The sequence below is a fragment of the Streptomyces sp. NPDC048191 genome (assembly GCF_040652655.1).
In the GTDB taxonomy this organism is placed as follows: Bacteria; Actinomycetota; Actinomycetes; order Streptomycetales; family Streptomycetaceae; genus Streptomyces.
In genome coordinates this window covers 1-111,730 of the sequence record NZ_JBEZMO010000004.1, presented here as the reverse complement: position 1 = coordinate 111,730, position 111,730 = coordinate 1, and the positions used below count along the sequence as shown (strand labels likewise).

The 111,730-nt window shown below is 72.4% G+C and carries 108 protein-coding genes, 1 tRNA gene and 3 pseudogenes (1 of these 112 cut by a window edge); 62 read left to right on the top strand and 50 right to left on the bottom strand.

Annotation, left to right across the window (positions count from 1 at the left end; all coding sequences use genetic code 11):
* On the top strand, positions 1–235 hold the end of the coding sequence (locus AB0D93_RS09090) for a LysE family transporter (RefSeq protein ID WP_362115445.1). Its footprint begins 401 nt before the window's first position; the window shows 235 of its 636 coding nt (coding positions 402–636); the start codon falls outside the window, past its left edge; it ends in the stop codon at positions 233–235.
* Positions 236–346: 111 nt separating this feature from the next.
* On the opposite strand, the gene AB0D93_RS09085 is transcribed toward AB0D93_RS09090, so the two are convergent.
* From AB0D93_RS09085 to AB0D93_RS09065, 5 genes and pseudogenes are all read right to left on the bottom strand, one after another.
* On the bottom strand, positions 347–1,132 hold the full coding sequence (locus tag AB0D93_RS09085; protein WP_362116248.1) for a lysozyme: 786 nt from the start codon (positions 1,130–1,132) through the stop codon (positions 347–349).
* Positions 1,133–1,339: 207 nt separating this feature from the next.
* On the bottom strand, positions 1,340–3,196 hold the full coding sequence (locus AB0D93_RS09080; RefSeq protein ID WP_362115443.1) for a M1 family aminopeptidase: 1,857 nt from the start codon (positions 3,194–3,196) through the stop codon (positions 1,340–1,342).
* Between the two features lie 214 nt (positions 3,197–3,410).
* Entirely contained in the window at positions 3,411–4,067 is a 657-nt protein-coding gene (locus AB0D93_RS09075; protein WP_362115440.1) for a 1,4-alpha-glucan branching protein, read from the bottom strand.
* A gap of 64 nt (positions 4,068–4,131) precedes the next feature.
* Positions 4,132–4,323 (bottom strand): annotated as a pseudogene (locus tag AB0D93_RS09070) (hypothetical protein); the annotation flags it as partial.
* Positions 4,308–4,436: pseudogene (locus AB0D93_RS09065) on the bottom strand (NAD-dependent dehydratase); the annotation flags it as partial. The pseudogenes AB0D93_RS09070 and AB0D93_RS09065, both read right to left, overlap by 16 nt.
* Positions 4,437–4,534: 98 nt before the next feature.
* On the opposite strand from AB0D93_RS09065, the gene AB0D93_RS09060 reads away from it, so the two are divergent.
* Positions 4,535–4,792 carry a DUF5133 domain-containing protein gene (locus AB0D93_RS09060; RefSeq protein ID WP_362115438.1) on the top strand — a complete coding sequence of 86 codons (258 nt, stop codon included), beginning with the start codon at positions 4,535–4,537 and terminating at the stop codon, positions 4,790–4,792.
* A gap of 195 nt (positions 4,793–4,987) precedes the next feature.
* Positions 4,988–5,905: an SGNH/GDSL hydrolase family protein gene (locus tag AB0D93_RS09055; RefSeq protein ID WP_362115435.1), complete on the top strand. Its 918-nt coding sequence runs from the start codon at positions 4,988–4,990 to the stop codon at positions 5,903–5,905.
* Between the two features lie 53 nt (positions 5,906–5,958).
* Here the strand turns inward: AB0D93_RS09055 and pgm are convergent, their stop codons facing one another.
* The gene (pgm, locus tag AB0D93_RS09050; protein ID WP_362115432.1) at positions 5,959–7,599 is read right to left on the bottom strand and encodes a phosphoglucomutase (alpha-D-glucose-1,6-bisphosphate-dependent); all 1,641 of its coding nucleotides are present in this window, start codon (positions 7,597–7,599) and stop codon (positions 5,959–5,961) included.
* Positions 7,600–7,758: 159 nt separating this feature from the next.
* On the opposite strand from pgm, the gene AB0D93_RS09045 reads away from it, so the two are divergent.
* Entirely contained in the window at positions 7,759–8,379 is a 621-nt protein-coding gene (locus AB0D93_RS09045) for a DUF4328 domain-containing protein (protein WP_362115429.1), read from the top strand.
* Between the two features lie 10 nt (positions 8,380–8,389).
* On the opposite strand, the gene AB0D93_RS09040 is transcribed toward AB0D93_RS09045, so the two are convergent.
* On the bottom strand, positions 8,390–9,223 hold the full coding sequence (locus AB0D93_RS09040) for a chitosanase (RefSeq protein WP_362115426.1): 834 nt from the start codon (positions 9,221–9,223) through the stop codon (positions 8,390–8,392).
* A gap of 149 nt (positions 9,224–9,372) precedes the next feature.
* Positions 9,373–10,845: an MFS transporter gene (locus AB0D93_RS09035; protein ID WP_362116245.1), complete on the bottom strand. Its 1,473-nt coding sequence runs from the start codon at positions 10,843–10,845 to the stop codon at positions 9,373–9,375.
* A 252-nt stretch (positions 10,846–11,097) separates the two neighbouring features.
* Between AB0D93_RS09035 and mgrA the strand changes: the two genes are divergently transcribed.
* The 3 genes from mgrA to AB0D93_RS09020 all read left to right on the top strand — a co-directional run bounded on the left by mgrA (position 11,098) and on the right by AB0D93_RS09020 (position 13,102).
* Positions 11,098–12,141 (top strand): L-glyceraldehyde 3-phosphate reductase, encoded by a 1,044-nt coding sequence (gene mgrA / locus AB0D93_RS09030; RefSeq protein ID WP_362115423.1) that lies wholly within the window; start codon positions 11,098–11,100, stop codon positions 12,139–12,141.
* A 125-nt stretch (positions 12,142–12,266) separates the two neighbouring features.
* On the top strand, positions 12,267–12,455 hold the full coding sequence (locus AB0D93_RS09025) for a hypothetical protein (RefSeq protein WP_362115420.1): 189 nt from the start codon (positions 12,267–12,269) through the stop codon (positions 12,453–12,455).
* Positions 12,456–12,478: 23 nt separating this feature from the next.
* Positions 12,479–13,102: a DedA family protein gene (locus AB0D93_RS09020; RefSeq protein ID WP_362115417.1), complete on the top strand. Its 624-nt coding sequence runs from the start codon at positions 12,479–12,481 to the stop codon at positions 13,100–13,102.
* 11 nt (positions 13,103–13,113) lie between these two features.
* Here AB0D93_RS09020 and AB0D93_RS09015 read toward each other — a convergent pair whose 3' ends face one another.
* The 3 genes from AB0D93_RS09015 to AB0D93_RS09005 form a co-directional block, all read right to left on the bottom strand.
* Entirely contained in the window at positions 13,114–14,301 is a 1,188-nt protein-coding gene (locus AB0D93_RS09015) for an ANTAR domain-containing protein (RefSeq protein ID WP_362115414.1), read from the bottom strand.
* A gap of 168 nt (positions 14,302–14,469) precedes the next feature.
* The gene (locus AB0D93_RS09010; protein WP_362116242.1) at positions 14,470–16,125 is read right to left on the bottom strand and encodes an MFS transporter; all 1,656 of its coding nucleotides are present in this window, start codon (positions 16,123–16,125) and stop codon (positions 14,470–14,472) included.
* Positions 16,126–16,259: 134 nt separating this feature from the next.
* Positions 16,260–16,682, bottom strand: coding sequence for a MarR family transcriptional regulator (locus tag AB0D93_RS09005; RefSeq protein ID WP_362115411.1), 423 nt, complete (start codon positions 16,680–16,682; stop codon positions 16,260–16,262).
* Between the two features lie 157 nt (positions 16,683–16,839).
* Here AB0D93_RS09005 and AB0D93_RS09000 point away from each other — a divergent pair, with 157 nt between their 5' ends.
* Both AB0D93_RS09000 and AB0D93_RS08995 read left to right on the top strand, forming a co-directional pair.
* Entirely contained in the window at positions 16,840–17,013 is a 174-nt protein-coding gene (locus AB0D93_RS09000) for a CsbD family protein (protein WP_362115408.1), read from the top strand.
* 256 nt (positions 17,014–17,269) lie between these two features.
* Positions 17,270–17,716 carry an ATP-binding protein gene (locus AB0D93_RS08995; protein WP_362115405.1) on the top strand — a complete coding sequence of 149 codons (447 nt, stop codon included), beginning with the start codon at positions 17,270–17,272 and terminating at the stop codon, positions 17,714–17,716.
* On the opposite strand, the gene AB0D93_RS08990 is transcribed toward AB0D93_RS08995, so the two are convergent.
* Complete coding sequence (locus AB0D93_RS08990) at positions 17,697–17,870, bottom strand: hypothetical protein (protein ID WP_362115402.1); 174 nt, start codon at positions 17,868–17,870, stop codon at positions 17,697–17,699. The two genes, AB0D93_RS08995 and AB0D93_RS08990, sit on opposite strands and share 20 nt — an antisense overlap.
* A 187-nt stretch (positions 17,871–18,057) precedes the next feature.
* Between AB0D93_RS08990 and AB0D93_RS08985 the strand changes: the two genes are divergently transcribed.
* The 3 genes from AB0D93_RS08985 to nrfD are packed head-to-tail and all read left to right on the top strand — an operon-like array spanning position 18,058 to position 20,316.
* On the top strand, positions 18,058–18,279 hold the full coding sequence (locus tag AB0D93_RS08985; RefSeq protein ID WP_362115399.1) for a hypothetical protein: 222 nt from the start codon (positions 18,058–18,060) through the stop codon (positions 18,277–18,279).
* A 16-nt stretch (positions 18,280–18,295) separates the two neighbouring features.
* Positions 18,296–19,312 carry a 4Fe-4S dicluster domain-containing protein gene (locus AB0D93_RS08980; protein ID WP_362115396.1) on the top strand — a complete coding sequence of 339 codons (1,017 nt, stop codon included), beginning with the start codon at positions 18,296–18,298 and terminating at the stop codon, positions 19,310–19,312.
* Complete coding sequence (gene nrfD / locus AB0D93_RS08975) at positions 19,309–20,316, top strand: NrfD/PsrC family molybdoenzyme membrane anchor subunit (RefSeq protein ID WP_362115393.1); 1,008 nt, start codon at positions 19,309–19,311, stop codon at positions 20,314–20,316. The genes AB0D93_RS08980 and nrfD overlap by 4 nt, the downstream gene beginning before the upstream one ends.
* Here the strand turns inward: nrfD and AB0D93_RS08970 are convergent.
* Positions 20,306–20,848 (bottom strand): DUF4232 domain-containing protein, encoded by a 543-nt coding sequence (locus AB0D93_RS08970; RefSeq protein ID WP_362115390.1) that lies wholly within the window; start codon positions 20,846–20,848, stop codon positions 20,306–20,308. The two genes, nrfD and AB0D93_RS08970, sit on opposite strands and share 11 nt — an antisense overlap.
* 107 nt (positions 20,849–20,955) lie before the next feature.
* Entirely contained in the window at positions 20,956–21,324 is a 369-nt protein-coding gene (locus tag AB0D93_RS08965) for an HAD family hydrolase (RefSeq protein WP_362115387.1), read from the bottom strand.
* A gap of 487 nt (positions 21,325–21,811) precedes the next feature.
* Between AB0D93_RS08965 and fdh the strand changes: the two genes are divergently transcribed.
* Complete coding sequence (fdh, locus tag AB0D93_RS08960) at positions 21,812–25,072, top strand: formate dehydrogenase (protein ID WP_362115384.1); 3,261 nt, start codon at positions 21,812–21,814, stop codon at positions 25,070–25,072.
* Between the two features lie 5 nt (positions 25,073–25,077).
* Here fdh and selD read toward each other — a convergent pair whose 3' ends face one another.
* Positions 25,078–26,097: a selenide, water dikinase SelD gene (gene selD, locus AB0D93_RS08955; RefSeq protein ID WP_362115381.1), complete on the bottom strand. Its 1,020-nt coding sequence runs from the start codon at positions 26,095–26,097 to the stop codon at positions 25,078–25,080.
* A gap of 37 nt (positions 26,098–26,134) precedes the next feature.
* On the opposite strand from selD, the gene AB0D93_RS08950 reads away from it, so the two are divergent.
* Positions 26,135–26,227: transfer RNA gene (locus tag AB0D93_RS08950), tRNA-Sec, on the top strand.
* Between the two features lie 35 nt (positions 26,228–26,262).
* Here the strand turns inward: AB0D93_RS08950 and AB0D93_RS08945 are convergent.
* Positions 26,263–28,005: pseudogene (locus AB0D93_RS08945) on the bottom strand (SelB C-terminal domain-containing protein); the annotation flags it as partial.
* Complete coding sequence (gene selA / locus AB0D93_RS08940) at positions 28,005–29,420, bottom strand: L-seryl-tRNA(Sec) selenium transferase (RefSeq protein WP_362115378.1); 1,416 nt, start codon at positions 29,418–29,420, stop codon at positions 28,005–28,007. The gene selA and the pseudogene AB0D93_RS08945, both read right to left, overlap by 1 nt.
* 138 nt (positions 29,421–29,558) lie before the next feature.
* Here selA and AB0D93_RS08935 point away from each other — a divergent pair, with 138 nt between their 5' ends.
* A complete protein-coding gene (locus AB0D93_RS08935) occupies positions 29,559–29,906 on the top strand; it encodes a hypothetical protein (protein WP_362115375.1) in 348 nt (115 codons plus the stop codon).
* Positions 29,907–29,948: 42 nt separating this feature from the next.
* Here the strand turns inward: AB0D93_RS08935 and AB0D93_RS08930 are convergent, their stop codons facing one another.
* The 3 genes from AB0D93_RS08930 to AB0D93_RS08920 all read right to left on the bottom strand — a co-directional run bounded on the left by AB0D93_RS08930 (position 29,949) and on the right by AB0D93_RS08920 (position 32,803).
* Positions 29,949–30,974, bottom strand: a complete 1,026-nt coding sequence (locus AB0D93_RS08930; protein WP_362115372.1) for an MASE1 domain-containing protein — start codon at positions 30,972–30,974, stop codon at positions 29,949–29,951.
* 557 nt (positions 30,975–31,531) lie between these two features.
* Positions 31,532–32,362, bottom strand: a complete 831-nt coding sequence (locus AB0D93_RS08925) for a PP2C family protein-serine/threonine phosphatase (protein ID WP_362115369.1) — start codon at positions 32,360–32,362, stop codon at positions 31,532–31,534.
* A 120-nt stretch (positions 32,363–32,482) separates the two neighbouring features.
* Positions 32,483–32,803 carry a hypothetical protein gene (locus tag AB0D93_RS08920; protein WP_362115366.1) on the bottom strand — a complete coding sequence of 107 codons (321 nt, stop codon included), beginning with the start codon at positions 32,801–32,803 and terminating at the stop codon, positions 32,483–32,485.
* Between the two features lie 200 nt (positions 32,804–33,003).
* Here AB0D93_RS08920 and AB0D93_RS08915 point away from each other — a divergent pair, with 200 nt between their 5' ends.
* Both AB0D93_RS08915 and AB0D93_RS08910 read left to right on the top strand, forming a co-directional pair.
* Positions 33,004–33,318 (top strand): hypothetical protein, encoded by a 315-nt coding sequence (locus AB0D93_RS08915; RefSeq protein WP_362115363.1) that lies wholly within the window; start codon positions 33,004–33,006, stop codon positions 33,316–33,318.
* A gap of 252 nt (positions 33,319–33,570) precedes the next feature.
* Positions 33,571–33,975, top strand: a complete 405-nt coding sequence (locus AB0D93_RS08910) for a Cmx (protein WP_362115360.1) — start codon at positions 33,571–33,573, stop codon at positions 33,973–33,975.
* Between the two features lie 15 nt (positions 33,976–33,990).
* Here AB0D93_RS08910 and AB0D93_RS08905 read toward each other — a convergent pair whose 3' ends face one another.
* Positions 33,991–35,205, bottom strand: a complete 1,215-nt coding sequence (locus tag AB0D93_RS08905; protein WP_362115357.1) for a hypothetical protein — start codon at positions 35,203–35,205, stop codon at positions 33,991–33,993.
* A 184-nt stretch (positions 35,206–35,389) separates the two neighbouring features.
* Between AB0D93_RS08905 and AB0D93_RS08900 the strand changes: the two genes are divergently transcribed.
* Complete coding sequence (locus AB0D93_RS08900; protein WP_362115354.1) at positions 35,390–36,835, top strand: glyceraldehyde-3-phosphate dehydrogenase; 1,446 nt, start codon at positions 35,390–35,392, stop codon at positions 36,833–36,835.
* A 72-nt stretch (positions 36,836–36,907) separates the two neighbouring features.
* Here the strand turns inward: AB0D93_RS08900 and AB0D93_RS08895 are convergent, their stop codons facing one another.
* The 3 genes from AB0D93_RS08895 to proS all read right to left on the bottom strand — a co-directional run bounded on the left by AB0D93_RS08895 (position 36,908) and on the right by proS (position 42,058).
* Positions 36,908–38,869, bottom strand: coding sequence for a collagenase (locus tag AB0D93_RS08895; RefSeq protein WP_362115351.1), 1,962 nt, complete (start codon positions 38,867–38,869; stop codon positions 36,908–36,910).
* A 170-nt stretch (positions 38,870–39,039) separates the two neighbouring features.
* Positions 39,040–39,993, bottom strand: a complete 954-nt coding sequence (locus tag AB0D93_RS08890) for a LysR family transcriptional regulator (protein WP_362115348.1) — start codon at positions 39,991–39,993, stop codon at positions 39,040–39,042.
* Positions 39,994–40,645: 652 nt separating this feature from the next.
* On the bottom strand, positions 40,646–42,058 hold the full coding sequence (proS, locus tag AB0D93_RS08885) for a proline--tRNA ligase (RefSeq protein WP_362115345.1): 1,413 nt from the start codon (positions 42,056–42,058) through the stop codon (positions 40,646–40,648).
* Between the two features lie 143 nt (positions 42,059–42,201).
* On the opposite strand from proS, the gene AB0D93_RS08880 reads away from it, so the two are divergent.
* A complete protein-coding gene (locus AB0D93_RS08880; protein ID WP_362116239.1) occupies positions 42,202–42,771 on the top strand; it encodes a WHG domain-containing protein in 570 nt (189 codons plus the stop codon).
* A 34-nt stretch (positions 42,772–42,805) separates the two neighbouring features.
* Positions 42,806–43,972, top strand: a complete 1,167-nt coding sequence (locus AB0D93_RS08875) for a GDSL-type esterase/lipase family protein (protein ID WP_362115342.1) — start codon at positions 42,806–42,808, stop codon at positions 43,970–43,972.
* Positions 43,973–43,987: 15 nt separating this feature from the next.
* Here AB0D93_RS08875 and AB0D93_RS08870 read toward each other — a convergent pair whose 3' ends face one another.
* Entirely contained in the window at positions 43,988–44,746 is a 759-nt protein-coding gene (locus AB0D93_RS08870; protein ID WP_362115339.1) for a class F sortase, read from the bottom strand.
* Between the two features lie 190 nt (positions 44,747–44,936).
* The gene (locus tag AB0D93_RS08865) at positions 44,937–45,275 is read right to left on the bottom strand and encodes a hypothetical protein (RefSeq protein ID WP_362115336.1); all 339 of its coding nucleotides are present in this window, start codon (positions 45,273–45,275) and stop codon (positions 44,937–44,939) included.
* Between AB0D93_RS08865 and AB0D93_RS08860 the strand changes: the two genes are divergently transcribed.
* Together AB0D93_RS08860 and AB0D93_RS08855 are read left to right on the top strand one after the other, a co-directional pair.
* Positions 45,270–45,923: a hypothetical protein gene (locus tag AB0D93_RS08860; protein ID WP_362115333.1), complete on the top strand. Its 654-nt coding sequence runs from the start codon at positions 45,270–45,272 to the stop codon at positions 45,921–45,923. The two genes, AB0D93_RS08865 and AB0D93_RS08860, sit on opposite strands and share 6 nt — an antisense overlap.
* A gap of 325 nt (positions 45,924–46,248) precedes the next feature.
* Positions 46,249–47,127 (top strand): hypothetical protein, encoded by an 879-nt coding sequence (locus AB0D93_RS08855; protein WP_362115330.1) that lies wholly within the window; start codon positions 46,249–46,251, stop codon positions 47,125–47,127.
* Between the two features lie 284 nt (positions 47,128–47,411).
* On the opposite strand, the gene AB0D93_RS08850 is transcribed toward AB0D93_RS08855, so the two are convergent.
* Positions 47,412–48,623 (bottom strand): cytochrome P450, encoded by a 1,212-nt coding sequence (locus AB0D93_RS08850; protein ID WP_362115327.1) that lies wholly within the window; start codon positions 48,621–48,623, stop codon positions 47,412–47,414.
* The gene (locus AB0D93_RS08845; protein ID WP_362115324.1) at positions 48,620–49,330 is read right to left on the bottom strand and encodes a tRNA-dependent cyclodipeptide synthase; all 711 of its coding nucleotides are present in this window, start codon (positions 49,328–49,330) and stop codon (positions 48,620–48,622) included. The genes AB0D93_RS08850 and AB0D93_RS08845 overlap by 4 nt, the downstream gene beginning before the upstream one ends.
* Before the next feature lie 188 nt (positions 49,331–49,518).
* Here AB0D93_RS08845 and AB0D93_RS08840 point away from each other — a divergent pair, with 188 nt between their 5' ends.
* From AB0D93_RS08840 to AB0D93_RS08820, 5 genes are all read left to right on the top strand, one after another.
* Positions 49,519–50,400, top strand: a complete 882-nt coding sequence (locus AB0D93_RS08840) for a fructosamine kinase family protein (protein WP_362115321.1) — start codon at positions 49,519–49,521, stop codon at positions 50,398–50,400.
* A 181-nt stretch (positions 50,401–50,581) separates the two neighbouring features.
* The gene (gene tgmA, locus AB0D93_RS08835; RefSeq protein WP_067309123.1) at positions 50,582–50,773 is read left to right on the top strand and encodes a putative ATP-grasp-modified RiPP; all 192 of its coding nucleotides are present in this window, start codon (positions 50,582–50,584) and stop codon (positions 50,771–50,773) included.
* 17 nt (positions 50,774–50,790) lie between these two features.
* On the top strand, positions 50,791–51,774 hold the full coding sequence (tgmB, locus tag AB0D93_RS08830) for an ATP-grasp ribosomal peptide maturase (RefSeq protein ID WP_362115316.1): 984 nt from the start codon (positions 50,791–50,793) through the stop codon (positions 51,772–51,774).
* A gap of 35 nt (positions 51,775–51,809) precedes the next feature.
* Positions 51,810–52,697 (top strand): Gfo/Idh/MocA family oxidoreductase, encoded by an 888-nt coding sequence (locus tag AB0D93_RS08825; protein WP_362115313.1) that lies wholly within the window; start codon positions 51,810–51,812, stop codon positions 52,695–52,697.
* Between the two features lie 381 nt (positions 52,698–53,078).
* Complete coding sequence (locus tag AB0D93_RS08820; RefSeq protein WP_362115310.1) at positions 53,079–54,098, top strand: PP2C family protein-serine/threonine phosphatase; 1,020 nt, start codon at positions 53,079–53,081, stop codon at positions 54,096–54,098.
* 12 nt (positions 54,099–54,110) lie between these two features.
* On the opposite strand, the gene AB0D93_RS08815 is transcribed toward AB0D93_RS08820, so the two are convergent.
* A complete protein-coding gene (locus AB0D93_RS08815) occupies positions 54,111–54,551 on the bottom strand; it encodes an Lrp/AsnC family transcriptional regulator (RefSeq protein ID WP_362115307.1) in 441 nt (146 codons plus the stop codon).
* Positions 54,552–54,584: 33 nt separating this feature from the next.
* Positions 54,585–55,934, bottom strand: a complete 1,350-nt coding sequence (locus AB0D93_RS08810) for a transaminase (RefSeq protein ID WP_362115304.1) — start codon at positions 55,932–55,934, stop codon at positions 54,585–54,587.
* Positions 55,935–56,272: 338 nt separating this feature from the next.
* Here AB0D93_RS08810 and AB0D93_RS08805 point away from each other — a divergent pair, with 338 nt between their 5' ends.
* Positions 56,273–56,740: a hypothetical protein gene (locus AB0D93_RS08805; RefSeq protein ID WP_362115301.1), complete on the top strand. Its 468-nt coding sequence runs from the start codon at positions 56,273–56,275 to the stop codon at positions 56,738–56,740.
* Positions 56,741–56,744: 4 nt separating this feature from the next.
* On the opposite strand, the gene AB0D93_RS08800 is transcribed toward AB0D93_RS08805, so the two are convergent.
* Positions 56,745–56,966: a hypothetical protein gene (locus AB0D93_RS08800; protein WP_362115298.1), complete on the bottom strand. Its 222-nt coding sequence runs from the start codon at positions 56,964–56,966 to the stop codon at positions 56,745–56,747.
* A 254-nt stretch (positions 56,967–57,220) separates the two neighbouring features.
* Here AB0D93_RS08800 and AB0D93_RS08795 point away from each other — a divergent pair, with 254 nt between their 5' ends.
* Complete coding sequence (locus tag AB0D93_RS08795) at positions 57,221–58,471, top strand: serine hydrolase domain-containing protein (protein ID WP_362115295.1); 1,251 nt, start codon at positions 57,221–57,223, stop codon at positions 58,469–58,471.
* Between the two features lie 120 nt (positions 58,472–58,591).
* A complete protein-coding gene (locus AB0D93_RS08790) occupies positions 58,592–59,824 on the top strand; it encodes a cytochrome P450 (RefSeq protein ID WP_362115292.1) in 1,233 nt (410 codons plus the stop codon).
* A 119-nt stretch (positions 59,825–59,943) separates the two neighbouring features.
* Here AB0D93_RS08790 and AB0D93_RS08785 read toward each other — a convergent pair whose 3' ends face one another.
* Entirely contained in the window at positions 59,944–61,500 is a 1,557-nt protein-coding gene (locus tag AB0D93_RS08785) for a helix-turn-helix domain-containing protein (RefSeq protein WP_362115289.1), read from the bottom strand.
* 274 nt (positions 61,501–61,774) lie between these two features.
* Between AB0D93_RS08785 and AB0D93_RS08780 the strand changes: the two genes are divergently transcribed.
* The 3 genes from AB0D93_RS08780 to AB0D93_RS08770 all read left to right on the top strand — a co-directional run bounded on the left by AB0D93_RS08780 (position 61,775) and on the right by AB0D93_RS08770 (position 64,626).
* Positions 61,775–62,395, top strand: coding sequence for an L-threonylcarbamoyladenylate synthase (locus AB0D93_RS08780; protein ID WP_362115286.1), 621 nt, complete (start codon positions 61,775–61,777; stop codon positions 62,393–62,395).
* Positions 62,396–62,519: 124 nt separating this feature from the next.
* Positions 62,520–63,275, top strand: coding sequence for a dienelactone hydrolase family protein (locus AB0D93_RS08775; protein ID WP_362115283.1), 756 nt, complete (start codon positions 62,520–62,522; stop codon positions 63,273–63,275).
* 202 nt (positions 63,276–63,477) lie between these two features.
* Complete coding sequence (locus tag AB0D93_RS08770) at positions 63,478–64,626, top strand: glycoside hydrolase family 64 protein (RefSeq protein WP_362116236.1); 1,149 nt, start codon at positions 63,478–63,480, stop codon at positions 64,624–64,626.
* 59 nt (positions 64,627–64,685) lie between these two features.
* Here the strand turns inward: AB0D93_RS08770 and AB0D93_RS08765 are convergent, their stop codons facing one another.
* On the bottom strand, positions 64,686–67,004 hold the full coding sequence (locus AB0D93_RS08765; RefSeq protein ID WP_362116233.1) for a M4 family metallopeptidase: 2,319 nt from the start codon (positions 67,002–67,004) through the stop codon (positions 64,686–64,688).
* A gap of 454 nt (positions 67,005–67,458) precedes the next feature.
* Here AB0D93_RS08765 and AB0D93_RS08760 point away from each other — a divergent pair, with 454 nt between their 5' ends.
* A complete protein-coding gene (locus AB0D93_RS08760; RefSeq protein ID WP_362115280.1) occupies positions 67,459–68,031 on the top strand; it encodes a dihydrofolate reductase family protein in 573 nt (190 codons plus the stop codon).
* Between the two features lie 332 nt (positions 68,032–68,363).
* Here AB0D93_RS08760 and AB0D93_RS08755 read toward each other — a convergent pair whose 3' ends face one another.
* The gene (locus AB0D93_RS08755; protein WP_362115277.1) at positions 68,364–68,651 is read right to left on the bottom strand and encodes a DUF1905 domain-containing protein; all 288 of its coding nucleotides are present in this window, start codon (positions 68,649–68,651) and stop codon (positions 68,364–68,366) included.
* A 139-nt stretch (positions 68,652–68,790) separates the two neighbouring features.
* Here AB0D93_RS08755 and AB0D93_RS08750 point away from each other — a divergent pair, with 139 nt between their 5' ends.
* Positions 68,791–70,293 (top strand): metallophosphoesterase, encoded by a 1,503-nt coding sequence (locus AB0D93_RS08750; protein WP_362115274.1) that lies wholly within the window; start codon positions 68,791–68,793, stop codon positions 70,291–70,293.
* A gap of 68 nt (positions 70,294–70,361) precedes the next feature.
* On the top strand, positions 70,362–71,390 hold the full coding sequence (locus AB0D93_RS08745) for an LLM class flavin-dependent oxidoreductase (protein ID WP_362115271.1): 1,029 nt from the start codon (positions 70,362–70,364) through the stop codon (positions 71,388–71,390).
* 211 nt (positions 71,391–71,601) lie between these two features.
* Here the strand turns inward: AB0D93_RS08745 and AB0D93_RS08740 are convergent, their stop codons facing one another.
* Positions 71,602–72,576: a TauD/TfdA family dioxygenase gene (locus AB0D93_RS08740; protein ID WP_362115268.1), complete on the bottom strand. Its 975-nt coding sequence runs from the start codon at positions 72,574–72,576 to the stop codon at positions 71,602–71,604.
* A gap of 58 nt (positions 72,577–72,634) precedes the next feature.
* Positions 72,635–74,197: a GH32 C-terminal domain-containing protein gene (locus AB0D93_RS08735; protein ID WP_362116230.1), complete on the bottom strand. Its 1,563-nt coding sequence runs from the start codon at positions 74,195–74,197 to the stop codon at positions 72,635–72,637.
* Between the two features lie 152 nt (positions 74,198–74,349).
* Between AB0D93_RS08735 and AB0D93_RS08730 the strand changes: the two genes are divergently transcribed.
* From AB0D93_RS08730 to AB0D93_RS08715, 4 genes are read left to right on the top strand one after another with little or no spacing between them, the layout of a single operon-like run.
* A complete protein-coding gene (locus AB0D93_RS08730; RefSeq protein WP_362115265.1) occupies positions 74,350–75,759 on the top strand; it encodes an extracellular solute-binding protein in 1,410 nt (469 codons plus the stop codon).
* A complete protein-coding gene (locus AB0D93_RS08725) occupies positions 75,756–76,715 on the top strand; it encodes a sugar ABC transporter permease (protein WP_362115262.1) in 960 nt (319 codons plus the stop codon). The genes AB0D93_RS08730 and AB0D93_RS08725 overlap by 4 nt, the downstream gene beginning before the upstream one ends.
* A 14-nt stretch (positions 76,716–76,729) precedes the next feature.
* Complete coding sequence (locus AB0D93_RS08720) at positions 76,730–77,584, top strand: carbohydrate ABC transporter permease (RefSeq protein ID WP_362115259.1); 855 nt, start codon at positions 76,730–76,732, stop codon at positions 77,582–77,584.
* Positions 77,581–78,978: a glycoside hydrolase family 32 protein gene (locus AB0D93_RS08715; protein WP_362115256.1), complete on the top strand. Its 1,398-nt coding sequence runs from the start codon at positions 77,581–77,583 to the stop codon at positions 78,976–78,978. Before AB0D93_RS08720 ends, AB0D93_RS08715 begins: the two co-directional genes overlap by 4 nt.
* Here AB0D93_RS08715 and AB0D93_RS08710 read toward each other — a convergent pair.
* Positions 78,941–80,005: a LacI family DNA-binding transcriptional regulator gene (locus AB0D93_RS08710; protein WP_362116227.1), complete on the bottom strand. Its 1,065-nt coding sequence runs from the start codon at positions 80,003–80,005 to the stop codon at positions 78,941–78,943. The two genes, AB0D93_RS08715 and AB0D93_RS08710, sit on opposite strands and share 38 nt — an antisense overlap.
* A gap of 94 nt (positions 80,006–80,099) precedes the next feature.
* On the opposite strand from AB0D93_RS08710, the gene AB0D93_RS08705 reads away from it, so the two are divergent.
* From AB0D93_RS08705 to ligD, 4 genes are all read left to right on the top strand, one after another.
* Entirely contained in the window at positions 80,100–80,930 is an 831-nt protein-coding gene (locus tag AB0D93_RS08705) for an aldo/keto reductase (protein ID WP_362115253.1), read from the top strand.
* 166 nt (positions 80,931–81,096) lie between these two features.
* Positions 81,097–81,960, top strand: a complete 864-nt coding sequence (locus AB0D93_RS08700; protein ID WP_362115250.1) for an oxidoreductase — start codon at positions 81,097–81,099, stop codon at positions 81,958–81,960.
* Positions 81,961–82,018: 58 nt separating this feature from the next.
* Positions 82,019–82,627 carry a DNA polymerase ligase N-terminal domain-containing protein gene (locus AB0D93_RS08695; RefSeq protein ID WP_362115247.1) on the top strand — a complete coding sequence of 203 codons (609 nt, stop codon included), beginning with the start codon at positions 82,019–82,021 and terminating at the stop codon, positions 82,625–82,627.
* Positions 82,628–82,633: 6 nt separating this feature from the next.
* Complete coding sequence (gene ligD, locus AB0D93_RS08690) at positions 82,634–83,644, top strand: non-homologous end-joining DNA ligase (RefSeq protein ID WP_362115244.1); 1,011 nt, start codon at positions 82,634–82,636, stop codon at positions 83,642–83,644.
* Between the two features lie 49 nt (positions 83,645–83,693).
* On the opposite strand, the gene AB0D93_RS08685 is transcribed toward ligD, so the two are convergent.
* The 3 genes from AB0D93_RS08685 to AB0D93_RS08675 form a co-directional block, all read right to left on the bottom strand.
* Positions 83,694–85,121, bottom strand: a complete 1,428-nt coding sequence (locus tag AB0D93_RS08685) for a PAS domain-containing protein (protein WP_362115239.1) — start codon at positions 85,119–85,121, stop codon at positions 83,694–83,696.
* 78 nt (positions 85,122–85,199) lie between these two features.
* A complete protein-coding gene (locus tag AB0D93_RS08680; protein WP_362115235.1) occupies positions 85,200–85,667 on the bottom strand; it encodes a peroxiredoxin in 468 nt (155 codons plus the stop codon).
* On the bottom strand, positions 85,664–86,044 hold the full coding sequence (locus AB0D93_RS08675) for a hypothetical protein (RefSeq protein ID WP_362115232.1): 381 nt from the start codon (positions 86,042–86,044) through the stop codon (positions 85,664–85,666). The genes AB0D93_RS08680 and AB0D93_RS08675 overlap by 4 nt, the downstream gene beginning before the upstream one ends.
* A 235-nt stretch (positions 86,045–86,279) precedes the next feature.
* Between AB0D93_RS08675 and AB0D93_RS08670 the strand changes: the two genes are divergently transcribed.
* The 3 genes from AB0D93_RS08670 to AB0D93_RS08660 all read left to right on the top strand — a co-directional run bounded on the left by AB0D93_RS08670 (position 86,280) and on the right by AB0D93_RS08660 (position 88,365).
* Positions 86,280–86,567, top strand: a complete 288-nt coding sequence (locus AB0D93_RS08670; protein WP_362115229.1) for a putative quinol monooxygenase — start codon at positions 86,280–86,282, stop codon at positions 86,565–86,567.
* A gap of 236 nt (positions 86,568–86,803) precedes the next feature.
* Complete coding sequence (locus AB0D93_RS08665; RefSeq protein ID WP_362115226.1) at positions 86,804–87,394, top strand: hypothetical protein; 591 nt, start codon at positions 86,804–86,806, stop codon at positions 87,392–87,394.
* 188 nt (positions 87,395–87,582) lie between these two features.
* Positions 87,583–88,365 (top strand): XRE family transcriptional regulator, encoded by a 783-nt coding sequence (locus tag AB0D93_RS08660; protein ID WP_362115223.1) that lies wholly within the window; start codon positions 87,583–87,585, stop codon positions 88,363–88,365.
* Positions 88,366–88,520: 155 nt separating this feature from the next.
* Here the strand turns inward: AB0D93_RS08660 and AB0D93_RS08655 are convergent, their stop codons facing one another.
* Positions 88,521–89,378 carry a LysR family transcriptional regulator gene (locus AB0D93_RS08655; RefSeq protein ID WP_362115220.1) on the bottom strand — a complete coding sequence of 286 codons (858 nt, stop codon included), beginning with the start codon at positions 89,376–89,378 and terminating at the stop codon, positions 88,521–88,523.
* Positions 89,379–89,533: 155 nt separating this feature from the next.
* Here AB0D93_RS08655 and AB0D93_RS08650 point away from each other — a divergent pair, with 155 nt between their 5' ends.
* From AB0D93_RS08650 to AB0D93_RS08640, 3 genes are all read left to right on the top strand, one after another.
* Positions 89,534–90,337: an EamA family transporter gene (locus tag AB0D93_RS08650; protein WP_362116224.1), complete on the top strand. Its 804-nt coding sequence runs from the start codon at positions 89,534–89,536 to the stop codon at positions 90,335–90,337.
* Positions 90,338–90,424: 87 nt separating this feature from the next.
* Positions 90,425–91,183 (top strand): IclR family transcriptional regulator C-terminal domain-containing protein, encoded by a 759-nt coding sequence (locus tag AB0D93_RS08645; RefSeq protein ID WP_362115217.1) that lies wholly within the window; start codon positions 90,425–90,427, stop codon positions 91,181–91,183.
* 213 nt (positions 91,184–91,396) lie between these two features.
* Complete coding sequence (locus AB0D93_RS08640) at positions 91,397–92,461, top strand: PP2C family protein-serine/threonine phosphatase (protein WP_362116221.1); 1,065 nt, start codon at positions 91,397–91,399, stop codon at positions 92,459–92,461.
* Here AB0D93_RS08640 and AB0D93_RS08635 read toward each other — a convergent pair.
* Positions 92,458–92,883: an ATP-binding protein gene (locus AB0D93_RS08635; RefSeq protein ID WP_362115214.1), complete on the bottom strand. Its 426-nt coding sequence runs from the start codon at positions 92,881–92,883 to the stop codon at positions 92,458–92,460. The two genes, AB0D93_RS08640 and AB0D93_RS08635, sit on opposite strands and share 4 nt — an antisense overlap.
* Positions 92,884–93,060: 177 nt before the next feature.
* On the opposite strand from AB0D93_RS08635, the gene AB0D93_RS08630 reads away from it, so the two are divergent.
* Together AB0D93_RS08630 and glpK are read left to right on the top strand one after the other, a co-directional pair.
* Positions 93,061–93,828 carry an IclR family transcriptional regulator gene (locus AB0D93_RS08630; RefSeq protein WP_362115211.1) on the top strand — a complete coding sequence of 256 codons (768 nt, stop codon included), beginning with the start codon at positions 93,061–93,063 and terminating at the stop codon, positions 93,826–93,828.
* Between the two features lie 44 nt (positions 93,829–93,872).
* Positions 93,873–95,387 carry a glycerol kinase GlpK gene (gene glpK / locus AB0D93_RS08625; protein WP_362115208.1) on the top strand — a complete coding sequence of 505 codons (1,515 nt, stop codon included), beginning with the start codon at positions 93,873–93,875 and terminating at the stop codon, positions 95,385–95,387.
* Between the two features lie 94 nt (positions 95,388–95,481).
* Here the strand turns inward: glpK and AB0D93_RS08620 are convergent, their stop codons facing one another.
* Positions 95,482–96,132, bottom strand: a complete 651-nt coding sequence (locus AB0D93_RS08620) for a TetR family transcriptional regulator (RefSeq protein WP_362115205.1) — start codon at positions 96,130–96,132, stop codon at positions 95,482–95,484.
* Positions 96,133–96,379: 247 nt separating this feature from the next.
* On the opposite strand from AB0D93_RS08620, the gene AB0D93_RS08615 reads away from it, so the two are divergent.
* From AB0D93_RS08615 to hemC, 6 genes are all read left to right on the top strand, one after another.
* The gene (locus tag AB0D93_RS08615) at positions 96,380–97,852 is read left to right on the top strand and encodes an MFS transporter (RefSeq protein WP_362115202.1); all 1,473 of its coding nucleotides are present in this window, start codon (positions 96,380–96,382) and stop codon (positions 97,850–97,852) included.
* Between the two features lie 198 nt (positions 97,853–98,050).
* The gene (locus tag AB0D93_RS08610) at positions 98,051–99,043 is read left to right on the top strand and encodes an ATP-dependent DNA ligase (protein WP_362116218.1); all 993 of its coding nucleotides are present in this window, start codon (positions 98,051–98,053) and stop codon (positions 99,041–99,043) included.
* A gap of 66 nt (positions 99,044–99,109) precedes the next feature.
* Positions 99,110–99,628 (top strand): hypothetical protein, encoded by a 519-nt coding sequence (locus AB0D93_RS08605; RefSeq protein WP_362115199.1) that lies wholly within the window; start codon positions 99,110–99,112, stop codon positions 99,626–99,628.
* Positions 99,625–100,101: a GNAT family N-acetyltransferase gene (locus AB0D93_RS08600; protein WP_362115196.1), complete on the top strand. Its 477-nt coding sequence runs from the start codon at positions 99,625–99,627 to the stop codon at positions 100,099–100,101. Before AB0D93_RS08605 ends, AB0D93_RS08600 begins: the two co-directional genes overlap by 4 nt.
* A complete protein-coding gene (locus tag AB0D93_RS08595) occupies positions 100,098–100,991 on the top strand; it encodes a hypothetical protein (protein WP_362115193.1) in 894 nt (297 codons plus the stop codon). The genes AB0D93_RS08600 and AB0D93_RS08595 overlap by 4 nt, the downstream gene beginning before the upstream one ends.
* Complete coding sequence (gene hemC, locus AB0D93_RS08590; RefSeq protein ID WP_362115188.1) at positions 100,973–101,908, top strand: hydroxymethylbilane synthase; 936 nt, start codon at positions 100,973–100,975, stop codon at positions 101,906–101,908. The genes AB0D93_RS08595 and hemC overlap by 19 nt, the downstream gene beginning before the upstream one ends.
* Positions 101,909–101,983: 75 nt before the next feature.
* On the opposite strand, the gene AB0D93_RS08585 is transcribed toward hemC, so the two are convergent.
* From AB0D93_RS08585 to AB0D93_RS08570, 4 genes are all read right to left on the bottom strand, one after another.
* On the bottom strand, positions 101,984–102,508 hold the full coding sequence (locus tag AB0D93_RS08585) for a hypothetical protein (protein ID WP_362115185.1): 525 nt from the start codon (positions 102,506–102,508) through the stop codon (positions 101,984–101,986).
* A gap of 190 nt (positions 102,509–102,698) precedes the next feature.
* The gene (locus tag AB0D93_RS08580) at positions 102,699–103,559 is read right to left on the bottom strand and encodes an ABC transporter permease (RefSeq protein WP_362115182.1); all 861 of its coding nucleotides are present in this window, start codon (positions 103,557–103,559) and stop codon (positions 102,699–102,701) included.
* The gene (locus AB0D93_RS08575; RefSeq protein ID WP_362115180.1) at positions 103,519–104,529 is read right to left on the bottom strand and encodes an ATP-binding cassette domain-containing protein; all 1,011 of its coding nucleotides are present in this window, start codon (positions 104,527–104,529) and stop codon (positions 103,519–103,521) included. The genes AB0D93_RS08580 and AB0D93_RS08575 overlap by 41 nt, the downstream gene beginning before the upstream one ends.
* Before the next feature lie 35 nt (positions 104,530–104,564).
* Positions 104,565–105,020: a MarR family transcriptional regulator gene (locus tag AB0D93_RS08570; protein ID WP_362115176.1), complete on the bottom strand. Its 456-nt coding sequence runs from the start codon at positions 105,018–105,020 to the stop codon at positions 104,565–104,567.
* Positions 105,021–105,274: 254 nt separating this feature from the next.
* Between AB0D93_RS08570 and AB0D93_RS08565 the strand changes: the two genes are divergently transcribed.
* The gene (locus tag AB0D93_RS08565) at positions 105,275–106,066 is read left to right on the top strand and encodes an RNA polymerase sigma factor SigF (RefSeq protein WP_362115173.1); all 792 of its coding nucleotides are present in this window, start codon (positions 105,275–105,277) and stop codon (positions 106,064–106,066) included.
* 21 nt (positions 106,067–106,087) lie between these two features.
* Here AB0D93_RS08565 and AB0D93_RS08560 read toward each other — a convergent pair whose 3' ends face one another.
* Positions 106,088–106,402 carry an ANTAR domain-containing protein gene (locus AB0D93_RS08560; protein WP_362115170.1) on the bottom strand — a complete coding sequence of 105 codons (315 nt, stop codon included), beginning with the start codon at positions 106,400–106,402 and terminating at the stop codon, positions 106,088–106,090.
* Between the two features lie 128 nt (positions 106,403–106,530).
* Between AB0D93_RS08560 and AB0D93_RS08555 the strand changes: the two genes are divergently transcribed.
* Entirely contained in the window at positions 106,531–107,340 is an 810-nt protein-coding gene (locus AB0D93_RS08555; RefSeq protein ID WP_362115167.1) for a VOC family protein, read from the top strand.
* A gap of 51 nt (positions 107,341–107,391) precedes the next feature.
* Here AB0D93_RS08555 and glgX read toward each other — a convergent pair whose 3' ends face one another.
* On the bottom strand, positions 107,392–109,536 hold the full coding sequence (gene glgX, locus AB0D93_RS08550; protein ID WP_362115164.1) for a glycogen debranching protein GlgX: 2,145 nt from the start codon (positions 109,534–109,536) through the stop codon (positions 107,392–107,394).
* Positions 109,533–110,078, bottom strand: a complete 546-nt coding sequence (locus AB0D93_RS08545) for a pep a2 (protein WP_362115160.1) — start codon at positions 110,076–110,078, stop codon at positions 109,533–109,535. Before AB0D93_RS08545 ends, glgX begins: the two co-directional genes overlap by 4 nt.
* 327 nt (positions 110,079–110,405) lie before the next feature.
* Between AB0D93_RS08545 and AB0D93_RS08540 the strand changes: the two genes are divergently transcribed.
* Together AB0D93_RS08540 and AB0D93_RS08535 are read left to right on the top strand one after the other, a co-directional pair.
* Positions 110,406–110,705, top strand: coding sequence for a DUF5133 domain-containing protein (locus tag AB0D93_RS08540; RefSeq protein WP_362115157.1), 300 nt, complete (start codon positions 110,406–110,408; stop codon positions 110,703–110,705).
* Positions 110,706–110,813: 108 nt separating this feature from the next.
* Positions 110,814–111,730: maltotransferase domain-containing protein (locus tag AB0D93_RS08535; protein ID WP_362115154.1), on the top strand; the 917-nt coding region annotated here is incomplete at its 3' end.

The window sequence follows — 111,730 nt, the reverse complement described above, 5'->3', positions numbered from 1 at the left end:
CGCGGCCCTTGTGCTCGGCAGTCAGACGTCGGCCGATCCGCCTCCGCTCGAACGGGCCGCGTTCGTCCTGGCCGCCTTCGCCGCGTCCGCCAGTTGGCAGCTGCTCCTGGCCGGCGGCGGAGCGTTGCTCGGCCGGCTCCTGACCGGCAGCCGGGGACGGCTCGTCACGGCCTTGGCGTCCAGCGCGGTGATGACCGCCCTCGCCCTCCGCATGGTCCTCCAGCACCACCCGTAGGGGACTTCCGTCACATGCCGTGGGCCGGGGTCGCCGTCATCGGTGGCACCAGCGGCAACCATCGCCGCCACGCCCTCGGCGCCACGCCCTCGCCGGCGCGCGCACGCCCGGTCAGCCGGTCGCGAAGACCTTCAGCCGGTCCAGGGCACCGTTGAAGCGGTCGTGGTCGCCGACGCTCTTGCCTGCGGAGGTGTACTGCCACATCGTGTAGACCGACCAGCCCGACGGCAGCGTCCCGGCGGTCGAGGCATAGCGGGCGATCCACAGCGGGTTGGCCCCGAAACCGGAGTTGTTGCCGGTGCACTGGGCCCACCAGCTGGTCGCCGTGTAGATGACGGCGTCACGGCCGGTGCGGGACTTGTAGCGGTTCACGAAGTCCCGGATCCAGCTGACCATGCCGCTCGTGGACTTGCCGTAGCAGGCGTCGCCGTACGGATTCCATTCGATGTCGAGCACTCCGGGCAGGGTCTTGCCGTCCTTGGACCAGCCGCCGCCGTGGGCCAGGAAGTAGTCGGCCTGGGCGGCGCCACCGCCCGTGTCCGGGGTCGCGAAGTGGTAGGCGCCGCGGATCATGCCCACGTTGTACGGGCCGTTGTACTGCTGGGTGAAGTAGGGGTTGGTGTAGGACGTCCCCTCGGTGGCCTTCGTGTACGCCCATTTGATGCCGTCACCCCACAGGCCCGACCAGTTGACGTCACCCTGGTAGCTGGCGACGTCGACGCCTTCGGTCTGGCTGGCCCGGGGGACGGTGGGCGGGGCGTCGGCTCCGACGGCGCGTCCGTCGTGGGCGAGGACGCCGATGCCCATGTAGGCGCTGCCGCGCGGGGGTACGTCCCCCGAGTCGGAATGTGCAGCGGGGCTGGACAGGGAGAGGAGAAGGCCGGTCAGGGCGCCCATGAGGGCGAGGCGTGAGCGGCCGCGGTGGAGGAATACGAGGCTTCGCACACGATCCATCTGACCCGTGGTCGGGCTGTACCGCACTCCGGGTACCGCCCAACGACTCCATCGCGGGCCGTGTTTGGTCCGTATGGGTGGTCCCCGGGTGGCTTACGGGCCGGTCGTGGGAGCGGACGCGGTGCCGCGTCCCACGACCGGCCCGCGCGGTCAGCCGTCGATCCGGTGCTGGGTCCAGAAGGAGGTGAGGTCGGTGCTGGTGGCGGCCTGGGCGGCGGCCTTGAACTCGGCCGTGGTGGACACGCCGTACCAGTGCGCGGTCGCGTAGTCCTTCAGCAGCTTGGTCATGGCGGTGTCACCGAGGACGCGGCGCAGGTCGTGCAGGGCGCACTTGCCGTAGCCGTAGACGACGGTGGAGTAGCGCGAGGAGTGCGCGTCCCAGTAGGCCATGGAGTTGGTGATCTTCTCGGCGCTGGAGGCCCAGGACACGCTGTTCCAGCAGTTGCTGCCGGTCTTGCCGAGGGCGAGGTCGGTGGCGTAGTCGGTGAACGCCTCGTCCAGCCAGGGGCTGTTGTACTCGTCGTCGCCGACGATGCCGTACCACCACTGGTGGCCGATCTCGTGGGTGAGGGCGGTGGAGCTGACCACGTCCAGGACGAAGCCGGGGTACTCCATTCCGCCGAACCAGTAGTTGTTGTCGAGCACGGCGTCCAGTTCGCCGTAGGGGTAGGCGCCGAAGCGGGCCGCGTGGGCGTCCACGGCGGTCTTGGCGGTGCTGAGCATGGACTGGGCGCTGGAGGAGCTGATGCCCGAGACCGAGTAGACGTTCACCGCGACACCGGCGGAGGAGGTGCCGGAGATCTTGGTGAAGGGCCCGGCGGCCCAGGCGAAGTCACGAACCTTGGACGCCGTCGCCGTGGTCACCGTACGGCCGCTGGAGCCGGGGGTGTCGGTGGAGGTGCCGGTGGCCGGGACCAGCAGGCCGTTCGGGTGGTCGAGGGTCACCTTGAAGTCCGCGGCCAGGGAGTAGAACGACTCGCCGTTGTCGGTGTACGGGTCGAGGTGCCAGCCGGCGCTGTCGCGGACCGCGAGGACGGGCAGGGCGTTGCCGATGAAGCTGTAGGCGCCGTCGTGGCCGAAGCGGTCGGCGCCGCTGGGCACGGTGATGCCGAGGTCGAAGCCGAGGGTGGCGCTCTGGCCCTGGGCCAGCGGGGCCGGCAGGTCGATCTTGAGTGCGGTGCACGCCACCGAGGGGGCCTCCGCGGTGCCTCCGGTGACGTTGGTGACGCGGATCGGCATGGCGTCGCAGGTGCCGTGGTAGTTGTCCCACAGCCGCAGGTAGACCTCGTTCAGCGCGGTGGCCGAGGCGTTGGTGAAGGTCACGCTCTCGTGCCCGGCCCACGCGGTGCCGGTCGTGTCGCTGCTGAGGTTCACCGTGTACGACGGTGCGGCCGGGGTGCGGGTGGAGTCGCCCGGCGGTGGCGCGGAGCCACCGGAGGTGTCGAGCGCGATGTCGTCGAGCACGAAGCTCGTCCGGAGGCTGGAGTCCTCGGTGCCGGTGAAGGAGAGAGCGACGGTCTGCCCGGCGTAGGCCGACACGTCGATCGACTTCTTCACGTACCCGGTGTTCTTGTCGAGGTTCGAGTAGGTGGCCAGCGTCGTGCTGCCGATCTTGGCCCTGAGCTTGTCGTACGCGACGGAGGAGGTCGTCTCGTCCGTGTCGATGTGCAGCCAGAAGGTGAGCGTGGCGGCGTCGCAGCCGGCCGGGATGGTGACGCTCTGGCCGAGGGTGTCCGTATGACTGCTGCCGACACCGTCCAGCCAGGCGTAGGAGCTGCCGCCGTGGGCGGTCTGTCCCGCGCGGCTGGTGATGACGGTGGAGGAGGACGCCGACCAGGGCGATGTCCCGCTCTCGAAGCCGCCGTTGCCGACGACCTGCGCCGGGGTGCAGGCGGCGGGTGCCGCGGTCGGCCGGGCGGCGGCGGGTGTGCCGGGGAGCACGAGGGCGGCCACCGCGGCGACGGTGAGCGCACCGGCGCCGAGGGCCTTGTGGGGGGTCGATCTCACACGCTACTCCTTTGCGGCGGCCGGGATTCCCGGCCTGCTCGATGGCCGCCGGCCGGCTGGGGTACGCCGGGGCGGCCGCTGACAGGGCTTGCGCGATCGCTGCACCGTGAGGTGCGCCGCGCCCTCATGGGGTCGGGGCGCGGGCTGCCGAAAGAGTGACAGATTTGACCGGACCATGCCAGAAGTGCGGGTGAATGTGCCGACCGACCGCCGGTCAGGAAGCGCGCAGCGTCACGAAGACCGCCGTCAGCGGGGTGCCTTGCGGGTCCTGCCAGCCGCGCGCCACATGGCCCGTCGCTCCCTCGGGGCGCAGCGGCGGGTTCTCGGGGACGGGGGTCAGGACACGGTGCAGGTGCAGGACCATGCCGTGCGGCACGGGGAGTCGGGTGCCCTCCTCGTCGTCGGCCGGTTCGGGGGCGAAACCGTCCAGGGGCAAGGGGGCGCCGGTGCAGGAGCGGACCACCTCGGGGTCCAGGGCGCCGTCCACGCTCTGGGCCTGCGCCTGGGCCCGGCCCTCGATCAGTGCCAGCAACTCCGTGACCAGTACCGGGTCGTGGACGCCGTCGTACACCCAGCGCTTGCCCAGCACGCCGTGCTCCGTCGTGCCGACGAGCGCGTGCTCCGCCCCCTCCAGCGGAGCGCCGCGATAGCTCAACGGCACGAGATAGGCGGTCTGCTCCGGGGTGGAGGTGTCCGTGGCCACCATGAACTCGATGCCGACCTCGCCCTCCGGGTCGTCCAGCCGGAAGCCGCCGGACCTGGTCAGCACCGGGGTGTCCGGGCCGCCGCGGTACCAGGGGCGCGAGGGCAGCCAGTCGGTGAGCAGCTCGAGCTTCGTGGGCTTGAGCGTGGTGTGGTGGATGATGGCCATGCCTGCGGTGCTCCTCCGTCGTACGGATGCTGTACCCCGCAGCTTCGCACATCGTTCCCGCAGGTCATCCCTCCGGCGCTGGCAGTGCCGGAGTCAACTCGGACCAGACGTTGGGCAGTTCGCCGGCCACCGGGCCGTACACCGCGGCGCCGCGTTCGAGCGCGGTGCGCACGGCGAGCGGGACGAGGACCTCGGGGACGCCGTAGACGAGAGGTCAGAACCGGTCCTGCGGATGGCGCCCCGTCCAGGCCGGCCGGTGGCCCGGCCCAGCCGGGAGGCGTCGGCGACGAGCCGCGTCACCTCGGAGTTCGCGGGCCGGATGCGCGCGGGGTCCGCGCGGACGTCGAGGGCGGTGTCCATGACCTTCCCGTGGCATGCGGGGCGCGGACGCGGGTATTCGCGCTGCGACGTGCCCCGTCGACTACACGCCAGGCGATACGACACGACACATCAGAGAGGCGGAAAGCATGCTGATGGCACACCCTGCCGTTCTGCGGGACCTCATCGCCCAGTACGAGGCCCTCAAGGTGCTCGGAGCCGGGGACAGCACTCCGCAGGCACGGCAGCGACTGGCGGACGTGTCCTACACGCTGTGCGTCGCCACCGGTACCAGAGACGTCGACATGGCCCTCATCGCGGCGCGCCACCGGCTGTCCGGAGCCCGCCCGGAGGACGACTCCCTGCTCGAGCCGGCCGGCCCGGCGGGGCCGGTGTCCGCGATCTGACGGCACTCACACCGGGACACGGCCTCCGAACGGGGCCGTGTCCCGGCGCTGTTGTCCGCTCCAACCCCCTGAACTCGTTGCGTCCCGCTTCTGGTCGCCGAGACCAACCGGACGGTATACAGGCCCAGTCGAACGCGCGAGGGCCGCTCTTTGGTGCCGGCACCGTGCGATGAACCGGCCTCAGGGGGAGGATCCATGGCGAACGGCACAGCTGCGGTGGGCGGGGCGAGAACCCGGCGGGGAACGACCGTACTGGGGGCGGCGCTGGGCGGATGCGTTCTCGTCGCCGCCGCCACGGCACCGGCCTCCGCGCACTCCGCGGGACACGGCCACGGCGTCGACTACGTCGCCCTCGGCGACTCCTACACCTCGGGCCCCGGCATCCCGCAGCAGGCGGACGCCAACTGTGCCCGCTCCGACCACGACTACCCCTCGCTGGTGGCGGCCCAGCGCCGGGTGAGCAGCGTCGAGGACGTCAGCTGTGCCGGGGCGACGACCGCCGAGATGTGGCAGGCACAGGGCACCAACGCGCCCCAGCTGGACGCCGTACACCGGGACACGGACCTGGTCACGGTCCAGATCGGCGGCAACGACGTCGGCTTCGGCCCGATCATCAACACCTGCGCCCACCTGGCCGCCCAGGACCCGACGGGCAACCCCTGTGAGCGCTCGTACAAGGCGTCCGGCTACGACGCGCTGGCGCTCGCGATCGTGAAGACCGCCCCGAAAATCGACCGGGTGCTCAGGGCGGTGCACGCCCGGGCGCCGCACGCGCGCGTGGTCGTCGTCGGCTATCCGGACCTGCTGCCCGACGACGGCAGCGGCTGCTTCCCTCAAGTACCCTTCGCACAAAAGGACTTCCCCTACCTGCGGGACACCGAGAAGCGGCTGAACCTGATGCTGCGCGTGGTGGCCGGGGTGAACCGGGCCGAGTACGTCGACACGTACGGCCCCACGGTCGGTCACGACATGTGCAAGGCACCCGCGGACCGCTGGATCGAACCGCTCCAGCCCGCCGCCCCCGCCGCTCCCGCGCACCCCAACGCCCGGGGAGAACAGGCCATGGCGCAGGCGGTGCTGGAGCGGCTGGAGCAGGGACGCGGACGCGGCTGAGCCGGCCGGGTGCCTTCGTGGCGGAGTCCCGCCACGAGGTGTTCCGACGGTCCTCAGCCGCCCAGTGCGCCCAGCACCACGGCCTGGGCCTCGTCCTGCACCCGGGCGAGGTGGTCGGCGCCGAGGAAGGACTCGGCGTAGACCTTGTAGACGTCCTCGGTGCCCGACGGGCGGGCCGCGAACCAGGCGTTGTCCGTGGTGACCTTGATCCCGCCGATGGCGGCGCCGTTGCCGGGTGCCTCGGTGAGGACGGCCGTGACGGCCTCTCCGGCGAGCGTGTCCGCGGTGACCTGGGCCGGTGACAACTTGCCGAGCAGCGCTTTCTGTTCGCGGGTCGCGGGCGCGTCGATACGGGCGTAGGCGGGAGCACCGAAACGGGCGGTCAGGTCGGCGTAGTGCTCCGACGGGGTCCGGTCCGTGACGGCCGTGATCTCGGAGGCCAGCAGCGCCAGGATGATCCCGTCCTTGTCCGTGGTCCACACCGAGCCGTCGCGGCGCAGGAAGGAGGCCCCGGCGGACTCCTCGCCGCCGAACCCGATGCCGCCGCCGACCAGTCCGTCCACGAACCACTTGAACCCGACGGGAACCTCGACCAGTCGCCGGCCGAGGTCGGCGGCGACGCGGTCGATCATCGTGGAGGAGACCAGTGTCTTGCCGATGCCGGCGTCGGCGGGCCACTGGTCGCGGTGCCGGTAGAGATACGCGATGGCGACCGCGAGGTAGTGGTTGGGGTTCATCAGGCCGGCGTCCGGGGTGACGATGCCGTGCCGGTCGGCGTCGGCGTCGTTGCCGGTGGCGATGCGGAACCGGTCGCGCTGCTCGATGAGGGACGCCATCGCGTACGGCGAGGAGCAGTCCATGCGGATCTGCCCGTCCCAGTCGAGCGTCATGAACCGCCAGGTGGGATCGGTGTGCGGGTTGACCACGGTGAGGTCGAGGCCGTGCTGTTCGGCGATGCGTCCCCAGTAGGCGACGGAGGCCCCGCCCAGCGGGTCGGCGCCGATACGCACACCTGCCGCGCGGACGGCGTCCAGGTCCAGCACGCTCGGCAGATCGCCGACGTAGGTCCCGAGGAAGTCGTACCGCCCGGTCGTCTCCGCGGTGAGTGCCCGCGCACACGGCACCCGGCGCACGTCCTTCAGATTGCCGGTGATGATCTCGTTGGCGCGGTCCTGGATCCAGGAAGTGGCGTCGGAGGCCGCCGGACCGCCGCTCGGCGGGTTGTACTTGAAACCGCCGTCGGGGGGCGGGTTGTGGGAGGGGGTGACGACCACGCCGTCGGCGAGCCCTGACGTGCGGCCGCGGTTGTGGGTGAGGATCGCGTGCGAGACGGCGGGGGTGGGCGTGTAGCCGTCGGCGCTGTCGATGAGCACGCTGACGCCGTTGGCGGCGAACACCTCCAGCGCGGTGACCCTCGCGGGCTCGGACAGGGCGTGGGTGTCGGCGCCGAGGAAGAGGGGGCCGTCGGTGCGCCGGGCCGCGCGGTACTCGCAGATGGCCTGGCTGGTGGCAGCGATGTGGTCCTCGTTGAAGGCCGTGGCCAGGGACGAGCCCCGGTGCCCGGAGGTGCCGAACGCCACCCGCTGTGCCGGGTCGGCGGGATCCGGGTGCAGTGCGTAGTACGCGGTGACCAGCCGGGCCACGTCGACAAGGTCCTCGGGACCGGCCGGCCGGCCGGCTCGCTCGTGCGGCATGAGTCCGTTCCTCCGCATCGTCGGATCGATCGCTCACCGCCCATCTTTCCTCGTCAGGGCCCTGACACGCGAGTGGGCACCGGCCTATGATCCGGTGCTCCGATCTTCGCGCCGTTCTGCCGCCCGTACCGGGCGCCTTCCACAGACAGGTCTTCAGCCGTGACCGCATCCGCCGCCCAGGCTCCTTGGTTCCTCGCGCGTTGCGCCCAGTTCGCCGTGGCAGCGGCGGCCGGCGGCGAACTGGTCCGCGCGCTGACGGCCCGTGCTCATCTGCTGCATCCGGAGACGACCACGGCGTCCGATTTCGGGCAGGTGTCGATGATCTTCGTGTGGGTGGAAACGGCCGCGATCGTGTTGTTCCTGGTGTGGTTCGCCCGCTGCCGGCGCAACGCCGAACTGCTCTCGCCCGGCCGGGTTCCCGGTTCCGTCACCTGGGCCGTCCTGGCCTGGCTGATACCGGTGTTCAACCTCTGGGTGCCTCGCGGGCTGGTGCAGGACGTCCACCGCGCGAGCGCGCCCGACGGCGCCGGCCCGGGCCGCTCGGACGCCCTAGTGAACGTGTGGTGGGCGGCCTGGATCGGACACGTGGTGCTGAACCTGGCGGGCGCGCGCCTGGTCGGTGGCGCCTCGCTGCCGCTGCTCGTGGAAGTCCAGACCCTCGACGTCCTGGCCGCCCTCCTGGCGATCGTCCTGATCCAGCGCATCACGGCGCGGCAGGCCGCCGGGCTGCGGACGGTGACTCCGGTGCCCGCGCCCGCCGGTCTGCCGCACGCCTCTTAGCGTCCGCCGGTCAGCCGATGTGGTAACTGTCCCCGTACACCTTCCAGTCGAGCGGTGTGTTCAGGTCGAGGTTGCCCTTGCGCAGGAAGACGCGCTGCTCGGTGTCGACCCGGGTGGTGTCGCTGTGGGCCTCCTCCTGCTTCATGGCCCACACCCGGGCGTCGAGGAAGGCGTTGAGGTACGTCGTCTCGTCGCCGCCCTGCGCCGGCGGCTTGGCGCTCTTCAGGGCGCGCCTGCGGATGTTGCGGAAGCTGGTCGGGTCGTCGCCGTCGCCGTGCATGACGATGGCGTCGTAGTAGCAGAACTGGCCCAGGGTGCGCAGGCCGTCCGCCTTGCCCTGGGCGACGGCGGGGTTGAAGTAGACGCGGTCGCGTTCGTCGTTCTGGCACTGCTGGAAGACGGTGTCCTTGGCCGCCGTGCGCCAGTCCTTGGGATAGTTCGGGTCCAGGCCGGCGTGGGAGTCGCTGCCGTTGACCTTGCGCAGGGCGGGCAGGTACTTGGCGAGGACGTTGCCGGGCTTGCGGTCGGCGTAGAGCTGGACCAGGTCGAGCATGTCGCCGGTGCCGGAACAGAAGCCGATGATGCCGGCGGTGTAGCCGCGGCCGTCGCCGATGTCCTCGATGTACTTGTACTGGGCCTTCCAGTCGAGCGAGGAGTTCTCCGCACTCGACACCAGCTCCATGGCGATCTCCTTCTTCGCCGGGTCGTCGAGGCCCGTCGCGGCGGAGGGCGCCGCGAGGGCGCGCTGGGTTCCGATCAGCGCGCCCGAGGCAGCGGCGGCGCCGAGCAGGGCGACGACGGTCCGGCGCGAGACGTGGGCGGGGGTTTCGCGGTCTGTGTGCACCACAGGGCTCCAAGTGGGTGTGGGGGGCGGCGAGTTGGTCCGTACCGTTACTGGTAGGAAAGTTTCCTATCAAAGGCGGGCCGACCCGGTAACCCGACTTGCGTGAAGTTCGTAGGATCGAACAGTGCGGGCGGGGCCCCCTCGCCCGCTCAGCCGCGTCCCGTCTTCGCGCGCTGCCGCGTGAAGGCGTACAGCTCCTTCGAGACGGTGACGAGTTCGCGCCGTTCCTCACGCGAACCCACCATCGGCCGCGAGCCCTTGAGCGGCACCTGGGCGCTCTCGGGGAGGAACCTGACGGTCAGCAGACCGATGGCACCCGCCAGCATCAGGTAGTAGGCGGGCATCAGGTCGTCGCCGGTGGCGTTGACCAGTGCGGCGGTGACCAGCGGAGTGGTGCCGCCGAAGGCGGCCACGGCGAAGTTGAAGCCGATGCCCATCGCCGCGTAGCGGACGGCGGTCGGGAACAGGGCGGGCAGCGTGGCCGCGCTCGGCGCGGCGAAGCAGGCCAGCAGGGTGGACAGCAGCAGCACACCGAGGATCGGCGGCCAGGTGCCGTGCGCCCTGATCAGCAGAAAGGCGGGAATGGCCAGCACGATCATCGCGGCGGCGGCGACACCGTACACCGGACGCCGGCCGACATGGTCGCTGAGCCGCCCCAGGAAGGTGATCAGCACGACGATCCACAGCATGCCCACGAGCACCAGCAGGTCCGCGGAGCCGCTGGAGCGGTGCAGGGTCTCGGTCTGATAGGTCGGCAGATAGCCGGTGACCATGTAGTTGGTGACGTTGTACAGCAGCACCAGGCCCATGCAGATGAGCAGCGCCTGCCAGTGGCTGCGGACGATGTCCTTGAACTCGCTGCGTGCCGATTCCTGCGCCAGGGCCTTCTCGTGTTCGTCCAGCTGCTGCTGGAAGGCCGGGGACTCCTCCAGCTTGAGCCGCATGTAGAGGCCGATGACACCGAGCGGCCCCGCGACCAGGAACGGGACGCGCCAGCCCCAGGACAGCATCTGCTGGTCCGTCAGGGCGAGGTTGAGCAGGGTGACCAGGGCCGAGCCGAGGGCGTAGCCGACGAAGGTGCCGAAGTCGAGCCAGCTGGAGAGGAAACCGCGCCTGCGGTCCGGCGAGTACTCGGCGACGAAGGTGGTCGCGCCGCCGTACTCCCCGCCGGTGGAGAAGCCCTGGACCATGCGGGCCAGCAGGAGCAGCACGGGCGCGGCGATGCCGATCGTGTGGTAGCCGGGGATGACGCCGATGGCGAACGTGCCGACCGCCATCATGATCATGGTGGTGGCCAGTACCTTCTGCCGGCCGATCCGGTCGCCGAGCGGTCCGAAGACCAGGCCGCCGAGCGGCCTGACGACGAAGGCCGCGGCGAAGGTCGCGAAGGAGGAGATGACCTGGGCGCCCGGGGAGGCGCCCGGGAAGAACACCTTGCCGATGGTGGCGGCGAGGTAGCTGTAGACGCCGAAGTCGAACCACTCCATGCAGTTGCCGAGCGCGGAGGCGCCCACGGCGCGCCGGAGCAGCGGGCGCTCGACGACCTGGACGTCGTCGTTGCCGAAGGCCCGCCGGTTGCGGCGGAGCCGACGGGTGAGTTCCTCGCGGACCTGGCGCGGCAGGCCGATCACGGCATGCGGCGCCTGCGACGGGTTGCGGCCCTCGCGCGGTCCGTCCGACGTCCCCTCGCTCACAAGCGCCCCCTTGCTCCTGGCTCTCGCTCCACCACCGCCTGCCCCCATGACCGATTCAGAAACGGAACCGCTCAATCCCATCCGGGACGGCGGTTGGACTTGCGCCGCGCGCGGGCGCAGGGTGGACGAGCCCGTCCGCACACGGAGGGGCACCCCTACGGCACCACCCGGAGAGACCCGATGACCCACGTCGCGGACCCCGCACGCTACGACGGCACCATGCGCTACCGCCGCACCGGCCGCTCGGGACTGGACCTGCCCGTCCTGTCCCTGGGCTACTGGCACAACTTCGGCGACGACCGTCCCTTCGAGACCCAGCGCGAGATCGCCCTGCGCGCCTTCGACCTGGGCATCACCCACCACGACCTGGCCAACAACTACGGCCCGCCGTACGGCGCCGCCGAGCTGAACTTCGGCCGGCTGCTGAAGCGGGACCTCGCGCCGTACCGGGACGAGCTGGTGATCTCCACCAAGGCCGGCTGGGACATGTGGCCCGGCCCCTACGGGCAGGGCGGCGGCTCCCGGAAGTACGTGCTCGCCTCGCTGGACCAGTCGCTGCGCCGGATGGGCGTGGACTACGTGGACATCTTCTACTCCCACCGGCTGGACGCGAGCACGCCGCTGGAGGAGACGATGGGGGCGCTCGACACCGCCGTACGCCAGGGCAAGGCGCTGTACGTCGGCATCTCCTCCTACGACGCCGAGCGCACCCGGCAGGCCGCGGCGATCCTGCGGGAGCTGGGCACCCCGCTGCTGATCCACCAGCCGTCGTACAGCATGCTCAACCGCTGGATCGAGACCGACGGCCTGCTGGACGCGGCCGAGGAGGAGGGCTTCGGGGTCATCGGCTTCACGGCGCTCGCCCAGGGCATGCTGACCGGCCGCTATCTGGAGGGCGTGCCGCAGGACTCGCGGGCGGCGCGCGGCACCTCGCTCGACGCCTCCTGGCTGACGGACGACATGCTGGGACGGCTGCGCGCCCTGAACGACGTCGCGGCCCGGCGCGGCCAGACGCTGGCGCAGCTGGCGCTGGCCTGGGCGCTGCGTGACGAGCGGGTCACGTCCCTGGTCATCGGCGCCTCCCGCACCGAGCAGCTGGAACAGAACGTCGCTGCGCTGGAGAACCTCGCGTTCGACGCGGAGGAACTGGCCGAGATCGACAAGTACGCCACGGACGGCGGCGTCGACCTGTGGCGCGAGGCCCGGCTGGGCAATCTCGGCTAACTCGCACTTATGTGACCCACGTCACAGACATAAGGGAAAAGTAGGACATACTTGAACTCGCCCGGACAGCGTTGTCAGGCCTGTTCTCGCAGCACACCCCGCGCATCCAAGGAGCCGCTCCCCGTATGGCGTACGGAGTCGACCGCACCCCCCTGCTCCCTCCCCAGCCCGACCTGAGCCTGGCGCGCGACTGCGAGCAGTGCCTCGGATGGGGAACCGTCGTCACCCGCGACGGGGATCACGAACTGTGCCACATCTGCCAGGACGTGCCCGGCGACGAGGAAGGCACCGCCCGCTCCGGCCTCTGGCGCTGATCGCGGCGACGTACCGTGGAGGCATGGCCGCCCCTCCGCTCCCGGGTCCGCTCGCACATCTGGCGCCGCTGCTCGGCCATTACGGCTACTGGGCCGTGGGAGCCGTGGTCCTGGTGGAGGACTTCGGGGTCCCCGCCCCCGGCGAGACGATCCTGCTGGCGGCCGGGGTGTACGCGGGCGCGGGTCGGCTGAACGTCGTGGCGGTGGCGGCCATCGCGTTCGTCGCCGCCGTCGTCGGGGACAACATCGGCTACCTGATCGGCCGGGTCGGCGGGCGGACCCTCGTGCACCGGTGGGGGCGGTACGTCTTCCTGACGCCCAAGCGGTTCGAGGCCGCCGAGGAGTTCTTCGGCCGGCACGGCGGCAAGATCGTGACCGTGGCCCGGTTCATCGAGGGCCTGCGCCAGGCCAACGGCATCATCGCCGGGACCACCGGCATGCACTGGCGCCGCTTCCTCGCCTACAACGCACTCGGCGCGGCCCTGTGGGTGGGTCTGTGGACGACTCTGGCCTATCTGGTGGGCAACCACATCACCACCGTCTACGACGAGATCTCCCGGTACCAGCTCTACATCCTCGCCGCCGCCGCGGCGCTCATCGCGGCGTTCGTCGTACGGCACTTCGTACGGCGGCGACGCGAGCGCTGACCCCTCCGCGCTCAGCCGCCCCCGGTGCCGAGGGCGTGCACGTACTCCAGCGCGTCCTGCACCGCGGTGCGCCGGTACCAGGAACGCCACGCGGCCAGATCATGGGCCAGGAGGTCCAGGGCTGCCCCCTGACCGGGACCCAGCCACGCGCCGGCGGTCACCCGGTGCACCGTGATCACTCCGCTGCACTCGCCGGCCTCCGTCGTCATCGGTACGCCGTGCAGCGCCCTGCTGCCCGCCGCGAGCGCCGCCCGGCCCACCGGATGACCCGCCAGCTCCGGATCCGCGGCCACGTCCGGCACCGTCACCGGCCGGCCTGCGGCCCGCGCGCGGGCGCACACCGCCGGCGGTCCGGCCACCAGCGCGCAGCAGTCGCGGTAACTGGCGTCCAGCCCGTGATGGGCCTCGAGCACGAGCGCCTCGTCCTCCACCTTGTCGGTCAGGTGGATCTCGGCCGCGTCGGCGTCCGCCAGCGTCACCGCCGCGTACAGGGCCGCCCGCAGGACCTGCCGCCGGTCCCGCGGGTCCACCCGGCCGGCCTCCGGCAGCCCCAGGGCGGGCGGCGGTATGTGCCGACGGCCGGGGAACCACTGCTCGGCCGTCAGCGGCGGCGGCGCGGTCACCACAGCGGAGGCCAGCACCCGCAGCGGCACGTTGTAGTGCTGGGAGGCCGCGCGCAGCAGGGCGAAGGCGTCAGCGGGTCCGGGCAGGAAGTAGCGGGCCATCAGGATGCCCTGGGCGATACCGATGGTCCCGCTGGTACGGGCCTTGGCCCGCAGGCCGAAGACCTCGTCGGCGCTGTCCTCGCCAGGGCGGGTACGGGTCGGCGCGGGTTGGCTCGCGTACGTACCGCTCACGGTGGCGAGGGCGCCCTCCAGGCTCGGGTACAGGCGGATGCCGGGCAGGGGTGTCGCGGTCAGCACCCGCCGGACCGGGGGGCTGGCACCGGAGACGAGCACGGGTCCGGCCGCGCGGTTGCGGGTGTGGGCGTCGAGGATGTGCACGGCGGCGCTGCTCACGTGCCGTACGTCGGACATGTCCAGCACGAGCCGCAGGCCCCGCTCGTCGGCGCGCCTCAGCCGCAGGCCGAGCTCGCGTCCGAGGACCCTGGCGCCGTGGGCGTCGAGCGTCCCCGACAGTCGCAGCACGACCACCTGCTCGGTCACCGGCTGCACGGTGACCGTGGCTTCTCCCGTCACAGGGCCTCACCCACGGACCTCGGCTCGCGGACCTCCGCGGCTTCCTGACCGTTCCCTCCTCCACCTTGGTCCCTCGCGCGGCGCAAACGCAAGCCGCTCCCCGGGGCGTTGGGGCCGTGCCCCGGCCGGACGGCGTGCCCGGATCTCCGGTGTCCGCCGGCCCGACCGCTAGGACGAGGTGCGCGTGGGCCGGGCCTTCGCCGTCCGCTCGGGGCCGGCCCGGCGGGTGTCGTCGTCGGCGCGCTCGTGGCCGCCGCGCAGGGCGGAGGCGAGCGCGGACACCAGGGCCATGCCCGCGGCCACGCCGAAGACGATGGTCAGGCCGTGGTGGAACGGGCCGGAGACCAGCTCCGGGAAGAAGGTGTGGCCGGTCAGGGTGGCGCGCTGGGCGGCGGTCAGACGGTCCAGGGTGCCGCCGTCGCCGAGCAGATGGCCGATCGGGTTGTTGCCGAGGAACGTGGCGAACAGGGTGCTGACCGGCGGCAGCGAGGCCGCCTCGTGCGCGGTCCCGGCGGGCACGCCGTGCGCCTGGAGTCCGCTGCCGAGCGTCTTCGGCAGGGTGCTCGCCAGTCCGGAGACCATCAGCGAGAAGAAGACGCCGATGGACAGGGCCGTCCCGGAGTTCTGGAAGGTGGAGCGCATCCCGGAGGCCACACCCCGGTACCGGGCGGGCACGCTGCCCATGATGGAGGAGGTGTTGGGCGAGGAGAACATGCCCTGGCCGATGCCGCTGAGCAGCAGCAGCGTCGCGAAGACGCCGTAGTCGAAGTCCACGGGCAGGGCCAGCAGACCGAGGAAGGACCCGGCGACGACGACCAGCCCGGCGGTGGAGAAGAGGCGGGCGCCGAAGCGGTCGGACAGGTAGCCGGAGACCGGCCCGGCGACGAGGAAGCCGAGGGTGAGCGGCAGCATGAAGATGCCGGCCCACAGCGGGGTGTCCTCGAAGTCGTAGCCGTGCAACGGCAGCCAGATGCCCTGCAACCAGATGATCAGCATGAACTGCAGCCCGCCGCGGGCGATCGCGGTCAGCAGAGCGGCCACGTTCCCGGCCGCGAACGCCCGCACGCGGAACAGCGACAGCCGGAACATGGGCTCGGCGACCCGGGTCTCGACGAGGCAGAACGTCAGCAGCAGGAACACACCGCCGAAGAGACCCGCGAGTACCCAGGGGTTGGTCCAGCCGGTGGGATGGCCGCCGTAGGGCTGGATGCCGTAGGTGATCCCCGCGAGCAGGATGCCGGCGCCGGAGGCGAAGGTGAGGTTGCCGAGCCAGTCGATGCGGCCACGTCCGCCGGCCGAGGTCTCGCGCAGGCTCAGGTACGACCAAACGGTGCCGGTGACGCTGACGGGGACGCTCACCCAGAACACCGCGCGCCAGTCGACCGCGGCCAGCAGTCCGCCGGCGAGCAGGCCGAGGAACTGCCCGGCGAGCGCGGTGATCTGGTTGACGCCGAGCGCCATGCCGCGCTGCCGGGCCGGGAAGGCGTCGGTGAGGATGGCGGCCGAGTTGGCGGTGAGCATGGAGCCGCCGAAGGCCTGCACGACGCGCCACAGGATCAGCCACAGGGCGCCCGCGCCCGCCCGGAACGGGTCGAGTGACAGCGCGACGGAGGCGCAGGCGAAGACCAGGAAGCCCAGGTTGTAGATGCGGACCCGGCCGAACATGTCGCCGAGCCGGCCCAGGACGACCACCAGGACGGCCGAGACCAGCAGATAGCCGAGGATCATCCACAGCAGGTAACCGATGTTGCCGGCCGCGAGCGGGTCGAGGCCGATGCCGCGGAAGATCGCCGGCAGCGAGATGATCACGATGGAGGCGTCCATCGTGGCGATCAGGACGCCGAGGGTGGTGTTCGAGAGGGCGACCCACTTGTAGCCGGGGCCCGGGGGTGTGTCCCGGAGGCGGGCCGAGCGGGCGAGGAGGCGGCCGCGTATGCCCGCGGCGGGCGCACGGCCGGTCACAGCCGTTCCGCCAGCCGGTCGAGCAGGGGCAGGGCGTCGTGCAGGACCTGCCGCTCCTGCGGTGTGAACTCGTCGAGGGCGTGGGCGAGGCGGCTCACGGACTCGGAACGGCGCTGCTGCAGCACGGTCCGTCCGTCGCCGGTGATCGAGACGATGGCCCGGCGGCCGTCGGCCGCGTCGGCGGTACGGCTCACCAGTCCGCGCTGTTCGAGTCCGGCGAGGGTGCTGGCCATGGCCTGCGGCCGGACGCGTTCCAGATCGGCGAGGGAGCCGGGCGAGTCCGGACCGCTACGGGCCAGCCGGGCCAGCACCGAGACGCCGGACAGGGTCACGTCCCCGACCGCGTGCGCCTGGCGTAGTCGGCGGACGATCCGGCCCATGGCCAGCCGCAGTGCGGCGGCGAGTGCAACCGTGTCCATGATTACTAACGATAGGTTTATCAGTCTGGACTGTTCAACCAAGGATGAGTAATCGCGGTCCCGGGACGGAGATGACCGTAATTCCCGGTTTATGGCCTCGCTCAGTGGCAAGCCGAGTGTGGACCGGACCTCGCACTACGTTGGGATGTGACACCCGATGGCAGGCAACCAGAAGGCGAAGGGCAAGAAGGAACAGGTCAAGGGCAGGGCCAAGGAGGCCATGGGCCGCGCCGTCGGCAACGAGCGGATGGAGGCCGAGGGCCGCGCGGAAGGCGCGCGCGGCGACGCCCGGCAGGCCAAGGAGAAGGCCAAGGACACCTTCAAGCACTGAGCCGCGCCGGATCTGCGGCTCCTGGAGACTCCGAACGGGCCCGGGAATCCGGCGGACGCCGGATTCCCGGGCCCGTCGCCGCGCTCGTGCCGCCGTGCTCACGCCCGTCCCCGGCCTGTGACCAGGGGCTCCTGGGCAGCCGGAGGATTCGCGGCGGAGGTCGCCTTGATCGGTGGCACCTGGGGTATCCGAGCAGCAACGGGACGATCCCGCACACGGGAGGGACCCCGGCGCCGGAGAAAGAGGGCAACGACCTATGGAGATCCCGCTCGGGACGCACACCAGGACGCAGGCACGCACCGCGCCCGTGCGCTACAGCCGTACCTGGGACGACGCCGTGGCCGGAATCTGCGACGCCAGGGACGCCGTCGCCGCCCTGCTGGCCCGGGTGCGGCCCGCACCCGGGCGACAGACGGTGCAGGACGCCCGGCTCGTCGTCGGCGAACTCGTCACCAACGTCGCCAAACACGCCCCCGGCCCGTGCACCCTGAGCCTGGAGACCTGGCCCGACGCCGGCGTCCTGCGCATCACCGTCTCGGACACGTCCACCGACCCGCCGCTGCGGCGCCCGCCCGATCCCCGCAGGGTCGGCGGGCACGGTCTCCATCTCGTCGCGATGCTGTCCCGCGCCCTTGAGGTGACCCGGCTGCCGCACGGCAAACGGATCACCGCCACCCTGCCCCTCACCGCCGAGCACGGCTGAGTGGACCTACCGGAGGGACGCGACGGAACCGGCCGGCGTCCAGCGTCTCGCCGCCGGCGCACAGGGCGCCGGCCCGCCCTTCGACCTCCAGTCCCGGCACTCCGTGGACCCGCTCCACGCCCCAGGCCGCGATGGCCTCGAACAGGTTCACCACGCCCGCCTCCTCCACACCGGCACACCCGCGCACCTGACCGCTGTCCGCTGTCCGCGGCAACGGGTGGCCCCGGACGGGCAAACGGGCGCGTCACCGTTTCCAGCGCGCGGAGCCGGGGCACCCGTGCCAGGCTCGAAAGACGGCACCCACAGTGAGGGACCCAGCACGGTCGGAAGGCGAGTACGCGGTGGCGGAGACGCCCACCGCCTCGTGCCGCGACACGCCCCGGCCGCGCGCGGAGGGCACGGAGGTCTGGCGCTGGTTCCGCCGGCACCGGCTGCGGAACGCCCTGAGCCGCTGGTACCTCGGCAGGAGCGTGGAGCCGCCGGCCACCGCCTGGCAGAAGCGCCGGGTGGAGTTCGTGCGGGCGCCGCCGGGCGAGGTACCCGAGGGGGCCGAGGGGTCATGAGCGAGGAGGCACGCCGATGAGGGACGGCTACGAGGTCCGCGGACATCAGTGGTACGGCCCGCAGCCGGACGTGGCCGGGGCCGCCGGCTACCCGGACGCCCCGCCGAGAATGGGCTTCTTCACCGACACCTCGGTGTGCATCGGCTGCAAGGCGTGCGAGGTGGCGTGCAAGGAGTGGAACGCCATCCCGGAGGACGGTCTCGTCCTGACCGGCATGTCGTACGACAACACCCGCGGCCTGGGCGCCGACACCTGGCGGCATGTGGCCTTCGTCGAGCAGCGCAAGCCGTTCGGCGGGCAGGAACCCGGCGTGGCCCACGACGACGTCGACGTGTTCGCGGCCGCCGCGCGGCTGGGCACCGACGCCGCCTCTCCCGGCCCGGGTGCCACCACTCCCCCGCCCGGCCAGGCGCCCGAAGGCGCTCCCGCCGGGCAGATCTCCCCCGTCTCCCCGGACGGCCGCACCGAGTTGCGCTGGCTGATGTCCTCCGACGTGTGCAAGCACTGCACGCACGCCGCCTGCCTGGACGTGTGCCCCACCGGTGCGTTGTTCCGCACGGAGTTCGGCACGGTCGTCGTCCAGGAGGACGTCTGCAACGGCTGCGGCTACTGCGTGCCCGCCTGCCCCTACGGCGTCATCGACCAGCGCAAGGACGACGGCCGGGTGTGGAAGTGCACGCTGTGCTACGACCGGCTCGGCGTCGGCATGGAGCCCGCCTGCGCCAAGTCCTGCCCCACGGACTCCATCCAGTTCGGCCCCCTGGAGGAGCTGCGGGAGCGGGCACGGTCCCGCGTGGCGCAACTGCACGCGGCCGGCGTGACCGACGCACGGCTGTACGGCGAGAGCCCGGACGACGGGGTCGGCGGCGACGGCGCCTTCTTCCTGTTGCTGGACGAGCCCGAGGTCTACGGCCTGCCGCCCGACCCGGTGGTCACCACCCGGGACCTGCCGGACATGTGGCGGCACGCGGCGCTGGCCGCCGGCACGTTGGTGGCCCTGGCCCTGGGCAGCTTCGTGAGGAGGCCGCGATGAGCGAGTCGGACGTCACCCCGGACGGCGTCCAGGGGGCTCGGCCCGGCCGGCAGGCCCCGACCGGTGCCCGCGCCGGCCGCCGCAGGGGCCGGCGCGGGCGCGGCGAGCAGCCGATGGTGCCGGAGGCGGAGTTCTCCTCGTACTACGGCGAGCCCGTGCTGAACAAGCCGACGTGGCAGCCGCTGGACATCGCCGGATACCTGTATCTCGGCGGCCTTGCCGGGGCGTCCTCGCTGCTCGCCGCCGGGGGCCAGGCCACCGGCCGGCCGGGGCTCGCGGCTCCCGCGAAGCTGGGGGCGGCCGGGGCGGTCTCGCTGTCGCTGGCCGCGCTCGTCCACGACCTGGGCCGGCCGGGCCGGTTCCTGAACATGCTGCGCGTCTTCAAGGTCACCTCGCCCATGAGCGTGGGCTCGTGGCTGCTCGCGGGGTACGCGCCGCTGACGCTGACCGCCGCGGCGACCGAGGTGGCGGGCCGGTACCGGCTGCTGGGCTCCGCCGCCACCGCCGCTGCCGCCGTGCTCGGCCCCGCCGTGGCCACGTACACGGCGGTGCTGCTGTCGGACACGGCGGTGCCGTCCTGGCACGAGGGGTACCGCGAGCTCCCGTTCGTCTTCGCGGGCTCCGCCGCCACCGCGGCCTCCGGACTGGCCCTGGCCGCGGCCCCGACCGCTCAGGCGGGCCCGGCCCGCCGACTGGCCGTACTCGGGGCGGCCCTGGAACTCGGCGCGTTCCGGGCCATGAAGCGGCGCATGGGACTGACTGCGGAACCCTTCGAGGCGGGCAGGCCGCACCTGCTGCTGCGGGCGGCCGAGGTGCTGACGGCGGGCGGCGCGGTCCTCGCCCTGTTCGGCGGGCGGGACCGGCGCCTGGCCCTGGCGGCCGGAGCCGCGCTGCTCACCGGCTCGGCGGCCCTGCGCTTCGGCGTGTTCCACGCCGGGGTGGCCTCCGCCGAGGACCCGAAGTACACGGTCGTGCCTCAGCGGGAGCGGCTGCTCAGGGAGTGACGGGGATCCGGTGGGCGAGCGCGGTGACCCGGAGGTCGCCGAAGTCGACCCACTGCGGGAACTTCAGCGTCTTGTGGCCGGTCGCCGCGGGCGGGGTGACCTCCAGATAGGCGGCGTGGACCGCGCCCGAGGTGCCGGTGTTGGCGTGGGTCCACGACATGACCGCCTCGGCGCTCTGGCCCTTGCGGAGGGTCAGGGTGGTCTTGGCAGGGCTCTTCGCGTACCAGGTGTCGCCCCAGTGGGTGGTCGAGTGGAGCGTGCGGTGCGCGGCGTTCTCCAGGCCGAGGCCCGGGTAGCCCCGCAGCAGGCACGTGTGCGCGCTGGTGTTCTTGAGCTTCAGCACCACCCCCTGATGATTCATGCCGCCGGCCAGGGTCTCGCCGAACGAGGCGGTCAGCCCCGAGACGGCGCAGGTGGGGGTGCCGGCCACGGCACCGGATCCCGAGGCCTGGGCCACCCCCACGCCGGCGATCCCCAGTCCGACGGCCGTGGTCGCGGTGAGCGTCGCGCGTATGAAGTGCTGACGAGTCATGGCGGGTATGTGTCCTTTCGTTACCAGCTGTGCAAGTTGCCTTGTATCCAGGTGTGATGCCTGCCGTGGGGGAAAAGTTCGCGGCCCTGAGAACTTCGGGTGGCTTTTCAGCCGGCCGCCAGGTCCGGCAGGGCGGTGGCGGTCAGGTCGGCGGGGCGCGCGGTCGTGGGGTAGGGACGCGCGGTCCGGCGCAGCCAGCCGGTGGCCAGGCCGGCGCGGGCGGCGCCGTCGATGTCCCAGGGGTGCACGGAGACCAGCAGGGCGGTACCGGCCGGCACGCCCAGGGCGTGCAGCGCGTGGGCGTACGCCTCGGGTGCGGGCTTCCAGCGCCCCGGTGCCGTGACGTCCAGGTGGGCGGCGAAGCAGTCGGTCAGTCCGGCGCGGTCGAGCACCGTGCGGGTGGTGCCGGCGGAACCGTTGGTCAGAGTCGCCAGGTGGTACCCGGCCGCGTGCAGGGCCCGTGCCCCGCCCGGCACCGGGGTGCACGGGCGGTTCCGGCAGTCCGGCGAGGACGTGGGCCGCGGCCTCCTCGGGGTCGGCGGCGCCCTCCGTCTGCGCGGCCGGCGCCCGCAGTCCGTCCGTGGCGACGGCCGCGAAGGACGCGTGTCCCCCCGGCGAGGGTCAGGGCCAGGCCGTCACGCAGGACCCCGGCGAACCAGGCGGCCAGGAGGTGGCCGGGCAGACCGACCTGCTCCAGACGGCCGGCGAGCGGAGTCATGTCGGTGGGGGGTCTCGTTGACGTCGAACACCAGGGCGGGGCCGCGACCAACCGGACATCACGGGCACCCGACACGGCCCGTGCACCGCCACACCGCAGCGCTGGAGTCCCCCGGACCGGTCCCCTCGCACCTGCCGGGCCCGTTTGACCGCACCTGGCCGGGGTACTCCGCGCCTCACCACGGCGCGAGATGCCGTGGCCGCGCAGATGCGGGAGAGTCGAGCCACCGAGCGGGAGGAGCGGCTGTGGGCGTACGTACCTGGATCGACTCCTGGCCGGTCTACCGCCAGCTGACGGGCACCGATCCGCTGGGCCGGGGTGCCGCGGCGAAGAGCGGGCACAGCGAGCGGCTCCAGCCCCGGGTGGCCACGGCCGACCGGGTGGTCAAGTCCGTCTGCCCGTACTGCGCGGTGGGCTGCGGCCAGAACGTGTACGTCCAGGACGAGAAGGTCACCCAGATCGAGGGCGACCCGGACTCCCCGATCTCGCGCGGGCGGCTGTGCCCCAAGGGCGCCGCGAGCCTGCAGCTGACCACCGGGGACGCCCGTGAGCACCAGGTCCTGTACCGGCGCCCCCACGGCACCGAGTGGGAGCGGCTGGACCTCGGCACCGCGATGGACATGATCGCCGACCGGGTGATCGAGGCGCGCCGGGCGGGCTGGGAGTGGGAGGTCGACGAGACCCGCACCCGGCGCACCCTCGGCATCGCGAGCCTCGGCGGGGCCACGCTCGACAACGAAGAGAACTACCTCATCAAGAAGTTGTTCACGGCTCTGGGAGCGATCCAGATCGAGAACCAGGCGCGTGTTTGACACTCCTCCACCGTTCCCGGTCTGGGAACCTCGTTCGGACGCGGCGGCGCCACCACTTTCCAGCAGGACCTGCAGAACGCGGACTGCATCGTCATCGAGGGCTCGAACATGGCCGAGTGCCATCCGGTCGGGTTCCAGTGGGTGATGGAGGCCAAGGCGCGGGGCGCGAAGCTGGTCCACGTCGATCCGCGGTTCACCCGCACCAGCGCGCTGGCGGACGTGCACGTGCCGCTGCGCGCGGGCACGGACATCGCCTTCCTCGGCGGGATCATCCATTACGTGCTGGAACACGAGAAGTACTTCCGCGAGTACGTCGTGGCCTACAGCAACGCCCCGGTCATCCTGCGCGAGGACTTCCACGACACCGAGGACCTGGCGGGTGTGTTCTCCGGCCTCGACGCCCGGAACCGCTCCTACGACAACGGGAGTTGGCAGTACGAGGGCAGCGAGATCCAGGCGGCGTCCGGGGAGCGCGACCAGGAGTACGAGGAGCGCACCGGCGGCGGCAGTTCGGTGACCGAGGCGGCACGCGGCGAGGCGCACGGCTCCGGCGGCGCGGTGATCGGCGAGGGCGAGCCGGAGCGGGACGAGACGCTGACCCACCCGCGCTGTGTGTTCCAGCAGCTCAAGCGGCACTACGCGCGCTACACGCCGGAGATGGTGGAGCAGATCTGCGGGGTGCCGCAGGATCTCTTCCGGCAGGTGTGCGAGCTGGTCACGGAGAACTCCGGGCGGGACCGGACGACGGCGTTCGCGTACGCGGTCGGCTGGACGCAGCACACGGTCGGAGTGCAGTACATCCGGGCCGCCTGTGTCCTGCAGACCCTGCTCGGCAACATCGGCCGGCCGGGCGGCGGCATCCTCGCGCTGCGCGGGCACGCCTCCATCCAGGGCTCCACGGACATCCCGACCCTGTTCAACCTGCTGCCCGGCTACATCCCGATGCCGCACGCCCACCAGAACCAGGACCTGGACGCCTTCGTACAGGCCGAGGCCGCCCACAAGGGCTACTGGGGCAACATGCGCTCGTACCTGGTGAGCCTGCTCAAGGCCTACTGGGGTGACGCCGCGCGGCCCGACAACGACTTCTGCTTCGACTACCTGCCCCGGCTGACCGGCAGCCACTCGGCGTACGAGACGGCCATGGCCCAGCGGGAGGGCACCTGCAAGGGCTACTTCCTGTACGGCGAGAACCCGGCGGTCGGCAACGCCAACTCCAAGGTGATGCGGCTCGGCATGGCGAACCTGGACTGGCTGGTCGTGCGCGACTTCTCCCTGATCGAGTCGGCGACCTGGTGGAAGGACGGGCCCGAGATCGAGACCGGCGAGCTGCGCACCGAGGACATCGGCACCGAGGTGTTCTTCCTGCCGGCCGCCGCGCACACCGAGAAGGACGGCAGCTTCACCAACACCCAGCGGCTGCTGCAGTGGCACCACCAGGCGGTCGAGCCGCCCGGCGAGGCGCGCAGCGACCTGTGGTTCACCTACCACCTGGGGCGGATCATCCGGGAGAAGCTCGCCGGCTCCGCCGACGAGATGGACCGGCCGGTGCTCGATCTGACCTGGGACTACCCGACGAAGGGCCGGCGTGCCGAACCGGACGCGGAGGCCGTGCTCGCCGAGATCAACGGCCGTGACGCGCAAGGCGGACCCCTCTCCTCGTACGAGGAGCTGAAACCGGACGGCTCGACCCTCTGCGGCTGCTGGATCTACTGCGGGGTGTACGCCGACGGCGTCAACCAGGCGGCCCGCCGCAAGCCCGGCCGGGAGCAGGACTGGGTGGCGGCCGAGTGGGCCTGGGCCTGGCCCGCCAACCGGCGGATCCTGTACAACCGCGCCTCCGCCGACCCCGAGGGCAGGCCGTGGAGCGAGCGGAAGGCGCTGGTGTGGTGGGACGCGGACAGGGGCGAGTGGTCCGGGCACGACGTACCGGACTTCAAGAAGGACAAGTCGCCCGATCACGAGCCGCCCGAGGACGCGACGGGGCCCGAGGCGCTGTGCGGCACCGACCCGTTCGTCATGCAGGCCGACGGCAAGGCCTGGCTGTACGTGCCGTCCGGGCTGACCGACGGACCGCTGCCGACCCACTACGAGCCGCAGGACTCGCCGTTCCCGAACCTGCTCTACGACCAGCAGCGCAACCCGGTACGGCACTTGATCGCGCCGATCCCCGACAACCGCTACCAGCCGAGCGGTGACGAGCCCGGTTCACAGGTGTTCCCGTACGTGGCCACGACCTACCGGCTCACCGAGCACCACACGGCGGGCGGCATGTCCCGCTGGCAGCCGTATCTGGCCGAGCTGCAACCGGAGTTCTTCTGCGAGGTCTCCCCGGAACTCGCGGCCGAACGGGGCCTGGAGCACACCGGGTGGGCGACGATCGTCAGCGCACGCGGGGTGATCGAGGCGCGGGTGCTGGTGACCGACCGGATGGCGCCGCTGACGGTGCAGGGGCGCCGGCTTCACCAGGTGGGGCTGCCGTACCACTGGGGTCCCAACGGCTACAGCACCGGGGACGCGGCCAACGAGCTGCTGCATCTGTCCCTGGACCCGAACACCCACATCCAGGAGTCGAAGGCGTTCGCCGTGGACATCCGCCCGGGCCGCCGGCCGCGCGGTCCGGCCTCGGTGGAGCTGGTGCGGGCCTACCGGGCCCGGGCGGGCATCGACGAGCACACGGGCACGGAGCCGTAGCGGCCCTACCGGAGGACGATCGAGTGGGAGCCGCGCGGCACCAGCTCCCCCACCACCGGCGCTCCGGGGACCTCGCCGGCGACCAGCAGCCCGCCCGAGGTCTGCGCGTCGGCCAGCAGCAGCCGGGTGTCGGCGTCGGTGTCCCCGAAGTCGGTGTGGGGACCGGCCCATTCGAGGTTGCGCCGGGTGCCGCCGCTGACGTACCCGTCCCGGACGGCTTCGCGGGCGCCGTCCAGATACGGGACGGCGGCGGTGTCGACCACGGCGGTCACGCCGGAGGCGCGTGCCAGCTTGTGCAGATGGCCGAGGAAGCCGAATCCGGTGACGTCGGTGGCGCAGGTGGCTCCGGCCGCGAGGGCGGCCTCGGCGGCGTCCCGGTTGAGCGCCGTCATCGTGGCGACGGCCTGCTCGAACCGCTCGCCGGTGACCTTGTGCCGGTTGTTCAGCACGCCCACGCCGAGCGGCTTGGTCAGCGACAGGGGCATGCCCGCCCGGCCCGCGTCGTTGCGCAACAGCCGTTCGGGGTCGGCGAGGCCGGTGACGGCCATGCCGTACTTCGGCTCCGGGTCGTCGACGCTGTGGCCGCCGCCGACGTGACAGCCCGCCTCGGTGGCGACGTCCAGGCCGCCGCGCAGCACCTCGCGGGCCAGGTCGAAGGGGAGCCGGTCGCGCGGCCAGGCCAGCAGGTTCACGGCGAGCACCGGCCGGCCGCCCATCGCGTACACGTCGGACAGTGCGTTGGCGGCGGCGATGCGTCCCCAGTCGTAGGGGTCGTCCACGACCGGGGTGAAGAAGTCGGCCGTGCAGACGACCGCGGTCCCCCGGTGGGCGACCACGCCGGCGTCGTCGCCGGTGGCGAGCCCCACGAGGAGCGGGGTGTCGCCCCCGGCGAGCGCGGGCACGGTCAGCCCGGAGACCACCTCCTCCAGCTCTCCGGGCGGGATCTTGCAGGCGCAGCCGCCGCCGTGGGCGTACTGGGTGAGCCGGACGGGCGCCCGGCGGATCGGTGGGGATGTCGATGTCATACCAGCGGTCTCCTGGGGCAGTAGCCTGACGAGCGGTGGAGGCGTGTGGGTGCCTGGTGGCCCTCCCGGTCTTCAAAACCGAGGGGCCCGAGGATCTCGGGCCGGCGGGTTCGATTCCCGTCCGCCTCCGTTCACCGCGTCCGAACGGCAGCGCCGGCGCTGGTCGTCGACGCGCTCGGTGTGGCCCCGCGCGTCCAGGAACTCCAGCAGCGGTACGGCGACCCGACGGGTGGTGTCCAGTGCGCGCCGGGCCTCGCTGAGCGTGAACGGCTGAGGCAGACCGCGCAGCACGGCGGCGGCTTCGGTGTCGGCGCCGGGCAGCAGTACGATCCCGTCGGCGATCCGCAGCAACGCACCCGCGGTGACGGCGGCCGCCAACGCCCTTCGTTCCAGGCCCAGTTCGGTGAGGCGGCCGGCCTCGGGGGCGCGGAAGGGCGCACGGGCGAGGTCGTCGCGCACCGCGTCCACGGCGGCCTGGACGGCCGGGGGCAGGGCGGGCCGGAGGGTGTCCGCGGCGTACAACCGGCCCTGCCGGCCGCGCAGTCGGGGCGTGGCCTTGGCCAGGGCGTCGACGAGGGCACGGTCCGGCAGACCGAGCAGCCGGCGGGCCGACTCGGTGGGCAGGCCCGGCTCCAGCGGGTTTTCCCGCGCGTACCGCTCCACCTCGCCGACCAGCCGGTCCTTCAGGGCGGTCCAGTGCGCTTCGTCGGCCAGCCAGTCCCCGGTGACGGGCTCGCCTGGGGCCGGGACACCCATCGCGACGAGGTCGGCGCGCCGGATCAGCTTGCGGCGGCGCAGTTCGGCGGCGCCGTCGGGGCGGCCGGTCAGGGCGGCGAGTTCGGCGGCGCGGGCCCGGCCGGCGCCGCGCCGGGTCAGCCGGGGCGGCCGTACGTCGAGGACGGTGACCCCGCAGGGCATGCGGCTGCCACCCGGTTCGCGCAGCACCGCCCGGTCGCCGACCCGCAGCGGCAGGCCCCGGGCCAGGGTGAGCCGGGCGGTGTCGTCGCCGAGCGGGCGGACGGTGGCGGGGACGGCGGCGGTGCCGATGTGCAGGGTGACCGAGCGGGGCAGGTCACCTGCCGGTTCACCGGTGACCCGGACGTCGAGCACCGCGCTGTGCGGCCAGCGGTCCGGGGTGAGCAGCACGTGTCCCCGGCGCAGACCGTCGTCGCCCTGTCCGTGCACGTTGACCGCCACGCGGGCCACCCCGCCGACCGCCGTCCGTTCCTCGTGCAGGGTCTGCAGCCCGCGTACCCGGAGCGCCGCCGAGCCGTCCCCGGTGACCAGCCGGTCACCGACGCGCAGGGTGCCCGCGGCGAGCGTGCCGGTCACCACGGTGCCGTGCCCGCGCACGGTGAAGGCCCGGTCGAGCCACAGCCGTACGTCGGCGCCGGGGTCGGGATCGGGCAACTCGCCTGCCAGTCGGGCCAGTTCGCCACGCAGTTCGTCGAGTCCGGCTCCGGTGACGGCGCTCACGGCGACCGCGGGCACCTTGCCGAGGGAGGTGCGGGCCAGCCGTTCGACCGCGTCGACGCGTACGGGTTCGGGGTCGGCGAGGTCGCTGCGGGTCACCGCGAGGACGGCGTGCCGGACGCCGAGCGCGTCGAGGACGGCCAGGTGCTCCTCGGACTGGGGCTGCCAGCCCTGGTCGGCGGCGACCACGAACAGCACGGCGGGCACCGGCCCGACTCCGGCCAGCATGGTCGGCACGAAGCGTTCGTGGCCGGGCACGTCGACGAAGGCGAGGTGGTCGCCGTCCGGACCGAGCCGCGTCCACACGAAGCCCAGGTCGAGGGTGAGGCCCCGGCGGCGCTCCTCCTCGTAGCGGTCGGGTTCCATGCCGGTGAGGGCCCTCACCAGGGCGGATTTTCCGTGGTCGACGTGGCCGGCGGTGGCCAGCACCCGCATCAGGCCTCCCCCTTCCCGGCCGGCCGGACCGACCGCACGGCTTCGGCCAGCCGTTCGTCGTCCTGTTCGGGCACCGCGCGCAGATCCAGCAGGCAGCGGCCCGCCTCCAGTCGTCCGACGACGGGGACGGCACCGGTGCGCAGCGCGGCGGCGTACGGCTCGGGCAGACAGAGCGCGGCGCTGGGCAGGACGACTCCGGGTGCGCCTCCGCCGCCGACGGTGGCGGAGGACTCGACGGCCCGTGCGTCGATGCCGTCGGCGGCGAGAGAGGCGGCGAGCCGGTCGGCGCGGGCGCGCAGCCCTGCCGGGTCGGCGGTGAGGGCGCGGGCGGTCGGGGTGGGCGGGCCGGTGAGGGTGGCCTCCAGGGCGGCCAGGGTCAGCTTGTCGACGCGCAGGGCGCGGGCCAGCGGGTGCCGGGCCAGGGCGCGGACCAGGTCCCTCTCACCGAGCAGCAGTCCGCACTGCGGCCCCCCGAGGAGTTTGTCGCCGCTCGCGGTGACCAGCGCGGCACCGGCACGCAGCTGGGTCTCGGCGTCGGGCTCCTCGGGCAGCGCCGGGTGCGGGGCGAGCAGTCCGGAGCCGATGTCGACGACGACCGGGACGCCGAGGCCCGCGAGTTCGGCGGTCTCGGCCGATCGGGTGAAGCCGGTGATGCGGAAGTTGGACGGATGCACCTTGAGCACGAACCCGGTGTCGGGGCCGAGTACGGCGGCGTAGTCGGCGACGGTCGTGCGGTTGGTCGTACCGACCTCGCGGAGCCGGGCGCCGGTCGAGACGAGCAGGTCCGGCAGGCGGAAGCCGTCGCCGATCTCCACCATCTCGCCCCGGCTGACGACGATCTCCCGGCCGGCCGCGAGGGCGGTGGCGGCGAGGGCGAGCGCGGCGGCGCCGTTGTTGACGACATGCGCGTCCCCGGCGGACGGTACGCGCTCGCGCAGCGCGGCGAGGGCGGAGCGGCCGCGGCGGGCTCGTACCCCGGTGGCCAGGTCGAGTTCGACGTCCGTGGGCCCGGCGGCCTCCTGCGCGGCCTGCCGGGCGGCGGCCGACAGCGGGGCCCGGCCGAGGTTGGTGTGCAGCAGCACCCCGGTGGCGTTGATCACCGGGCGCAGTCCGCTCGCGGTACCGGGCAACAGGGCGAGGGCCGTCCGCGGCACCTGTTCCGGCGGGATGTGTCCCTCGCGGGCCCGCTCCTGCGCCGTGCGTACGGCGGCCTTCACCGGGCCGGCGCCGAGCCGCCGCGCCGCCGCGGACAGCCGGGGGTCACGCAGCAGCTGGTCGGTGCGCGGGATCAGGCGGCGCGCGTCGGTGGCGTCCGGCGCCCGCACCGGCGTGCCGGTACCCGGTTCCGCTCCGCCGGGCCCCGGGTGCGCCGCCCCGGGCCGCTGGTCCGCCGCACTCGCCGTCCGCTGCTCCATGCCGCGCCCGTCCCTCCGGTTCGGCCCGTGCCCCGTGCCCCGTGCGGGCCACGCACATCGTCTCCCAGTGCCCCGGACCGGCGGTTCGACACGCCGGGGGGTGGTGGCCCCGGCCACCTACCGGGTACTCGGGGCCGCATGAAGGACAAGGACCGCATGCAGGACACCGGACACTCCGACGACGCGACGGCCGCCGAGCGGGCCGCACGGCGGCAGCGCGAGGCGGAACGCGAGCGCGCCTCCGCCCAGCCGTTCGACTACCCGTACCCGGAGCGCCGCCCAGGGGTCCGGGCCCGGCGCCGGGTGAGCGAGGCGCAGGCCGCCGCGGACATGCCGCCGGGCATCCCGGGCGGCTACGGCACGACCGGCGGCGGTGCGACCGGCGCCACGGGCGGCACGCCCCGCGACGAGACCAGGTCACGAGGTACGGGATCTCCGGAGCCGGGCGGCGACGACGAGCGGCCGGTGGAGCGCCGGGACACGTGACGAGGAACGGTCCCGTCGGTCCCCGGGCCGCCTCGGCCCCCGCTACACGGGCCCCGTGGGCCGGGGCCGGCCGTCCGCGCCGCCGACGTCGTCCCGTGGCGGCCGTGGTGGCGGGGGCGGCGGGGGCTCGCCGGCGGTGAGGTGTTCCAGTACCTCGACCAGTTCCTGGCAGGCCTTCTCCACCGAACGCCGGGTGTGGCGCTGCTCGGTGATGAGGGCGGACAGCAGGAGCGCGGTCAGGGCCATCGCGCCGTTGAACGCCTGGAGCTTCGCCATGACCTCGATCCGGTTCAGGCCCACGAACGACCCGACGCCGTTCGTGGCGGCGACGGTGGCCAGCACCGACGCCAGCAACGCGCACAGCACGCTGCCCACGAGCTGGAAGCGCACGGCGGCCCAGATGAGGAGGGGATAGACGAGGAAGAGCAGACTGATCGAGCTGTACACGGCCACCGGTACGAGGGAGCAGGCGACGACGGTGAGCGCGGTCGCCTCCTTCCACCGGGCCAGGGCGGGCGGCCAGCGGGCGCCGTGCAGCATCAGCAGCAGCGGGGTCACGAGCAGGACACCCATGGCGTCGCCCACCCACCAGGCCAGCCAGACGGGCCAGAAGGCGCCCGCGTCCAGCATGTCCATGAGCACGAGCAGGCCAACGCCGACGGTCGAGCTGATCAGCATGGCGGTCAGCGCGCCCAGGAACACGAGGGCGACGCCGTCCCGCAACCGGCCGAGGTCGGTGTGGAAGCGGGCCCGGCGCAGCAGGAGCGCCGCGCACACCGGTGCGCCGGTCTGGGCGGCGAGGGTGCCGAGCACGCTGAGGCGCGGGGCGGTGAGGGACATGACGGCGAAGAAGGCGCCGATCGTGATGCCGGGCCAGCAGCGCAGGCCGAGGATCAGCAGGGCGGCGACGGCGACGCCGGTCGGTGGCCAGATGGGGGTGACGACGGCGCTCTCGACGGAGAGCTGGCACAGGAGTCCGAGCCGGGCGGCGGCGTAGTAGCAGGCCGCGACGGCCAGTACCTGGACGGCGTAGCCGCCCGGCCGGCGCTGATCCTCGATACCCACCACAGCAGCAATCTCACACCGACGCCCACGCGTCTGCGAGGTGAGAGCCGCTGCGGTCCGGCCCTATGGCTGAATCCCGGGGGACATGCCCGGTGGGTACCGGCCGGCCCGGCCGATCAGGGCCGGCCGCACTCCGGTGCGCGCGGCGGCCGACCGGGGTGCCCAGTGCCGGAGGCGGTCCTGCTTGGGCGGGGCGGCAGCAAAGGCCGCGGCCCCCTTCCCGGGTGCCTCTCCGAGGAGTCGGCGGACGGTCCTTCCCGTCCTGCCACCATCGCCGATGCTCTCCCGTCCCGCCTCCGCGCGGCCGGCCCAACCCGCCGGAGGCGGCCGCCTCCGCCGAAGCCGACACCGACAACCCAGGGCCCACCTCCGGCGCCCCGGTCCCGACCGGCCGCCGTATCCGACCGCGGCGCACGGCCCCAGGCAGGGCCGACCCCGCCCGCACCCGCACCGATCCGGCCGTTCGCGACCGCGCTGCGGGACCCTCGACGCTGTCGTGGGCCGGGGCTGTGCCGGCCGGATGCGGGGCGTGCTCCGCGGTGACCGGCCCGTGCTGCCGGTCACGGGTAGCCTGCGGGGTCGTCCAGGCCGACGACCAGGACCGCCGCGTCGTCCTCGTGGCCGACGCTCTCCGCGCCCTTGATCACGGCAGCGGCCAGCGCGTGGGCTTCGAGGCCGGCGACGGCGGCGATACCGGCGAGACGTACCACTTGGTCGAGGCCGTCCTCGATGTTCAGCGAGGGGCCCTCCACCACGCCGTCGGTGAGGAGGACGAACACGCCGCCCGTGGTGAGCCGGTGCCTGGTCACCGGGAACTCCATGCCCTTGTCGATGCCGAGCGGCGGCCCTCCCTCGTCGTCGACGACGCCGGACTTGCCGTCGGCCGTGGCCCACACGAACGGGATGTGCCCGGCCCGGGCGCTCTCCAGCACTCCCGTGGCCGGGTCGAGGCGCATGAAGGTGCAGGTGGCGAAGAGGTCGCTGCCCAGGGCCAGCAGCAGGTCGTTGGTGCGGGCGAGGAGTTCGCCCGGGTCGCCCGTCACGGAGGCGAGGGCGCGGAGCCCGGCCCGCACCTGGCCCATGAAGGCGGCGGCCTCGATGTTGTGTCCCTGCACGTCACCGATGGCCAGCCCGATCCTGCCGTCGGGCAGGGCGAACGCGTCGTACCAGTCGCCGCCCACGTTGAGACCGAGGTTGGCCGGCGTGTAGCGGACGGCGAGGTGCAGACCGGGTGCGGCGGGCAGGTCCCGGGGGAGCATGCCGCGCTGCAGGGCGATCGCCAGCTCGACCTGGGTGCGCTGCAGCTCCGCGCGCTCGCGTGCCTGTGCGGTGAGCGAGCCGAGTCTGGCCAGCAGCTCGTCGCTGTCGTCCGTGGAGCGCTTGGGGGGCATCGATCACTTCCGGCGGGGCGGTGGCCCGCTAGGACCTGCCACCTGATTTTCGGCAAGCGTCTAAATTTTACCTGTACCGGATGATCTCGCCCCGCGAGCTGGTCGCGATACGGTTCCCCGTCAGCGCACCTCGGAGTCGATCCCGGTGATCACGGCGGGCCCCAGGGGCGCGCTCCGCTCGTCCAGGCCCGCGTCCCGGAGGGCCGAGTCGGCCAGCCGCCGCGCCTCCTGCTCGGCGTGCGGGCCGGTGTCCGCCTCGACGGTCAGGCGGAGCGTGAAGGTGTTGTCCTCGTTGAGGCTGAGCACGTCCAGGCCCTCTGCATTGCCCATCCGGGTGCCGTGCGGGTCGGCGGGGCTGAGCGCCCTGGCCAGACGGGTACGGGTGTCCGTCCCGATGTCGGCCGTGAAGGTACCGGGGACGCTGATCACGTAGGTCGTCATGACGATCCTTTCCTCGGACGTCCCCCCGCCTACCCCGATTCCCGGCCTTCGCACAGCGTCATGGCGTCCCGGAGCCCCCCGAACGGCGTACCTGACCGTGTCGGGTCCGGGGCCCCGCCCGGCCCGGGTGGGAGATTACGGCTGCGACTTCGGTCCGCTTCCCCGCCATCCCGTGCTCACCGCTCCGGAAGGACCCCTCCATGCGCCTGTGCCGTCCGCTCGTCGCCGTTCTCGGCGGGCTCGCCCTCGCTCTGACCACCACCGGTGCCGCGGTCGCCGCCGACGGCACGTTCGTCTGGGTGGGCCCCGCGGGCAAGGCGTACGCCATCGACAACCCGCCGGAGCACAAGTGCCTGGACATGGCCCAGGACGCCCGCGGGGCGCGCAACGCGACGAAGAAGCCGCTGGTCGTCTACACACACAAGAAGTGCAAGGGGACGGCGCTGCGACTCGCCCCCGGCAAGTCGGCGTCCAGCGGCGCGCACTTCTCCAGCGTCGTGTTCAACCCGCGCTGAGCGCCGCGCCGTCCGCAACCGGGTGGCACGCCCCTGCGCACACGCGCCGGCGTGCCGCCCATGTCCAGTGCCGAGGCATCCAGGCACCAGCTGTATTGATCACGAGCGTCGTCAACGCGGGCCGGTCCTGATCGTGGCGAAGGCCCCGGGTGTGGTGGAGGCGCCGGCCGTCCCATCGCCCACGCCGCCGCAGAGATGGGCGTCTCCCGCCCCCATCCTCACGGGCGACCCGGCGCCGGGGCCTTCACCGGGGTGACGTCGGCGGGCCGGCCGGCGGACCGGCGGTCCCTGCCGGTCCTGGCCGGGGGCGGGGCCGCGCTGCTCTCGGGCCGGCTGATGCTCGCCCTCACCGCCGCCGGCCACGCCGTGGCGACGCTCCTGCTCGTTCCGGTGCAGGGGCTGCCGGCGTTCGGGGTCGGCTCGGCCCTGATCACTCGGGTGCCGTACGAGGCGACGGACGCGCCCCTGCTTGGGGACGCGTTCGCGACGTCGGCGCTGAACGTCGGTGCCGCCCTCGGTCCGGTCCTGGGCGGCGCCGCGATCGGCGGCGGGCCCGGCTACCGCTCGCCGGTGTGGGTCAGCGTCCTGCTGATGATCTCGTCGCTCGCCGCCCTGGACTGCGCGCGGCAGGGCGGACGGGAACGGCAGCCCGCGTGACCGGGCGGCGGTGGCTCACAGCGGGGAGTGGGCCACCGCCGTCACATAGGCGCCGAACAACAGGGACACGACGGTGAGGCCGCCGTAGACGACCACCGCGTGGGCCGGCCGGATCCGCCAGGTCCGGGCAAGTGCGCGGGCCATGGGGATGAGTAGCGGGAAGGCCGGCAGCAGGAAGCGCGGCTTGGAGGAGAAGGAACCGGAGCCGCCGACCACGAGCAGGATCAGGACCCCGGTGAAGACCACCAGGACCAGCGGGGCTCGCTCCAGGCACAGCAGTGCGAACAGCAGGACGCCGGCCGCGACGATCACCAGGGCCGCCGGATAGACCGCCCCGCCGCCGTGCAGCAGCAGGGCCTTCACGAAGCGTGCCGAGCCCACGCCGAAGTCGAAACGGGAGTCCCAGGCGCTCTGCACCTTGAAGTAGCCGCCGAGCAGGTCTCCCGTCCGGGTGCCGACCCACAGCACATAGCCGAGCCAGCCCAGCGGGGCGATCACGGCGCCGGCCCACAGGCTCGCCGGCACCCGGCCGCGCTGCCGCAGCGCCTCGTAGCCGGCGGCGAGGGAGACGGCCACCGCGATCGCGAAACCGCTGGGCCGGGACAGCCCCGCGAGCGCGGCCAGGGCGCCGGCCCACAGCCAGCGGCCCTTGAGCACGCAGTACAGGGACCAGACGGCGAGCGCCGCGAACAGCGACTCGGTGTAGGCGATGGTCAGTTCGACGGAGTGCGGCATGGCGGCCCACAGGGCCACCAGCGCGGTGGCGACGCCGCGCCCGTAGAGGTGGTGGCCGATGGCGTACACGCCGTACGCCGCCAGGCCCGCGGCGATCCAGGAGATGAGCAACGCGGCCTGGCCGGGGGTGAGGAACGGCAGGACGGTGGTCAGCCCTCTGATCAGGCCCGGGTACAGGGGGAAGAACGCCCAGTCAGCCTGGACGGCGCCCTGCGGTGTGATCCAGATCTTGTGGCCGTAGCCCTGGGCGGCGATGTGCAGATACCAGCGGGAGTCCCAGGAATGCGCGAGGCTCTTGACGAGGGGATGGCCCCGGACCGCGTTCGCGACGATCACCATGAGGACGCCGGCGAACCGGACGGCCGCGAACAGGGCGAGGGCCGGAAGCGCCCCCTCGGGGAACCCACGCCGGGCGATCCGAGGCAGGGTCGGGGGACGCAGGGGCCGGGACGGGGCGGCGGCCGACTCGGGCCGCGGCACTGAGGAGGTGCTCACTCTTTTGACCTTGGGCACGCCAGGATAGACGTGCAATCCGCGACTCGGGTTTCTTACGCACTTCCACCCTGATTCAGGAATCAGTCAAGGAATGGGTGCAAATCCCTTACTCCGGGCCCCCCGGAAGGAGCAGTTGAGAGGTGTGGTTACCATATGAGCGCTCCCTAGCTCGAAAGATGGATCCGTGACTGTCAACGACGACTCGTTCACCAACTGGAAGATCCGCGAGGAGATCGCGGAGTCGATGATCCCGCTCATCGGGAAGCTGCACCGCGAGCGGGACGTGACCGTCCTGCTGCACAGCCGCTCCTTGGTGAACAAGTCGGTGGTCAGCATCCTCAAGACGCACCGCTTCGCCCGGCAGATCGACGGCGCGGAGCTGTCGGTCACCGAGACCATGCCGTTCCTCGAGGCCCTGACCGCGCTCGACCTCGGGCCCTCCCAGATCGACCTCGGCATGCTGGCCACCACCTACAAGGCCGACGACCGCGGCCTGAGCGTGGCCGAGTTCACCGCCGAGGCCGTCGCCGGCGCCACGGGCGCCAACAAGATCGAGCGCCGTGAGCCCCGCGACGTCGTCCTCTACGGCTTCGGCCGCATCGGCCGCCTCGTCGCCCGTCTGCTGATCGAGAAGTCCGGCTCCGGCAACGGCCTCATGCTGCGCGCCATCGTCGTGCGCGGCGGCGGCGCCCAGGACATCGTCAAGCGCGCCTCGCTGCTGCGCCGCGACTCCATCCACGGCCAGTTCCAGGGCACCATCACCGTCGACGAGGCCAACAGCACCATCGTGGCCAACGGCAACGCCATCAAGGTGATCTACGCCGACGACCCGTCGCACGTGGACTACACCGAGTACGGCATCCGGGACGCCATCCTCATCGACAACACCGGCAAGTGGCGCGACCGCGAGGGCCTGTCCAAGCACCTGCGCCCCGGCATCGAGAAGGTCGTCCTGACCGCGCCGGGCAAGGGCGACGTCCCGAACATCGTGCACGGCGTCAACCACGACACCATCAAGCCGGACGAACAGATCCTGTCCTGCGCGTCCTGCACCACCAACGCGATCGTCCCGCCGCTGAAGGCGATGGACGACGAGTACGGCGTGCTGCGCGGCCACGTGGAGACCGTCCACTCGTTCACCAACGACCAGAACCTGCTGGACAATTACCACAAGTCCGAGCGTCGTGGCCGCTCCGCGCCGCTCAACATGGTGATCACCGAGACCGGTGCCGCCTCCGCCGTCGCCAAGGCCCTGCCGGACCTCAAGGCGAAGATCAGCGGCAGCTCGATCCGCGTCCCCGTGCCGGACGTCTCGATCGCGATCCTCAACCTGCAGCTGGCCCGCGAGGCCACCCGCGAGGAGGTCCACGACTACCTGCGGGAGGTGTCGCTGACCTCGCCGCTCAAGCGCCAGATCGACTTCATCACGGCGCCCGACGCGGTCTCCAGCGACTTCATCGGCTCGCGCCACGCCTCGATCGTGGACGCCGGCGCCCTGAAGGTCGACGGCGACAACGCGATCCTCTACCTCTGGTACGACAACGAGTTCGGCTACTCCTGCCAGGTCGTCCGCGTCGTCCAGCACGTGTCGGGCGTGGAGTACCCGACGTACCCGGCGACGGCCGTCTGACGGGTCTTCGGCGCACGGCCGCGGCCGCCGACCGGGTTTCCGGGCGGCGGCCGTCCTGCTGGGCGCGTGCGGTCAGCCCTTGGCCTGCCCGGCGCAGGCGCCCGCGGCACACGCACTGAGCCACTGGTCGAAGTCGGCGTCGTAGCGGGTGCCGATGCCGTCGTGGTAGACGGCGTAACCGCCGGCGTAGTCACCGGCCCGGAACCGGGCGAGCATGCGCTGGACATCGTCGGGGTGCCGCTCGGTCATGTAGCGCACCGCGAGGTAGCCCCACGGGTAGGTGCGCGTCACGTCGCTGTTGTCGTAGGTGTTCTCGAACAGGGTGCTCAGCCGGTACGTGTGCTTGCCGGCCTCCTGGATCGCCTGGTCGTCGGCGAGACCGCGGTAGCTGTAGGACACGTACTCGGCGATGCCCTCGATCCACCACACGTCCGGCACGGTGGTCTCCTGGGCGAAGTCGCCCTTCATGTCGTCGCGGCCGTCGAGGAAGTGCGTGTACTCGTGGTTGAGGTTCCAGATCCGGGCCACGAAGCCGTCGTCCGCGGGCTTCTGGTACATGATCGACGTGACGTGGTTGGCCGGGTCGGACGGGTCTCCGTCCAGGGTCATGCCGCCGTTGTCGGTGCTGATGCCGTAGATCGGGCCCGCGTAGGTCTGGTAGTCGGTGCGGTCGGCGAAGACCACGAGCTGGATGGTGGACACGTACTGGCCGGGTATCGCTCCCCCGGCCTTGACCACGCCGCGGAAGTACGCGCTCTGGCCCAGCACGCCGGCGCAGGCGGCGTCGAGCTCGTCGGCGGTCAGCGACTGGGCGAGGATGCCGACGTTCGCGTCGCACTGGTGGTGGACCGGCAGGACGGCCCTGGTCAGCTTGCCGGGCAGATCGCAGACGTCGTAGTACGCGCAGTTGGCGCCGTCGTAGGAGTTCGCCTGCGTGGCCACGGCGACCCAGAGCCCCGCCGTGGGGCCGGTGATCGCGGTCTCGTCCAGCAGGTCCTTGGTCAACGGGCGGACGGTCTCCTGCAGTTCGGGGTGCTCGACGTAGCGGGCCAGGTTCATCCCGGCGTTGGAGTCGAGGAACGCCCGGTCCGTGCCGAGCAGGTCGGTGTTGGCCACCGCGAAGTCGTACAGCGTGTCGATGACCCGCGGGTCGTCCTCGACGGCCGCGACGTAGCCGGGGTTCCAGTTGCCGCGCCACAGCGGTGTGTAGACGTCGTTGACGGCCCTGACCATGCTGTCCACGGCGTCGTACGAGCTGTCGTAGTCGTTCAGCAGCCGCCGGTAGACGGACAGATAGCGGCCCTGCTGGTCGGCGCTGTCGGTGAGGATGACGGTCTCACCGAGGATGTCTCCGTTCACCGCCGTCACGTCACGCGAGTGCGACCGGGCGAAGAAGGCGTCCAGGCCGGCCGTGACGGCCGTGGTGAGACGGGTGCTGTACGGGCCCACGTCTGCCGGGTGGTTGAACTGCACGTAGTAGCCGGCCCGCAGGAAGAGGACCAGCTGCTCCAGGCCGCCGGAGTCGTCGCCGCGGTACTGCCCGGCCGAACGCGTGAACGCGGCGGCCACGCTGCGCATCTGGGCCTCGCGGAAGACGTCGTGCGCGTCCTCGCCGGTCACGGAGAAGAGGGTGTTGACGCAGTCCGTGGACGAGGCTTTCACGAAGGCGACGAGCGCGGAGCCGGAACGGCTGCCGAAGTCGGCCGGGGTGCAGGAGGCCGCCCTGGCCGCGCCCCGGGCCGGATGGGCCGACAGGGGCTGCAGGGGCGGGAGTTGGGCCGGACTGAGCCGCCGGGGCCGGCTCGCGGGACGCTCGGTGACGGCGGTGGTCGCACCGGTCGGCGACGGCTTGGACCAGTGCTGCCGGGGTGCGGCGGCAGCACGGTGGTGCGGCTGCGGCGGTGCCGCCGACGCGGGCGTGGCCAGCAGCCCGGCCACGGTGACGCAGACGACCGTGACTCCGGCCCTGCGTCCGGCCGTACGAGCGTGCGCACGGCCGGGCATGCGTCTGGGCAGCGCGAAGCGATAGCGCATCTGGATTCCTCCACGAAGGGATGCGCCTCGGTGGGGTGCTGAGGCGTGTGAGGCACTGTCTCAGCGGGCCGCGTACGCCAACAATGCCGTGTGACATAGCACATGCCACTGTCCGGCCATAACATCGAGGTGCGCCCTTGAGGCTCCGTCAGCAGCGGTCGCGGGCGCCCCTATGCCCCTGTGGTGCTCCAGGTGCGTGAGGCCCAGGCCCGCAGGTGGGGTGCCTGGGCGACGAGGTCTCGGTAGGCGGCGGTGGCCGACTGGGCCAGTGCCTCCCCAATCTCGTCGGTGACGGTGTCGGGCCGCCAGGCCAGCACATAACGGCACCACAGCGGCGAACCCACCAAGGGCTTCACCACGACGTGCGGGATCGGCCGCAGCGTCGGCTGCACGAGGGACACCCCGAGGCCGTCGGCGATCATGCTCTGCAACTGGGTCTGGTCGCCGAGGAACTCGTGCACGGTGACCGGCGTGAACCCGGCCGCCGCACAGGCGTCGTAGAACACCCCGGGCCAGCCGGCGCCGTCGTCCGGGGTCACGAACCACGCGTCCTCGGCCAGGTCGGCGAGCTGCACCTGGGCGCACTGGCGCAGCCGGTGCCGGGAGGGCAGGGCGACGAAGGTCGGCTCGGTGACGATCCCGCGATGCCTCACCGCCCCCGAATGGCGCAGCTCCATGCCCGGATAGTCGGCGGCGATGGCCGCGTCCACCGCGCTCTCCTCCAGCAGTTCCACTATCCGCGAGGAGGCGTAGACACTGGTCACCGCGATGGACAGGTCCGGCAGCCGGGTGCGCACGCGGGAGACCGTGCCGGACAGCATGGGTGAGTTGGTCGCCGCCACGCGCAGGGTCCGGCGTGCTCGGGCGGCGGCCGGGCGGTGACCGATGGCGTCGGCGCGGGCCAGCACGTCGCGGGCCTGGGCGACCACCTCGGCGCCGTACGGGGTCGGCCGCACTCCGCTCGTGCCGCGCTCGAACAGCGACTCGCCGAGATGGCGCTCGATGCGCCGCAGCTGGGTGCTCACGGCGGGCTGCGAGTAGCCGAGCTGTACCGCCGCACGCCCCACGCTCCCGGCGTCGGCGATCGCGCACAGCACCCGCAGGTGCCGCAGCTCCAGCTCCATCGCGCCACTCCCCGTTTCCGTCCACGGCCGGTCCCCGGGGGACGGACGCATCCGCCTCCCCGGCAAAACCCGAGCTCACAGCCATCGTCGGCCGTGGTCACGACCGGCGGACCGAAGCGTCGCACCGCACCGCGTCCGGCACAAGTCGCAGGTCCGCCGACCTCGGGGAACCGGTTCCGGGCAGGGCCGGTCCGTGTCAGTGGGGGTGCACCACCGCAACGACCACCTCGGCACCGAGCACCTGTTGCGGGGTCCGACCGCCGGGCCCGACAGCGTCACCCGCCTCCTGGACACGGTCGGTGCCGCCGCTGACGCCGTTCATCGAGCCCTCGGCGCACGCCTCAGCCCCGGAGCCTCACAGGGCGCCGAGCGCATCGCCTGCACCTCCGACTCGCGCAAGGCCATCGCCCTGGCGGACGCACGCTCGGCGGCCCGGGGCACACAACTCATCGAATGCGGCGACCTGTTGCTCGCACCGGCCGGAGTGGGGCGGGGGCTCGCGGCCGCCGTGCTCACCGAGCCGGGCTTCACCCCGGACCCGCCCGCCCCCGACCCGGAGGAGAGGTCCGACCGGGCACCCCACTCCGGACGGCGGCAGCGCCGCCCCCACTCGGCGAGGCCCGCCTCACCTGCGACCGAGACCGCCGACGAGTCAGTACGCCCGCCCCACGACCGCCACGTTCCCCGGCTGGGTGTCGCTCTCCGGGACCGATCCGTCCGCCGCGAGCAGGCAGCGTACCGAGACGCCCCGTTCGGCGAGTGCGGCCTCGCCCTCCGGGCCCAGGGTGGACCAGGGAATGCGTGCCCAGCCGGTGCTCGCGGCCTCCGCGGCCTCCTCGATCGTGGTCACCTCGGCCGTGCGGTCCTCGCGGCGCCGCCGGGACTGCTCCAGCAGCAGCGCCTGGTCGTCCTCCAGCGCCCCGGGCAGGAGCGCGGAGAGCGCCTCGACCGCGACCGGTTCCTTCGTGCCGGGGACGCGCCGGACCAGCACGGCGGTGCCGTTCTCCAGGTCGCGCGGTCCCACCTCGATCCGTACGGGCACGCCCTTGAGCTCCCAGTCGACGGCGCGCCGCCCGAAGGGCATATCCGTACGGTCGTCCACGTGGACGCGTACGCCCGCCTCCCTCAGCCGCTCGCCGATCGCACGGACGCCGGCCAACACCTCCTCGTCGCCCTTGACGGCGAGGACCACCGCCTGGACCGGAGCCAGACGGGGCGGGACGCGCAGCCCGTCGTCGTCGCCGTGTGTCATCACCAGCGCGCCGATCATGCGGGTGGTGGAGCCCCAGGAGGTCTGCCAGACGTGCTCCTGCCGGCCGTCCCGCGTCACGAACCGGGTGTGGAAGGCCTTGGCGAAGTTCTGGCCCAGCTCGTGGCTGGTGACCATCTGCAGCGCCTTGCCGTCGCCCATCATGCTCTCCAGCGTGAGGGTGTTGATCGCTCCCGCGAACCGTTCCCTGACCGTCTTGCGTCCGGAGACGAAGTCCATGGCGAGGACCTCGCGCAGGAACGTGCCGTAGACCTCGCTCTGGACGCGTGCCGCGAAGGCGCGCGCCTCCTCGTACGTGGCGTGCGCGGTGTGACCCTCCTGCCACAGGAACTCCGTCGTGCGCAGGAACAGCCGCGGGCGCAGCTCCCAGCGCACCACGTTCGCCCACTGGTTGATCAGCAGGGGCAGGTCCCGGTAGCTCTGCACCCACTTGGCGAAGTACTCGTTGACGATCGTCTCGGAGGTGGGGCGGACCACGACGGGCTCCTCCAGCTCCTTGCCACCCGCGTGGGTGACGACGGCGAGCTCGGGCGCGAAGCCCTCGACGTGCTCGGCCTCCCTCGTCAGGTACGACTCCGGGATGAGCAGCGGGAAGTACGCGTTCTGGGTGCCGGTCGCCTTGATCCGGGCGTCCATCTCCTGCTGCATCCGTTCCCACAGGCCGTACCCGTACGGTCGGATGACCATGGTGCCGCGCACCGGGCCGTTGTCGGCCAGCTCAGCCTTGTTGATCAAGTCCTGGTACCAGCGCGGGAAGTCGTCCGCCCGGGGTGTGAGAACGGGTGCCTTTGCCATGCCGGGCAGGCTAGGCCGCCGGTTCCCGGCACGCTAACCAATTACCGCTCCCTTGACCGGCCCGTGCGGGTGCCGCCCCTACCCCACTTGCCTAAAAGCTTTAGGAAACTCCATAATGGCTTTTGGTAGATGGGAGACACATGATGGCACGCGCCGGTCTGACGACCGAGCGGCTGGTCCGTGCGGGCGCCGAGCTGGCCGACGAGGTCGGCTTCGACCAGGTGACCGTGTCCGCGCTGGCCCGGCGGTTCGACGTCAAGGTCGCGAGCCTGTACTCGCACCTGAAGAACTCGCAGGACCTCAAGACCCGGATCGCGCTGCTGGCCCTGGAGGAGCTGGCCGACCGCGCCGCCGACGCCCTCGCCGGCCGGGCCGGCAAGGATGCCCTCGTCGCCTTCGCCGACGTCTACCGCGACTACGCCCGCGCACACCCCGGCCGCTACGCGGCGGCCCGCCACCCGCTCGGCCCCGAGGCGGCCGCAGCCAGAGCGGGCGGCCGGCACGCCCAGATGACCCGGGCGATCCTGCGCGGCTACGACCTGGCCGAACCCGGCCAGACGCACGCCGTCCGCCTCCTCGGCAGCGTCTTCCACGGCTACGTCAGCCTGGAGACGGCCGGCGGATTCAGCCACAGCGCCCCCGACTCCCAGGAGTCCTGGACGCGGATCCTGGACGCCCTCGACTCCCTGCTGCGCGACTGGCCGACCGGCTGACCGCTCACGACCTCCTCGAAGACAGGCCGACACCTTGCACACCATCCCCCTCACCCCGGAACTCCTGCGCGGAGCCCTGGACGTGGAGCACACCACCCACGGACTGCTGCCGCACCGGCTGCCAGCCCGCGCCCGCGCGCAGTGCGCCGACCCACAACTGGCCATGGTGGAGTCCCAGCCCTCCGGCGTACGACTGGTGTTCCGCACCCGGGCGACCACCGTCGAGCTGGACGCCCTGCCGACCAAACGGGTCTACGTCGGCGCACCACCGCGCCCGGACGGCGTGTACGACCTGCTCGTCGACGGACGGCCAGCCGGCAGCGGCCGGGTCACCGGCGGCAACAGGCTCACCGTCGACATGGCCGCCGGCACCACCGAGCACCAGTCCGGCCCGGTCGGCACCGTGCGCTTCACCGGACTGCCCGACGCCGTCAAGGTCGTGGAGATCTGGCTGCCGCACAACGAGACGACCGAACTGGTCGCGCTGCGCGCCGACGCGCCCGTCGAACCCGTACCGGACGGGGGCGGCAAGGTGTGGCTGCACCACGGCAGTTCCATCAGTCACGGTTCGGACGCCGCGAGCCCGACCACCATCTGGCCTGCGCTGGCCGCGTCCCTCGGCGGGGTGGAACTGATCAATCTGGGGCTGGGCGGCAGCGCCCTGCTCGACCCGTTCACGGCTCGCGCGCTGCGCGACACGCCGGCCGACCTGATCAGCGTCAAGCTCGGCATCAACGTGGTCAACGCGGATCTGATGCGGTTGCGGGCGTTCGGTCCCGCCGTCCACGGCTTCCTCGACACCATCCGCGAGGGGCACCCCGACACGCCGCTGCTCGTCGTCTCGCCGATCCTGTGCCCCATGCACGAGGACACGCCGGGCCCCACCGTCCCGGACTTCTCGGGCCTGGGCGAGGGACAGTTGCGGTTCGTGGCCGGCGGGGACCCGGCGGAGAAGGCCGTCGGGAAACTCACCCTGGGTGTCATCCGGGAGGAACTGGCCCGGATCGTACGCGAGCGTTCCGCCGAGGACCCGCGTCTGCACTACCTCGACGGCCGTGAGCTCTACGGCAACGCCGACTTCAGCGAACTGCCGCTGCCCGACGGCCTCCACCCGGACGCCGCCGCGCACCGCCGGATCGGCGAGCGGTTCGCGGCACTGGCCTTCGCGCCGGGCGGCCCCTTCGGTGACGGAGCCGCCTGACGCGGGCGGGCCGGCTCACACCAGGTGGGCGAAGACCACCAGGTTGTCGGTGTAGTCCTTGGCCGAGTGGTCGTACGCCCCGGCGCAGGTGATCAGCCGGACCTCGGGGCGCTTGGCGTCGGCGTAGACGCGCTTGCTGGGGAAGTCGTCCTTGGCGAAGGTCTCGGTGTCGTCCACGACGAATTCGGGCTTGCTCCCGTCGGCGCGCTGCACCGTGAAGTGGTCGCCGGCCTTCAGGTGGTCGAGGTTCGCGAAGACGGCCGCGGAGGTCTTCGTGTCGATGTGACCGGCGATGATCGCGGTGCCCCTCTCGCCGGGCGCGGCGCCCTTGGCGTACCACCCGACGAGGTTGGTCTCGCCGGCCGGTGGCGGCTCGAGCTGGCCCGAGGCTCCGATGGCCAGGGTGGTGAACGGGGCGTCCACGGAGATCTTGGGGATGAGCAGGCGGGTCGGTGCGGAGCGGGACAACGCGGAGTCGTCCGCGTCCGACTCGGCTTCGGACTCGGCCTGCGATTCGGCTTTGGGATCGGCTTTCGGATCGGTCCGCGGATCGACGGGCGGCTCGGCGGGCGGCTCGTCCGGAACCGTGGCGCTCGCGCCCGCGGCACGGGATGCCTGCGGCGTGTCGTCCGAGGTGTGGTGACCGCCGAACACGCTGACGGCGACGAGGACGATCGCGACGGCCCACAGCGTCATCCATCGGCCGCCGCGGCCGGAACTCCGCCCGTCCGCCGGCGGTTCCGCGGGGGTCGGGGAGGAGGGATCTGCTGCCATCGGGAACCACCTCACTCGGGCACGGCAGCGCGGGTATCAGTACAGGGGCGCCGGGGACTGTGGCCCGGCACGCAGGCGGCCGGCGGACACACGTGCGGGGGAACGCCGGGGACCGCCCGCCGGGGGCGCGGGCCGCCGACGCGTCGTGCGCGTCGGCGGCGGCCGCAGCCTCCTTGAGCGAATCATCGGATCAGGACGCCGACTGGCCGGCCTTCTTGCGGCGCAGCACGTACATGCCGCCGGCGCCTGCGGCCAGCACGGCCAGACCGCCCGCGGTGACACTCGGAGCGGCGAGCGCGCCACCGCCGGTGTGCATACCGCCGCGCGGCCGTTCGTGACCGCCGCCGCGCTCACCGCCGTCACGGCCGCCGTCCCCACCGCCGTCACGACCCCCGTCACGACCGCCCTCGCCGCCGCCGTCACGACCGCCGTCGCGGCCGCCGGAGCCGAATCCCTCGTCGTCACGGCCCGAGCCTGAGCCCCAGTCGTCGCCGCGCACCGAGGCGAGGAAGCCGCCGCCCGTGTGCACGCCGCCGTGCGGCCCGCCCTCGTGCCTGCCGCCACGGCCGTGCTCGCCGCCGCCCTCGTGGCCACCGCCACGACCGTGCTCGCCACCGCCGTTGTCGTCGTCGCCACCACGGCCGCCACCGCCGTGGTCGTCGTCACCCCCGCGGTCGCCGCCACCGCCGTGCTCGTCGCCGCCACCGCCGTGGTCGTCGTCGCCACCACGGCCGCCACCCCCGTGGTCGTCGTCACCCCCGCGGCCGCCGCCTCCCCCGTGCTCGTCGGAGCCGTGGCCGCCGGAGCCGTGGTCGGCGGCCCGCACCGTGGCGAGGAATCCGCCACCCGTGTGGATTCCACCGCGCGGCTCCTCGTGTCCGCGCCCCTTGTCGCCGTCGTTGCCGTGATCATTGTCGTGGTCGCGGCCGGAGTCGTCACCACGGCCCTGGTCGTCGTCGGAGCCATGGTCGTGGTCACCACCGGAGTCGTGGTCCCGTCCCTGGCTGTAGGAGGAGTCGTCGCGGCCCCCGTCGTCGCCCGCTGGAACGGCGAACGCGGCACTGGGCACAGCGAAGGCGAGAGCGGCGGTTGCGGCCGCCGAGGCCAGAAGCATGCGGGCAGAACGCATAGCGATGTCCTTCCGCCGTGGCCGGGCAGCGGATACCTCATCAGCTGAATGGACCCGGCCTCGACATGAACCACCGTCAGTGAGAGCGCAAGCTCCCACCATCCGAGCCGCCCAGCCGGGTCACCGTAACCACCCGTCTGCCCCAGTGATGCCGCTGCGCGTGCCCTCGTCCGGGGGAATCCCCCCGGCGCGCCGTTCCCCTCCCGCTCCGGCCCGGGACCGGCAAGGCCATCGGCCGCGTCCAGGCCGTGCCCAGGTGACGTCCGGCCGTACGGCTCCGGGCGTTCGGATCTCTCCGCCCCCTTGTTATGACCGACGTCATAACGCAGGCTGTTCCCGGTGGCACGACAGGTCGACGCGGTGGGAGGAAGCGGTGGCGGACGCAATGGCGCGGGCCCTGTGGGAACGGTACGAGCCGGTGCACGATCTCGTCTACTTCGCACCGCCGGTGCGCCGGGCGGCGGACGCCCTCGGGATGCGCGGGTACTGGATGGGGTACTTCGCGCTGCGCGCGGCGCCGCTCGGTCCGGTCCCTCCGTCCGTCGTGACGAGTTGTTTCTACGTCTTCCACCCCTCCCGCGTGACCCGGGCGCTGCCGGACGCCTGGACGTACGCGACGCCGGAAGAGATTCTGGCTGCTCGCCAGGATGCCCTGGACGCCGCGATGACCGGCCTGTTCGGGCCGGACACGGTCGGCTCCGCCGAGTTCGCCGAGGCCGCCGACCTCGCCTGGGAGGCGGCCGCGGCGGCGGACACCGCGGGGCGGGTGCTGGCCGCGGCCAACCAGGCGCTGGAGCGCCCGGACCGTCCCACCGCACGTCTGTGGCAGGGCCTGACGACGCTGCGCGAGCACCGGGGCGACGCCCATGTGGCGGTGCTGGTGAGCCAGGGGCTCGGGCCGGTCGAGGCCATGCTGCTCAAGGCGGCGGCCGGCGAGTCCGACGGGGCGTTCCTGCGGGAGACGCGCAAGTGGGAGCAGGCGGACTGGGATGCGGCCGCGGCACGACTGCGTGAACAGGGCCTGCTCGCCGCCGACGGGTCGCTCACCCCGGCCGGCGTGGCCGTGCGCGCGGAGGTGGAGGCGCTGACGGACGCGGCGGCGGAAGTCCCGTGGACCGCGCTCGGCACCGACCGTGCCACGCGCCTCGCCGACCTGCTGGAGCCACTGGCCGGCATGGTCGAGAACGCGGGCCTCCTGCCACCGGGCAACCCGGTCGGACTGACCCGCACCTCGCACCCCTTCGCCACCTGACGGAACCGGGCACGTCGTCGGACGCCCCCTGACCCCCGGACCCCAACCGGCCACCGACGGCCTGAACCCCGCGAGGACCACACCCGTCAACGACCCTGCCGACCGTCAACGCCCCCCGGCCGGCCCCGCAGGAACAGCCCAGGTGGCCCGGGACTGCCAACTGCCCCGGCAGGCCCGGCCCATGAGCCCCCAGGACGGACCTCACCGGTCGCCGCCCTCCGGGCCGCCCCGTCGGTGTCCCCTCCCGGGGTGCCGGACGGGGCGGCGTGCCGGCCGGCGTGGGGTTACCAGGTCACCGGGAGCCGTTCGGGGATCCGTTTCATGAAGCCGGTGCGCCAGACCAGTTGGGCGGGCGGTACGGCGAGCGCGAGGTCGGGGAGACGGTCGAGGAGGACCTCCAGGGCGATGCGGGCGTGGGCGCGGCCGAGTGCGGTCGCCGGGCAGTAGTGGGCGCCGCCGCCGAAGGAGAGGTGGTCGGCGGTGTTGTCGCGGTGGACGTCGAAGCGGTGCGGGTCGGGGAACTTCGCCGGGTCGAGGTTGGCGCCCTCCACCAGGACCAGGACGAGCTCGCCCTCGCGGACCTCGACGTCGCCGAGCCGGACGTCCTCGAGGGCGAGGCGGGGCAGGGCGTCGCCGATGGAGAGGTTGACGCGCAGGAGCTCCTCCACTCCCGGGCCGATCAGGTCCGGGCGGTCGCGCAGGAGGTCCCGGGCGATGGGGTGGGTGAGGAGGTAGACCAGGGCCATCGCCAGGAAGCCGGACGTGGAGATCACGCCGGCGCCGAACATGGTGACACCGACGGTCGCCAGCATCTCGTCGGAGAGGTGGGCGTATTCGGGGTCCTCGCGCAGGGCCGCGAGTTCGCCCATCAGACCGTGCGTCGCGGGGTCGTCGAGCAGGGCCGTCATCCGGGCGATGTCCCGGTCCCAGTTGATCTTCGCGCCGGTGACGGGGCACGCCGAGTTCATGAAGGCGATGTCGAGGCTGCGCAGGAAGGCCGGGGCCTCGCTGTCCGGGATGCCGAGGATGCGGCAGTGCATCCCCGCCGAGTACGGCTCACAGAACGCGCCGCGCAGGTCGGCCGTCGGCCCGTCCGCCACCAGCTGGTCGACCAGCCGGTGCGCCTCCTCACGCAGCCGCTCCATCAGGCCCGGCGACTTCGGGTTCAGCGCCTTCAGCACCGCCCGGCGCAGCCCCGCGCCGGTGATGTTGCCCATGTTGTTGACGACCTCGGGCGGGATCGTGAGCGCGTACTGCCGTGGGACTCCGGGGGCGGATGTGTCCTTCAGGGAGAACCGGTCGTCCTTCAGTACCCGTGCGCACAGCTCGTACGACGACACCAGCCAGGCCTCGTCGCCGGCGATGGTCCGCACGCGCCGTACGGGGGTGTCGGCGCGCAGGGTCTCCACCTCGGCGGGAACCCGGGTTCCGTCCCAGGAGAACGGGAAGTCGAGCAGGGGCGGGTGGCCGGCGCTGATGCCGGAGGCGGTGGTCATGCGGCGGTTCCTTCGACGGCGGCGGGGGTGACGACGGCGTGGCCCTGGTTGCGGGAGGCCCGCAGGCCCGCGCCGCGTGAGTACAACAGCTCGGCCATCGGCAGCAGTTGGTGGTAGCAGTTGAGCGAGGAGGGCACCTTCAGGATGGCGGGGGTGTCCAGGAACAGCGGAGCCTCGGCACACACGTACTCCAGGCACACCGCGCGCTGCCGCTCGGTCGGCGCCGGGCCGCGCGCACTGAGGAAACGATTCACCAGGGCGTCGCACACGGCCCGGAAGGCGCCGTCGGCGGCCAGGCGCGCCTGGAGCTGCCGATGGATGTCCTGGTAGGCGGGGTTGGTACGGAACTCCGACATCGGGTGCCAGTCCAGCCGCAGACCCTCGGGGTCAGCCGCCGACACCGCGTCACGGACCTTGGCGCGCACCCCGCGCAGGTTCTTCACCGCCTTGCGCCGGGCCTCGTCCGGTGGATAGCCGGACGCCTCGTACATCTCGGCGACGTAGAGGTCGGTGTAGACGAAGTCGACCTTGTCGAAGTGGTCCAGCCCCCAGCGGGCGAGGTCATGCAGGCGGCGGGCGGAGAAGTAGCTGTTGCCCGGGGACACACCGATCACGGCATGTGCGCCCTCGCCCAGGATGACTTCGCAGTGGGAGGTGTACGGCTGGACTTCGAAGACGTCGGCCATCAGCACGGATGCTGTGGTCAAAGGGGGAATCCTCCGCCGCGCGCTAGTCCCGGCGAGGTCCTGTACCCCTGGTGTGGCGACGCGGCGCCCTCACGCTAGCGCTACGGATTCAGCACGGGTAGTTACCCCCCGGGTTTGGCTGAAATCGATCGTAGTAACGGTCGAAGTCACCTGCTGCCGGGCGCCGTTGGGGGCCGTACGCTGGGGTCGTGGTCAACCGAGACGAGGCTTGCGAGAACCCGGGGCAGGCGGCTTCCCGGCTCACCGGACGCCCGGTCACCGGAGCGCGAACGGCCTCCGGATCGCCGGTCGAGGTGACGCTGGGCGGCGGGACTCCGGTGATGGTCAAGCGCGGTGACGCTCCCGGGGCCGTACGCGCGGAGGTGGCCGGGCTGCGCTGGCTCGCCGCCGCCGGCTCGGTCCGGGTCCCCGCGGTACTCGGTCACGACGAACGCTGGATGGTGACGGAGCGGGTGCCGACCGGGCACCCGGATCCCGGCGCGGCGCTGCGTTTCGGCCACGCCCTGGCCGCCCTGCACGCCGCGGGTGCTTCGGATTTCGGAGTTCCGCCGCCTGGCGGTCCCGAGGACGCGTTCATCGGCCTCGCCCCCATGCGCAATGTGCCGGGCACCGAATGGCCCCGCTGGTACGCCGAGTACCGCGTGCTGCCCTATGTGCGCGGCGCGGTCGACCGGGGCACGCTCCGCCCGGGCGAGGCAGCGGTGTTCGAGCGGGTCTGCGCCCGGCTGCCGGAGCTGGCCGGGCCCGCCGAGCCGCCCGCGCGGCTGCACGGGGACCTGTGGAACGGGAACGTGCTGTGGGGCGCCGACGGCGAGGTCCGGCTCATCGACCCGGCCGCGCACGGCGGACACCGGGAGACCGACCTGGCGATGCTCCAGTTGTTCGGCTGCCCCCATCTGGACCGTGTGCTCGCCGGGTACGAGGAGGCGGCACCGCTCGCGGCCGGCTGGCGCGAACGGCTGGGCGTGCACCAGCTGTTCCCGCTGCTGGTGCACGCGGTGCTGTTCGGACGCGGCTACGCGGAACAGGCCCTGACGGTGGCGCGGAACGCGGTGTCGCTCGCGGAGTGACTCCGCACACACTCGTGGCGGTGCAACGCGACGGGCCTCCCCGGCGTCCTGTGCCATGCAGGCATGCTGTCCCGCGGGCACCTCTTCCGGCGCCCTCACCGACCCGCGGTTACTCAGCGTGAGGAAACCAATCACTCGTTCGATTCGTATAAGGACGTGAAAGCCGAAACAGGGAGAGACCATGCAACCGTTCACGCTCAACTACGCGCGGCCCGCTGTGCAGTTGGACGTCACCATTCCGTATGCGTACGACTCCGGACTGCAGTTGAACGTCCTCCCGGACGGGCGGATCGCCGCCACCGACCACACGACCCTGCGGGCTCTGGGGACCACGACCTCGACCGCGGGCTCCAAGACGCACTTCGACGACTGAAGCGCGGGCCCTGGAAGATGACCGTGCTCATCCTGACGAGTGAAGAGGACGTGACGGCGGACATGGTGGTCCTCCGGCTGAGCGAGGCCGGCGTACCCGTCGTCCGGCTGGATCCCGCGGACCTGACCAACGGGGTGGCGCTGTCGGGCGAGTACGTGCAGGGCGCTCACCGCGGGCATCTGTCCGTCGGCGGGCGCCTGGTGAGCATGAGCGGCCTGCGCTCCGTGTGGGTGCGCAGGCCCGGGGACGCGGCCGCTCGGGCCGCCCAGCCGTCCGCCTGGCTGACGGAGGAGTCGTCACAGGCGCTGTACGGCATGCTGCGCACCACCGACGCCCGCTGGATGAACGATCCGGACGCGGCCCGCCGCGCCCGCCACAAGCCCTGGCAGTTGCACCTCGCACAGCGCAGCGGCCTCGCCGTGCCGGCCACACTGATCACGACGTTCCCGCAGGCGGCGCGGGCGTTCGCGGAGCGCTTCCCGGACCTCGTGGTCAAACCGGTCTCCGGTGCGCATCCGCAGGAGCCGCCGCGGGCGGTGCCGACCAGCCGGGTCGCGCCGGACACCGACTTCTCGGCGGTGGCCTTCGGTCCGACGCTGCTGCAACGGCGGATCGCCAAGCGCGCCGACATCCGGCTCACCATCGTCGGCGACACGCTGCTCGCCGCGCGCAAACCGGTCGACCCGGACGGCCACCCGGACGAGGTGGACGTCCGTTTCGCCCCTTCGGCCTCTCCCTGGCTCCCTTCGGACGTGCCCCCGCGCGCCGCCGAGGGCGTCCGACGGTACATGGACGGCGCGGAACTGGCATACGGCGCATTCGACTTCGCCGAGGACGCGGACGGGATCTGGTGGTTCCTCGAGTGCAACCAGTCGGGCCAGTTCGGGTTCGTGGAGATGGACACGGGCCAGCCCATCGCCGCGACGATCGCCAAGTGGCTTGCCGCGGGCGGGGACCGGGGGGACAGGTGTGCGCAGGACGACCGGAGCGCAGCCTCTTGAGGGTGCGGGGATCGGCTCGGAGAAAGGAACACCACATGCGTATCGGACTGCTGGGAACGGGCCCGTGGGCCCAGGCGGCATACGCCCCGGCCCTCGCCGGGCATCCCGGTGTGGAGTTCGCCGGGGTGTGGGGCCGCCGGCCGGAGGCGGCCAAGGCGCTGGCCGGCCAGTACGGCGTCCCCGCCTACGACGACGTGGACGCGCTGCTGGCCGACGTGGACGCGGTGGCCGTGGCCCTGCCGCCGTCCGTGCAACCGGAGTTGGCGGTGCGTGCGGCGCGGGCGGGCCGTCATCTGCTGCTGGACAAGCCGCTCGCGGTGTCGGTCGCCGAGGGGCGGGATGTGGTGGCCGCGGTGGAGCGCGCCGGGGTGGCCTCGGTCGTCTTCTTCACGGCACGCTTCCAGAAGGAGCCGGAGGCCTGGATCGAGGAACAGGCGGCCGCGGCGGGCTGGTTCACGGCCCGTGCGCAGTGGCTGGGGGCCGTGTTCACCTCCGACAGCCCGTTCGCGGCCTCGCCGTGGCGGCGGGAGAAGGGTGCGCTGTGGGACGTCGGCCCGCACGCCCTGTCCGTCCTGTTGCCGGTCCTCGGCGACGTACGGCAGGTCGTGGCGGCGGCGCACGGTCCCGCGGACACCGTGCATCTGGTCCTGGACCACGCCACCGGTGCGTCGAGCACGCTCACCCTGAGCCTGACCGCACCGCCGGCGGCGGCCGGGGCCGACGTGGAACTGCGGGGTGAGGCGGGCGTGGCGCTGATGCCGGGCAGCTCCGAGGGAGCGGTCCCCGCGCTCAGCCGGGCCACCGACGCCCTGCTGACGGCCGCCCGCACGGGCCGCCCTCAGGCCTGCGACGCCGCGTTCGGCCTCCGCGTCACCGAGATCCTGGCCTCGGCGGAGGCGCGCCTGGCGGAGAACAGGGACTAGTCCACGGTTCCGCGCCCGGTCGCCCTCGGCGCACAGCGGGAACTCGGCGACCGGGCCGTCCGGCGAGCAGGCTCTCCTCCGCTCCTGGCAGCCTGCACGACGGCCCACGGAAAATCCGCCTCGTCGATCCCGATGTCGCCGACCGCATCCTCTCCGTCACCGGCACTCGTCCCTGGCCTCGTCCCTGGGCTTCGTCCCTGGGCGCGGGGCCCGGCCAGGACCACGGCGTGCCCGGGAGAAGGCGGTGCTCCCAGGCGGGAGGCCCAGGTGCGCAGGGCGGCGTAACTTGGGGATGTGAGATCGGTGCACGACGGGCTGTCGCATCGGGACCTGAGAGGTCGCGGCTGGTTGCGGGGGGCGCCGCCGCCGTGGTGGATCCGGGTGTTGCCCGTACTGCTGCTCGTGGCCGTCAGCACGGCCACGGCGATCACCCCGCGCGCCCGCGATCTCGGCTTCCTGCTCGGAGCCATCCCCCCGCTGGCCGTCCTGTCGTACGGCCCGCTGGCCACCGCGCTCCTCGGCGCGGGGGTCGTGGCGGTGCTGAACATCCCCGCCACCCACCTCAACAACCCCGGCAACACCGATCTGCTCGCCATCGTGTTCGTGGCCGTCCTGAGTGTGTTCGTGTCGTACGTGCGCAGCCGCCGGGACGCCCAGCTGGACACGGAACGGGCGATCGGCGAGGCCGTGCAGCGGGCCGTGATGCCGCCGCTGCCGGAGCGGGTCGGGGGCGTGGGGTGCGCGGGGTTCTACCGGGCCGCGCAGGACGGCACGCTGGTGGGCGGGGACTTCTTCGACGTGCGGGACGGGCCGTACGGGGTGCGCGCCGTGATGGGCGACGTACAGGGGCACGGGCTGTCGGCGGTCGCCACCGTGGTGTCGCTGCTGGGTGCGTTCCGGGAGGCGGTGCTGGACCAGCCGGAACTGGAGTCCGTCGCAGCACGGATGGACCGCAGGCTGACGGTGGACTCGGCGGGCGTGCGGCACGCGGAGCTGTTCGCCACGGGGGTGCTGCTGGAGTTCCCCCCCGACGGACGTACCGTGCGGGTGGTGGCCTGCGGTCATCCGGTGCCCGTCCTGTTGCACGAGGGCGAGGCCCTGGAGGTGGCGGTCACGCCGGGACCGCCGTTGGGGGTCGGGCTGCTCGGTGTCGACCCGCCGAAGGAGGTCACGGTGCCCCTGGGCCCGGGTGACCGGCTCTTCCTGGCCTCCGACGGGGTGTGGGAGGCGCGGGACGCCGAGGGCGACTTCTATCCGCTGCCCGCGCGGCTGGCCGCGCTGGCCGGTGCGGCGTCCGCCGAGCTTCCGGCGGCGGTGTGGGCGGACCTCGTGCGCCGGTGCTACAAGGTCCGGGACGACGTCACCATGCTGGTGCTGGCGCCCGGGACGTCCGCCGCCTGACCACCCCGCCGGTCAGCCCACGTCCCACAGGAAGCGGTGGGTGTGGATGCCGAAGTAGGGGAACGACCGGACCTCGCGGACACCCTCCAGGGGTCGTACCACGTCGTTGACGAAGTCCAGCAGGGGCTTCGGACCAGGGGCGACCACCTCGGCGAACAGGTCGAATCCGCCGGAGGTCAGCACCGAGTAGACGACCTCGGGGCGTTCGGCGAGGGCGTCGGCGACGGTGCGGGGGTCGCCGTCGACACCGATGCCGAGCAGGGCCATGGCCTGACCGCCCATGGCCATCGGGTCGGTGACCCCGACCACCTGGACGGCCTTGGAGTCCAGCAGGCGTTGCAGCCGCTGCCGGGCCGCCGAGGCGGACAGGCCGACCTTGGGGCCCAGGTCGGCGTAGGCGATACGGCCGTCGGTCTGCAGTTCGCGCAGGATGGCCCGGTCGATCTCGTCCACGCGTGTCCTTTCGTGCGGGTGTGGCCGGGTGGCTCAGCCCGCGAGTTCGGCGAGCGCGGCGGCGAAGACCTCGGTGTGGGTGTCGACGTCCTGCTCGGTGGTGTCGGGGCACATGAGCGCCATGTTGTGGAACGGGGTGAGCAGGATGCCCCGGTTGGCGAGGTAGAGGTGCAGGAAGTCCTCCAGCTCCGGGTCGGAGGCGACCGCGGACTCGGTACCGGTGCGCGGCGCCGGGGTGGTGAAACGGTACTCGGTGCGGGCGCCCAGCCGGCTCACGGACCAGGGCAGCCGGTGCTTCTCGACGCCCGCCAGGACGCCGGCCTCGAAGCGCTCGGCGAGTGTGGACATCCGGGCGAACGCATCGTCGGTGAGGACGCGTTCGAGGGTGGCCCGCATCGCCGCGACCGACAGTGCGTTGCCGGCGAGGGTGCCGCCGACCCCGCCCATGTCGACGAGGTCCAGGTCGGTGCGGGCCAGCAGCCGCTCGGCGAGTTCGGCGGAGAGCCCGTAGGCCCCGGCCGGGATGCCGCCGCCGATCGCCTTGCCGATGGTCAGCAGGTCGGGCTCCAGGCCCCAAGCGGCCGTGCAGCCGCCGGGCCCGGCGGAGAAGGTGTGGGTCTCGTCGTTGATCAGCAGGCTGCCGTACCGCCTGGTCAGCTCGCGGACGCCGGCGAGGTGACCAGGCTCGGGCAGGACGATGCCGATGTTGGTGAGGGCGGGCTCCATGAGGACGGCCGCGACGTCTCCGTGGGCCAGTTCGCGCTCCAGGCCCATGAGGTCGTTGAACTCGGCCACCCGGCTGGTCAGGGTCACATCGCAGGGGGCGCCGACGTTGCCGGGGCGTGCGGTGCCCGTGCCGTCCGGGCCGACGACGATCAGGGACTCGTCGACGCTGCCGTGGTAGCAGTAGCTGTTCACGAGGATCTTCGGGCGCCCCGTGACGGCCCGGGCCAGCCGGATCGCCCAGCGGTTGGCGTCCGTGGCCGTCAGGGAGAAGCTCCAGCGCGCCAGGCCGAACCGGCGGGTCAGCTCGGCCCCCACCCACTCCGCGTCCTCCGTGGGCAGCATCGCCGTGGCCCCGCCCAGGTCGGCGAACCGCCGCTGCACGGCCTCGGTAACCGGGGCGGGCGAGTGGCCGGCCATCGCACCGGTGTCGCCGAGGCAGAAGTCGATGTACTCCTGCCCGTCCACGTCCGTGACCCGGGCGCCGCGCGCCCCCGCCAGATAGCGGGGAAAGGCACCGGCCGTCTTGTTCATCCAGGTCATCGGCACCCGGCCGAAGAGGTGGTCGGCCCGCGCGTACGCGGCGCGCGAGCCCGGGTTCCGGCGCTCGGCCTCGGCGCTCTCGCGAGCCAGGAGGGCGGGCAGACGCGTGCGGTCCATGGAGTACCTCACTGGAGAAGGAGACGAATACCGTGAGCCTACGATTGAAACAAAGCCCACATCAAGCCATGACGCACGTATCGATTGTCGGGACGATCGAATCACGCGTCGAGGTGGCGAGCGAGGACCGAGCGTCGGGCGGATCCCACTTTCCCCAACTGACGAACTCGTGGCCGGAGTTCGAACGCCCCGCCTCAAACGCCAGGCCGCGCCACCCCTTCCGCCACGTAGAAATATCTACGAGCATGCATATGCCGGGTTGGTGTGCAGACGCACGAGGTGCCCGGTCGCGGTCGTGCCCTGCGCCGAGCGCGGGCCAGTGAGAACCGGAGCAGTGCATGACGAACACGATGTGGACGCGGGGCGTGGAGTGGCTGGCCGCCGCGGCGGCGGACCCCCGCTCCTGCAAGTGGGAGTGGGACCACGGCGAGGGCGTCGCACTGCTGGAGGCGGGCCGTTTCTGGGACGTGCTGAGCGTCCCCGAACGGCTGGGGCTGCTCACCCTCGACCTGCTGCGGCGGCCCGCAATGCCGGTGCCCGGGCCGACCCTGATCGACACGGCGGCGGGCCGGGTCGGGTTCTTCCTGCCGCCGGACCCGTCCGGGGGCTGGATGGGCGCAGGTCTGCGGTACGCGACCAAGGGGGCCTGGGTCGCCGTACCGCCGCCGTACCGGCCCGCGCGTTTCCTGGAGTGGCTCGTGCCGCCGGACGGGACCGGCGCGCTCCACTCGCCCGGTGCCCTGGAGGAGGCGCTCCGGCAGGCCAACGGCACCCTCGCCGTCCTCGCGCCGGTGCGCGGGCAGTGACGGTTCAGGCCCGCTCGCGCCCGGGCCGGGCACCGGGCACGGCCCACCGCGCGTCCGGTTCCGCGGGTACGGTCCGTCCCTTTGCCCGCCACTCGGCGACGAGCCCGGCGTAGATCGGTTCCCGGGACCGGTCCACCTGCCCGGGCCGGCGCATCCGGCGCATCCGGTCCAGCCGTTCGATCCGGTCCAGCCAGTCCAAGCGGTTCGCCGGGTCCAAACGCGTCATGCCGGGGCAACGCGGCGGGGCCGCCACCGGCACGCCCGGCCCGTCCGGCTCACCGGGTCGGGTGAGGCCATCGCCCGAACGATGCCTTCCGCCGGTCGGAAAAGCATCCTGCCGGACAGGCATCCCGCCAACGGCGCCAAGGGGCCGCCCCCATCCGGCGGGCGGGGCGGGAAGAGCGCTCCTATGCTGGGGAGGTCCGGGTTCCGACGCCCCGCTCACCGCGTGTTCGGGTCCCACGTGCTGGGAGTAAGACCATGTCGAAATCGTCCGCACGCCTGCGCCGGGGGGTCGCGGTCGCCATCACGGTGGGGACGCTGACGGCACTACTCACCGCCGGGCCCGGATGGGCGGCACCGGCCTCGGCGCCCGCCGCGCTCACCGCCGGCTCGCCCCGCCCGTCTCCTCCGGGACCGGTCGTCCGGGCCCCCACCCCGGGCGTGGCACGCCAACTCGACGCCGCCGTACAGAGAGTGATGCGCGAGGCGAACATACCCGGCGTGACCGTCGGCATCTGGACGCCGGGGCAGCCGGGTTACGTCCGCTCGTTCGGGGTCGCCGACAAGAGCACGGGCCGGAAGATGGCGCCGGGCATGTACATGCGTATCGGGAGCGAGACCAAGACGTTCACCGTGACCGCCCTCCTCCAACTGGCAGACCAGAAGAAGGTCGGCCTGGACGACCCGATCGCCCGGTACGTCGGCGGGGTGCCCAACGGACACAGGATCACGCTGCGCCGGCTCGCCGACATGCGCAGCGGACTGTTCAACTACTCCGAGGACCCGGCCTTCTTCAAGGCACTCACCTCGAACCCGCAACGGAGCTTCACCCCGCAGCAGTTGCTCGCTTACTCCTTCGGACATCCGGTGCTGTTCCAGCCGGGGCAACAGTTCTCCTACTGCAACACCAACCTCGTCCTGCTCGGCCTGGTGGTGGAGAAGGTGAGCGGGCAGCGCCTCGGGGACTACATCAGGCAGCACATCCTCGATCCGGCCGGCATGACGCACACACTGCTGCCGAACGGCGACGAGTTCCCCACCCCGCACGCGCAGGGCTACACCACGCAGACGGCCGACGGCAAGGAGGCCGACTCGGCCGACTGGAATCCGTCGTGGGGCTGGGCGGCCGGCGCCATGATCTCGACCCTCCAGGATCTGCGCACGTGGGCGCCCACGGTCGCCACCGGCCGGTTCCCGGACGGGAGGCGGATGATCGGTGCCGCCGTCCAGAAGCAGCGGCTCGTCACTCCACGGACCGGCTCGTTCAAGGGAGCCGGGTACGGCCTGGGCATCTTCGATGTGCAGGGGTGGATCGGCCACAACGGCTCCCTGCCGGGCTACGAGTCGCTGACCGTCTACCTGCCGTCGACGCGCACGGTACTCGTCGCCCTCCTCAACACCGACACGGACTACCGGTCGCAGGAGCCGAGCACCGTGCTGGGCGAAGCGCTCACCAGGATCATCTCCCCCGGACACGTCTACAACCTGCCAGTCACGCGCGCCGGATGAGACACCGCGACGGCCGGTTTCCGGCCCCGGTGAGGCCGCCCTGTGTGCTTGCCGTCGACGACGGCGTCTACTGAGGGGCGACCGCCTCGCCAGAGGGCCGCTCGCCCAGGAGACCCAGACGTGACCGTCACCGACCGCATCGCCCTCGACCCCTTCGGCTCGGACATCGTGGCCGAGAGCGCCCGGCTGCGCGCCCTCGGCCACGTCGTGCCCGTCGAACTGCCCGGCGGAATCCCCGCGTGGGCGCCCACCGGCCACGCCGCCCTCAAGGATCTGATCCTCGATCCCCGGGTCAGCAAGGACGCGCGACTGCACTGGCGGCTGTGGCCGGAACTGGCCCGGCACCCGTCCTGGAGCTGGATGGCGACCTGGGTGGGCGTGGTCAACATGCTCTCCACCTACGGCGCCGACCACGCCCGGCTGCGCAAGCTGGTCGCGCCGAGCTTCACCCACCGGCGTACCGAGGCGATGCGGCCACGTGTGGCGGCCCTGACCACCGAGTTGCTGGACGCGCTGGCGGCCGAGGGTGCGGACGGCCGCGTGGTCGAGCTGCGGGCCGGGCTGGCGCATCCGCTGCCGATGCGCATGATCTGCGAACTGCTCGGCGTGTACGAGGAGTTGCGGCCCGACGCGGCGCGGCTCATCGCCGACATCATGGACACCTCCGACCAGAGCCCCGAGTCCGCCGCCTCCGTGCAGAAGCGGATCGGCTCGGTGTTCGGAGCGCTGATCGAGCACCGGCGGAGGCATCCGGGCGACGACGTCACCACGGAGCTGATCCGGGTCCGCGACGAGGACGGCGACCGGCTCTCGGACGAGGAGTTGCTGCACACCCTGCTGCTGGTGATCGGCGCCGGCTTCGAGACCACCGTCAACCTCATCGGCAACGCGGTGGTCGCGTTGCTGACCGGTCCGGAGCAACTGGCCGCGGTGCGCTCCGGGGCGGTGGGCTGGGGTGCGGTGGTCGACGAGACGCTGCGGGTGCATCCGTCCATCGCCGCGCTGCCGCTGCGGTTCGCGGTGGAGGACCTGAAGGTGGGGGACGTGACGATCCCGGCCGGGGACGCGATCATCACGACGTACGCGGCCGCGGGCCTGGATCCCGCGCACTACGGCCCGGACGCGGCCGTCTTCGACGCGGCCCGGGAGGCGGAGGACCATCTGGCGTTCGGGATCGGTGTGCACCGCTGCGTCGGCGCTCCACTGGCCCGGCTTGAGGCGCTGACGGCGCTGCCCGCGCTGTTCACCCGCTTCCCGGAACTGCGCCTGGCCGTCGACGCCGGCGAACTGCGGCAGGTGCCGTCGTTCATCGCGCACGGCTGGCAGGAGATCCCGGTCCGGCTGGGGGGCTGAGCCGGAGCGCGGGGCCGCGACCGGACCCCCGTTCCGGTCGTGCCCCGCGGACTGCCGAAACTACGTGCGATGCCGGGCCCGGAGTAGCGCACCGATGCCCGGCGCGGCCCGCGCGGCACTCACCGGTGCACAGACGCGTCCGGTTGGTCCGGGTTCGCCGCGCCGGGGCCGGGAACGCCGAGGTCGGGTACGGGCAGCTCGCCGGTGACGAGCTGGGCGAGGACGACCTCGTACAGGTCGGTGCCGCCTGCCGTCAGCCGGCGTTCCAGGACGGGTTCGGCCGCCCGGACGTGTTCACGCACCGTCTGGGCGTGCACGCCGAGGGCCTGGGCGGCGCGTTCGGCATGGGCGTCCGCCCCGGTCCAGGCGCGCAGGGTGCCGCGCAGGTCCCGGCCGTCCGCGTCGAGCCGGCCGAGGAGCCCCTCGGCCCAGGTGCGCAGCGCGCTCGTCCCGAGCAGCTCGGTGAGCCGGGCCCGGGCCGGCGGACCGGACGCCCGGCCGCCGGGGTCGTACGGGCCGTGGGCGGCCTCGGTGTTGAGCGCGGCGTGGGCGAGGGCGCGGACGGCCATCCGGGAGAGGTCGGCGCCGAGGAGGGCGGCGACCCGGTCCATACGGGCCCGGACCGTGTTGCGGCTGACACCGAGCACCTTGGCCGCGTTCACGGCGGTGAACTCCAGGCCCAGCCGGGTGGTGGCGACCAGTTCGGCGCGCACGTGGTGCGGCAGCGCGTCGAGCGGGCGCAGTACGGTCGCGGTCCAGGTCCGCAGTACGGCGGGGTCCACGAGCTGCAGGGGGCGGGTGCGGGCGGCGTAGACGGCGGACCGGTCGGGCTGGAAACGGGCCACGGCGAGCGCGGTGACGGCCTGTCCGTAGGCGGTGGCGGTCAGCGCGAGAGGCTGCCGTGGGCTGCCGCCGAGGAAGGTGCCGGGCCGGTCGGCGACGAGGGAGCGCAGCCGCTCCCCCACCTCGGCGGACGGGCCGACGACGATGACGTGTTCGTCGACGGCGGGGCAGCGCACGACGAGCGCCCGGCCGTCGGTGGCGTCGACGCACGCGTCGGCGAGCCGGTCGCGTTCGGCGCGGGCGCCCTCCAGGACGTACACCCGGGCGGTGTCGTCCTCCAGCAGGCCCGGCCACAGCCCGGCGGCGACCCGACGGGCGGAGACGGTGTCCTCCACCATGAGCAGTTGCAGGATCGCCAGCCGCAGGTCGGCCGTGGCCCGCCGCAGCCGCCGCCCCGCATCCGCCAACTCCCGCTCCCTGAGCAGGAGTTCCAGGACGGCGGCGGTGTGGGTGAGGACGTCGGCCGTGCGCCGGTCGAAGGGCGCCGGACGGGCCACGGCGAGGACGGCTCCCACCGCCCGCCCGGGCCCCGGATGCCGCACCCCGACCAGGCGCACATTGCGTTCACCGTCCTCGAGGGCCGCGGCGGAGACCCGGCCGGAGGCGACGTCGGCGACGACGGCGGCGTCGAGCGGCAGGCGCTCACCGGCGAGCAGGGCGCCGTGGGCGTCCTGGAGGCACACCGACGCGCTCACGGTCCGGGCGAGCCAGGCGACGAGCCGGCCGAGATCGCGCGCGGCGGGCCGCAACTGGTCCAGCAGTTCCTGCGTCCAGGCGCCGTCGCCACCGTACGGCCATTGCGACGCCGGGCCTCGGTCCGGTCGGCCGGCCACGTGCCGTTCTCCTCGTCTCCGCGTTGACCTGGGCTTGCGCATGCGCACGTTACCCGACGTGCCGCGCTGCCGCGCCGGACGTGGCTCCGCCGGCGACCCGGGGGGGTGGGTCACCGGCGGAGGCGTCGCCTCCGGGACCGGGGGGAGAGGCCCAGGACGGCTAACGGGTCGGATGCCCCGGAAACGGCGTCCGACACGCACCGGAACCGGGCCTGCGGTATCCGGCGGGGCGTGGGGTGCGCGTGCTGTGTCCGGGACGGCATAAGCTCGACGGGTGGCGAAGTACTTCGACGTGCACCCCGACAACCCGCAACCGCGCAGCATCTCCCAGATCGCCGACGCGGTGCGCTCGGAAGCACTCATCGCATATCCGACCGACTCCTGTTACGCGTTGGGCTGCCGGCTGGGCAGCCGGGACGGCATGGACCGGATCCGTTCCATCCGCCAACTGGACGACCGGCACCACTTCACGCTGATGTGCCGGGACTTCGCGCAGCTCGGCCAGTTCGTGCGGGTGGACAACGACGTCTTCCGGGCCGTGAAGGCGTCCACCCCCGGCAGCTACACCTTCATCCTCCCGGCCACCCGCGAGGTGCCGCGCAAGCTGCTGCACCCGAAGAAGAAGACCGTGGGCGTGCGCATCCCCGACCACGTGGTCACCCAGGCGCTGCTGGCGGAGCTGGGCGAGCCGCTGCTGTCCAGCACGCTGCTGCTGCCGGACGAGGCCGAACCGCTGACGCAGGGCTGGGAGATCAAGGACCGGCTCGACCACGTGGTGGACGCGGTGGTCGACTCCGGCGACTGCGGCACCGAGCCGACCACGGTCGTGGACTTCTCCGGCGGCGAGGCGGAGATCGTACGGCGGGGCGCCGGGGACACCAGCCGCTTCGAGTGACCGTGGGGACCCCGGGCCACTCCGGGTGCGGCGCCGCTGATCTTGCGTGACAGCATGGGCCGTACCCCTGGCGCCGGTGGCGACCGCCGTCCGACGCCCATTCCCCGAGGGAGGCCTGCTCACCATGACCGATGTCCAGGGAACCGACGTCGACATCCGGACCGAGGACGGCGTCGCGGACGCCTACCTCGTCCACCCCGCGGACGGGAGTCCCCACCCGGGCGTGCTGTTCTACCAGGACGCCTACGGCCTCCGGCCGCACCTGAGGTCGATGGCCGACCGGCTGGCCGCCGCGGGCTACACGGTGCTGATGCCCAACGTGACCTACCGCCTCGGCCGTGCTCCGGTGGTGGAACTGCCCGAGTTCATCGACCCGGGCGCCGACCCGACCATCTGGACGAAGCTCGGCCCGATCGTGTTCGCCCTGGGCCCGGAGCTCATCGGGCGGGACTCCGCCGCCTACCTGCGCTGGATGGCGGACAGCCCGCTGGTCGCCGACGGACCGGTCGGGATCACCGGCTACTGCATGGGCGCCCGGCTCGCCCTGTGGACGGCGGCGGCGCATCCGGACCGGGTGGCGGCCGCCGCCGGGTTCCACGGCGGCGGGCTCGCCACCGACGACCCGGACAGCCCGCACCTGGGTGCCCCGCGCATCACCGCGGAGCTGTACCTCGGCCACGCCGACAACGACCACTCGCTGCCGCCGGAGCAGATCGAACGCTTCGAGAAGGCTCTGACGGACGCCGGGGTCCGGCACACCTGCGAGGTCTACCCGGGCGCCCGGCACGGCTACACGCAGGCGGACACTGCGGCCTACGACAAGGAGGCGGACGAGCGGCACTGGGCGGCGCTGCTCGGCCTGCTCCAGCGCACCCTCTGACACCGGCTCACGGCGCCCGCCGCTCGGGGGCGCCGTAGCCCGGTCTGTTCATTGCATTGACATGAACGCGCCCCGGCGCCAGTCTGAGAGCGCTCTCAAACAGGTACGGACCAATATCCGTACGGCCCCGACCCCACACGGAGGTAGGAGAGTGCCTCACACACGCACGCGCGGAGCGCTGCCGCTGGCGGCCGCGGCGGCCCTGGTCGGCGGAGTGATCGCCGTCGGCGCCCCGGACCGCGCCGGTGCCGCCGTCCCGGACACCATCCCCCTGAAGATCACCAACAACTCGGGCCGTTCCGAACCGGTCTACGTCTACGACCTCGGGACCCAGCTGTCCTCCGGTCAGCAGGGCTGGGCCGACTCGAACGGGTCCTTCCACGCCTGGCCGGCGGGCGGAAACCCCCCGACGCCCGCTCCCGACGCGGCGATCGCCGGCCCCGCCCCCGGGCAGTCGAAGACGATCCGGATACCGAAGTTCTCCGGCCGGATCTACTTCTCCTACGGCCAGAAACTCGACTTCCGGCTGACCACCGGCGGCCTGGTGCAGCCGGCCGTGCAGAACCCCTCCGACCCCAACCGGAACATCCTGTTCAACTGGTCCGAGTACACGCTCAACGACTCCGGACTCTGGCTGAACAGCACCCAGGTGGACATGTTCTCCGCGCCGTACGCGGTCGGGGTGCAGCGCTCCGACGGCAGCGTGAGCAGCACCGGGCACCTGAAGTCCGGTGGCTACAACGGCTTCTTCAACGCACTGCGCGGCCAGTCGGGCGGCTGGTCGGGGCTCGTCCAGACCCGCTCCGACGGAACCGTGCTGCGCGCCCTCTCACCCCTGTACGGCGTGGAGACGGGCGCCCTGCCGGCGAACGTGATGGACGACTACGTCAACCGGGTCTGGCAGAAGTACGCGACGTCGACGCTGACCGTCACGCCGTTCGCCGACCAGCCGGGCACCAAGTACTACGGCCGGGTCTCGGGCAACGTCATGAACTTCACCAATGCCTCGGGTGCGGTCGTCACCAGTTTCCAGAAACCGGACGCGGACAGCGTCTTCGGCTGCCACAAACTGCTCGACGCACCCAACGACGCGGTGCGCGGTCCCATCTCCCGCACCCTGTGCGCCGGTTTCAACCGCTCCACGCTGCTCACCAACCCCAACCAGCCGGACACCTCCCCGGCCGGCTTCTACCAGGACGCGGTGACCAACCAGTACGCGCGTGCGGTCCATGCGCAGATGGCCGACGGCAAGGCCTACGCGTTCGCCTTCGACGACGTCGGCAACCAGGAGTCGCTGGTGCACGACGGCAGCCCGCAGCAGGCGTACCTGACGCTGGATCCGCTGAGCTGACGTGCGAGGGTCCCGCACCCCGGCCGGCCGCCGGGGCGCGGGACCCTCGTGCGCGTGGCTCAGCCGGTCGTGAGGGCGGTGTCGTCCACCACGAAGCTGGTCTGCAGCGAGGAGTCCTCCACGCCGTTGAACTTCAGGGTGACCGTCTGGCCCGCCAGCGAGGACAGGTCGAAGCTCTTCTGGCTGTAGCCGGAGGCCTTGTTGAGGTTCGAGTAGGTCGCGAGGGACTTCGAACCGGCAGTGACCGTCAGCTTGTCGTACTGCGTGCTGGTGGTCGTCTCCGAGGTGTCGATGTGCAGGTAGAAGGTCAGGGTCGCCTTGCAGCCCGCGGGGATCGTCACCGACTGGGACAGCGTGTCGGTGTGGGTGGTCCCGTAGCCGTCCATCCAGGCCTTGTACGAGCCGCTGTGGGCCGCCTCACCGCTGTCGGTGGTGATGACGCCGCTGGTGGCGGTCCAGCCGGTGCTGCCGGACTCGAAGCCCGGGTTCTTCAGCAGCTGGGTCGAGGTGCAACCGCCGCCGCCACTGGAGTTGACGGTCCAGGTGAAGGTCGCGGTACCGGTCGCGCCGGTGGAGTCGGTCACCGTGACGGTGGTGTTGGACGTACCCGCCGTGGTGGGCGTGCCGGTGATCAGGCCGGTGGAGCTGTTGATCGAAAGGCCCGCGGGCAGACCGGAGGCGCTGTAGGTCAGGGCGCCGCTGTTGGTGCTGCTCGCCTGGACCTGCAGGCTGACGGCGGTACCGACGGTGGAGGTCTGGTTGCCCGGGTTGGTGACCGTCACGCCGTTGCCCGGCGGCGTGACGTGGCTGCCGACGTTGATGCCGGCGAAGGCGTTCGCGACCCCGGCGTACTGGGCGGAGTTGGCGCCGTACAGCGCGGTGGCCGCGTTCAGCGCGGCGGTGCGGGCGCCCGCGTAGTCGGTGCTCGACGTCATGTACGACGTCAGCGCCTTGTACCAGATCTGCAGTGCGGCGGCGCGGCCGATGCCGGTGACGGCGACGCCGTCCGAGGTCGGGCTGTTGTAGGTCACGCCGTTGATGACCTTGGTGCCGCTGCCCTCGGAGAGCAGGTAGAACATGTGGTTCGCCGGGCCCGAGGAGTAGTGGACGTCCAGGCCGCCGACGCCCGAGTACCAGCTGTCGGCCGAACCGCCGTCCTTGCTGGGCTTGTCCATGTAGCGCAGCGGGGTGCCGTCGCCGTTGATGTTGATCTTCTCGCCGATGAGGTAGTCACCGGGGTCCGAGCTGTTGTTGGCGTAGAACTCCACGCCGGTGCCCATGATGTCGCTGGTGGCCTCGTTCAGGCCGCCGGACTCTCCGGTGTACTCCAGGCCGGCGGTGTTGGCGGTGACACCGTGGCTCATCTCGTGGCCGGCCACGTCCAGCGAGGTCAGCGGGTCGTTGTTGCCGGACCCGTCGCCGTAGGTCATGCAGAAGCAGCTGTCGTCCCAGAAGGCGTTCACGTACGCGTTGCCGTAGTGCACGCGGGAGTACGCGCCGACTCCGTCGTTCTTGATGCCGCTGCGGCCGAAGGTGTTCTTGTAGAAGTCCCAGGTCTCCTGGGCGCCGTAGTGGGCGTCCGCGCCGGCGGTGGCGGCGTTGGAGTTGGTGCCGTCGCCCCAGGTGTCGTTGCTCTGCGAGAACAGGGTCCCGGTGCCCGAGCTGCCGTGGTTCAGGTTGTACGTCTTGTGGCCGCCGCGTGCCCCGTCGGTCAGCGTGTACGTCGAACCCGACTGCGTCGTGGTCAGCGTGACCTGTCCGCTGTAGTGGGTGTTGCCGACGCCGGTCTCGATCGCCTGGTACCGGTACAGCTCCTTGCCGGTGGTGGCATCGGTGATGACGTGCAGCTTGCTGGGCGTGCCGTCGTCCTGGAAGCCGCCGATCACCGTCTCCCAGGCGAGCTTCGGGGTGCCGGTGCCGGCCCAGATCACCTTGCGGGCGCTGTCGGCCGTGGGCTTCTTGGCGAGGGACTTGGCGACCGTCAGCGCCTTGGACTCGGCGGCCGACCTGGTGAAGGCCGCCGTGGTGGAGGCGACCTTGATCTTGTGCTTGTTGTTGTACGTGGTGCTCACGGTGCCCGCGGCCAGGGAGGCGGGCGGGGTGTGCACGACGAGGTCGCCGCCGAGGACGGGGAGGCCGGCGTACGTGCGCTCGTACCGGGTGTGCAGGGTGCCGTCGTTGTCCTTGATGACGTCCTTGACGACCAGCTTCTCCTTCGCGCCGAGCCCGAGGGTGCGGGCGGTCGCGGCGGTCTGCTGCTGGGCGGTCTTGATCAGCGCCTGGTGCTGGGCCGGGCTGAGCTTGGCCTCCAGACCGCCGCTGCGCAGTGGGCTGGGGTGGGGGGCGGCGGGCTTGGCGACGGCCGGAGCGGCCTGCATACCGAGGGCGAGGAAGGCCGCGGTGGAGACCAGGGCGGCTCCGACCGTGGCCCGCTTGTGGGGAAGGGGTCTGTGGGGTCTCACTCGTACTCCTTCTGCTGCGGCCGCCGGGTCGCGACCGGTGACAGACGGGCAGAGGGGTCTGCTGCCCGGGTGAGCTGAGCTGTGCGGGACCGTGCTCCGTGAACACACCGGGGATGTGCGGTGCGTGGAGGAAGGATTCCAGCCTTGACTCGAACATGTCAGTCATGTCGAGGTCATTCGAGGGTTTTCCCTCTACCTGCCGGTGCGGCCGGCTCAGCCGCGGCGCCGTGCGCGGGGCAGCGCCGGGCCGTTACCCGCCGTCACGACCGGGCGGACGGCAGCCGACAACTCAAATTTTCTTGACAATTTTCCTTGTCGGTCGGACCCTGGGAACGAGACGATCCGGCACACGAGACCCGAGGAACCAGCCATGCGCACCCTGATCAGCACCGCCTTCATCTCCCTCGACGGCGTCGTGGAGGCCCCCGGCGGCGAACCCGGCTACCGCAACTCCGGCTGGACCTTCAAGCACGTCGAGTTCGCCCCCGAGGCATTCGAGATCAAGGAGCGGGAGCAGCGGGAGGCCGCCGCGATCCTGATGGGCCGCGTCAGCTACGAGGCGTTCAGTCCGGTATGGCCGGACATGCCGGAATTCGCGGACTACAGGACGATGCCGAAGTACGTCGTCTCCAAGACGCTCACCGAGGACAAGCTGGTGTCCAACTGGGGTGAGACGACCATCCTGCGCTCCCTCGACGAGGTCGCCGGTCTGAAGCAGACCGAGGGAGGCCCGGTCATCGTCCACGGCAGCGCGACCCTGAACCACGGCCTCTCGGACGCCGGCCTGATCGACCGCTACCACCTGCTCGTCTTCCCGCTGCTGCTCGGCGCCGGCAAGCGCCTGTTCAGCGCCACGGACAAGGACACCCAGAAACTGAAGCTGGTCGAGCACGAGGTCTACGCCAACGGCCTGCAGAAGCAGGTCTTCGACGTCGTCCGCTGAGCAGAGCCGGCGCATGTCCGGGCCGGCGAAACCAAGCCACCGCCGCGGCATGGAGCCACGCATCCGGCAGCCGCCGTGCCGGGATCATGACGCGTTGGACGCCCGGTCCCGATGGGTCGCCGCCGAATCGCCGCTCCACGCACGGCCCGAGCCGGTCACGGGGCACTCCGTCGCCCTTCAACTCGACGCCGCCCGGGGTCACGAGTGACGACGGGCTACGAGCAAGGACGGGCTACCAGTAACGACGGGACCGGGTCGTCCGCGGGTGGAGCTCGATTCAGGAGGTCACGGCCTTCCTCACCGGCCGCCTCGGCGCCTGACGGTCATGGGCCTCACAGGCGCACGGTCATCGCGACGCTCACCTCGTCACCGGCCGCGATCCCCTCCGGGCGGCGCACGGCGTTCTTGAGCGGCAGCAGATACCCACCGTCCCTCGGGAACAGGGACGTGGTGAAGGCGGTGGCGCCGACTCTCGCCTCGACCGGGATCACGCCCCAGCCGTAACTGGCCAGCGCGGCCACGTCACGGACGTCGGCGGACTCCGCGTCGGGCACGGCGACGAAGTAGTACGGCGCCGGCCCCCGCCACTCCACGACCCGGCCGTCGAAAGCGAGTTCCACGAGCCACCCCCTCTCAAGCGGGTCCCAGCCTAGCGGCGCACGCCGACAGCCCCGGCCACGGGTGAAGGACCTGTGTGCCTTTCCTGCGCGCCCGGCCCCGCCAACCGCCCCTGACCGGCGCGTTGTTACCGTGCAGGGCGTGTCTGAATCCTCGCGCGATACCGCACAGGGCGCCGGCTGGGGCTCGGCCGAGCCGGGTGCCTACAAGCAGCTGATGCCGGACCACGTCGAGAAACTGTCGTGGCTGAATCCACGGACCCTGTGGGCGGCCCGCAACGGCGTGCTGGCATCCTGGTTCGGCGATCCCACGGGCCGTACCCGCAGTCGCTGGGTGGCACGCCGGGAGGCGGCCGGGGCGCCCGCCGACAAGGTGGTCCGGCGGGAGGTCGCCGACCGGTTCTCCTTCATGGTCATCGGGGACACGGGCGAGGGGGACGACTCGCAGTACGCCGTGGTTCCCGGTTTCCTGAAGGCGGGTCAGGGCACCGAATTCGCGGTGATCGCGAGCGATGTGATCTATCCGGTGGGCAGTGCCGGCGACTACGGCGGCAAGTTCTTCCGGCCCTACCAGGACTATCAGGCGCCGATCTACGCGATACCGGGCAACCACGACTGGTACGAGGACCTCGGCGCCTTCATGCGCGTCTTCTGTGCCGACACCCCGCCGCTCGACCCCGAGCCCCGGTCCCGCCCGCTCAGCCGTGCCTGGTGGCGCGGCCTGCTGTGGCACCGGCCCCGGCCGACGGACGAACAACGGCTCGCCGCCGCACGGACGTTGCGGTCGGCGCCGGGCCAGCAGGCCGTGCAGCCGGGGCCGTACTGGGCGATCGACGCGGGCCCGGTCCGGATCGTCGGCATCGACACGGGACTGCTCGGCACGATCGACGCCGAACAGGGCGCCTGGCTGCGTGAGGTGTCCCGGGGGCCGAGGCCGAAGATCCTGGTCACCGGGTCACCGCTGTACGTCGACGGTGAGCACCACCCGTGCGCGATCGAGGGCGGCGGAACGGTGGACGACGTCGTCCGGGACCCGGAGCACCACTATGTGGCCGCGATCGGCGGCGACATCCACAACTACCAGCGCTATCCGGTCGACGTGGACGGGCGCACCATCCAGTACGTGGTCGCGGGCGGCGGCGGGGCGTTCATGCACGCCACGCACACCATCCCGCGGGTGTCGGTCGCGGGCGTGACCGAGCGGGACTTCCGCTGCTATCCGCTGCGGGGCGACTCGCTGGCCTTCTACAGCCGCCTGTACGGCCGCCGGCTGCGGCTCGGCCGCTTCTTCACCCTGACCGAGGCCGAGGCGACCGCGGTCGTCGCCGAACGCCTCGGTATCGAGCCGGGCCGCAGACCCGGTCCCGACACCCGGATCACCCGTCGCACCCGTCTCGTCGCGAGCCTCCTGGGCACCGGTGGCCGCCCGGACCGCCCGTCCCGGTTCCGGCTGCCCGTACGCAAGGTGTACACCCAGCTGTTCTCGCCCGGCTCGGCCACCTACAGCCCGCCGTTCTTCAAGTGCTTCCTGCGGCTGGACGTGGCTCCGGAGGCGATCCGGCTGCGCTGTTTCGCCGCCACCGGCAACCGGGCACAGGAAGTCGATCCGCCGGTCGAGGACGAGATCGTCATCCCGTTGAGGTGATCACACGGTTGTCACACTCGCCTGCCAGAATCGGAGGCGGAAGCGACGTACGACCGCTGGAGGAGCCCGTGCCGTCCACCCCCCGTCCGCTGCGCAAGCTGGGCTTCCTCACCATCGGCCTGTTCGACCCGGCGCAGCCGGCCCGGGGCCACGAGTCCACGCTGGAGATCATCGAGCTCGGCGAGCGGCTCGGCTTCGACAGCGCGTGGCTGCGCCACCGCCATCTGCAGTACGGCATCTCCTCCCCGGTCGCCGTCCTCGCCGCCGCCTCCCAGCGCACCCGCCGCATCGAGCTGGGCACCGCGGTGACCCCGCTCGGCTGGGAGAACCCGCTGCGCCTCGCCGAGGACCTGGCGACGGTGGACCTCCTGTCCGGGGGCCGGCTGAACCCGGGCGTCAGCGTGGGCCCGCCGACGCACTTCGAGCAGGTCAAGGACGCCCTGTACCCGGACACGGCCGAGGCCGAGGACTTTGGGTACGAGCGGGTGCGGCGGCTGCTGGACCTGGTGCGCGGCAAGCCCGCCAGCGACTTCAGCGGAGTCGAGGGCTTCGAGGTGTTCTCGGACCTGGTCCAGCCGCACTCCCCCGGCCTGGGGCGGCGGATGTGGTACGGCGGCGGCAGCCTCGGTTCGGCGCGCTGGGCGGGCGAGCACGGGATGAACTTCCTGACCAGCAGCGTCGTCAAGGCGGAACGGACGGACGGGCCATGGGACTTCGCCGAGATCCAGCTGTCCCTCGTCAGGGAGTTCCGCGCCCGTCACCCCGACGGCGACGCGGCCCGCGTCTCCCACGGTCTGGTCGTGATCCCGACGGACTCCGCGAGCCCGGAACAGCGCGCCAAGTACGAGGCGTACGCGGCCAAGCGGCTGCCCCGCACGGCCTCGCCGCAGGGCCCGGCCCGGCTGCTGTTCGCCCCGGACCTGGTCGGCACCTCCGAGGAGATCGCCGAACGGCTGCGCGCACACGCCGCGTTCCGGGAGGTGGACGAGGTGGCGTTCGCGCTGCCCTTCACCTTCGAGCACGAGGACTACGTCCAGATCCTGACGGACATGGCGACGAAGCTGGGGCCGGCGCTGGGGTGGCGGCCGACGGGCTGAACGCCGGGGCCTCCGGCACCGGACATCTCCCGGACCAAGGTCGACGACAGCCGGCCACCTGCCACCCGGGGGCCACTGACGAGCACGCGCTTCGACGCGACTCCGCCGGCGCCCACCACCACCTACCCCCGGCACATCCGCCGGCGCACGCCACACCACCACCGCCCCCGACCGGCCACACCACCACCCGCCGAGACCGGCCCCAGCCGTCTCACCAGCGGCCCGGCTCCGTGCCCACCACCGCCTCCGACGGCCTGCCGTCCACCCCCGCGGGCACCTCCCCCGCGAGCATCACTCGGTGCATGATCCGGGGAGAGCCGACGTGGGCGTGGTCGCTCGGGGCCAGGTGGATGGTGGCGCGGTTGTCCCAGAAGGCGACGCTGCCCGGTTCCCAGCGGAAGCGGACGGTGTACTCGGGGCGGACGGCCTGCTCCAGCAGCATCTCCAGCAGTGCCGCGCTCTCCGGGCGGGAGACGCCGGTGATCTGTTCCAGGTAGTAGCCGTTGACGAACAGCACCCGCTCGCCCGTCTCCGGGTGCACCCGGACCAGCGGGTGCACCGAGGCGACCTGGTGGTCGAGCAGATGGCGCAGATAGGCGTCGTCGCCGGGCCGGGGCTGGTAGCCCACGCCGAGCCGGTGCTCGGCGCGCAGCCCGTCCACGAAGGCCCGGACCGGCGCCGAGAGCCCGGCGTAGGCGGCGGCCAGGTTGGCCCAGGTGGTGTCGCCGCCGTACGGCGGGACCGTCTCGGCGCGCAGGATGGTGGCGGCCGGCGGGTCGATCCGGGCGCCGTGGTCGCAGTGCCAGCCGCGCAGCAGGGTGTGCCGGCGGCGGCGCAGCCACTCCTCGTGCTCCATGCCGAACCGGCCACCCAGCTCCAGCCGGTCCGCCGTGGTCTCCACCTCGGGGAAGCCGGCCGGTGAGGCACTGCCCCGCCGGCCGGGAACGACGGGGTCGCCGAAGCGGCGGGCGAAGGCGACATGCCCGGCGTGGTCCAGTTCCTGCCCGCGGAAGAACACCACCTTCCAGCGCAGCACCGCCCGCCGGATCAGGGCCACCACGGCGTCGTCCAGCGGCCCGGCGAGATCGGCGCCGGTGATCTCGGCCCCGATGTGCCCGGCGACCGGCCTCACCTCCACGCCCTCGACCCGCTCGGTCTGATCCGCGGTGGCCCCGTGCGTCGTCATGCGCGCTCCCGTGCTCGTCCGAACCGGCTCCCACCGAAGATCGTGGCACCCCCGGGCCTCACACGGCGAACTCCCGGATGACCGTGTTCCGGAACACCGCCGTGCCGCCGGCCGCGAAGAGCGCCAGCCGGTCGTCCACCAGGTACGGGAACACCTCGCTGGAGTGCACATACCTGCCGTCGTCGACGAACATCTCGACGGACGTGCGGTCCACGAGGATGCGCAGCGTGACCCGTCCGGCGCCCGGGTCGAAGGGGCTGCGGCTCTCCTGCCGGTCGCCGCTGGTGTCGGGGTTGACCGTCCCACGCCGGTTGAGGAAGGCGTAGTCGCCCCAGACGCCGGCGTCGATGTGCCGGCCGCCGTCCGGCGACCGGCGCAACTGGACACCGGCTCCGGTGAGCCGGGACCAGGTGATCTCGGTCGTCAGCTCGTAGGAGACGCCGGTGTAGTCGAGCGGCCGGGTGCCCTCGACGGTCAGGTCGCCGAGGTCGAGGGTGCGGGAGACGTAGGAGTCGAGTGCGGCGACCGGCCGGGAGGCGAGGTAGTAGCCACCGGAGCCGGACTTCTTGAGGGTGATCTCGCGGACGACGGAGTCGGTACCGTTGAAGCCGTCCGCATCGATCGTGGGCGTGGTGTGCGCGTAGGCCCAGTTGTTGAGCCAGCCGAGGGCATGGCGCCCGGCGGGGTCCAAAGAACCGTCCGCCCGCCGCTTCTCGAAGGTGACCGCCGCGTACCAGTCCCAGCCGTGGTCGAGCCACTGCGGTTCGGCGGCGTCGGCGGTGAAGGAGGCGCCGTCGAAGGAACCGGTCCAGTAGGCGCAGGTGTTGGGCTGCCCCGACCCCGTGCCGTCGGCGCTCGCCGCCAGCACCCACTTCGCCGTACCGTCGTCGGCGGTGATCCGGAACAGGTCGGGGCACTCGAGCACACCGATACCGTCCTTGACGAAACCGCCCGCGTACGTCCAGGACTTGAGATCGGTCGAGTGGTAGAAGCCGATCTTGTTCCGTTCGGCGAGGGCCATGACCCAGCGGTCGTGGTCGTCGTCGTGGATGACCTTGGGGTCGCGGAAGTCGGCCCCCACGCCCGGACTGGCCAGTACGGGCTGGGTGCCGTCGTTCGTGAACGTGCGGCCGCCGTCGGTGGAGTAGTACAGGAACTGCTCCTGGTGGTCGGTGCCGCCGCCCGGTGACATCGTGACGACGACGACCACCGCGCCCGCGCCGAAACCGGCCGTGTTGCCGCTGTCGACCACCGCCGACCCCGACCAGACATCGCCGTTGGCGGTGGTGTCCTTGGGCACGGCGATCCCCCGGTCGGTGAAGGAGACCAGGTCGGTGCTGGTGGCCAGGCGCCAGGCGGTGCCCACCTCGCCGCCGTCGAGGTAGTCGGCGTTGTAGAGGTAGTAGTAGTGGTATTCGCCGTCGACCCAGACCGGGCGCTGGGGGTCGTTCTTCCACTGGTCGGGCACCGTGAAGTGATAGCCGGCCCGGTAACTCAGGCAGTTCCGCGCCGCCTTGGGCCTCGCTCCCGGCTTCGCCTCGGCGGGCGCCGCGGGCAGCAGGGCAGCGCCGGCTCCGGCGGCGGTCGCGGCGAACAGCGTCCTTCTGGTCGGGCCACGCATCACGTCATCGGTCCTCTCGTGACGGTCCATGGCACCAGGACTGTGCGACCTAACTCGTTAAAGGTCAAGCGTTCCCGCACCTTGACAGGGACGTGACGCACTTCTCATCATCTGGGGCATCTCACGTTGCTAACACGAGTTAGGCACCTTGGATGACCGACTCGCACTTCTCCCGCCGCGCACTGCTGCGGTACGGCGCCTACGGCGCGGGGGCCGCGGCCCTCGCCGGTACCGCCGCGAGCTGGGACCGTCTCACCGGAGCGGACATTCCGGGCCGCGACGACGGCTCCCTGGTCGTGGCGACCCTGGGCTCCGCGTTCTCCCCGGACGGGGTCCGCGCCCTGGTCGCGGGCTTCAGGAAGCTGCACCCCGACATCAAGGTCCGCGTCAACGCGGTACAGGCCGTGGACTGGTCGGACTTCTTCGCCAAGATCCTCACTCAGATCGCGGCGGGCACCGCGCCCGACCTGGTCTATGTGGCCACCGAGGGCGTGCAGTTGTTCGCCCGGCACCTGGGCGTGCCGCTGGACCGCTGGGTGAAGCGGGACGCGGCGGAGCTGAAGGAGTACTTCGCCGACGTCCATCCCTCACTGGTGGAGTCGATGATGTACGAGGGCAGCCTGTACCAGCTGCCGATCGAGTTCAACGCGGCCGACATGTACCTCAACTCGCGCGTCCTCGAGCGGGCGGGCGCGGACCTTCCGCCGGACGACTGGACCCGGGACGACTTCACCGCGCTGCTGCGCCGGATGAAGAAGGCCAACGACTCCCATTTCACGCCGTACTTCTGGACGAACCGGCTGTGGGGCGGGGTGGTGCCCTGGCTGTTCGCGAACGGCACCGACCTGCTCGCCGAGTCCAAGGCGCCGGGCGGCGGCTGGCTGTGGAACGGCTTCTATCCGCGGGCACAGCGGCAGGGCCGCGGCGGCGGCTTCCGCTGGACGAACCCACAGGCCACGAACGCCCGGGTCGAGGAGGCGTACGACTACCTGGCCGCCCTGATCCAGGAAGGGCTGTGCACCCGGCCCGAGGGCGGCAACGGCCAGAACCTCATCGGCGTGTTCTCCACCGGCCGGGTCGGCGTGACACCCGCGGGCGGCTTCTGGGCGGGCGGGCTGCATCTGGCCGGCATGCGCGACGACGCCTTCGACGTGCGGTACTTCCCGCGCTGGCGCACCCAGCGGCACCAGTTCGGCGCGGCGGGCTACGCGCTGCTGCGCACGTCGAGGAAGCAGGACGCGGCCTGGGAGTTCATCAAGTACTCGGCCCGGCTGGACACCCTGACCGAGCTGTTCTCGACCAACCAGACGACCCCGGCGCGCCGTTCCTTGCTGACCGCGGCCCGCTACCGGGAGACCGGCCCGGCGCACTGGCGGGTCTTCTACGACACCCTCGACAAGTTCCCCGACACCGGCCCCATCCCGGCCCCGCCACAGGTCGCCGAGGTGACCCAGGCGCTGCTCAAGCACACCGGTACCGCCCTGGCGAGCCCGCGCTCGGTCGGACCCGCGCTGCGGCGGATGCAGGGCGATCTGGAGAAGGCCATGGAGCGTGACGTATGACGGACACGACGGACACCCGGATCGCCACCGTTCCACCCCGGGCCGTGACGCCGCGCGCGGCGGCCGTGCGGCGCTCGGCGCGTGAGCGGGGCACACGACTGCTGGCGGCGCTTTTCCTGGCCCCGACGGTGACCGGGATCGTGGTCTTCACGGTCGTACCGATCGTCGGCTCGGTCGTGTTGAGCCTGTTCCACTGGAACGTGATCGACTCGCCCGGCTTCGCCGGAACGGCCAACTACCGCGAGGTCTTCACCGATTCGACCGTACTGGTGTCGTTCCGCAACACGCTCGTCTTCATGGTGTTCGCGGTCGCCGCGCAGCTGCTGATCGCGCTGACGCTCGCGCTCTCCTTGAACGGCCGGATGCCCACCTGGCTGCGCTCGGTCTTCCGTTCGGCGTTCTTCTTCCCGCTCGTGCTGTCGGCGGCGTCAATCTCGGTCGTGATGAAGTACCTCTTCAATCAGGACTTCGGCGTGGTCAACTGGCTGATCGGGTTGTTCGGGATCGCTCCGGTGCCCTGGCTGACCTCCGAGCACGGCGCGATGGCGACCGTGATCATCGTGTACGTGTGGCAGCAGTTCGGTTTCTCGTTCCTGCTGTTCGTGGGCGGGTTGAACAACATCCCGAAGGAGATCCACGAGGCGGCCGCGCTGGACGGCGCGACGGGCCTGCGCAAGCACCTCGCCATCACCCTCCCGCTGCTCTCCCCCACCCTGCTGGTGGCCTCGGTGGTCGGCATCATCAACGCCCTGCAGGTCTTCGAGCAGCCGTATGTGCTCACCGACGGCGGGCCCGGCGACTCCACCCGCACGGTGGTGATGGTCATCTACGAGAAGGCGTTCGAGCAGCTGCGGTTCGGTGAGGCGTCCGCGGTGGGCGTGCTGCTGTTCGTGCTGATCATGGCGGTGACCGCCGTCCAGTTCCGGCTCAGCCGGCGTTTCGTCCACTACCAGTGAGCCGGGTGATCCCCTTGAGCCAAGCATCCCTGACCATCGGCCGCGCCCGGTACTCGCTCGGGCCGTGGGCGCGGATCGCCGGGCTGACCGTGTGCGCCCTGCTCACGCTCGGCCCGGTCGTCTGGACCGTCTCCACCTCGCTGCGCACTCCGGCGGACTCGTTCAACCTGCCGCCGCAGATCGTTCCGACGCATCCGAGCACGGCCGCCTACCGTGGTGTCTTCGACCAGATCGACGTGTGGCTTCTGGCGCTGAACTCGACCCTGGTGACCGCTTTGATCGCGGTCGGCCAGATGATCACGGCGGGGCTCGCCGGTTACGCGTTCGCCCGGCTCGACTTCCGGTTCAAGAAGCCGCTGTTCGGTCTGGTCCTGGCGACCATGATGGTCCCCCTCCAGGTCACGATCGTTCCGGTGTTCCTGGTGCTCAAGTCGATGGGACTGACCGACACGCTGCTCGGTCTGATCATTCCCGCGTTCCCGACCGCGTTCGGCACGTTCCTGATGCGCCAGTACTTCCTCGGCATGCCGAAGGACCTCGGCGAGGCCGCGATGCTGGACGGCGCCGGACCCTGGCGGATCTTCCGGTCCGTGTACGCGCCGCTGGCCAGGCCGGGCCTGGCGATCGTCGGAGTGCTCGCCTTCAACTACCACTGGAACGAGTTCTTCCGCCCGTTGATCCTGGAGACCTCCGGCCAGAACTACACGCTCCCGCTGGGCCTGGTCTCCCTGCAGGGCAATCTCGGCACCGGTTCCATCTCCGTCGTCCTCGCCGGTGTCGTCCTGTCGATGATCCCCGCCGTCGCCGTGTTCGTGGTCGGTCAGCGCCCTCTTCGCGAGGGCATCACCTCCGCAGGAGTCAACCGTTGAGCGTCGCACGCCCCCTCCCGGACCCGATCGCTCCCCGCTTCCGGGTCCGTCCGCCCGCGGGCTGGATCAACGACCCCAACGGGCCGTTCCGCTGGCGGGGCCGCCATCACCTCTTCTACCAGCACAACCCGGCGGCGCCGGTGCACACGAACGTCCACTGGGGTCATGTCTCCAGCCCCGACCTGGTGCACTGGGAGCACCATCCGATCGCCCTGACCCCGACACCGGGCGGCCCCGACGAGGCGGGGTGCTGGTCGGGCTGCGTGGTGAACGACGACGGTGTCCCGACGGCCGTGTACACGGGCGTCGACCACGCCCACAACGGACTGGGCACCATCTGCCTGGCCCGTGCCGCGGATCCGGACGGGGACCGTCTCGTCGAGTGGCGTCCGCTGCCCGAACCCGTGGTCGCGGCACCGCCCGACGGGCTGGACGTGGTGATGTTCCGCGACCCGTTCGTCTTCCGGCACGCCGGCCGGCGCTGGGCACTCGTCGGCGCCGGCCATGCGGACGGCACTCCGTCCGTGCTGTTGTACGACTGTGCGGAGCTGACCGCGTGGCGGTTCGCCGGCGTGCTGCTGAACGGCCTCGACCAGGTCGCCGCCGACGCCTTCGGCGACAAGGCGGTCGGCTGGGAGTGCCCGCAGTTGTACGGGACGAGTGGCGGCGAGCAGGTGCTGGTGGTGTCCCTCTGGGACGGCGCGCCCTGTTCGACCGCCTACCTGACGGGCCGTCTGGAAGCCGACGAGGAGAGGTTGCGGTTCGTGACCCGGGCCGGAGGCCGGCTCGACCAGGGCCGGGACTTCTACGCCCCCGCCGTCCGCCAGGAGCCCGGCCGGGCCCTGATGTGGGGCTGGTCGTGGGAGGCGCGGGAGACCGCGGAGGTGCTGGCCGCGGGCTGGGCGGGGACGCTCACCGCACCGAGGGTGGTCGACGTCCGTCCGGACGGCTCGCTGCGGGTGACACCGGCGCCGGAACTGGAACTCCTGCGCGCGCCGGAACCGTTCGCGACCGCACCGGGCCGGGTGCCGCTCCCGGTGTCGTACGACCTGACCGTGACCGCGCGCGGCGCCACCGGGGTCACCCTGCTGCGGGCGGCTGACCGGGCGCTCACGGTCCGGCTGGACCCTGCGGCGGGCACCGTGGTGCTGGACCGCGGGGGCTGGCCCCGCACGGGAGCCGGGGGATCGGCTCCGGTGACGGTGCGCGTGCCGCCCGGCCCGGACCTCGCCCTCCGGGTGCTCGTGGACGGCTCGCTGCTGGAACTCTTCGTCGGGGACCGGGCGGTGGTGACCGAGCGGGTCTACCGCCGCCCGGACGACGTCGCCGAGCTGGAGGTCGAGGGGGAGGCCGAGGTCAGGGCGTGGGAGCAGGTCCCACCGAGGCACGGCTGACCACGGGGCAGGCGAGCCGCCGTACCGTGGCGGGCGGGGTGCGGCCGGTGTCGATGGCGTCCAGCAGCAGCCGGGCCGCCGCCTCGCCCATCGCCCGGTGCGGCAGCGCGACCGTGGTCAGGGCCGGGGTGAGGAAGGCCGCCATGTGTTCCTGGTCGTCGTAGCCCACCACCGACAACTCGGCGGGGACGGCGATCCCGAGCCGGGTCGCGGCATGCAACACGCCTGCCGCGACCCGGTCGTTGTAGCAGAAGACGCCGGTGGGGCGGCGGTGCGGGTCGACGCCGTCGAGCAGCCTGATCGCGCCCTCGTGGCCGCTGGTGATCTCGCCCCCGGTGCGCACGACCCACTCCTTGGGCACGGTGATCCCCTCGGCGCGCAGCGCGTCCCGGAAGCCGTGCAGGCGCTCGACGGAGGCGATGTCGTCCTGTCCGCCGACGAGGGCGACCCGGCGGTGCCCGGCCTCCAGCAGCAACCGCGCGGCGGTGCGCCCGCCGGCCCGTTCGGCCGGGACGACGGCGGGCAGTGAGTCGTCCTCGGGCAGGCAGTTGGCGAGCACGGAGTGGGTGCGGTGCAGGCCCTCGGGAACGCGGACGCGGCGCAGGGACATCGCCGCGTAGACGATGCCGTCGACGCGCCGGTCGAGGAGTTCGGCGACGGCCGCGTCCTCCTTGGCGGGGTCGCCGCCGGAGTCCATGGTGAGCACCAGGTGGTCGCTGTCCCAGGCGGTCTCCATGGCGCCGCGCAGCAGCCGTCCGGCGAACGGGGAGGACGCGATCTCGTCGGTGACCAGCCCGATCACCGCCGTACGGCGGCGGCGCAGACCGCGGGCGACCGGGTCGGGCCGGTAGCCGAGCTGGGCGGCGGCCTGCCGGATGCGCTCCTGGGTGGCGGGCGAGAGGTTGCCCTCGGCGCGGCCGTTGAAGACGAAGGACACGGCGGTGTGCGAGACGCCGGCGAGCCGGGCGACATCCCGTGACGTGGGCCGTCCGCCGACCGTGCCGTTGCTGTCCGCGCCGCCGCCCATGCCGTCCGCTGCCCTCTCCCCACCCGTCCGGTTGATCACCGCTCACCCTATCCGTGAGGCTGGGGGGAGGACACAGTCGAGGGAGGGTCCCATCGTGAACCGCATTCCGGCGTACACGCTCAACGACGGTACGACGATCCCCGCCATCGGCCTCGGCACCTGGCCCCTGGACGACAGGGCCGCCGAGCAGGCCGTACGCTCCGCGCTCGGTCTGGGCTACCGGCTGGTGGACACCGCGACGAACTACCGCAACGAGACCGGTGTCGGGCGGGGCATAGCGGGCAGCGACCTGCCCCGCGAGGAGGTGGTCGTGACCACCAAGCTGCCCGGCCGGCACCACGGCTACGAGGAGACGCTCGCCTCCTTCGAGGAGTCCCGGCGGCGGCTCGGGGTGGAGTACGTGGACCTGTATCTGATCCACTGGCCCAATCCCCGGGTGGACAAGTACGTCGACTCCTGGAAGGCGATGATCAAGCTGCGCGAGGACGGGCTGGTCCGCTCGATTGGCGTCTCGAACTTCACCCCCGAGCACGTCGTCCGGCTGGAGAAGGAGACCGGGGTGCTGCCCTCGGTGAACCAGATCGAGCTGCATCCGCTGTTCCCGCAGGAGGAGCTGCGGGCCTTCCACGCGGACAAGGGCATCGTCACCGAGAGCTGGAGCCCGCTGGGCCGGGGCAGCGATCTGCTGGAGGACCGGGCGGTCGCGGAGGTCGCCGAGGCGCACGGCGTGACACCGGGGCAGGTGCTGCTGCGCTGGCACGTGCAGCTGGGCGCGCTGCCCGTCCCGAAGTCGGCCGACCCCGGCCGGCAGCGCGCCAACCTGGACGTCTTCGGCTTCGAGCTCGACTCCGACCAGCTGGCGGCGATCGCCCACCACGCCCCGCGGCGGCTCGGCGGGGACCCCGGGCGGCACGAGGAGTTCTGAGGCCGCCCGGACCGCTGCCGGGCCCCGGGTGGCGGTGACTGGTCCTGTCACTCCCAGGATCGCCGGGGTACTGCACCGACGGGCGCGAGGGGCGCAGGGTGGAGCGCGTGGCCGCCGGCGAGGCCGGTGGCCCGGACATCCTGGGCTTCATCCTGAGAGGTACGACATGACTGCACAGCTCGGCGGCACGATCACCCCGGCCGAGGGCCTGACCCTGACCCGCGTCGGGTACGGCGCGATGCAGCTGGCCGGGCCGCACGTCTTCGGCCCGCCGAAGGACCGGGACCGGGCCGTGGCGGTGCTGCGCGCGGTGGTGGAGGCGGGTGTGACGCACATCGACACCGCCGACTTCTACGGTCCCGTGGTCGTCAACGAGCTCATCCGGCAGGCCCTGCACCCCTATCCCGGGGATCTGCACATCGTCACCAAGGTCGGCGCTCGCCGGGGCGCCGACGGCAGCTGGATCCTGTCGCGGCACCCCGAGGACCTGAAGGCGCAGGTGTACGACAACCTGCGGAACCTGGGCGTGGAGACGCTGGACGTGGTGAACCTGCGGCTGGGTGACGTGGACGCTCCGAACGACGACTCGCTGGCCGAGCAGTTCGGCGCGCTCGCCGAGCTGCGGGAGCGGGGGCTGATCCGGCACCTGGGCCTGAGCACGGTGACCGCCGCACAGTTGGACGAGGCCCTCGCGATCGCGCCGGTGGTGACCGTGCAGAACCTGTACAACCTGGCCAACCGGCAGGACGACGCGCTGGTGGAGCGCACGGCGGCCGCGGACATCGCCTTCGTGCCGTACTTCCCGCTCGGCGGCTTCAGCCCGCTGCAGTCCGAGACGCTGGCGAAGGTCGCCGCCCGGCTGGAGACCTCGCCGCAGCGGGTGGCGCTGGCCTGGCTGCTGCGCCGGTCGCCGAACATCGCGCTGATCCCCGGCACCTCCTCGCCGGAGCACCTGCGGGAGAACATCGCCGCCGCGTCCCTGGTGCTGCCGGACGACGCGGTCGCCGAGCTGGACGGCATCGCGGGCTGAGCGGCCCGCTGAGGGGTACTCGACGGCGCGTGAGGCGGACGTACGGAAGGAGCCGCACGTGGCAGCGGAGGACCGGCTGCGGACGTACCGCGGCAAGCGTGACTTCGAGCGGACCCGGGAACCGTCGGGCCAGGCCCCTGGAGCCGCGGGCGACGAGCCCCGGTTCGTGGTGCAGATCCACGACGCGAGCCGGATGCACTTCGACTTCCGGCTCCAGGTCGACGACGTCCTGAAGTCCTGGTCGGTCCCGAAGGGCCCGTCCACCGACCCCGGGGACAAGCGGATGGCCGTGCCGACGGAGGACCATCCGCTGGAGTACGAGGAGTTCGAAGGGGTGATCCCGAAGGGCGAGTACGGCGGCGGTACGGTGATCGTCTGGGACAACGGCACGTACGAGCCCCTCAGCCATGACCGCGGGGGGCACCCGCTGGACTTCGCCGAGTCGCTGGAGCGCGGGCACGCCACGTTCCGGCTGCACGGGACCAAGCTGCACGGCGAGTACGCGCTGACCCGGTTCCGCGGCGGCGCGGACGAGCAGGAGGCCTGGCTGCTGGTGCGCAAGGGGCCGGCGCGGTCGGGCGGGCACGGCACGCCGGACCCCCGGCGGGCCCGCTCGGTGCGCACCGGGCGCACTCTCGCGCAGGTCGCGGCCGACGGCGAGGAGTGAGCGGCGGTGACGGGACCGCTGGACGCGCTCCCGGCCGGCCGGCGGGAACTGCTGCGCCCGGCCGCGCCGGGCCCGGAGCTCGCCGCGGCACCGATGCTGGCCACGCTCAGTGACCGGCGGGAGTTCGACGAGGGCTGGCTGTTCGAGCGGAAGCTGGACGGCGTGCGGCTGCTGGCGGTGCGTGAGGGCGGCGACGTACTGCTGCTCTCGCGCACGGGTCAGCGGCTGAACGATACCTACCCGGAGATCGTGGCGGTGCTCGCGGCGCAGGAGTGCGCCGACTTCACGGTGGACGGCGAGGTCGTCGCGTTCTCCGGCGGACGTACGGACTTCGCGCGGCTGCAGCGGCGGTCGGGGCTGACCCGGCGCCGGGACATCGAGGCGTCCGGGGTCGCGGTGACGTACTACCTCTTCGATCTGCTGCGGCTGGAGGGATGCGACACCCGTCGACTCCCCCTGCGGATCCGCAAGTCGCTGCTGCGTCGTGCGCTGACCTTTCGCGCCCCGCTGCGCCTGACCCCTCATCGCAACGCGGGCGGCGCCGAGTTGCTCGCCGAGGCCTGTGGCCGGGGCTGGGAGGGGCTGATCGCCAAGCGGGCCGACGGACCGTACCGGACGCGCCGGTCGACGGACTGGCTGAAGCTCAAGTGTGCCAAGGGCCAGGAGTTCGTGATCGGCGGCTTCACCGAACCGGCGGGCAGCAGAGTCGGGTTGGGGGCGCTGCTCCTCGGCCATTACGACGGTGACCGGCTGCGCTACGCGGGGAAGGTCGGCACCGGTTTCGACCGGCGGACCCTGCTGGCGCTGCGCGAGCGGCTGGACGGGCTGCGCCGGGACGCCTCGCCCTTCACGGGTGCCGTGCGCGAGGGGCGGGCCCGCTGGGTGGAGCCGGAGCTGGTGGCGCAGATCGCGTTCACCGAGTGGACCAGGGACGGGATGCTGCGGCATCCGCGCTTCCTGGGGCTGCGCGAGGACAAGCGGGCACGGGACGTGGTGCGGGAGCGCCCGGCGGCCTGATCCCGGGCACATCCGGATGGCCGGTTCCGCCCCCGACGGGCGGCGTGCTCTACGTGCCGCCGTGTGGATTCCCGTTCCCGGGGGAAGCGCCGAACCCGGGCGGCTCCCTCCAGTGATCGGACGCGGGCAGCGCCTGCTCGGCCCAGATCGTCTTTCCCCGGCCCGTCTGCCGGCTGCCCCAGCGCTGGGTGAGCTGGGCGACCAGCAGCAGTCCGCGGCCGCCCTCGTCGTAGGCGTGCGCCCGGCGCAGATGCGGTGCGGTGGAACTGGCGTCGGAGACCTCGCAGATGAGCGCGCGGTCGCGGATCAGCCGGAGCTGGATGGGCGGTTCGCCGTAGCGGATGGCGTTGGTGACGAGTTCGCTGACGACGAGTTCGGTGACGAAGGCGGCCTCCTCCAGGCCCCAGGCGGTCAGCCGTTCGCCGGCCGCCTGCCGGTACGGGCGGCCCTGGGGCGAGCGCGCGTTGCGCTCGGCGAGCCACTCGGTGAAGTCCGGCTCACCAGCCTGGCTGAGCACCGCGCGGCCCTCGCGGAGGGCGCGGGCGGGCGGTGAGTGGGGCGGATGGAAGTCGGTCTCGCCGACGCGGACCGCGGCGCCGGGGTCGCCCGCGTGGGTCGAGCCGTGGGCGATGCGGTGCAGTACGCCACCGCCGTCCGGGATCATCGGCGGCTCCTGCCCGCCGAGCACCCAGTCGAGCAGGTTGACGCTGGCGAAGTCGGCGTACCGCGGGACGAGGACGTCGATCAGTTCCTCGGCGGTGCGCGCCACGTCCAAGGTGGTGCCGATGCCGGTCGACGCCTCGTTGAGCAGGGCGAGGCGGCGCCTGGCCCAGTACTGCTCGCTGCTGTCGAAGGCCGCCATGGCGACCCCGGTCAGTTCGCCGGAGGCGGTGTGCAGCGGCCACATCTCAAGGCTCCACAGATGTTCCCGGTTCAGCGCGGGGGCGGCGGCGAAGCTCTCGTAGCGGACGGGCCGGCCGGTTTCGGCGACCTCGCGGAGGTGGCGCAGGAAGCCCGTGTTGTATTCGGCCTCCTCCACGGTGTCGGCGAAGAACCGGCCCGTGAGCGCGGACTCGGGGACGCCCATCACCTTGCAGGCGGCGTCGTTGGCGCGCAGGTAGCGCTGCTCGAGGTCGAAGACCGACATGGACATGGAGGCCTGCTCGAAGGCCTCGGCGGCCAGGGTGGTGCCGGGCGGGTCTGCCGTGACGACGAAGCCGGTGGGCCGGCCGTCGGCGCCGGTGACGGGGCAGGCGGTGAGGGCCGCGTCGACGCGGTGGCCGTCGCGGTGCCGCAGGGCGACGGTACCGGTCCGCTCGGCGAGGACGTCGTCCGGTGGGTCCGCGGCGAGCAGCCGGGCCGCGGGCCGGCCCACGACGTCCTCGGCCGAGTGGCCCGTGAGCCGCCGCGCGCCCTCGCTCCACCCTGTCACCGTGCCCAGGGCGTCGATGATCGCCACGGCGGCGCCATGCCTCATACGCCCAAGGATGTTCCGATTGTTCCGGCACATCAAGCGCGGGAACGTTCTGGCGCCTCCTGCTCGGAGCCGGGCGGATCAGCCCTTGTGGGCGCGCAGGGCGGCGAGGGCCCGGTCGGCGTGGGTGTTCATGCGCAGTTCGCTGCGGACGATGTCCAGCACCGTGCGGTCCTGGGCGATCACGAAGGTGACGCGTTTGGTGGGGGCGAGGGAGAAGCCGCGTTTGACGCCGAACCGTTCACGGACGGCGCCGTCGGTGTCCGAGAGCAGCGGCATGCCGAGGCCGTGCCGGCCGGTGAACTCCTGCTGCTTGTCGACGCTGTCGCCGCTGATCCCGACGGGCCGGGCGCCGACCGCGGCGAACTCGGCGGCGAGATCGCGGAAGTGGCAGGCCTCGGCGGTGCAGCCGGGGGTGAGGGCGGCCGGGTAGAAGAAGAGGACCACCGGTCCGTCGGCCAGCAGTTCGGTGAGCCGCCGGGCGGTGCCGGTCTCGTCGGGGAGGGCGAAGTCCTCGGCCTTGTCCCCGACCTCGATGCGTTCCGTCATGACCGTCCCTTCTCGTTCCGGGCGACTCCCCGGGCCCACAGCACCAGCGGCACCTGCAGCGGCAGCCGCGCGAGGGCGGCCGTCCTGAGCGGCGCCGGCCGGTGCCGCCAGTCCGCCGCCATCTGTACGTTCGCCGGGAGAACCCCGACGAAGAAGGCCGCGGCCGCCTTCGCGGCGACCGCGCGGGTCCGGGGCGCCGCGATCCCGGCCGCCAGGGCCAGTTCCACGGCCCCGCTGCCGTACGTCCACGCCCTGGGCGAGCCCGGCAGCAAGCGCGGCACGATGGCGTCGAAGGGCCGCGGGGCGGCGAAGTGGGCGACCCCGGCTGCGGCCAGCAGGCCGGCGAGCAGCAGGGGTGAGCGTTCGGACCGGGGCACGGTTCCTCCTGTGATGGCCTGCCGCCGGATATTACTGGACGGTAGGCGCACGGGTGAGGCCCAGGGGCGGATCGGTTGCGGCGGAAGAGGGCCGCCACGCCGTCAGCCGCTCGTGCCGCCGGGCCCGTGGGCCGGGCCAGGTGATGCGCGTGCGTGTCGTACGGGCAGGTACTCGGCGGGCGCGTGCTGGAATCGGCGGGTCCAGCCCCCCGCTTGGAAACACCGGAGGAATGCCATGGCCTTCGCCGTCGTCGCCCAGTACCAGTGCGCCCCCGCCGACGCCGACACCGTGCGTGAAGCGCTGCGGAAGATGCGCGAACTGGTCCCGTCGGAACCCGCGAACCTCGCCTACGAGGCACACGAGGTCGTCGACCAGCCGGGAGCGTTCGTGCTGTACGAGCGCTACACCGACCGCGCCGGCTTCGAGGCGCACAAGGAGACGCCCCACTTCGCGGAGCTGATCCGGGGCACGGTGTTCCCGCTGCTGAAGGAACGGACCGTGACCTTCGCCGAGACCGTCTGAGCCCGGTGCGGTTCCGGGCGGTGCGCGTCCGGGACACCTCACCCGGCCGCCCCGGGGACGGCGGGACATCGCGCCGCCGAGGCCCGGGCGCGCCGGCCCGCGGCCGAGGCGCTCGTCCCGCGGGACGTCCCGGCCGTCCCGGGGGACACCGGGACGGCATTGCGGCGGCCCGTCACGGAAACCCTCGCTGTCGTGATCACTGCTCGTGGTCACGAGAACGACAGCCGGAGGTTTCCATGATCCGACGGAGTCTCAAGAGCGGTCTGCTGGCCACGGTGGCGGTGCTCGCCTTCCTGCCCACGACGGCCGGCGCCACCGCGGCGAGCGCCGCCGTCCCGCGCCCGGTGCCCGGCGTCACCGCCCAGCACCACGCCCCCCGCACCCACCGCGTCCACCACCGCAGGTACGTCACCCATCGCCGGCACCACCGCGTCCACCTCCGCACGCATCACACGCGCCGGGTGCACCGGATCCACCGGCTCACGGCCCGGCGAGCGGCGTACTTCATGCCGCAGACGGCCGCCCGGCGTCTCGCCGCGCCGTACCACCTGCGGTACCGCCTTGCCGCACAGTGGCTGACCCGGCGTCATGTCCGGCCCCTCACCGGCCGCGTCGTCACCCGCCACGCCCGGCTGAACGTCCGCTCCGGTCCGGGCACCGGCTACCGGGTGGTCGGCCACCGGCACACCCACCGGGTCCTGGCGCTCACCTGCCGGACGCGCGGTTCCTCGGTCCACGGGAATCGCACCTGGTACCGGCTGCCGCACCACGCGGGCTACGTCTCGGCCCACTACGTCCGCGCCAACCGCGCTCTCCCCTGGTGCTGACGGCCCGGCGCCGCCGCACCTCCTAACCCCGAAGGCCCGTTCGACGACCCCCGAACGGGCCTTCGGTATACGCGCGTGCCTCACCTTCCTCCTACCTCACCCTGGGTTGCAGTCGGCGTCCACCAGGGAAGCCATTCCGACAACAGGGGCGAAATCGCCCATAGCGGAAAGGGAGTCGAGGACGCACGATGCGGCACCCCCAAGCATCGACCACGCCGGCCGAGTCACTGGTGGTGGAACTGCGCGAGCTGAAGGACCGTACGGGCCTGAGCCTGGCGGCGCTGGCCGCGCGCACCCCGTACAGCAAGTCCGCGTGGCACCGCTACCTGTCCGGCGGCACGCCGCCGCCGAGACCCGCCGTGGAAGCCCTCTGCCGGCTCGCCGGCACCGATCCCGAGGCCGTACTGGCGCGGTGGGACGCGGCAGAGGCCGAACCGCCCGCGGCCGCGCCCGAGAAGCCCGGCCGCACGCGGTGGTTCGGGCGCGGCCCGTCGCGGCGTGCGCCCTGGCTTCCGCTGTCCGTGTTCGCGCTGTGCGGAACGGCTACGGCGGTGGCCGCCGCGGTGGCCCTGTCCGCCCGGCCGGGCACCGCGCCCGCCGCGCAGAGCGTCTCGGCGGTACCCCACTGTCACGGCCGCTCCTGTCAGGGCGAGTTGCCCGACGCGTCGGTGTGCGCCCGGGACGCGCGGACCACGAGCACGGTCGCCGATCCCGCCTACACCGTCCGGCTGCGCTATTCGCAGGCCTGCCGCACCGCCTGGTCCGAGGTGTGGTTGCAGTCGCCCAGGGCCCGTGAGGTGTCGGTCCGCGCGGGCCAGGACGTGCTGTCGGCCGGCTATCCGGCGGACTCCGCCGGGAACAGCAGCCCGATGCTCTCGGTGTCCTCGCCGCGGGGTGTGGAGGCGTGTGCCGAGGTGGACGGGGAGCTGGCCTGCACGGGTCTGGACGTGGCGCCGAACGGCCAGGGGTGACGGACGCGCGACGGGCGGGGCGCCGTACCCGGAGGCGGGGTACGGCGCCGCCCCGGGGGCGGCCGTGACCAGTTGCTGACCGCCGCCGCCGTGCTGGGACGCGCGGGCCGGGCGCACGGCGGCGGTGCCGATGAGTCGGGCTGCCTGAGAACCCCTCAGCTCGTGCGGTACAGCTCGCTGAGCAGTTCCAGAACCGCCTGGAGCGCCGGGTGCGGATCGTCGCGCCACCAGGCCAGCCGTACGGCGACGGGTTCGGCGTCGCGCACCGGCCGGTAGACGATTCCGGGCCTCGGGTACTGGTTCGCCGTCGATTCCGCCGTGACACCGATGCCGCGGCCGGCGGCGATGACCGTGAGCCAGTCGTCGACGTCGTGGGTCTCCTCCACGGCGGGACGGGAGTCCGGCGGCCACAGCTCGGGAGTGGTGGTGCCGGTGCGCCGGTCGACCCAGAGGACCCGGCCGGTGAGATCGGCGAGCCGTACGGACCGGCGTCGCGCCAGCGCGTCGTCGGCCGCCATCGCGCACAGGCGCCGCTCCAGGCCCACGATGGCCGTGTCGAACCGCCGGTCCTCCAGCGGCCGGCGCACCACCGCGAGGTCACAGGCGCCTTCACCGAGCCCGGCGGACGCCGTGTTGACGCGGACGAGATGCAGGTCGATCCCGGGGTGGGCGGCCGTCCAGCGGCGCTGGAAGGCGACGGTGTGCCGGCCGACCGCCGACCACGCGTAGCCGATCCGCAGCCGGGCGTGCCCCGAGGCGGCCTCCTGGACCAGGTCCGCGACGTCCGCCAGGACCCGCCGTGCCTGCGCCACCACCCGCAGCCCCGTCGCGGTCGGGGTCACCTCGCGCGAAGTGCGTCTCAACAGCCGTACGCCGAGGGCACGTTCGAGCCCCGCCAAGGTGCGGGACACCGCCGCCTGGGACACCCCCAGGGCGATCGCCGCGTCGGTGAAGGTGCCCTCGTCGACGATGGCGACGAGACAGCGCAACTGCCGGAGCTCGACCTCATTCATGCGTGTAGCGTATAGATCGAAGAGCTCATGCATTTTGCGCAACAGCGGAGCGGGCCGAACCTCCTGACATGCGACGAGCTCTCGACCGTCCCGCGGCGACGGTGCCCCCTGTGGTCGTGAACCCCGCCCCGAAACGGCTGGCCGGTCTGGCCACCATGTTCGGCAGTGGCCTTTCCAACCAGACCGGCGCGGCGATCGGCGCCCTGGCCTTCCCGGTGCTCGGTCCGCTCGGCGTGGTGGCGGTGCGCCAGTACGTCGCCGCGCTCGTCCTCGTGGCCGTCGGCCGGCCGCGCCTGCGCGCCTTCACCTGGCGGCAGTGGTGGCCGGTGCTGCTGCTCGGCGGGGTCTTCGGCACCATGAACCTGACCCTGTACAGCGCGATCGACCGGATCGGCCTGGGTCTGGCGGTGACCCTGGAGTTCCTGGGCCCGCTCGCCATCGCGCTGGCCGCCTCGCGCCGCCGGCTGGACGCCGGGTGCGCGGTGCTGGCCGCGGCCGGAGTCGTCGTGCTGATGCGCCCTCGGCCCTCCACCGACTACCTGGGGATGGTTCTGGCCCTGGTGGCCGCCTGCTGCTGGGCCTCGTACATCCTGCTCAACCGGCTCGTCGGGCGCCGCGTCCCGGGTGCGCAGGGCTCGGCGGCGGCCGCGTGCACGTCCGCCCTCGCCTTCCTGCCGATCGGGACCGCCGTCGCCGTACGGCACCCGCCGACGGCCGGGGCGGTGCTGTGCGCGGTGGCGGCGGGGGTGCTGTCGTCGGCGGTGCCGTACCTCGCCGATCTGCTCACCCTGCGCAGGGTGCCGGCCCACACCTTCGGTCTGTTCATGAGCGTCAACCCGGTGCTGGCGGCCGTGGTCGGCTGGGTGGTGCTGGGGCAGAACCTCGGTGTTCCGGAGTGGGCGGGCATCGGGGCCGTGGTCGCCGCGAACGCGGTCTCCGTCTCGGCCATGCCCCGCTGAGGACGCCCGGCACGCTCGCCCCGGACGCCGCCCCTGCGGGACGAGCCCGGCCTTGCCGGGGTCGGCCGTCCGGCGCAATCTGGTCTTATGGGTGCTCAGGACGGCCCCACGCTCATCACCTCCGTGCAGCGGGCCTTCCGTCTACTGGAGGCCGTGAGCGCGCACGAGACCGGCGCGCCGGCGAAACAGCTGGCACGTGAGACGGGGCTGCCGCTGGCCACCGCCTATCACCTGCTGCGGACCCTCGTGCACGACGGATACGTGCGGAAGCTGGGCGACGGCAGCTTCATCCTCGGCGACAAGCTGGACTCCCTGCACACGGGGGGCCAGGCGCAGACCCTGCTCAGCCGCGTGCGCCCGGCGCTGGCCGCCCTCCGGGACGACCTGGCGACCGCCGTCTACCTCACCTTCTACGAAGACGGTGAGATCAGGGTGGCCGAGATCGTGGACAGCCCGCGCACGCCCCGGGTGGACCTCTGGGTGGGTTTCGAGGACGCCGGACACGCCACCGCGCTCGGCAAGTCCGTGCTGCATGAGCTGGACGAGGACGCCCGTCGGGACTATCTGTCCCGGCACCACCTCGCCGAACTCACCCCCCGCACGATCACCAGTCTGCCGGAGCTGCTCCGCAGGATCGCGACGCCCCCCATGGCGCCCGCCGTCACGGACCTGGAGGAATACGCGCTCGGCACCGTGTGCGTCGCCGTGCCCGTCTACCGCGGCAGCACGCCCGGTTCGCTCGGCGTCTCCCTGCCGGTGGAGCGGCAGGCCCGGCTCCAGGAGTGCCGGGCACGACTGCTGCCGATCGCGAGCCGGGTGACGAGGGGGCTCTCGCTCACTATCTGAAAACCCGCACCTTGTGGCTCCCCCGGCCCAGCCCGTTTGCTTGATGAAACGGACATTCCGGGTGTACCTCGCACAGACAAGGACTGCGGACGAACCATGAGCTTGGCCGGACACCATGACGGCGACCCTGCTCCGATGCGGCATTTCCGCAGCCGTGCGGCCGGCGCCTGGCGATCGGTCCACCGGCGTGCCGCCCGGCAGGTGGCGGCGGGGATGCCCCTGCTGCCGGTGGTGGTCGTCGCCGTCATCGCGCTCCTGGACGTCATCGCCGGGGCCGGGATGCCCTGGCTGCCGCTGCTGGCGGCCGGACCCGCACTGGCGGCCTCCACCAACGGGCCGCGTGGTGTGATGTGCGTCGGTCTCCTCGCCGTGGCGTTGGGCGTGGCGCTGGCCCTCGGACACGCGACTCCCGCCCGCCAGCCCGCAGCCGTGGTGTCCGCCCTGCTGGCCGTGACCGCGGCGAGCGGGCTGGCCAGCGCGCTGCGTGGCCGTCGTGAACGTGTCCTCGCCGCCGTCCGCTCGGTCGCCGAGGCCGCACAGCAGGCCCTGCTCCAGCCCGTCCCGGACACCGTCGGCCCGTTCCAGGTGGCCGTCCGCTACAGCGCCGCGGCGGCGGAGGCGCGGATCGGCGGGGACCTCTACGCCCTGCTGCCGACGCCCTACGGGATCAGGCTGATCGTCGGCGACGTGCGCGGCAAGGGGCTGCCCGCCGTGGGAACCGCCGCGCTCGTGCTCGGGGTGTTCCGGGAGGCCGCCCAGGACGAGCCCGACCTGCTCGCCGTCGTGGCGAGGATCGAGCGGAGCCTGGCGCGCAACCTCGGTCCCGACGACTTCGTCACCGCCGTGGTCGCCGGACTTCCCGATTCGGGAGACCTGGAGATCGTCAACTGCGGACACGCACCGCCGCTGCTGATATCCGCATCCGGCGAGGTCGGGGCGGTGGAGACCGCCCGCCCCGCTCCGCCCCTCGGGCTGCGCGCCCTCTCGGGCCAGGCACCCGGCCTGCAGCGCCTGCGGTTCGCGGTGGGAGACCAGTTGCTGCTCTACACCGACGGGGTCACGGAGGCCCGCGATCACACCCGCGCGTTCTATCCGCTGACCGAAGGGGTGACCCGGCACGTGTGCGACGAGCCGACGCGCACGCTCAGCGCGCTCCACGACGAACTGCTGACGCATGTGGGCGGCAGGCTGCACGACGACGCGGCCCTGCTCCTGCTCCGCAAGAAGACCGCGTCCGAGCCGACGAGTGTGCCGTCACGCTACGAGGCAGCGATCTAGTGGGGGACGAGTTCGGCCCAGCGGGTGACCTCGCCGAGACGGGTGCGTATGCCGTGGCGGGTCGCCAGGGCGTGGACGATCGTCTCGCCCCTGCCGTGCTCGTCGGGGTCGACCCCGATGAGGGACCCGCTGATCGGAAGGGCGGGCCCCGCGTCGATGACCTCGACGCGCAGGGTGCACTCGCCGTCGCCCCGCACCCACGACAGCCGCAGCACCGCCGGGGGACAGGCGTGCACGAGCGCGTTGGTGACCAGTTCCGACACCACGAGCAGCGCGTCGTCCACGAGGTACGGACACACACTCCAGTCGGCCAGGACCGCCGCCGCCCGACGGCGTACGGCCGAGACGGCGCCGGGGACGGGCGGCACGGGACACACGTGTTCGTATGCCGCCTGAAGCAGCGTCTTCAGCTCTGCCGCCATGTTCTCTCCCGATGGTGTGTACGGCCGGTCCGGCGCCGGTCAATCGGCGCGTTCCGGGCTGCCAAGCACGCTATGGAGACAAATCGGGCCGGTCAATGAACGGCGGTCGGCATTACCGAACGCCGGTACCCGCCGCTCCCACGGGCACGGCGTGCGCAGGGGTAATACGCTCGCTTCATGGCCGGCCCAGTCCAGTCGATCGAACGGGCGGCGGCGATCCTGCGTCTGCTCGCCGGCGGTCCCCGCCGACTCGGTCTGGGCGAGGTGGCGGCCTCGCTCGGGCTGGCGAAGGGCACCGCCCACGGCATTCTGCGCACGCTGCAGCACGTGGACTTCGTGGAGCAGGACGCGACGACCGGGAAGTACCAGCTCGGAGCCGCCCTGCTGCACCTCGGCACCAGCTACCTCGACGTCAACGAGCTGCGCTCGCGCTCGCTGAACTGGGCCGACGCCCTGGCCGCCCGCAGTGGGGAGGCGGTGCGCCTGGGCACCCCGCTGGAGGGCAGCGTCCTCATCGTCCACCACGTGTTCCGGCCGGACGACACCTTCCAGACCCTGGACGTGGGCTCGCTGCTGCCTCTGCACGCCTCCTCGCTCGGCAAGGTCCTGCTGGCGTACGGCACCGCGAGCGTCGAGCCGGCCCACGAGCTGGAGCTGGAGTCGTACACCCGGCACACCCTGGTCGATCCCGAGCGGCTCGCCCGGGCGCTCACGGAGGTCAGGGACGTCGGATGGGCGGCCGAGATCCAGGAGATGAGCATGGGCGAGGCCGGGATCGCGGCGCCGATCCGCGGGCACGGCGGCCTCGTCGTGGGCGCCATCGGGCTGTCCGGGCCACTCGAGCGGCTCTGCGACAGCCACTACCACCCCCGCCCGAGCCTGATCACACTGCTCCGGGAAGCCGCACGGGCGATCTCCAGAGACCTGGGAGCCGCCCGCTGGTAGGCCAGGACAGCCGCCCCTCGATTCATCGGAAGGCAGACCCGATCATGGCCGAACGGTACGTAATGTCCATCGATCAGGGCACCAACTCGACCCGATGCATCCTGTTCGACCACCGTGGGCGCCTGGTCTCGGTCGCACAGAAGGAACACCACCAGCACTTCCCCCGGCCGGGCTGGGTCGAGCACGACGCCCTGGAGATATGGCACAACCTGCGGCACATCGTGCCCGAGGCGCTCTCCGACGCCGGTGTCGACCGGGGGCAGATCACCGCGATCGGACTGGCCAACCAGCGCGAGACGACGGTGCTGTGGGACCGGCGGACCGGCGCCCCGCTGGGCCGGGCGATCGTCTGGCAGGACACCCGCACGGCGCCGCTCGTCGACGAGTTCATGCAGCGCCCCGGGGAGGCGTTCTTCCTGGAGCGGTGCGCCCTGCCGCCCTCGACCTACTTCTCCGCGCTGCGGCTTCGGTGGCTCTTCGACCACGTCAAGGGGGTCGAGGAGCGCGCCAAGGACGGTGAGGTGCTGTTCGGAACGATCGAGAGCTGGCTGATCTGGAACCTCACCGGCGGCGCCGACAACGGCCTGCACATCACCGACGCGACCAACGCCAGCCGCACCATGCTGATGAACATCCGCACGCTCACCTGGGACGACGAGCTGCTGGCCTTCTTCGGCGTACCCCGGGCGATGCTGCCCGAGATCCGGTCGTCCGCGGAGGCGTACGACGAAGCCCGCTCGCTGTTGCCCGGGGTCGCGATCACGGCCGCCCTCGGTGACCAGCAGGCCGCCCTCTTCGGCCAGACCTGCTTCTCCCCCGGCGAGGCCAAGTGCACCTACGGCACGGGCAGTTTCCTGCTGCTCAACACCGGCAGCGAGCTGGTGCGGTCCCGGCACGGGCTCCTCACGACCGTCGCGTACAAGATCGGGGACCAGCAGCCGGCCTACGCCCTGGAAGGGTCGATAGCCATCACCGGCGCACTCGTCCAGTGGTTCCGGGACCGCCTGGGACTGATCAGCACCGCCCCGGAGATCGAGACCCTCGCGCGCACGGTCGAGGACAACGGCGGCTGCTACATCGTCCCCGCCTTCTCGGGGCTGTTCGCGCCCCGCTGGCGCAGCGACGCCCGCGGGGTCATCGTCGGCCTCACCTCGTACATCACCAAGGGCCACCTGGCCCGTGCGGTCCTGGAAGCCACCGGCTGGCAGACACGTGAGGTCGTCGACGCCATGAACGCCGACTCCTCCGTCCCCCTCCAGCAACTCAAGGTGGACGGGGGCATGACCGCGGACAACCTGCTCATGCAGTTCGTGGCCGACGTGCTCGACGTACCCGTCGTACGGCCCATGGTCGCCGAGACGGTCTCGCTCGGCGCCGCCTACGCGGCCGGCCTCGCCGCCGGCTACTGGCCCGACCTGGAGGTGCTGCGCCGCAACTGGCACCGGGCCGGCCAGTGGCTGCCCGACATGGATCCCGAGCTGCGCGAGTCGGAGTACGACAACTGGAAGCGGGCGGTCGAACGGTCCCTGGGCTGGGTCAGGCCACCACGGTCCCCCTGACGCGATCCGGTCCCGGTGTCCGTGGCGCCGCGGTGGCGGAAACGGCGGGAGCGAGCACCTGCCGGGCGAGAACGCCGTGGCCCCGCGGCGCCGTTCAGCGAGGAGGGCCGACCGGGGCCAGCCACAGGCCCAGGATCGCGTCCGCGAGTCCGGTGGACGCCTCCGCCCAGGTGCCGCGCGGGGTCGGGGTGCCCTCGGCCAGGGCCCGTTCCCGCTCGGCGCAGGTGTGCAGGATCAGCAGGCGGACCATCTGGCCGCGTTCGGCGCGGACCTCGGGCGGCAGCTCCGGGAGGGTGCGGTTCAGCCCCTCGACCGCCTGCCGCAGCGCCGGCGAGGCCATGGACTCCTCGACCATGATCTGGTGCAGCACCGGGTCGGTCATGACCTGGGCGCAGAACCGGGCGTACCAGGTGGGGCTGCCGAGCGCCGCCAGGTGCTCGGTCACCGGGCGCACCAGACAGTCGACCCAGTCACGTACGTCGGTCGATCCGCCGGCCGTGGACAGGGCCCGCTCCCTGAGCGTCTCGATGCGCTCGGCGTGCCGGCGGGCCACCGCGCGGACCAGGTCGGCCTTGGTGCCGAAGTGGTAGCCGACCGCCGCGTTGTTGCCCTGGCCGGCGGCCTCGCTGACCTGACGGTTGGAGACGGCGTACACGCCGTGCTCGGCGAACAGCCGTTCCGCCGCGGTCAGGATCGCCTCCCGCGTCGCGCTCACCTGCTCGGCCCGCGCCGTCCTGCGCGCCATGCCCACCACCGCTCCGGGACCGTGCATCGTCCCGGAGCGGTCGGTCCCGCGCGCCGCCCCGGGTCCTCGACCGGGGCGGCGAGGTCCAGCCCGAGAAGCCTACGGTGCGCGCCCGCCGCTCCCGGGGCAGGCCCCGTGTGCCGGGCCTTGTCGGGTCGCTAAAGTAAGTCAATCAGTTGACTTAAACAATGGGCACGGTCTCCCCGGCCGCCGTCCGTTCCCCGCTCCTCGGAAGGCTTCCCTCCTCATGTCCGATGCCCCCGTCCGGCCCGCCGCGGCCGGCAGATCCGTTCCGCCGCGGCCGGGTGCCGTGGTCGCGGTGCTGGCCCTGGCCGGTATCACCGTGTCGCTGATGCAGACCCTGGTGATCCCGATCGTTCCGGAGCTGCCCGGTTATCTGCACGCCTCGCCGTCCGACGCCGCCTGGGCCGTCACCGCCACCCTGCTGGCCGCCGCCGTCGCCACTCCGGTGGCGGGGCGGCTCGGCGACATGTTCGGCAAGCGGCTCCTCCTCCTGGCCAGCCTGGTGCTGCTGGTGACCGGTTCGGTGGTGTGCGCGCTCAGCGACGCGCTGGTCCCGATGATCGTCGGCCGTGCGCTCCAGGGGCTCGCCGCCGCCGTGGTGCCGCTCGGCATCAGCGTGATGCGCGACGAGCTGCCGCCCGAGCGGCTGGCCGGATCGACCGCGCTGATGAGCGCCTCGCTCGGGGTCGGCGGCGCGCTCGGCCTGCCCGCGGCCGCGTTCATCGCCGACCACTTCGACTGGCACGTGCTGTTCTGGACCTCCGCCTCCCTCGGCGTCGTCGCTTTCACGCTCGTACTGGCCCTGGTGCCCGAGTCGGACGTGCGCACCGGTGGCCGCTTCGACCTCGTCGGGGCGCTGGGCATGGCCGTCGGGCTCGTCTCGCTGCTGCTCGCCGTCTCCAAGGGTGCGGACTGGGGCTGGGGCAGCGGTACCACCCTGGGGCTGTTCGCGCTCGCGGTCGTCGTCCTGGTGGCCTGGGGCTTCTTCGAACTGCGCACGGCCGCACCGCTGGTGGACCTGCGCACCACCGCCCGCCGCCAGGTGCTGTTCACCAATCTGGCGTCCATCGCGTTCGGTTTCTCCATGTTCGCGATGTCCCTGGTCCTGCCGCAGCTGCTCCAGCTGCCCACGGGGACGGGCTACGGCCTGGGCCGGTCCATGCTCACCGTGGGGCTGGTCATGGCCCCGCAGGGCCTGGTGATGATGGCCATGGCTCCCGTCTCCGCCATGATCACCAAGGCCCGGGGTCCGAAGGTCACGCTGATGACCGGAGCGGTGGTCGTCGCCGCCGGCTACGGCCTGAACATCGTGCTGATGAGCGAGGTCTGGCAGCTGGTCCTGGTGTCCTGCGTCATCGGCGCCGGCGTCGGCTTCGCCTACGGAGCCATGCCCGCCCTGATCATGGGGGCGGTCCCGCCCTCGGAGACGGCCGCCGCGAACAGCCTCAACACCCTGATGCGGTCCATCGGCACATCGGTGGCCAGCGCGGCCGCCGGGGTGATCCTGGCGCAGATGACGACCAGCCTCGGCGGGCACGCGCTGCCGTCCGAGAACGGCTTCAAGGTCGTCATGGCGATCGGCGCGGGTGCGGCGCTGCTGGCCTTCGTCCTCGCCTCGTTCCTGCCCCGGCCCCGTCCGGCCGACGCGCCCCAGGCCCCGGTCCCGGCCGAGCCGTCGGCACGGACGGCTGCCTGAGGAGCGGGCCGGCCACCCGCTTCCGCCCCGGAGCCGGAGCGGGCCGCCCCGACCGCGGCCCGCTCCCTGCCGACCCTCAATTGGCGGTTCACGACCAGCAGTCGGCTCCGGTCGCCGGTGGCGGGCCGTTCAGGGGAACCGGCACCGCAAGGCGCGTGAGCCCGGCGCTCGCGGTCGACACCTTCAGCCGTGACCGCCGTGACCCTGCCGCTGATCCCGCCGATGCTGGCCACCCCCGGCAGGCTGCCGCCCGCCGTCCAGGACCAGCGGTGGGCGTACGAGACCAAGCAGGACGGCCAGCGGGTGATGGTGTACCTCCCCGGAGACGGGAGCCTGTCGCTGCGCGCCCGCTCCGGCGAGGAGATCACCGGGGCCTATCCCGAACTGCGCCCGCTGGGCGACGCGCTGGGTGCCACGCCCGCCGTCCTGGACGGCGAGGTGCTGGCCCTCGACGAACAGGGGCGGGCGGACTTCCAGCTGCTGCAGAGCCGGATGGGACTCGCGCACGCTCCCGCGCGGGCGGCACGCCGGGCCGCCCAGGTGCCGGTGCACCTGGTGCTGTTCGACGTGCCGTATCTGACGGAACCGCTGCTGCGGCTGCCGTACCTGCGGCGCCGGGAGCGCCTGGTGGAACTGGGCCTGACCGGGGCGTACTGGTCGACGCCCGCGGCTGTCGTCGGGCACGGCGCCGAGGCGCTCGCGGCGACCAGGGAGCACGGCCTGGAGGGGCTGGTGTGCAAGCGGCTGGACTCGGTGTACGAGCCCGGGATCCGCTCCCGTGCCTGGATCAAGATCCGCAACATGCGCGCGGAGGATGTGATCGTCGGGGGCTGGCTGCCCGGCAGGGGACGGCTGAGCGGGCTGCCCGGCGCGGTACTGGTCGGTCAGCGGGCCGGCGAGCGGCTGCGGTACGTCGGCGGGGTGGGCACCGGCTGGAGCGAGGCCGAACGCGCCGAGCTCGCCGCGCTGCTGCGGGACGCGGCGAGCGAGCGGTGCCCCTTCGATCCGGTGCCACGTGTCCCCGGCGCCCGCTGGGTGCTGCCCCGGCTGGTCGGCGAGGTCAGCTACAGCACCCGGACCCGGGCCGGCCTCCTGCGCCAGCCGTCCTGGCTGCGGCTCCGCCCGGACCTGACCCCGGAGGACTCCGCGGCGGACCTGCCCGAGGGTTCCGGCGGAGGAGACGCGCCCTGACGCGGCCGCACGGGCGCTGCCGCCCCGCCGTGGACGCCCGGCCGCCCGCACCCCCATCATGGCCGGATGGATCTTCACGCGGCACTTCCCCCGGCGGTCGACGCCTCCGGACTGCTCGCCCTCGCCGACGGGCACCACGGCCGTACCGCCCGGGCCCTGGGCGTCCGGAAAGCCGCCGGTCACCTCGTCAAGGTGTACGCGCTGCGGGCGCCGGGGCGCACGGTCTCTCCGGAGGCGGTGGACACGGCGCTCGACCTGGCCGCGGGCCATCTGGCGCTGGGGCGGGCACGCGGCTCACTGGGCCTGGCGGTGCTCGTCGTGCACGCGGGCGGCGACGGCGACTACGTCCTCGTGCACAGCTGGATCGAGGGGCACATGTCCGACCTGGCCGTGTTCACCGGGCCGGCCGGGCGGCCCGCCGAGCTGCGGCCGGGGCGGGCGGGACTCGCGCCCTGCGTGTGGGAGGCCGCGCTGCTGGCACACGAACGGGAGGCGTTCTCCCGGCACGTCCTGGACAGCGAGGGCCCACTCGCCGAGCGCCTGACCGCCTGGAGCAGCGACGCCCTGGAGGGCGAGGTCAGGTGACCGGCACACCCCTGGTGCGGCACGCCGACCGTGCCGACCTGCCGCGCGTGGCCGAACTGGCCGCCCAGCACGCCGCGTACGAACGCGCGGCCCCGCCGGTGCCGGACCTCGCCGCCCGGCTCGCCGCCCTGCTGTTCGACACGCCCGCCCCGCGACTGCGCTGTCTGGTCGCCGAGGCCCCGGACGGCGAGGTCGTCGGCTACGCCACCTGCGCACCCGAGCTGTCCACCTGGGACGGGCGGGAGTACCTGCACATGGACTGCCTGTTCCTGACCCCCGGTCACCGCGGCCTCGGGCTCGGCCCGCTGCTCGTGGGCGCGGTGGTGGCCGAGGCCCGGCGGCTCGGCGTGGCGGAGGTGCAGTGGCAGACGCCCGCCTGGAACGAGGGGGCGGTCCGGTTCTACGACCGGCTCGGCGCCCGCGCCAAGGAGAAGCTGCGCTACAGCCTGCCGGTCGGCGAAGCCGGCGCATGAGCCAGGAACCGGTCGCCGCCCGGCAGTTGTACACGCGGCTCCTCGAGCACACGGGCCCGGACGCGTACGACGCCGTCGCCGGGCCGTGGGCCGCGCGGGCCGGAGCCGCCTACCGCGCGCGGCTCGCGGCGCTGGCCGGTCTGCTGGGCGGACTCCGGCCCGGGGAGGCTGATCCGCGATCGGCGGCGCTGTCCGCGGGCCTGTGGGAGCTGTACGCCCTGAGCCGGGTCAGTGACGCCCTGCTGCTCTCCTTCCAGCCGCCCGGGCACGATCCCTGGGCGGGGCCCGGGCTGAGCAGGGAGCGGTACCTGGCGCTCTTCACGGGCCTCGGAATGGCGCCGTTCGAGGAGACCGCGGTGTTCGACCCGTTCCTGCACGAGATCGTGGAGGTCGAGCAGGCCCAGGACCCCGCCGAGCCGATCCGGATCACCGGGGTCGTCTGGCCCGGCCTGTGGCTGGGCACGGGGGTGCTCTTCGGCCGGGCGGGCGTCCGGGTACGGGCAGGGCTGCGGCACGCGGAGCGCGGGGTGGCCGACCGGTCCCCGCTGTACTGGAGCTTCCGGCGCCGGCACCGGCCCACGGCCGATCCGTCCATGGGCTGGGGATCCAACTCCCAGTGGCGCACCGACTTCCGCGTCGACGTCAGGACCGCCGACGGCGACCGGCTCAACGTCCTGGGCGCCGCTGACCCCGGACGAGCGGCGCGGCCTGCTGCGGCACCGGTGCCTGCTGCGCACCCCGCAGCGGGCCGAGGTGCTCGCCGCCCGTCCCGGCCTCGCGGCGGAGCTGTTCCCGTACGACTGGCGGTGACCGCGGTGGGACGCCGGCGCAGCGGACCGGGCCTCGATCCGGAGGGTCTATCGTGTCCCCCATGTCCGTCCCGGAATTGATCCGTATCGTCTCCCGCGACTCCCCCATGGCCCTGGCCCAAGTGGAGCGGGTCCGCACCGAGTTGGCCGCACTGCACCCCGGTGTGCGCACCGAGGTGGTGCCGGTGAGGACCACCGGCGACAAGTGGCTCGGCGATCTCTCCAAGGTCGAGGGCAAGGGGGCGTTCACCAAGGAGGTCGACGCGGCCCTGCTGGCCGGGGAGGCCGATCTCGCGGTGCACTGCGTCAAGGACGTGCCCGCCGACCGTCCGCTGCCCGCCGGCACGGTGTTCGCCGCGTTCCTCGAACGGGACGACATCCGGGACGCGTTGATCCACCCGGACGGTCTCACCCTGGACGGGCTGCCGGCCGGCACCCGGATCGGGACCTCCTCGGTGCGCCGGGTGGCCCAACTGGCGGCCACGCATCCGCAGCTGGAATGCGTGCCGTTCCGCGGCAACGCCAACCGCCGCCTGGAGAAGCTGGCCGCCGGGGAAGCCGACGCGCTGCTGCTGGCGGTGTCCGGCCTGGAACGCATCGGCCGGACGGACGTGATCAGCGAAGTGCTGTCGACGGAGACGATGATGCCGCCGATCGGCGCGGGCATCCTCGCTCTGCAGTGCCGGGAGGGCGACACCGGCCTGATCGATGCCGTCAGCGGGCTCGGCGACGCGAACACCTATCGTGAGGCGACGGCCGAGCGGATGTTCCTGCACGTGCTGCAGGGTCACTGCAACAGCCCCATCGCCGGCTACGCGCGCGTGGACCGCGGCGGGGAGCTCTCCCTGCGGGCCTGTGTGTTCACTCCGGACGGCAAGACCCGGCTGAACGCCCACGAATGGGCCGGCCGGCTGGATCCGGCCACCCTGGGCACCTCGGTCGCGGTGGCGCTGCTGCGACAGGGCGCGCGGGAGATCATCGACGGCATCCCGCACTGAGCGGCGTACGCCGGCGCGGTACGGGCCGCACGGCGGGTACCGCCGTCGGCCGTCGGGCCGGCGCCGCGACCCGCGTCAGGCGGAACCGGGCTCCGTCTGGTCCTTCAGGAAGGCGCTGACCTGGTGGGCCAGGCCGCCCTGCCCGGGTGACGCGGGGGTGGCAGCCGGGGCCGCCTCCAGGACGCCGACGCCGCCCGTCCACAGCCGGCGGTCGGCCCACTCCTCGTCCACCCGCAGCTGCACCTGCACGTCCACGTGGGCCAGGGCGGCCTCGGGGGCGGCGGCGTACAGCACCGCGGTGGCCCGGCGCAGCGGGTAGACGTCGAAGCCCTCGATGAACTGGGAGTTGCGCCAGTCGATGAACGCGCCCTCGCCGTCGGGGCCGACCCGGACGTCGAGCTGACCGTCCTCCAGGTGGACGCCGAGGGGCCGCGCGCCGCGGTTCTCGACCGTCACCCGGACACTGAAGTACGTCAGCCCGACGGCGGCGTCGTCGCGTCCGCGCGGCGGCTCGGCCGCCTCCAGGCGGTGGACGCGGACCCGCAGACCGGCATGCTCGTCGTACTCGTGCCAGTCCCCGACCACGTTCGGCTCGTACACAGTGCCCCTCTCGACCTTCGAGAGCTGCTGTCTATCTGTGCGCTGAGCGCACTGTCAAATGAGCGGAATGCGCTGTGGCCAGGGGGTTCGCCCGCTTTGATCGGTGATCAAGCGCTGCCCAGGCACAATCCGTTCGGACGCCTGCGGGCGGGCCACGCGCGCGTGCCGCACATCACGTCCGGCGGCAAGATCACCGGGCCAGCCGGCCGAGCAGTGAGGAGGCCGCGGTGATGCCGAGCGCGGCGGCCACCGCGAGGACGGCGAAGTCGGTGCCGAGATGCGCGGGCGTGCCCAGCAGCAGGCCCCGCAGGGCGTCGACCTGATAGCTCAGCGGGTTGACCTTGCTGACGGCCTGCAGCCAGCCCGGCATCACCGAGATGGGGTACAGGGCGTTGGAGCCGAAGAACAGCGGCATGGTGATCGCCTGTCCGAAGCCCATCAGCCGGTCACGGCTGAGGACGATGCCCGCGATGGTCATCGACAGACAGGAGAAGAAGACGGAGGCGAGGACCACCGCGGCGGCGACGCCGAGCAGCTTGAGCGGGTTCCACGTGAGGGCCACGCCGAGCACGGCGGCGATGACGATCACGACGATGGCCTGCACCAGCGACTTCACTCCGGCGGCGAACGCCTTGCCGGTGATCAGGGCCGAGCGCGGGGTCGGGGTGACGAGGAGCTTGTTCAGGATGCCCGCGTCCCGCTCCCAGATGATCTGGATGCCGTAGAAGATCGCGATGAACATCGCCGACTGGGCGATGATGCCGGGCGCCATGTAGTCGATGTACGGGATGCCGCCGGTGGGGATCGCGCGGATCCGGGTGAAGGTCTGTCCGAAGATCAACAGCCAGAGGGCGGGCTGGACCGCGCGGGTGTACAGCTCGGTGCGGTCGTGCCGCAGCTTCTGCAGCTCGACGGCGCACATGGCGACGACGCGGGCGGGCAGCAGCCGCCAGCCGGCGCGCGGGACGGGCGGCCTGAGTAGCAGGTCGGTGCCGCCGCCGGGGGTGCGGTCAGCCGACGCGGCGGGCGGTGCGGCGGGTGCTGCGGACATCGCGGAAGCCTCCTCCGGAGTGGTCGTCGAGGCCGCTGCCGGCGACGTCCCGGAAGACGTCCTCCAGCGTGGGCAGGGTGTCGGTGCCCCGGCGTTCGGCGAGGCCCTGGCGCAGCTCGGCCGGGGTGCCGAGGGCGCGGATGCGGCCGCGGTGCATCAGGCCGACCCGGTCGCAGTACTGGTCGGCCTCGTCCATGTAGTGGGTGGTGACGAGGACCGTCATGCCGGTGGCCGCGCGCACGGCGTTGATGTGCTCCCAGACGCCGGTGCGGGCGATCGGGTCCAGGCCGATGGTGGGCTCGTCGAGGATCAGCAGCCGGGGGGCGCTGACCAGGGCCTGGGCCAGTTCCAGCCGGCGGACCATGCCGCCGGAGTACGTCCCGGCGAGCCGGTCGGCGGCCTCGTCGAGGCCGACGGCGGCCAGTGCCTGGGCGACCCGTGCGGCACGCTCGCGGCGGGGTACGTCGAAGACGCGGGCGAACAGGGAGACGTTCTCGCGGCCGGTGAGCCCGCTGTCGGCGGACAGCTGCTGCGGGACGTAGCCGAGCAGCCGGCGCACCGCCATGCGCTCCTTGGCGGTGTCGTGCCCGAAGACGCGGACCAGGCCGGCCGGGACGGGCAGCAGCGTGGTGATGCACCGGATGGCGGTGGTCTTCCCGGCCCCGTTGGGCCCGAGCAGCCCGAACACCTCCCCCTCACGGACGGCCAGGTCGAGCCCGTCGACGGCGTTGGTGTCACCGAAGGCGTAGACAAGCCGAACGCAGCTGACGGCTTCGACTTCGGCTTCGGCTTTGGCTTCGGCTTCGGCTTCGACATCGGCTTCGGCTTCGGAGCGACTTCCGGCGGACGCGCCGACGGGGTCGGCGGTGCCGTCAGCCGTGGTGGACGCAGCAGCCCCCTCGGTACTGCCCACCCCTGCGCCGAGGGGTCCGGCCGCTTCGGCCGATGTACCGGCGGTGTCCCTTGTCATCGTGGTTGGACCTCCGTCATGGTCGTCGGCCTCGGTCATGCTTCCCCGGCCTTCTCGTGCAGCCCGGCCGCGAGCCTGCGCAGCGCGGGGAGGGCCGCGCGCAGGGCTTCCCGGTCGGCGTCGTCGAGCCGGGACACATGCCGGTCGAACAGTTCCGCCCGGCGCCGCTGCCAGTCGTCGAGGCGTTTCTCGGCGGCCTCGGTCAGTTGCAGCCGTGCGGCGCGCCGGTCGGCGGGATCGGTCTCGCGGAGCAGGTGTCCGCCGCGGACGAGCTGGTTGACCAGGGTGGACACGGAGTTGCTCGCCAGGTGCAGCTCTCTGGCGGCGTCCGAGATGCCGATGCCGGGCCGGGACTCGACCAGCCGCAGCAGCTCCACCTCGGCGCCGCGCAACCGCGGCACGCTCAGCCCGCCGCGCAGCCGCCGCCGGATCAGGCGCTGGATGCGCACCAGCACGTCCGCCAGTTCCTGCGGGAAGGTCTCGGACTCCATGAACGAAAGATTACCTCTGTTACAGAGATAATGCCCGCCAAGAACGGGTCAAAGGCAATCCGACCGCATACTGTTTGCCCTTATTTGTTTTGTGATGTCCCCGAGCGGGCAAACGAACGTCAGTGCTTCGGACCGGAGGCACATCCGTGGGATCGGCATGGCCCGCCGCCCCGATGTCCCGTTCCCGTCCACGGTCCGAGTGCCCCTCCCACGGTGTCTGTTTCATCAAGCACCTGCTGAGAGAGGTGCGCACCATGCGTGTCACCGGCAGCACGACATCCCATCCCCACGACGACGCCCCCGACACGGCGGATTCCTTCGAGCGGCTCGCGAAACTGCCCGACGGCCCCGAGCGGCAGGCGTTGCGTGACGAACTGGTCCAGCTGTGGCTCCCCATGGCCGAGCGGATCGCCGTGCGGTTCCGCGGCCGCGGAGAGGCCCTGGAGGACCTGTACCAGGTGGCCGCCCTCGGTCTGGTCAAGGCCGTCGACCACTACGACCCCGAGCGCGGCCGCGCCTTCGAGGCGTACGCCGTGCCCACCATCACCGGTGAGATCAAGCGGCACTTCCGCGACCACATGTGGACCCTGCACGTGCCGCGTCGGGTGCAGGACCTGCGCAACCGGGTCCGCTCCGCCACGAAGGAGCTGGCCCAGACCACCTCGGGGCGCCCGCCCAGCGTGGCGGAGATAGCCGCCCACGCGCGGCTCAGCGAGGACGAGGTGCTCACCGGCATGGAGGCACTGGAGTGCTTCTCCGCGCTGTCCCTGGACGCCGAGGTGGCCGGCACCGACGGCTACGCCCTCGGCGACTCCCTCGGCGGACCCGACCCCGGATACGACCTCGTGATCGACCGGGCCGCCGTCAAGCCGTGTCTCGAGGCACTGCCCGAACGCGAGCGCCTCATTCTCTACCTGCGGTTCTTCCGCGGTATGACCCAGAGCAGGATCGCCGAGCAGCTGGGCATCTCGCAGATGCACGTCTCCCGCCTGCTCAGCAGCTGCTTCGACCGGCTGCGCCAAGAGGTGCTCGCCGAGGCCCGCTGACCGCCGCAAGGACCGGGGGACTCACTCCTCCGCGGCCCCGGGCACCTGGGTGGGACCGTAGCGGTCCAGCGTTTCCTCGAGCTCGGCACGGACCTCGCGCGGGATGCAGCCGCGGCGGCCCCAGACGAGGATCAGTTCCGCGATGTTGCGCAGCTTGATGTTGGTGTGCTGGGAGACCTCCTTCAGCACCTCCCAGCCCTCGTCCGGAGTCACCCTGCCCAGGGCCACCATCATCCCGATGGCCTGGTCCACCACCGCGTGGGAGGTGACGGCCTCCTTCAACTGGCCGACCTCCGCCTCCAGCTCGGTGATCCGCTCGGGCTCGTTCGCTCCCATGCCCCCATCGTCCTCGGTGGCCTGTCCCGATGCCACTGGGGGTACTCGACAGGCATTCCACCCCCTTCCGGTTGGACACTGGTGCCAGACCGGTGGCCGCCCGGCCCCGAGAGCAGGACGCGACTGCCATGAACGACAACAGCCCCGTCAGCGGTGGACCGCGGAAGCGGGACGTCATCTGCACGCACTCCGTCTTCGGCGCGCCGTGCTGGGTGAGCCTGACCAGCCGTGACCTGGAGGCCACCCAGGAGTTCTACACGGCCGTCCTCGGCTGGCGATGGCGTGGCGCCAAGCTCGGCGAGCACTTCCGCATCGCGCTGGCGGACGGGGTGCCGGTGGCGGGGATCGCCGCCGTCGCCGCCATGTGGCAGATGGCGGTGGCCTGGACGCCGTACTTCGCCGTCGCGGACGCCGACGTGGCGGCGGCCCGGGCCCGGGAGCGCGGCGGTACGGCGGCCGTGGGGCCCCTGTCCTTCCCGCCGGGACGGGCGGCGCTGCTGGCCGACCGGGACGGGGCCACCTTCGGCATCTGGCAGGGGGAACTGGTCTCCAACTGGGAGGCGTGGCGGCGGGCGGCACCGACCTTCGTGCGGCTGCACACCCGCGACGCCTTCGACTCCGCGATCTTCTACGGCGAGGTCCTCGACTGGGCGTCCGGGAAGCCGGGCTGCTGCGAAGTGGAGTACGAGGGCGGCGAGGTGGTGCTGCGCAGCCAGGGCGACATAGTGGCCCGGATCGACTCGGGCGCGGTGGAGTCGGCGCCGGACCCCTCCGTGCGGCCGCACTGGCAGATCCACTTCGCCGTCACGGACGTCGTGGACTGCGCGCGGACGGCGGAGAAGCACGGCGGCAGCGTGCTGAGCGAGAACGAGGACGAGGCGATCCTGCGGGACCAGGACGGGGCCCAGTTCACGGTGACGTCGCGCCGGATGCGTTGAGCCGGCCCATGGCGCCGGGCCGCCGGCCACGGCGCGCCCGCGCCCCGGCGATCACCTCGCCGCCCGCGACGGGCGCGACAGCAGGACCAGACTGCGGGCCTCCGCGCGCAGCCTCGTGCCGGCCTTGCGTTCGCGTTCGTCGGGGATGCCGTCGGGGTCGGCCGTGTCGATCAGCGTCGTCCAGCGCTCGCCGAAGGTGCCGTCGGGCAGCCGGAAGTCCACCGGCCCCCAGTAGCCGTTGACGAGCAGCAGGAAGGAGTCGTCGACCATCCGGCGCCCGTGGGCGTCGCGTTCGGCGATGGCGTCGCCGTTGAGGAACACACCCACCGAGTGCGCGTCCCCGCGCTGCCAGTCCCGGCCGGTCATCTCACGCGCGTCGGGTCTGAGCCACATCAGGTCGGGCAGCGGCTGGGCGGCGTTGGTCGCGGTCTCGCCACGGAAGAAGCGGCGGCGCCGCAGCACGGGGTGCGCGGCGCGCAGGGCGATCAGACGCCGGGTGAACTCCGTCAGGGACCGCTGCTCCCGCGTCAGCTCCCAGTCCACCCAGGAGATGTCGTTGTCCTGGCAGTAGGCGTTGTTGTTCCCCTTCTGCGTGCGGCCGAGTTCGTCCCCGTGGCAGAGCATCGGGATGCCCTGCGACAGCAGCAGGGTGGCCAGCAGGTTGCGCTGCTGGCGTGCGCGCAGTTCGAGCACGGCCGGATCGCGGGTCGCGCCCTCCACACCGCAGTTCCAGGACCGGTTGTGGCTCTCGCCGTCCCGGTTGTCCTCGCCGTTGGCCTCGTTGTGCTTGTCGTTGTACGACACCAGGTCGCGCAGCGTGAAACCGTCGTGCGCGGTGACGAAGTTGACGCTCGCGCGCGGCCGGCGCCGACTGTGCTGGTAGAGGTCCGAGGAGCCGGTCAGCCGGGACGCGAACTCGCCGAGCGAACCCGGCTCGGCCCGCCAGAAGTCCCGTACGGCGTCCCGGTATTTGCCGTTCCACTCCGACCACAGCGGCGGGAAGTTGCCCACCTGGTAGCCGCCCTCGCCGACGTCCCAGGGCTCGGCGATCAGTTTGACGCGGCTGATCACCGGGTCCTGCTGGATCAGGTCGAAGAACGCCGACAGCCGGTCCACCTCGTGGAACTGCCGGGCCAGCGTGGCCGCGAGGTCGAAGCGGAAGCCGTCGACGTGCATCTCGGTGACCCAGTACCGCAGCGAGTCCATGATCAGCTGGAGCACGTAGGGGTGCCGCATCAGCAGGCTGTTGCCGGTGCCGGTGGTGTCGTAGTAGTGCGCCCAGTCGCCGTCGACCAGGCGGTAGTAGGAGGCGTTGTCGATGCCCCGGAAGGACAGCGTCGGGCCCATCTCGTTGCCCTCGGCGGTGTGGTTGTAGACCACGTCGAGGATCACTTCGAGGCCGGCCGCGTGCAGCGCCTTCACCATGGCCTTGAACTCGTTTACCTGCTGCCCGCGGGTGCCGAAGGCCGCGTAGGCGTTGTGCGGGGCGAAGAAGCCGATGGTGTTGTAGCCCCAGTAGTTGGACAGGCCGCGGTCCTGCAGGACGCCGTCCTGGACGAACTGGTGCACCGGCATCAGCTCCACCGCGGTCACGCCGAGCGAGGTCAGGTGCTCGGTCACCGACGGGTGCGCGAGACCGGCGTAGGTGCCGCGCAGCCGTTCGGGGACGTCGGGGTGGGTCATGGTCAGGCCGCGCACATGGGCCTCGTAGATCACCGAGTCCGAGTACGGCGTCCGCGGCGGGCGGTCGTCGCCCCAGTCGAAGTACGGGTCCGTGACCACGCCCAGCATGGAGTGCCCGGCGCTGTCCGCGGGGGCGGGGCCGTCGGGGGCGCGCTCGTACAGCGAGGCGTGGTTGTCGATCTGGCCGTCCACGGCGCGGGCGTACGGGTCGAGCAGCAGCTTCGCGGGGTTGCAGCGGTGGCCGAGTGAGGGCTGCCAGGGGCCGTGCACCCGGTAGCCGTAGCGCCGGCCCGGCCCGATGCCGGGCAGGTACGCGTGCCAGACGAAACCGTCGACCTCCTGCAGCCGGACGGGGGTCTCGGTGCCGGCGTCGTCGACGAGGATCAGCTCGACCCGCTCGGCCACCTCGCTGAACAGCGCGAAGTTGGTGCCCTGTCCGTCGAACGCGGCACCCAACGGGTAGGGCTGCCCGCTCCACACGGGCAGCCCTTTGCGTCTTTTGCGGGCGGTCACCGGCTGCCCTCCAGGACGGCGTCCACAGGAGCGGCCGGCGCGCCGAGCGGGTCGTCGACGGCACCGGCCGGGGCGGCCAGCACCGCCACGGGCACCTCCCTCGGCACCTGCAGCCCCTGCCGCAGGGTCGGCGCGGGGGCGGTCGGCACCAGCGGGACGCGCTCACCGGCGCGGGCGCGCTGCGAGAACCAGATGATCTTGCTACCGGTGTCGGAGGCGCAGCAGCCCCAGCCGTCGCTCATCGCGGCGATGTCCGCCAGGCAGGACCGCAGGTCCTGGTCGGGGCGCAGGTCGGGGTCGTCGTCACCGAAGGCGGTGATGAGGTGCTGGCCGTTCCACCACATCTCGATGGAGGTGTGCTTGTCCGTCGCATGCTCGTCGATCGCCCGCAGCAGCAGCTCCGCGCCGCGGCAGACGGGGTCCGCGAGGTTCTCGAGGTCCCAGTAGCGGAGGTGGGCGGCCAGGATGCGGCTGACCTGACCCACCCGTTCCGGGCTGACTTCCACGTCGATGTGGTAGTAGCAGGGCACTGCGGTCTTCATCGTCGCTTGCTCCTCACCGGCGAAGCTCTCGCTCCCCTCGCCCGTCCGGGAGGGATCCCGGATGCCCGTCCGGGAGGGATCCCGGACACATAGCGTGAGCGCTGATCGCTTCTGAGTCACCTCCACGGTGAGGGCACTACGCCATTCGTGCAACACGAGGGCGCGACACCCACCCCTGGTTGAAGATCCAACAAGACGCTGCGTCGTCGTCCGTGCACCATAAGTGAAAGCCTCGATCGCCGTAACGGTGCCGCGCGCTCCCGCGCCCGGACACCACCCGACCGTCGGGAACGCGCCCAGTCGAGAGCGTGGAAGGTGAAGAGGGCAATGCTGCTACCCGCCAAGGCCGAAGTGGCCCGGGCGTTGCGGCGTTACCGGGCGTGGGAGCGCGTGATGCTCGCCTCGCCCCACGACCGCACGGTCCGGGCCACCTTCGAGGACTCGGGCTACACGCTGTGCGTACTGATGGGCAAACGCTGTGCCCGCGAGGCCGCGGACGCCGCCGAGCGCTATCTGCGCACCAATCTGGTCACCTACCTGCGCGAGCAGGACGGACGGCCGCGGCAACGCCGGTCGGCCAGAAGAGCGCCGCCACCGGAGCGGCGTTCCACGGCGCCAAGGCCCTGACCTGGCACCGTACAAGGCGTTCCCCCTGGGGACCGACGCGAGTCGGCCCCTCTCGGATCGCGAAGCCGGGCCGGGTGCCCGGCTTCGCGCACGGCGGAGGTGAGATACATGCGCAGGACCCCGGCCATCGGCCGTGTACCGGTACGCGACGTCCGGCCGGCCGTGGAGTGCGGCAGGCGCCCGGCGAAAGCGGTGGCCGGGGAGACGTTCCAGGTGACGGCCACCGTGTTCCGCGAAGGGCACGATGCCGTCGGCGCCAATGTGGTCCTGCGCGATCCGAAGGGCCGCCGTGGCCCGTGGACGCCGATGCGCGAGCTGTCTCCCGGCAGCGACCTCTGGGGAGCGGAGATCACCCCGGACGCGACGGGACACTGGACCTTCCGGGTGGAGGCCTGGAGCCATCCGCTGGCGACGTGGCGGCACACCGCCTCGGTCAAGGTGCCGGCCGGCATCGACGTCGGGCTGGTCCTCGAGGAGGGCGCCGAACTCTACGAGCGTGCGGCCGCCGGAGTGCCGAAGGGCCCTGAGCGCAACGCCGTCCTCGCCGCCGCACGGGCCCTCGGCGACGACTCCCTCGCGGTGCACGAACGCCTGGAGGCGGCCCTGTCACCCGAGGTGGACGCGCTTCTCGCCCGTCATCCGTTGCGGGAGCTGGTGACGGCCTCCGACCCGATGCCGCTGCTGGTGGAGCGTGAACGGGCCCTGTACGGCTCCTGGTACGAGTTCTTCCCCCGCTCCGAGGGCACCGCCGAGCGGCCGCACGGCACCTTCCGTACCGCCGCGCGCCGGCTGGAGGCCATCGCGGACATGGGCTTCGACGTCGTCTACCTCCCACCCGTCCACCCCATCGGCACGACCTTCCGCAAGGGCCGCAACAACACCCTGACCGCCACGCCGGACGACGTCGGCGTGCCCTGGGCGATCGGCTCCCCCGAGGGCGGCCACGACGCCGTCCACCCCGCCCTGGGCACCCTGGAGGACTTCGACCACTTCGTCGAGACGGCCCACGCACTGGGGCTGGAGAT

Excerpts from the sequence above, each read along its gene's own strand:
- AB0D93_RS09085 (WP_362116248.1), bottom strand. The coding sequence starts at position 1,132 with ATGGGCGCCCTGACCGGCCTTCTCCTCTCCCTGTCCAGCCCCGCTGCA.
- AB0D93_RS09075 (WP_362115440.1), bottom strand. The coding sequence starts at position 4,067 with ATGGCCATCATCCACCACACCACGCTCAAGCCCACGAAGCTCGAGCTG.
- AB0D93_RS09060 (WP_362115438.1), top strand. The coding sequence starts at position 4,535 with ATGCTGATGGCACACCCTGCCGTTCTGCGGGACCTCATCGCCCAGTAC.
- AB0D93_RS09055 (WP_362115435.1), top strand. The coding sequence starts at position 4,988 with ATGGCGAACGGCACAGCTGCGGTGGGCGGGGCGAGAACCCGGCGGGGA.
- pgm (WP_362115432.1), bottom strand. The coding sequence starts at position 7,599 with ATGCCGCACGAGCGAGCCGGCCGGCCGGCCGGTCCCGAGGACCTTGTC.
- mgrA (WP_362115423.1), top strand. The coding sequence starts at position 11,098 with ATGACCCACGTCGCGGACCCCGCACGCTACGACGGCACCATGCGCTAC.
- AB0D93_RS09025 (WP_362115420.1), top strand. The coding sequence starts at position 12,267 with ATGGCGTACGGAGTCGACCGCACCCCCCTGCTCCCTCCCCAGCCCGAC.
- AB0D93_RS09020 (WP_362115417.1), top strand. The coding sequence starts at position 12,479 with ATGGCCGCCCCTCCGCTCCCGGGTCCGCTCGCACATCTGGCGCCGCTG.
- AB0D93_RS09010 (WP_362116242.1), bottom strand. The coding sequence starts at position 16,125 with ATGGACGCCTCCATCGTGATCATCTCGCTGCCGGCGATCTTCCGCGGC.
- AB0D93_RS09005 (WP_362115411.1), bottom strand. The coding sequence starts at position 16,682 with ATGGACACGGTTGCACTCGCCGCCGCACTGCGGCTGGCCATGGGCCGG.
- AB0D93_RS09000 (WP_362115408.1), top strand. The coding sequence starts at position 16,840 with ATGGCAGGCAACCAGAAGGCGAAGGGCAAGAAGGAACAGGTCAAGGGC.
- AB0D93_RS08995 (WP_362115405.1), top strand. The coding sequence starts at position 17,270 with ATGGAGATCCCGCTCGGGACGCACACCAGGACGCAGGCACGCACCGCG.
- AB0D93_RS08980 (WP_362115396.1), top strand. The coding sequence starts at position 18,296 with ATGAGGGACGGCTACGAGGTCCGCGGACATCAGTGGTACGGCCCGCAG.
- nrfD (WP_362115393.1), top strand. The coding sequence starts at position 19,309 with ATGAGCGAGTCGGACGTCACCCCGGACGGCGTCCAGGGGGCTCGGCCC.
- AB0D93_RS08970 (WP_362115390.1), bottom strand. The coding sequence starts at position 20,848 with ATGACTCGTCAGCACTTCATACGCGCGACGCTCACCGCGACCACGGCC.
- selD (WP_362115381.1), bottom strand. The coding sequence starts at position 26,097 with ATGACATCGACATCCCCACCGATCCGCCGGGCGCCCGTCCGGCTCACC.
- selA (WP_362115378.1), bottom strand. The coding sequence starts at position 29,420 with ATGGAGCAGCGGACGGCGAGTGCGGCGGACCAGCGGCCCGGGGCGGCG.
- AB0D93_RS08935 (WP_362115375.1), top strand. The coding sequence starts at position 29,559 with ATGAAGGACAAGGACCGCATGCAGGACACCGGACACTCCGACGACGCG.
- AB0D93_RS08925 (WP_362115369.1), bottom strand. The coding sequence starts at position 32,362 with ATGCCCCCCAAGCGCTCCACGGACGACAGCGACGAGCTGCTGGCCAGA.
- AB0D93_RS08920 (WP_362115366.1), bottom strand. The coding sequence starts at position 32,803 with ATGACGACCTACGTGATCAGCGTCCCCGGTACCTTCACGGCCGACATC.
- AB0D93_RS08915 (WP_362115363.1), top strand. The coding sequence starts at position 33,004 with ATGCGCCTGTGCCGTCCGCTCGTCGCCGTTCTCGGCGGGCTCGCCCTC.
- AB0D93_RS08895 (WP_362115351.1), bottom strand. The coding sequence starts at position 38,869 with ATGCGCTATCGCTTCGCGCTGCCCAGACGCATGCCCGGCCGTGCGCAC.
- AB0D93_RS08890 (WP_362115348.1), bottom strand. The coding sequence starts at position 39,993 with ATGGAGCTGGAGCTGCGGCACCTGCGGGTGCTGTGCGCGATCGCCGAC.
- proS (WP_362115345.1), bottom strand. The coding sequence starts at position 42,058 with ATGGCAAAGGCACCCGTTCTCACACCCCGGGCGGACGACTTCCCGCGC.
- AB0D93_RS08880 (WP_362116239.1), top strand. The coding sequence starts at position 42,202 with ATGGCACGCGCCGGTCTGACGACCGAGCGGCTGGTCCGTGCGGGCGCC.
- AB0D93_RS08870 (WP_362115339.1), bottom strand. The coding sequence starts at position 44,746 with ATGGCAGCAGATCCCTCCTCCCCGACCCCCGCGGAACCGCCGGCGGAC.
- AB0D93_RS08850 (WP_362115327.1), bottom strand. The coding sequence starts at position 48,623 with ATGACCACCGCCTCCGGCATCAGCGCCGGCCACCCGCCCCTGCTCGAC.
- tgmA (WP_067309123.1), top strand. The coding sequence starts at position 50,582 with ATGCAACCGTTCACGCTCAACTACGCGCGGCCCGCTGTGCAGTTGGAC.
- tgmB (WP_362115316.1), top strand. The coding sequence starts at position 50,791 with ATGACCGTGCTCATCCTGACGAGTGAAGAGGACGTGACGGCGGACATG.
- AB0D93_RS08825 (WP_362115313.1), top strand. The coding sequence starts at position 51,810 with ATGCGTATCGGACTGCTGGGAACGGGCCCGTGGGCCCAGGCGGCATAC.
- AB0D93_RS08810 (WP_362115304.1), bottom strand. The coding sequence starts at position 55,934 with ATGGACCGCACGCGTCTGCCCGCCCTCCTGGCTCGCGAGAGCGCCGAG.
- AB0D93_RS08805 (WP_362115301.1), top strand. The coding sequence starts at position 56,273 with ATGACGAACACGATGTGGACGCGGGGCGTGGAGTGGCTGGCCGCCGCG.
- AB0D93_RS08800 (WP_362115298.1), bottom strand. The coding sequence starts at position 56,966 with ATGACGCGTTTGGACCCGGCGAACCGCTTGGACTGGCTGGACCGGATC.
- AB0D93_RS08795 (WP_362115295.1), top strand. The coding sequence starts at position 57,221 with ATGTCGAAATCGTCCGCACGCCTGCGCCGGGGGGTCGCGGTCGCCATC.
- AB0D93_RS08775 (WP_362115283.1), top strand. The coding sequence starts at position 62,520 with ATGACCGATGTCCAGGGAACCGACGTCGACATCCGGACCGAGGACGGC.
- AB0D93_RS08765 (WP_362116233.1), bottom strand. The coding sequence starts at position 67,004 with ATGCAGGCCGCTCCGGCCGTCGCCAAGCCCGCCGCCCCCCACCCCAGC.
- AB0D93_RS08760 (WP_362115280.1), top strand. The coding sequence starts at position 67,459 with ATGCGCACCCTGATCAGCACCGCCTTCATCTCCCTCGACGGCGTCGTG.
- AB0D93_RS08740 (WP_362115268.1), bottom strand. The coding sequence starts at position 72,576 with ATGACGACGCACGGGGCCACCGCGGATCAGACCGAGCGGGTCGAGGGC.
- AB0D93_RS08735 (WP_362116230.1), bottom strand. The coding sequence starts at position 74,197 with ATGCGTGGCCCGACCAGAAGGACGCTGTTCGCCGCGACCGCCGCCGGA.
- AB0D93_RS08730 (WP_362115265.1), top strand. The coding sequence starts at position 74,350 with ATGACCGACTCGCACTTCTCCCGCCGCGCACTGCTGCGGTACGGCGCC.
- AB0D93_RS08725 (WP_362115262.1), top strand. The coding sequence starts at position 75,756 with ATGACGGACACGACGGACACCCGGATCGCCACCGTTCCACCCCGGGCC.
- AB0D93_RS08710 (WP_362116227.1), bottom strand. The coding sequence starts at position 80,005 with ATGGGCGGCGGCGCGGACAGCAACGGCACGGTCGGCGGACGGCCCACG.
- AB0D93_RS08700 (WP_362115250.1), top strand. The coding sequence starts at position 81,097 with ATGACTGCACAGCTCGGCGGCACGATCACCCCGGCCGAGGGCCTGACC.
- AB0D93_RS08685 (WP_362115239.1), bottom strand. The coding sequence starts at position 85,121 with ATGAGGCATGGCGCCGCCGTGGCGATCATCGACGCCCTGGGCACGGTG.
- AB0D93_RS08680 (WP_362115235.1), bottom strand. The coding sequence starts at position 85,667 with ATGACGGAACGCATCGAGGTCGGGGACAAGGCCGAGGACTTCGCCCTC.
- AB0D93_RS08670 (WP_362115229.1), top strand. The coding sequence starts at position 86,280 with ATGGCCTTCGCCGTCGTCGCCCAGTACCAGTGCGCCCCCGCCGACGCC.
- AB0D93_RS08665 (WP_362115226.1), top strand. The coding sequence starts at position 86,804 with ATGATCCGACGGAGTCTCAAGAGCGGTCTGCTGGCCACGGTGGCGGTG.
- AB0D93_RS08660 (WP_362115223.1), top strand. The coding sequence starts at position 87,583 with ATGCGGCACCCCCAAGCATCGACCACGCCGGCCGAGTCACTGGTGGTG.
- AB0D93_RS08655 (WP_362115220.1), bottom strand. The coding sequence starts at position 89,378 with ATGAATGAGGTCGAGCTCCGGCAGTTGCGCTGTCTCGTCGCCATCGTC.
- AB0D93_RS08650 (WP_362116224.1), top strand. The coding sequence starts at position 89,534 with ATGTTCGGCAGTGGCCTTTCCAACCAGACCGGCGCGGCGATCGGCGCC.
- AB0D93_RS08645 (WP_362115217.1), top strand. The coding sequence starts at position 90,425 with ATGGGTGCTCAGGACGGCCCCACGCTCATCACCTCCGTGCAGCGGGCC.
- AB0D93_RS08640 (WP_362116221.1), top strand. The coding sequence starts at position 91,397 with ATGCCCCTGCTGCCGGTGGTGGTCGTCGCCGTCATCGCGCTCCTGGAC.
- AB0D93_RS08635 (WP_362115214.1), bottom strand. The coding sequence starts at position 92,883 with ATGGCGGCAGAGCTGAAGACGCTGCTTCAGGCGGCATACGAACACGTG.
- AB0D93_RS08630 (WP_362115211.1), top strand. The coding sequence starts at position 93,061 with ATGGCCGGCCCAGTCCAGTCGATCGAACGGGCGGCGGCGATCCTGCGT.
- glpK (WP_362115208.1), top strand. The coding sequence starts at position 93,873 with ATGGCCGAACGGTACGTAATGTCCATCGATCAGGGCACCAACTCGACC.
- AB0D93_RS08620 (WP_362115205.1), bottom strand. The coding sequence starts at position 96,132 with ATGGCGCGCAGGACGGCGCGGGCCGAGCAGGTGAGCGCGACGCGGGAG.
- AB0D93_RS08615 (WP_362115202.1), top strand. The coding sequence starts at position 96,380 with ATGTCCGATGCCCCCGTCCGGCCCGCCGCGGCCGGCAGATCCGTTCCG.
- AB0D93_RS08605 (WP_362115199.1), top strand. The coding sequence starts at position 99,110 with ATGGATCTTCACGCGGCACTTCCCCCGGCGGTCGACGCCTCCGGACTG.
- AB0D93_RS08595 (WP_362115193.1), top strand. The coding sequence starts at position 100,098 with ATGAGCCAGGAACCGGTCGCCGCCCGGCAGTTGTACACGCGGCTCCTC.
- hemC (WP_362115188.1), top strand. The coding sequence starts at position 100,973 with ATGTCCGTCCCGGAATTGATCCGTATCGTCTCCCGCGACTCCCCCATG.
- AB0D93_RS08580 (WP_362115182.1), bottom strand. The coding sequence starts at position 103,559 with ATGTCCGCAGCACCCGCCGCACCGCCCGCCGCGTCGGCTGACCGCACC.
- AB0D93_RS08575 (WP_362115180.1), bottom strand. The coding sequence starts at position 104,529 with ATGACAAGGGACACCGCCGGTACATCGGCCGAAGCGGCCGGACCCCTC.
- AB0D93_RS08570 (WP_362115176.1), bottom strand. The coding sequence starts at position 105,020 with ATGGAGTCCGAGACCTTCCCGCAGGAACTGGCGGACGTGCTGGTGCGC.
- AB0D93_RS08565 (WP_362115173.1), top strand. The coding sequence starts at position 105,275 with ATGCGTGTCACCGGCAGCACGACATCCCATCCCCACGACGACGCCCCC.
- AB0D93_RS08560 (WP_362115170.1), bottom strand. The coding sequence starts at position 106,402 with ATGGGAGCGAACGAGCCCGAGCGGATCACCGAGCTGGAGGCGGAGGTC.
- AB0D93_RS08555 (WP_362115167.1), top strand. The coding sequence starts at position 106,531 with ATGAACGACAACAGCCCCGTCAGCGGTGGACCGCGGAAGCGGGACGTC.
- AB0D93_RS08545 (WP_362115160.1), bottom strand. The coding sequence starts at position 110,078 with ATGAAGACCGCAGTGCCCTGCTACTACCACATCGACGTGGAAGTCAGC.
- AB0D93_RS08540 (WP_362115157.1), top strand. The coding sequence starts at position 110,406 with ATGCTGCTACCCGCCAAGGCCGAAGTGGCCCGGGCGTTGCGGCGTTAC.